The following is a 111,594-nucleotide window of genomic DNA, read 5'->3' as shown; positions in this document are numbered from 1 at the left end:
TTTTAATAAACGCTTTCATTGAAAAAAATAAATTTACTTCAAATAATCTAATTCTTTATAAAAATGAGTTGGTGGAATGTTTTGAAAAACTTTATTTTTTGTTAGTTGAAATAGGAATTAATACAAAAGTTAAAAATTTGATATCAGAATTCGAAAATAAAATCTTGCTGAGTTTAAAATAAAAATATATGTCAAATCAAACCGTACATTTCAAAGACATTCGAAATATAATAATTGAGAATATTAACAACGCAAACGCTGAAATTTTAATAGCTGTAGCATGGTTTACAGATACATTAATTATAAATTCACTTGAAGATGCTGTAAAAAGAGGTGTTAAAATTTCGATCATTTTTTTTGATGATAAAATCAATAATAAGGAGTTGTTTAAAAATTTATACTATAGTAAGTCCGATATTAAAGTTTCTAAAAAACTTATGCATCATAAGTTTTGTATTATTGATGGTCATACTGTTATTAATGGCTCGTATAATTGGACATTTAATGCATCTTCAAATGATGAGAATATTCAGGTATCAAGATTCAATTATGGTTTAGTTCAGAGTTTTAAAGGTGAATTTATAAAACTTTATCAAAATTGTAAATCAATTGATGATTTTTTTAAATATTCTGTTGAATCAATAAAAAATGAGGAAAAATATTTTATTAGTAATTTTTTAAATAAATTTTATAAAAAAAATAAACCATACTTTTTCAAGTTAGATAGTTCAAATCATTTAGTATCAAAAAACAAATTATTTCACGGATATTATTTAATTAAAAACGAAGATGATGAGAATGTTTTTTTTAAAATTTTATATTATCTAGAAAAAAAATATGAAATTAAAGATATTGAAAAAGTAATTAATCAGAATCTAATTTTACCTTTTAGATTCGATAATGTTTATACAGATGATGTGGAAAATGAATATTATTTTTATAAAAATTATGTAGTTGTTCAACAAAATTCGTTTTATGGAAATTCCAAAAATATAAATGAACGTTTCATTTTTAAAATAGATTCTAGCGGAGAAATTATTAGCAGTAAAATAAAAATATCCTATAAATCTTCAACTGACAATGGTTATTTTATTAGTAATGATAATTTAGTTTTTGACAAAAGTTTAAATGTAATTTTTAATAAAAATATTTCAGTTGAAAAAGTAATACCAAATTTTGGCATTATAGCAAGAAAAGAAACAAAATATGGAGTGTATAGTTTTAATAGTAAAATATTAAAACCACATGTTTATGATTACTTTGTATTCGAGGAAAATAATGATGGAATATTTTTAATTTTAGAGGAAAATCCATTGTTTTTTGTTAAAAATAATTATGATTTAAGTGAAATGGAGAGGTTTAAAAATGAAAGTAAGAAAAAATTTCATTTCCAATTTTACCCCAGAAAGCAAACAAAATTTTTATTCAGTTTAGATACTGAATTAACTCAATATATAAATAATTCTACAACTTATACATTCTTCTATACAAGTGATGATAATTTTAAATATGCTGATCTTTATTTAAAATTATATAATTATCCATATTTTGAAACATTAAATTTTTATAAAAATAATTTTATTGAATTTAGAGAAAGTTATATTAAATCAAAAAAAACAAATACTGATTTATCTCCTGATGAATTTATTTCCAAACAATATAATAATATTTTTGAAAAAGCAAGATTAGATTCTAAAAAAAGAGAAAATAACTGTTATATAGCAACACTTGTTTATAAAGATATACATCATCCAAGAGTAGAAATATTGAGATTGTATAGAGATGAAGTTTTACGCAAAACTATTTTAGGAAGATTATTTATAAAACACTATTATTTATATTCACCTAAGATTGTTAAAAAAATCGAAACAAAATATTTCATTCATAGAATTATTAAGTCTTTATTAAATTTATTCATTGATAAAATTATAAGAAAAAGCATTAACAGATAAAAATGAGCTAATTGTTTAAGATTTATTAAATTATAGAAATTAAATTTTTGAAAAAGCGAAAGGCTCGGGCATTTTTGGTTTCCATATTCCCGCTGTCCGTTAAACAAGGTATCACTCCCATCGGGGCTAGTGAGTAAGCAAATGGCTTTCTTGTTTTCTTTCTTTTTAATAGGAACGCTTCGCTGAAGTAGTTTCACCCACCCAACCCAACGCTCCCCACCGCACTAGTGATATTTTGTGTGTTTTTAGTACTTGTTTTCCCCACAGTAAGTCAATAAAAAAAGGCATTTCGTTTTCCCAACCCCTCGCGCACAAAATGCCTTTTTTTATCCACTTACACCCAATCCAAAAAACAAGCGCTAAAAACACACAAAAACCACTCCCAAGCTATATTTACATAATAAGTGTTATAATGCCTTCCATCTCCCAATGCTACGCCAACGGCAGTTATAACAGTTATTATGTAAAATATCCGCACCCAGCCGCACCCACCCGAAGAAAAATAGGAACGCTAACGCTGTCGTAATTTTCATTGTTTTTTGAAAATGCCTCCCATTTCCAGTTCACTGAACACTAAAAACTGAACACTGAACACTACTCAGGCATTATCAAAAATCAAATTTCCCCCACAAGAGTATGGTTTTCTAATCACTATTCACTATTCACTAATCACTAATAACTCAAAAAAACCATACCCTTGTTCCGCTACTGCCCAATCACTAGGAAGTATCACATTGTTTTTTGAAGATGCTTCCCATTTCCAGTTCACTGACCACTAAAAACTGACCACTGAACACTTTCAAAGCATCCTCAAAAATCAAACTACCACAAGAGTGTGTTTTTCTTTTTTATCATCTTCATAAAGCCATATTGTCAAACCGTGCCTAGTCGAGGTCGTCTAGCAAAAAAAAAGAAAACCACACCCTTGTTCACCACTCCCGATTGAACACCCCCTATAACCCCAGTTCACAAGAAAATTTGGGGTAAACATTTTTACAAAAAAAAGGATAAAAAAGAAGCCAAAGGTTTGTTCCGGGTATTCAAAAAAGCAAGTTCAAGCCTTCGGTTCCGGATAAAATCTCCACCCTCAATTTCCAGTTGACTGACCACTGTAAACTGACCACTGAACACTCCTCAGTTGGGTAGTATTTTATCCGAAAAACTTGCTTTTTTGAAACCCTCCACAAGGCAAAACGGCTTTCTTTTTTTTCCTTTTTTCTTTTGCAAAAATGTGTGTGGGGCATCTCGGTTTTCATTCATATTTCGGGCAATCACGAAGGAAAGACGAAGGAAGTTAACCTTTTAAACCCTTGTATTATGGACACAATTTTTATCAAAACCCACCGTGCCGGCATGCACTATGCCAAACCGCATTTTTTCGTTTTAAACAAAGGATTAAACAGCGGCAAACCGCATCACGAAGCCTACACAAATAGCTTTGTATTAATCTTCCAAACCGAAGAACAAAAAGAAGACGTGTACTGGATAGCCATGAGCCTCTGGAAATCCAAATTCTGGCACCAATATCTGAGAGGTTCTGTAATTCCTTTCTTATCGCTCTATGAATTCAAAAAAGAGTTCAACCCAAGAGCAACACGATTAATGCGAGAACACGAACTGCACAAAAAAAACATTCAAGCACTAAAGCTGCTGCAAGAACAAGAAAACCACTACAACAAAAACATCCACCTCATCAACGAACTCAAAAACGCCATTATGATGAGGTATAGAAATAAATAAGAGTAAGCCTGGACTAATTGGTCTAGGCTTTATTTATTTTATATGTTAAAAAATTGAAAGAATTTAATTATATTTGAAAAACAGATTTACTTTTGAATAACATTAACCTACCCAATTTTGGGTTAATAAGCACTACACTATAGCGAATTTAAAAAAGTTAGTAGCAAGGCTATGACGACCGCTTAACAAGACAATATTCTAAAATGAAATGGCAGACTTATACATATTTAACGACAAGATTGAAAGTATTTTTCAATTACTAGGAAAAAAAGAAAACAACATTTCTTACAGCGTAGGATATGCCTTTTCGAATTGCAAACAATTTTTGCAAAATTTTTTACAGCATATCGAAATCAAAACACCTTTTGACGCAGATAAAATAAAAATTAGACTTCAAGCTTACGAAAAAGACAAAGGGTTTACTGACTTTGAAATTATTCAAGACAATGAATTCCATATTGTAGTAGAAGCTAAACGTGGTTGGAATTTCCCCTCAAAAGTACAACTTGACAAGTATGCAACAAGACTATCATTTGCTGATTCTATGGTAAAAGACAAGAGAATTATTGTTTTCAATGAAAGCATTCCAGCTTTTACCAAAACTCATTTTGGAATTACAGATATAAGGACAATCCCTGTTGAAGTTATTTCATGGAGTGACATTCAAAAAATTGCTTCATCTTCAAAAGCAATTGGTCGAGACACTGAAAATAGACTTTTAAAAGAACTTAATATTTACCTTGACAAAATAAGTAGTATGCAAAAAATAGATAGTAATTGGGTTTATGTTGTTTCACTTGGAAGCAACATACCAGACAAATGGAGCATTTCGTGGCAAGACATTGTTAACAAGCAGTCAATGTACTTTCATCCTGTTGGTGGTAGCAAAGGTGGTTGGCCAGCCGAGCCGCCAAATTATATTGCTTTTAGATATGGTGGGAAACTTCAAAGTATTCATCACATTGACAGTTATGAAGTCTTTACAGACCCTTCTCTACATTTCAATACAATACCAAAAGAAACTTGGAACCCACATTATTTATATCATTTAGGAACCGCAATTAAGCCGACACGCGAAGTAAAAGCAGGGGAAAAAATAGTTAGAAGTATGAGAGTTTGGGCAATGCTAGACCTTTTACTAACAAGTGAAACCATTCAAGATGCAAGAGACAAATCGCAAGTAAGATTAAAGCACAGTCAATAACAGTCATTTGCCGCTGAACGTTAGTAGTAATTTTTCCACACGTAAATTTATAAAATGAGAATAGACAGAACTAAAGGTTGGACAGAGGCAATTATAAACGAAAATTGCTCAATAGACATGTTTCACAAAATCGCTGGAATTATAAATACAACATTATATATTTCCTTTAAAAATAAAATTAACGACACAGAATCGACTTATTGGGATTTTAATTATAAAGGAAAAGAACTGACTTTACATTACAATATTTATACTGGCATTTCTGTTTTCCCAAAATCATTGGTAAACGCTAACAATTCAGACAATCAAATTGTGTTGGATTTTGCTGAAAATCTTTCTGGAATTTTTAAAAAAAACCTCGTTTCAGAAAATTTTGTTTCAAAATATTTTGAACCAGAACCAAGTCAGTGGGGACTTAGAGGCGATCCTCTCTTATGGCGTGATATGAAATACAAAACCGAAAAAAAAAATATTCCAAGGACTGCAAATGAATTTGAAAAAATGCTAAACAAACTGTTTAAAGAATTGACTGGTGAAGAACCGCAAAAAGGTAAAAATATCTATGTTGAGAAGTATGAAACAACTGGTATGTCAGCAGGAATGATATGTTCGGACTTTTGGCTTGAAAAGGGATTTTCATTACTTATTCAACGTTATATAGAAAACGAACAACTTTAGTGATTAAAAAAGCTAATGGCAACAGGCGTTTTAACAAAATTTGAATTTTTATGCTTCTATTATAGTGAGATACTAAATCCAAGCTTTTTAAATCTATTAAAGTTTAATGTTATAAATCTTCATTTTCTTAAAACCTTCAAAACACAAAAAAAAGCCTGAACAAAATTCAGGCTTTCTCATACTCAGTAAAGGTTACCAATCAAAACTGAGCTTATTTCTTTTTTGAGGTCAATTGCTTTAAAAGCAACGTAACACCAAAACTCACTACTGCTCCAATAAAGGCTAAAACTATTGTTTTTACGACATCTGCTGAGGTTAAATTAGGTATAACACTCAATGCAAATCCTCCAAATGTTCCTGCCTTCAAAGTTAAGGAATTATCCATTCTCTCCAACATCATGTTCGGGCTTAACCTCATCTTTTTTGTTGCCTCGGGTGTCATCCTGAGCTTGTCGAAGGGTGTCATCAACCGTAATCTGGCTCACTGCCGATAAAATACCACCTGCAACGGCAGCATAACCCGCAACGGTTACAACAACAGCAGGTAAAGCTACTGGAGCAGCTACAATGCTTCCACTTACTGCTAGTAAGGCTAATCCAATGGTGCGCAACACCTTAAAAAATTTCGGAGTGGGTGCCTTAGCACGTTCTACTACATTCATAATCTTTCTTTTTATAATCCTGCAAAGGATCTATTGTACAATCAATTCCACACTTTCTTTGTTATCCAAAGCTTTATAAACCAAGTCCTTCAACTTGATAAAAGCTTTTCTAGATAGCAAACCTAATCCAGGTCCAGAAAGTTTCGTAACAGGAGCAATACAGCCACGCAATTCCTTTTGCGCATTATTGGCAGGATGTATCAAAATATACGTCCTGTTCGGTACATCCACCAATTCCAAATGCCATTTGTACTTCGCGCTATATCGCTTTCTAATAAAATATTTCCCTTCCGGAATACAGGAAATCCCACGTTCATTTCGTTTCCACGGCAATTCAATAGTATAACTAATCAATTTGCCCTCACATTCCAATTTTCCATTCGTTCCTTCAGGGAAATAAGTTCTTGTCAAAAACAGTATCATACTGACCACTTAAAACTGATCACCGACCACTATTAAACGCCTCCGTCAACCGCCACAATTGATAACGGGTTAAAAGCCCCATTTTTCAACGGATACATTTGCCCATTTACCTCTTGGTAAAACTCAATACCCAAAGCCAATACCAAAGGATGAGTAGAGTTCGCAGTCACCGCATTACTCAAGTTAATCACAGCCGTAGCTGTAGCATCCCAAGGTAAAATTGCAGTTTCAGAAGTAGCCACCACATAACTTTCACCTGTAAAGTCAATTTCAGCACCTCCAGAAATCACCTTAAAGTGAGTAGTTCCACTAGGAGCCGCAATCATATTCGCAGGAATAAAAGAAGGGATGCTAACATCTAAAGTACCTCCTACTCTATCAATCGCAGTAGTAAATGGAGCAAACAAAGAAGTTCCTAATTTCCCACGAATATTAAATTCAAAACCAAGAACCAATTCAATCTCCCCATCAATTACATTACGTAATCCTCTTTCACTCACAGCATCCATTTGGATTACCTTAACCATTTGTTGCGTCAAACGACTCACCATTCTACCATCCGCAGAGTTCAACAACAAGGGGCGTAAAGCGGTTCTCAAAAGTTTACCGGCCTTCCCTGCCCTACCAAATTCAGAACCGTTTTCACGCGTTCTTTGAAACGCAGGGTCACTAGCAATTCTACTAGCCTCAATTCCACCCTTCTCACGAGCTAAATGCCCATCCTGCGTTTTGTAAAAAGTAATATCCCCGATAGTACCTTTTAACTTAATTATGCCTTTCTGTCTAGCCATAACATCAAAATTTTAGTTCAACATTTAGAATGTTTTGAACATTCCTTCACACTTCATAATTCACTCTCTGATGCATCCTTTGATTAAATTATAGTACAAAGCTTAGATTTTCAATTTAATATTCAAATACCACAAGTCCTAAAGACACTAAAACGCTCATTTTTACCTATTTTTACCTATAAATATTAACTTATTATAAGTAAATTTGAAAGTTGTTTAAAATGCCTTTAAATCATGTATAAGTAAGCTATATTATAGGCGCATCAAGTGTATAGATAATGTATGAAAATAGAACAAAAACGAGTTTGCATATACCCTAAAGATGTTCAAAGAATAACCGGTAAAAGTTACAAGTCTTCCAGACTATTACTTTTAGATATTAGAAAGCAACTAAATAAGGGAGAACATCAGTTCATTTCAATTGAAGAGTTTTGTAATTACACTGGTTTAAGTATAGAACAAGTTAATCCATTAATTCAAGGGTAATATTTTAGTTTAAATTTTAAACTAATAGTATCACTATGTTATCAAACAACATGTTCATTAAGCAGTCTATAATTTAGCCTTATTTTGTTGTTTTAAATATTAAAAATTCTTAAATTTACACCATACAATTAAGTGCAAATAAATGGTTATTTATTAGTGACCTATTTAATGACCTATTAAGACATATTACAGCTAAAGCCTTGAAAATACTAGCGGTGTAAAAGTGATACAAATCCCTCTTTCTCCGCCAGTAGAAATACAAACGGTACTAAAACCCACTAAATTCAACAATTTAGTGGGTTTTTTCTTTTTGGGCTATATCAAATTATTCATTAAATCTCAAAGTTTAGGTGTCTTTCGAGGTGTCACTAAAAAATTAAATTTTAAGTGACACCTCGCAACGAAAGCACCGCTACTACAAGGTGTTCAACAACATATTCAAAAAATGTACATCTTGTGTGTAGTTATTAAATCAAATAAATTTAATACTAACTTTAAGGTCACCAACAATGAACACATCAGTATCCATTCTCTTCTACATCAAGAGAGCAAAAATCAACAATTTAGGAGTTTGTCCAATCTACACCAGAGTTACAGTTAATGCTAAAAGATTTGAGTTTAGTGCCAACAAATACATCAATCCTGATAAATGGTCCTCAGAAGGCAACAAAGTTAAAGGCACTACCGAAGAAGCTAGAACAATCAATAGTCATCTTGATTATCTAAAAAATCAAGTTTTAGAGGCAGAAAAGAAACTTTTCAAGAAAGATATTAGCGTTACTTCTGAGAATTTAAAGAATGAACTGTTTGGTTTATCAGAAACCAAACGAATGCTCGTTCCCATCTTCCAAGACCACAACAACAAAATAAAAGAATTGGTTGGAAAAGAATACGCTCCAGGAACATTAGAACGCTACAATACTTCACTCAAGCATACTATCGAATTTATGCAATGGAAATACAATGTTTCCGATATCGATATTACAAAAATTGATCATTCTTTTATAACGGATTACGAATTTTGGTTAAGAAGTGTTAGAAATTGTGCTAATAATACAGCTGTCAAATACCTCAAAAACTTCAATAAAATTATCAAACTTTGTTTGGCCAATGACTGGCTAGACAAAAATCCATTTGCTAACTACAAATCAAAAGTCAAAGAAGTTGAGCGGGTTTATTTGACAGAAAATGAAATTCAATCCATAATCGAGAAAGACTTCAAAACAGAAAGACTATCATTAGTTCGCGATATCTTCCTTTTTAGCTGCTTTACTGGTTTGGCATATATAGATGTCAAAAACTTAACAAAATTACATATAAGCTATGGCATCGATGGCGAGAAATGGATATTTACTCATAGACAAAAAACGGAATCAGCTTCAAAAATTCCAATTCTTCCAGTAACCCAAATGATTATCGATAAATACGAAAATCATCCGCAATGTTTAAATGAAGATAAACTACTTCCTATCCTATCCAACCAAAAGATGAATGCATATTTAAAAGAAATAGCTGGAGTTTGTGAAATTGAAAAAGAATTAACCTTTCACATTGCCCGTCACACATTTGCTACTACCGTTACTTTAACTAACGGCGTTCCTATTGAAAGTGTAAGTAAAATGCTTGGTCATAAAAATTTAAGAACTACCCAGCACTATGCTAAAGTTCTGGACAGAAAAGTGAGCGATGATATGAGGATTTTAAGAAAGAAATTTTCAATATTCAAAGATGAAAACATTGTTAAGGCAAATTCACAATAAATAAAACCATAGTTCAAATTACCTGATATTAGGTATATAACTTGGTTTTAAAAAAGGTATTTTTACAAAAGCAAAAAAGTTGTTTTTATATTGAAATATTTGACAATTAAAATATGAAAAAAAAAATACAATTTGGAGAAACGGCTCAAGGATATGTTATTCCCGTATTAAATAACCGTGAAATAAGAGCAACAGCAGGAATTATGTTTCTTTTGGCTTTCATTTCCTTAATTTTGATTTTAAGCAATGGGAATTTCGTGCCTGTAAAATATGTACTATCGGTTTTTGTAGTAGAGTTTTTCATTCGCTTATTTATTAATCCTAAATATGCACCGCTATTAATTATTGGTAGAATTATTGTGAGCAATCAAAATCCTGAATTTGTAGGTGCAGAACAGAAAAAATTTGCTTGGTATATTGGTTTTACTATTTCTGTAATTATGTTTTTTCTTTTAGTGATTGTAAACGCGTTTAGTCCGATCACGGGCTTTGCTTGTCTCATTTGTTTAATTTTAATGTTCTCAGAATCGGCTTTCGGGATTTGTTTTGGTTGTAAATTGTATGGTTTTATCAAAAAAGATAAAGCACAGTATTGTCCTGGAGAAATTTGCGATATTAAAAAGAAGTATGATATTCAGAGAATTTCAATAAAACAATGGGCAGTTATTTTTGCACTCATATTATTTATTGCACTATTATACGTCTTTTTTCAACAAATTTTTATTCTAAAACCTCATCGACTTTTTTAATATGGAACCATCAAAAAAAACAGCAAGAATTGCAGGAATTCTTTATTTAGTTGTCGTAATTACAGGAATAGTAAGTTTAGGATATATCCCAAAACAATTGATTGTTTGGGAAGATAAAGTTGCAACTTTCAATAATATTCTTAAAAATGAAAACCTTTTCCGATTTGGGATTTTTTCAAGCGTGATATGTTATTTGGCTTTTATTTTTTTGCCACTAGTTTTGAGAGAATTGTTTAAAACAGTCAATAAGTTTGTGGCTAATATAATGGTAGTATCTGTATTAGTAAGCATTCCTATTTCGTTTTTTAATCTTTATAACAAGTATCTTATTTTAGATATGACACATAAGGAAAGTTATCTCAAAATGTATGATGCATCTCAACTGCAATCTTTGGTAATGTTTCATCTTAATCAATACGAATACGGAATTTTCATCGCCACATTTTTTTGGGGACTTTGGCTGTTTCCTTTTGGATATTTGGTGTATAAATCTGGTTTTATTCCTAAAATATTCGGAATTCTTTTGATGTTAGGCTGTTTTGGATATGTCGTAAATTTTTTAGGGAACACATTATTCGCAGATTATCAAGAGTGGGGAATTTCAAAAGTGATTGGCAAAATTCCTTCTGTTGCCGAGATTGGCATTTGTTTTTGGCTGTTAGTATTTGGTGTTAAAAATTCAAAAAAAATAGAATATGAAAAGTGATAAATTGGAATTTGAAGATTTTAAAATTAATATCAAAATTTTACTTTCCGGATTGTGGACTTCGGTGATGTTTCTCTACATCTACGGAGATTATTTTGAATTGTATGTTCCTAAAAAAGTAGAAGGTCTGCTCAATGGAAGTAATCTTTTGGATACGCCTTACAAGTTGCTCTTTGCAACAATACTTCTTGCTGTTCCTTCTTTAATGATTTTTCTTTCTTTAATGTTAAAGCCAAAAATCAATAGAATTCTAAATATTTCAATTGCAGGATTTCTTACTGTTTTTACTTTTATGGTGGGAATTTCGTCAATTTCCGAATGGAGAATTTTTTATATAATGCTTGCTTTTTTAGAGAGTATAATTACGCTTATTATTGTTTGGAAGGCTTGGACTTGGAAGAGAATAAGTGTTGAATAATCTTCGTATATGCAAAAACGTATTTTGTAGATGAAAAGTAAATGCAATTTAATTAAAATATAATTTAAAATTTCAAATTAATAATAGTATGAAAAAGTTTCTGATTTTATTCATTTTAGGATTGTTTGAATTAAGTTTTGCTCAAACAAAAATATTCCCTGGCGACAAATCACTGAACATTAATTCGATTAAAGAAGGGAAATTTACAATGGGATATTATTTTGTGAAAGATGGAAATCCTTTGGAAGTTTGTAGTTATCAAACAGAAGTTTCTACAAATGGCAATCAACTTCTTTTTAGTTCTAAATTAATTTTTCTGAAATCTGATAAACAGTGGAAAGAACAAATTGTTTTAGATAAAAATACACTAAAACCAATAAGCAGAAAATCTGAAAGAGAAACACGCACATTTGATATTAAATATGCTAATATTAATAAAGGAGACTATTTTGATATCGCCACTTATCCTTTGCTTCTTTGTGCATTGCCTTTAAATGCGGGTTATAAAGCCACAATTCCTGTGATAGATTATGATTCACCCAATAAAGATAAAATACAGAATGTGAATATCACCGATGTAAAAAGCAATGTCTACAACTCTGAACTTACAGGAGAACACCAAGTCTGGAAAGTATCCGTAAACGAAGAAAGTACAGGAAATCTCTATGATTATTTTATTGATAAAACTTCCCGAAAAATTTATAAAATTTTAGTTTCTTCAAAAGGCAATACCTTAATGTTGGTGGATAAAGAAACCGATTTTAATCCTTTCAAAAATAAATTTGATAAAGAAGCCACTATTAAAATGGTTACCAAAGGTAATTCTGTAATTTCTGGAGAAGCATTTACAAAAGACGACCGTTCTGGTAGGGACAACAGCAAAATTAGAATCGATGTACTCAATGTCAATAAAAAACAATTCGCGCCGAAAGGAACTAAAGTAGTTTTGTTGCCTTATACAGAATATTTCAAAGAATGGATGGAACTCAATAAAAAACAAAAGAAAATAAAAGGAGCACAACCAATTCCTTTATCAATAGATGCTCAATCCTGTATTTTGACCACAGAAATTTATAACGATAAAGGAAATTTTGAATTTACTAACCTTACGGATGGTGATTATTTTGTATTTATTTCATTTGGTTATACAGACACTTTTTCAAGAAGAGAAATCACAGGAACCTCCGATGTTTATGTAAATGGACAGTATGCAGGAACTCAAATTAATACCGATATTTTTGATTATACACAAACAGGAAATGCTAATTTCCAAAAGATTGTAACCATAAAATCAAATGGCGAAAGTGTAAAAATTAAATTGAAGCGATGGTGATAATTGGCTTTATAAAATCATAAATATGTCAAAAAAATATAAAGAAATAGCCCTTTTATACCTTAAAAAGTATGAAGAAAAAGATTTAGGAAGCGTTTCAGAAATGTTTTCAGAAGATATTTTTTTAAGAGATTGGAAAATAAAAGTTGAAGGCAAAGAAAAAGCAATAGACGAAACGCGTAAAAATTTTCAAAATGCCAAAACCATCAAAATTGAACTTATTTCTTGCTTAGAAAATAACAACTCTATTGCTGCTGAATTGAAAATAACAGTTAATGAAAATGAAGAACTAACGGTAGTCGATATCATTAATATCAATGATGAAGGGAAAATTAATTCCATCAAAGCTTTCATAGGAAGATTATAGCTTTTTTGAAGTCATTATTTTGAAAAATTGCCAAAGTCATTTATTGTGTATTTAAAAATTAATATTTGGGAATGTATTTATTGTCAGGGTTTTTCATCGCATTTTTTATCACGCTTATTCTTGTAACGAAGAAAAATAAATCTGATGCAGACTTTATATTACTCTTTTGGCTGCTAGTTATTGCAATTCACTTACTTTCCATCTATTTTTTTACAACATATGGCGGTAAAAAATATCCTTTTTTTGCCTCCTTGTCGATGCCATTAACTTTGGTTCACGGTCCGTTTTTATTTCTCTATGCTTCCAAAAAAACGTCAGGTAAAAGCTTTACCTTTTACGATTTGTTGCACTTCATTCCTTTGTTTTTGTGGTTTGTTTTTACATTTGATTTTTATGCTTTGACCACCAAAAAACAAATTGAGGTCTTTACACATCAAGGAAAAGAATTTGAAACTCAAAATAGAATAAGAGTAATTATTACCTATCTTTCAGGAGTCATTTATTATATTCTTTCTCTATTAATTTTAATAAAGCATCATAAAAAAATTAAACAGCATTTCTCTGATATTGAAAAAATAAATTTCAATTGGCTTTTATATTTTATCATTTGGAATTTTCTTATATGGATATTTATTTTATGCAATCAAGAAAAAATCGCTTATGGTTTAATTTCGTTTTTTATTGTTTGGATTGGTTTTTTCGGTTTGAGACAAACCAATATTTTTTTTGAAAAAATAATTGGTTTAGACCATCAAATGATTGTTAATCCTCAGGAAGTAACACTACAAAATTTGGGTAATCAAATTAATTTAGAAAACAAAGATAAAAATAAGCTTTTGAGCGAAGAGGACTTAAAAATTATTGAAGAAAAATTATTAGAATATTTAACAGTTCACAAACCGTATTTGAATCCCGAACTTACTTTGCAACAGTTGGCAGAAAATATAGACGTTCATCCTAACGTACTTTCTTATGTTATCAATACAGCTTTAGGGAAAAATTTTTATGATTTGATTAATGAATATCGGATTGAAGAGTTTATTAATCTATACCAAAACTCTTACGATAAATATACCATTTTGGCACTTGCTCTCGATTCAGGTTTTAACTCTAAATCAGCATTCAACAGAAATTTCAAAAAAATTAAAGGGATTACACCATCTGAGTTTATTTCAACAGTTAATAATTAAGTAGAACTTTTAATATTCTACAATAATTGCTGTAAAGCACTGATTTTTTTTGCAAATAGTATTTAAGGTGTGTCATTCTACATTTTAGGACGATTTGTAATGCTATATTTTTGATTTTTGCCATTTAATAATCAAAAAACATCCTTATGAAAAAGATCTTATCCAAGCTATTATTAACATTTACAATGCTTGCATTATTTTCTTGTAGTCAAGAAAGATTAATTGATGAACCTGGAAATTTAGTACCTAAAACAGTCATTCAAAACAGTGAATTACCTCAAATAGAGGTAAATGGAGTAAAACTACATTCTGAAGCATTTGGAAACCCATCAAACACAATGGTAGTGGTAGAACACGGTGGTCCAGGTGGAGATTACCGATATCTACTTAATTGCAAAGAACTTATCAACCAAGGATATTATGTAGTCTTTTATGACCAAAGAGGTTCTGGATTGTCTGAAAGATTATCAGATAATATTTATTATGATAGAGGTATTGATGCTATTACAGATTTATATGACGAATTAAAAGGTGTCATTGAACATTATAGAACTAATCCTTTACAAAAAGTTATTCTTTTAGGTCATTCTTGGGGTGGTATTTTAGCATCTGGTTTTGCAGGTAGATACCCATATTTAATTGATGGCTTAATAGTATGTGAACCTGGTGGATTAAAATGGAATGATCTCAAAAAATATGTTGAAGATTCCCGATCATTTAAAATTTGGAGCGAATTATCGAACGACGCGACCTATCTTGACCAATTCATAACAGGTAAAAAGAACCAACATGAGATTTTAGATTATAAATTAAACATGCTTTCCTCAAAAAATGATATTACTGGCGAAGACAATACTATACCAGGAAGCTTTTGGCGCTCAGGTGCTGTAATTAATTCAACACTTTTTGAAATAGGCAATTCTTTCAAACCAGATTTTTCAACTAACCTTGAGGCTTTTATGCCAAATACTTTATTCTTATACAGCGAAAAAAATAAAGTTTACACAACAACTTGGGCTAATAGAATATCATCATCCTATAATTCTGTTTCAATTTTTAGAATAAACGGAACAGGACATAACGGAATAATAAGTGATCAACAAGTTTGGCAACAACAAACTATGCCTAAAGTTATTGAATACATACAATCTTTATAAAACAGAAATGAAAAGTCTAAAATTAAAAGTTACATTAGTATTAATATTCTACTATTGTATAGGTAATACACAAGTTATCAACTGGAAAAATATAAACCAAAACAATCTACTAAATGCAGGGCTTGGACTAGAATATGGTTCGATTTATAATATTGGTTACGCTCATCAAATAAATATTGGAAAGTTACCTTTGCTATTAAATGCAGAGATTTCTATTCCTTTTGGCAAAAAAAAGTTTGATGATTACAAAACAAAAATAGGAGGAATAATTAGAGTTATAAAAATTAATAACATAAATGTAGGAGTAAAAGTTCAAGGAATATTTAGAGTTTACAATAATGATTTTGTTAGGATATTAAATTTCGGAAGTGATTTTTCGACAACTATTGGGTATTATAAGCCAAAATGGTTTGTAGCCGCTGAAGCTGGTTTTGACAAAGCGATTGTTTCACATTTTAAGCATACTGATTTGTACCTATCCAATTTTCCAGATGTAGTTGATGGATGGTATGAACCATCTACTGGTGGAAACTTTTATTATGGTTTACAAACTGGATATTCTTTTAAGAAACAAGACATTACACTTAAAATTGGAAAATTAATAACTCAAGATTTTGATACAACTCCAATGATTCCGTTCTATTTACAATTAGGATGTAACTACAAATTTGGTAAAATAAAATAGTAAATCTTAAAAAAATTAGTTATCTATAATAACCCGTTATCATCAACAAAATTAATCAACTCAACTAAATTCTTTACTTGAAATTTTGACAATAAATTTCTTCTATGTGTTTGAATTGTAAGATAGCTTAAAAATAATTCTTCAGAAATTTCTTGTGTAGACTTTCCTTGTTTTAATAATTGTAAAATTTCTTTTTCCCTTAATGTTAATCTAGGTATTGTTATAAAATCATTAACTGTCAACTTATTCATTATCTTAGTTACTTCATCACAAAATGCTAGCTTGTTATCAATTGCTTCATTGAGACATCTTTTAATTTCGTTCAAGGAAGCACTTTTTAAAAGATACCCGTTAGCACCATTTTTAATCATTTGCGTTACAATGCTTCTTTCAGATTGACTGCTGATTCCAAGTATAATTATTTTAGGAAAATCTTTTTTTAATTTATAACATAGATCAATTCCATTATTATCAGATAAAAAAATGTCTAAAAAAATGATATCAATACTTGATAAATCAGCATATCCATAAACACAGTTTCCTTTGTTAAATGTTGCTTTAATATTAATATAATCTATAGTTGAAAGTAAGTTTTTTAATCCTTCAACAACTATAGGATGGTCATCAACTATTATTGCGTTATATTTTTTATTCATTGTCATTTTGAATGGTAAGTTCTATATTGAAAATTGTCCCTAAATTTGATGATTTTATTTCATATTTTCCATTCAGCATCTCTATTCTATTTTGAATATTCTTTAGTCCTAACCCAGTAAAGTTATCGATGTTATTTGCATTAAATCCAATTCCATTATCTTCCAAATTAATTAAGAAAAGATTATCATTTTGACTACATTCTAAATATATTTCATCACAATTTGAATGCTTTAAAGCATTTGATAAAAGTTCCTGAACTATTCTGTAAACAGTTATTTGATTTGATTCTTTTATATTTTTTTGAATTTCATATGCAGTAAAACAAATAGATACTTTATCAGTAGCCATTGAAATGCATAAATCCTTTAAAGCAAGTTCTAATCCTAATTTTAATAATGTTTCGGGTATTAAATTGTAAGCAGTTTTTCTTAATTCTGTTATTGAAACAGACAATACAGAATTTAATTTCTCAATTTCAGATTTTGTTATTTCTTTCTCTGAAAGCTGATTGAGTTGCATTTTTAATGATGAAAGTCTGCTGCCAATACCGTCGTGCAAATCTCTAGCAATTCTTTTACGTTCAGCTTCTTCACTATTATTAATTGCTTGCATTATTTGCAGTTCTTTTTCCTTTTTTAAAACAATAATTTCTTGATGATAATTAATTTCTTTTTGCTTTGTTAATTTTTTTTGATTTCTCAAGTATTTGAATAGAAAAAAAAGCGTAATTGCCAGCAATAAAGATAAATGTGCAAAAGTAAAATAATATAATCTGTTTTTTTCAGCTTTTAAAGCGACTTCATTCTTTTCTTTCTCAAGAATAAGTATCTTTTTTTCTTTTTGAGCCAAGTTGAATCTTGATTCTAATTCCAAAATTTTATTTTGAAAATTTGTTTTGATTAAGCTATCATTTATTTTAATATACTTTTGGTAATATTGACTAGCGCTTTGATAGTCTTTTAATTCGTTATTAAAAAAAGCAAGTTCTTTGTAATTGTCTTTAATTTCATCAAGAGTAAGATAGTCACTTTCAATTACCTCTTGCATTAGATTTTTAGCTTGTAAATACTTTTTTTGACTTTTTAAAATTTCCGTTTTTAGAATTTTAAGCCTCACTAGTATAAAATCATTCTTTGTTTCCAATGCGAGTTTCATTCCTTTTTCTACATCAGCTATGGCTTTATTGACACTACCGTATTTATACAAATATTCACTATAAAAAAGGTAATAATTACAGTGAAGATTTGTGTTTGGATACTTCTTAATTAAATCATTTGATTTTTTAAAATATAGTTTAGCTAATTCAAACTTTTTTAAGTACGTAAGTGTAGAAGCATAACTAATGTAGGTATTAAAAAGATTTTCTTCATACATCTTAGAATTCACTTTTTTTGATTCTAGTGCTAATACAGATAATTTACCATAATATGCAGCTTTTTCATAATCATAATTATCGTCAAAAGTTTTCGAAATAGAGATATAAATTGCACCTAGAAGTTCAGTATTATTTAAATCTTTAGCTAATGGTATAGCTTCTTCTATTTGTATTCTTTTTGACTCTAATGCATTATCATTCCAACCATAAACAACACTTAAATTAATTAATGTCTTTAAGAGTAAAAGCTTGGCTTCAGGGTTTTTATATTTAGAAAGTATTTTTTTTATTTGAAGTAAATCTCTTAAATACATATCAACATCTCTTGTCTTGTAAAATTGAATGGGTGCAGAATAATATTTAGAAATATCTTTGAGATAGCTATTGTTTATTAATGATTTACCTTTTAAATAGTTTTTTTCTGATGCACTTAAATCATTCCCTATATAAATCCTAGAAAGTTCTAAAAATGAAATACTTTTTAAACTGTCCGATTTTGTTTTTTGAATTACATGCTCCAAACTATCAATTATTTTTTGATCGTTATGCAATTCATCAGGTTTTTGAGAATAAACAAGTTGAAAAAAAAATATAGCAATAACTATCTTTTTCATTTTTAAAAGATTTAAAGTGCAAAAATAAGAAAATGAAACATCTAAAACTTTGCCATATATTAATTACCTGAAATCAGGTATAAAAATTTACCTTTTCAAGAGTATAGAATAGTAATATAAAGTGAAATAAATTTGTAAAAAATGCTACGTAAATGAAAAATATTATTTATTTGAAACTCTTTTTTATATTCAATGTTAACTCAATGACATCTCAAGTTATTGAAGTTGTATCAGAATTATCAAGTCCATATGGATTAACTGTTGATAATAATGGGAAATTATATATTGCAGAATCGGGAACAGTTAATGGCAATAGAATTTCTTATGTTTTATTAAATAACTCAATTCCATTAGTTAAAACTGATCTTTTCACAATCAATCTCATAACACCTACTAGATTAAAACTATATAATGACTATTTATACGTAATCGAATCTAATTCAAATTTTGGAGAAGTTTCAAGAGCTTATTTAGGAGGAACAACACAACCTCAAATGCAATCTTATTTTTCCTCAGGTTTAGTTACTCCAATTGGGATTGACATTAAAGATGGCAACTTATACATAGGGGATTATGGTAACTATGCAATAAAGAAAATTAATACTTCTACCTTCCCATTCCAAGTATCTTTATTGACCAATAATTTAGCAACTGATATAGTAATTGATGGTGACTTATTTTATTACTCAAATCCTGATTATGGAAATGTTTTATCACATTCGATTAATAATTCAAGTCCTACATCAATTGATATAGTTTCTGGAATTCCTCATCCATCTTCATTATTACTGAATAATGGAACCCTATACATCTCTGATAGTATTGAAGGAAAAATATATAGAATAAATCCATATGGAAGTTCTACAATTCCAGAATTAGTATTAACGGGATTAAATGGACCTCAAGAAATGGTAGTTTATAACAATGAAATGTATATCGCCGAATCAAATGCCAATAGAATAGTTAAAATTAATTTAAACTCATTAAGAAATCTAAATTTTGAAAATACTATTTCAATTATCATTTCTCCCAATCCAGTTCAAAACATCATAAACATACAAACACAAGAAACAATAAAAGAAGTTTCTATATACGATATGTTAGGTAAAAAAGTAACTGTAAATCAAATTTCAAATAACTCAATAGATGTTTCAAACCTTTCAAAAGGAGTATATCTTATTAAAATTATTGGAGAAAACAACAAATCCTTTAAATCAAAATTTATGAAAAAATAATTTATCAATTGCTATGAAAAATTTTATTACAATCTCAATTATGTTTATACTATATTCTTGTAGTACAGACGAAAACACTTTTTCAGATTCTATTTCAAATTTAGAAATCAATCATTTAAATGTTATAGATTCAAACATTCCAGAAGATTTTTATGATGACCTAACATTTACTAACGAAACTACAGGATATGCAGTTTCCAGAACAGGCAAAATTATAAAAACTACAGATGGAGGAATAAATTGGATTATTTTAAATTCAAATGTATCCTTCCCTTTGAGAAAAGTGCAATTCTTAAATCAAAATATTGGTTTTGTTATAGGTGGCGACGATACTGGAAGCTATCTTTTGAAAACAATTAATGCTGGTCAATCATGGACAATTACAAATTTGAACAGTGAATTAAATGGTTGTCCAAACTCATTATATTTCAAAAATGAAAATGAAGGATTTATAACGGGTAATCATTTATTCATCAAAACAACAGATGGTGGAAATACTTGGAACGATGTTTTTACTACTACTGATGAAAACTATCAGGACATTAAATTCAATAGTAACCAATCATTAGGATATGTTACTTTGAATAACGGAAACTATTATAAAACAACTAACGGTGGACATTTATGGCAAACAATTGATGTTGATGTTTCTATAAATAATTTTAAAGAAATATTTTTTGTCTGCAATAAAATATATTTCAAAAGCAACAATAGTTTAGTTGATATAAATTTAAATCAAAATATCACACTTCCTAATCCTGTTCACAAACTTTTATATATTGATGTTAATAAATGCATCGGTATTGGACAACATTATGAAAATGGCTTCTTACCCTATGGAGACATTGTTCTTACCAATAACAATTGGGAGTCTTTTCAACAACAAAGCTATCAACCAGGTAGCGAAGCTATGGATTTTACTGCTGTAGCAAAAATGAATTCTCATAAATCCATGATTATTGGAACAGGACAATTAGAAGTAAAAATTATAACAATTGCATATTAAAATGCATAAAAAATAAATCACAATAAATATTAATAATTAAAAATCAAATCATGAAAAATTTTAAAAACTTCAAATCTTTAATTCTAATTTCTATTTTCTCAATGCTATTGTTTTCTTGTAGTAGTGATAGTAGTTCCTCTGGAGGTAATTCCTATCCAAAACAAGTTTCAATTACATACAAAGTAACAAGTACATCTACCAATAATGCTTCAATTATTCAATACAGGAATGAAACTGGCGGTGTGACTGATGTAACAAATCCATCTTTACCATACACAAAAACAATAACAAGGACTGTTAATCAAAGTGATATAGCAACACTAGGTTGTGGCACAAATTTAACTCAAACGGTAAAGCTTGAAATATTGGTGGATAATACTGTAGTTAAATCAGAAGAAAATACAACTACATCATCAGCAATTGTATATGCTTTTCCATAGTTCAATTTACACTAAATAATTCAGAAAATCGGTTATAAATATATTTTATCCAAACACTAGAATGTATAAAACTTATTATGAAATCTAAATACTTAATTTTAATAGCATTATTTTGTATCAGTTGTAAAAATTCTAATATTGCTACTACTAAAAACCAATAATTTAGAGTTAGAACAAATGATAAGAATTGATCAAAAAATAAGAATTAAAAAAACTGATAAGTATTTGGAAGCTGTTGACCAAACACACTGGCTAAGAATATTTGAAATACTAGCTAATAATGAATTAAAAGCATCAAAAGACAATGTTGTGTAACATTTACAGAAAATCTCGTTATTTAAGAAAATTTAAACAAATAAAACTATGAAAAAACCAAATTACATTTTGCTATTTATCAGCTTTTTGACAATTAGTCTAATCCAAGCACAAGAAAAAAAAGAATCTAAATTTAATATTATCGCATATGGAGGAATTGGATATGCTATTGTAAAAAATGATAACGATCCGAATTACAATCTAAATAGTAATAGCGGAGATATTCTTTTAAATTATAGAATAAATCAAAAATTCGGCATTGCATCTGGAGTTGGATTAATTGAATTATCTGGCAATGGTTTTAATTCTTTAGGTAATTTTTACCATGAAAGAACAATGCTTAAAATTCCTTTATTAGCAACGATGGATTATAAAATTTTTGAAAAAATTAAAATGATTGGAAATTTTGGTTTTTATACTCAAAATATTTCTACTGATGAATATAGATTTTTGAATAATTCTCAAAAAAATATTTACGAAGGCTGGAATTTTGGAACTCAATTAGGACTTGGATTCGTTTTTAAAATGTTTGATAATTTTAGTGCCGGTATAAATTATTCTGGACAATCAGACTTCAGTAAGTTTAAAACGAATAACAATGTGGGAATTAATGACAAACAGAAATTGAAAAATTTGAATTCAATTGGAATTGTATTAATGATTGATTTATAAAAAAAACATCGCACAACAGCGGTTTCGCGCAATAGCTCGTAAGCCTTGCGCCAGAATCCTAACGGATTCCTGAAACCCTTCTTCACGGAAAATATTTTTCTTAAAATTACCGCTACTGCGCAAAGCCGCGGAACGATATATAAACGTTTCCGATAAATAATTTTACAACAGACAAGGAAAGAATAGAATACTTATTGAAAATCTATTAAAAAGAATGTAGTATAAGTTAAATTAAAAAAACTATGAAAATAAATTCAGAAAATCATTTAAAGAAAACTTTTAAACATACTTTTTTACTGAGATTGGCTACCTCAATTATACTCTTATCTCATAGTTTACATGGCATTTTTACAAATAATGATGTCAATGATTTTGGAGAATCATTTTTAGATCAAATCGGGTTTGCTCCATTTGGTGTATTTTTAGCTTGGTCAGTAGTGATTATTCAAATCATAAGTGCTATTTTCTTAATAATAGATAGGCATATAAAAATTGTTTCAATTGTTAATATAATTATTCTAATCATAGGGATTATAACAGTACATTATGAAGAAGGTTGGTTTGTTGTTGGAGCTGGTAGAAATGGCATGGAGTTTAGTTTTCTGCTTATTTGCGTACTTACTTCAATAATGATAATAAGTAGCAAAAAAATTACATAAATCAGAAAAAAAATTGTTTTATTTATTGTAGACTTATTTAAAGAATTCGATATTTAATAAAAAGGTTTTAAACCGGTAAGTAAATAATATCAAATAATTAATTTTAAAGTTAAATAGAAATAATCATGAAGCAAATGCTTTTAGTAACTATCTTATTAATTCTTACAATCGAAATTTCAGCACAAAATAAAATTGAAGAAACATACCTGTTTTCTAAAGATATTGAGACAAATATAGAAAAAGACACATTATCATGGAAATATCAATTAGGAGCTACCAATTACTCCATAAGTGAATATTACAAAAAAGCTCTTGAAACATGGGATAAAAATGGAGCAGGAATTAGAAAAATCAGCAAAGAAGATAGTTTATATTTTAATTCATTTAAAAAGCAAGATGCAAAAAAATATATCATAAATCGTTCAAAAGATGAAAAGATAATAATAATAAATGAAGCCCATCATAACATAAGACACAGAGTTTTTACTACTTCTCTTTTAAAAGGTTTATACAATAACGGATATCGTTTCTTTGGTTTAGAAGCACTTTCGGATACTTTAATAAATGTTAGAAAATTTCCAATTTTAGAAAGCGGTTATTATACCAAAGAACCACAGATGGCTAATTTGTTAAAAGAAGCAATAAAAATTGGATTTACATTATTTGAGTACGAACCAAATGATGGCTCTAATGGTAAAGAAAGAGAAATTGGTCAAGCAGAAAATATAGGTAAATTAATTAAAGAAAATCCTAACTCAAAATTTCTGATACATTGTGGTTACGACCATGTTATTGAAGGTATACCAGGAAACAAAAGTTGGGAAAAAGCTATGGCTGGAAGATTAAAAGAAAAAACAAATATTGACCCATTTACAATCGACCAAGTTGCATTTTCAGAAAAAGGAGATGTTAAGTTTTCAAGCCCATATATCTCTATATTAAATCCTAAAACACCAATTATTATGGTGAATGATAAAAGTGGCAAAATATTTAATGGAAGTCAAACTAATGATCAAGTTGATTGTAGAATAATTCATCCCATAACTAATTATATTAATAATAGACCTGAATGGTTACTATTAAATGGTAAAAGAAAAGAATATAGTATCCCTAAATCTAAAATTTCAGAATATCCAGCTTTAGTTTTTGCATACCGACAAAATGAGTTTGAACAAAATGGAGTTCCAGCAGATTTAATAGAAATATTAAATGAAAATGAGGAAAAAAACCTCATACTAGAAAAAGGAATCTATAAAGTAATTATTAAGAATAAAGATTACAAGATTATCAGTGAATTTGATATAAAAATTAAATAAATCTCAAAATGGTTCAATTAGAAATTAAAACAAACTATGGAGATTTTGTAACAGCTTCAATTTACGAAGCTGATAAAAACACTATACTTATTATTGCTTCTGCAACTGGAGTAAAACAAAGTTTCTATAAAAAATTTGCAGATTTTATATCGGCTAATGGTGTTACCGTAATCACATTTGATTATTCAGGAATAGGACTTTCTCTCAAAAAACCAATAAAACAAGTGACAAATAATGCTTCGGATTGGGGAAAAAATGATTTAGAAGCTATTATCAAATACACAAAAGAAAATTACCCAAATGCAAAAACAACAGTACTTGGACATAGCATTGGCGGGCAACTTATTGGCTTGGCAAAATCATCATCACAAGTTCAAAAAATAATTTTGATTGCTACACAAAGTGGTTATTGGAAGTTATGGAATGGAAATGGCAAATTAAAAATGTGGTTGAATTGGCATCTACTTTTTCCTATCCTCATAAACATTTTTGGTTATATGCCTTCAAAGAAAATAAATGGTATGGAAAACCTTCCAAAAAATGTTGCAAAGCAATGGAATAGTTGGGGTAAGAAGCCAAATTATCTTTTTGATGAAGTTTCCATGAATGACTTATTTTTCAAAAATATATCTACAAAAATACTAGCAATCAGCATAGAAAATGATTTTTACGCGCCCAAGAAAGCCGTTGATTGGTTTACATTAAAATATGAAAATGCTGAAATAAGCAAACTTCATTTAAAACCAAATGATTACAACACAAATGTTATAGGACACTTTGGTTTTTTTAGCAGTAAATTTCGGTCTAATTTATGGCAGTTATTGTTTAATGAAATTGAAAAATAAACTTTGAAAAAATATTGAAGTTACTTGACTATACTTGGCATAATGAAAGGATAGAGGTAATAAATTAAATTTTACTAAGACTTGAATAATAAAATAGTCATATTACTTTCTAATCTTAATGAACAGCTAAATTTTATAGACTTGGAAATCGATAATACAATAACCAAATGTGAAAAAGCAATCGAAATTATCATAACTTCAATTGCAAATTTAAAAAAGAGTATTATCAAAAGTAATTTCAAAACAAATACCGAAGAAATACATTTTTTTAAAGAAGTAAAACCTCAGTTCACTTCAAAATTAATCTACTACAACATGGTATATAAAATCGAAATGAAAAGACCGAATGGTGGAAATCGTATTTTAAAAAAGTATTATAATAACGAATTACAAAAGCTAAAAGCCTATTTTGATAACGAATTAGATTTTTATAAATATTACCGTTCTGGTAGTTCATATCTAGATTATAAATATTTCCTTAGAGGGAAATACGATATAAAACTAGCTTTAGACAGCTATTACTTTGAAACTGACACAACTTTCTCAACCTCGCATGATTTCAAAGTGGCTAGAATTCTAGCAAACGATTTAATACAATTATACCTCGAAGACCAGTTGATTATGATAGAGAATAAAGACCTTGGGGATAAATCACAACGCAAACCCAACGTGAAATTAATGTGGACAGGCTCAAAAGTAGCTTTAATTGAATTAATGTATGCTTTACATACTGAAGGTGTTTTCAATAATGGGGCTGCCGATTTAAAAGATATTGCCGATTATTTTGAACATACTTTCGATATCGATTTAGGACAATACCGTCGTGTATTCCTTGAAATTAGGGCAAGAAAGAGTGAAAAATCAAAATTCATTACAACTTTAAATGAAGCCTTATTAAAACGAATGGAAAAATCGGATGAAATCATTTAAGCAAAAATCGTTCACAACACAAACTCCGTTGTGAAATAAAACAATCCAAACTTCACAATTTTGTACCATAACAATCTAAAACATACGTTATGGCAATCGAAGTTATCACTCGCGAAGACTTAAACGAATTCAGAAGTCTTCTTTTGAATGATTTAAAAGAAATCATTCAATCAAAACCTCAACAAACAAAACAGTGGCTAAAATCCAATGAAGTCCGTAAACTATTAAACATTTCTCCAGGTACTTTGCAAAATCTCCGCATCAACGGAACACTAACCTATACCAAAATAGGTGGCATAATGTATTATGACAATTCAGATATTGATAAGCTATTAAATGGAAATAAAGTAAACGCTCTACCTACTCTTTTTAAGTAATATGCCTTTTTTGTCATACCGAGCGCAGTCGAGGTATCTCATAATCTTAGTCAAAGTCTTAATACTTAATACTCCAATCTTAATACTTCCAAATGAATTATATCAAGCACTTAACTGGTTTCTTCGAAAGAGTAGCCATAGACAAAACACTTAATCCAACACACGTTAGCTTATACATAGCCTTATTCCAATTTTGGAACTGCAACCGCTTCAAAAATCCCATAAGTATCAATCGCGATGAGGTAATGCGAATAAGCAAAATCAGTTCCAAAGCAACCTATCACAAATGTCTGAAGAACTTGCATAGTTTGGGTTATATCAATTACGAACCATCATACAATCCATTCAAAGGAAGTCATGTTATTTTATTCAACTTTTCAGAAGATTTAAAACCGCTACCAAAATCCGACAGAAAACCAAAAAATGAACCACTTAATGAACTTGTTTCTGAACAAGCTTTGAACAAGTCTTGTACTAGTAGTGAAACAGGTACTGAACAAGCAGTAGTACCTTCTATAAACTATATAAACAATACAAACATTTTAAACGATAAAAACGTTTCAAACTTGGAAACGCTAACAAAAAATTTTGAAGAAATAAATAATTCAGTTTTAAAAAATGAAACCGAAGATGAGAAAGAAAAAAAGTTGCGCGAAAAAAAGAAAGAGGAATTTGAGAATTCCGATTTGTCATCCCGAGCGCAGTCGAAGGAACTCAATCCAACAATCGAAGAAGTCAAAACCTATTTCCAAGAAAATAACTTTCCGGAACAAGAAGCTCAAAAATTCTTCAACTACTTCAAAAGTGTCGGTTGGTTAGTCGGTGGCAAAACACCAATGGTCGATTGGCAAGCAGCAGCACAAAATTGGATGATTAACGCACCAAAATTCATTTCAAATGCAGAACAACCAAACAGATCAAAACAACTCAACACTACAACCGACAAAGATTATTCAGAGCCATTATAGCTATGAAGAGGTAATTATTTGGTTAGAAAACAAAGGAATTGAACTATACGGCAATCATTTCAAAATCCTTGAAACCGATTATCCAATAGTTTACAAACTAATCGCATATTTTTTAAAAGACGAGCCTACGTGTTTTCAATATGGAATAAACCTCAACAAGGGAATTCTATTAACCGGACCAATTGGCTGCGGAAAAACTTCATTGATGAATTTAATGAAATACCTAACAGCCACAGAACACAAGTTTTTCGTAAAACCCTGCAGAGACATTAGCTTTGAATTCATCCAGGACGGCTACCAAATAATCCACAAATACAGTAATGGCAAAATCTATCAATCCGAACCAAAAACATATTGCTTTGACGATTTAGGAACAGAAAACAATCTAAAATATTTCGGCAACGAATGTAATGTCATGGCAGAAATTCTATTAAGTAGATATGATCTATTCATTTCAAAAAAACTCCTAACCCACATAACCACAAACCTATCAGCTACAGAAATAGAAAAATATTACGGCAACCGAGTTCGCTCAAGATTAAGAGAGATGGTAAATTTGATAAGTTTTGAAAGGAATGTTACAGATAAAAGGTCTTAATAACTTGGTTAACAATTCAAAAACAAACAAAACAAATCATTAGGAATTATTTTATATTTTGGTAAATAAAATTTATTGAAAATAAATTGAAATATTGTGTGAAAGCAATCTCCAATTCCAAAATAGATGACAGACAGAACAGCAACTGATACAATTAAAGGATATTTTTATCAATTTGACCTAGCAATACTCAAATTGTTACAATTAGAAGATGATACCTACGAAATTATAGTTGAGGGTATTGAGGATGTTAATATAAAAAATGCAACTGAAGAAACAGCTATACAATGCAAATACCATTCTAAAATTGAATATAATCATTCCGTCATTGCCAAACCAATACGTTTAATGCTAAATCATTTCAAAGAGGTTTTAAATGGTAAAGAGAAAAAAATAAAGTATTTATATTTTGGTCACTTTAAATCGGGGCACGAAAAATTTCCTTCTACAATTACATTAGATTTCTTAAAGTCAAATTTGCTCACTTACAAAAAAGAAAAAGTTGAGTATAAACATTACGAAGAATTAAAATTAAGTGATGAAAACTTAATATTATTTTTAGAAACTTTGGAAATTGATATTAATGCAAAATCTTATGAGGATCAACTTAAAGAGATATTCACTTCTTTGAAAAATCAGAATAATTTTAATTGTGATGATTTTGAAGCTGAAAACTTCTACTATAACAACGCTTTGAAAATCATAAGCAATCTTGCTAAGGAGGATGATATAGCCAATCGAAAGATTTCTAAAAAAGATTTTTTAACTCAAATCAATTCTAAACAAGTACTTTTTCATAAATGGTTTGTTCAATATAAAGGCAAAAAGAAATTACTATCTGATATTAGGTCTAAATATTTTAGTGATTACAATAGTTCTCCATTTGAAAGATTTTTTCTAATAGAAGTGAATTCAAGCAATTATTTACGGAGTGATTTAAAATCTACAATACATTTGATTAATAAAAAATATTCTCAACTTTCTAGAACAAATCCAGATTCTTTTTGTCCATATATACACATATTTGGATTGCCAAATTCTGAATTAGTTGAATTAAAAACGGAACTTATTAGTGAGAATTTTAAATTTAAAGATGGTTTTGATTTTAACGGTTCAAGCTTCAACCCAAAATCAATTATAGAAAAAGCCACTTTTCATAATGGAATTAAAATTAAAATTATAGATGATTTAAAACACATCGAATCAGTTTTTAATGAAATATCAAAAACCAAAGAAGTTTATCATTTCTATTACGACACTCCATATTTTTCAACCTCAAATGCAAGTATCAAGCATTTACAAATTCAAATAGAAGAAATTAACGATATCAAAAATATAATCTAATGACAGAAGATAAATTAAATGCGGAAGTAATTGCAGTATTTCCAAACAAAGTAAAAATCAAGGTTGACAAACTGGAAGATTTCAGGATAGCCAACGAATCTTTAAGAGTTGGATCCTATCTTAAAATTTATGGAAATGATAATGCTATATTAATGGCAATTATTGAAAATTTCTCGATTGATGTTTCAGAGAAAAATAATGAAGCTGTTAGAACACATATTATCGAAGCAAGTCCGTTAGGAATAATAAAAAATGGTAAATTTACAAGAGGTGGTGACGATTTAACCATTCCTCCCAAAAAAGTCGAACCAGCAACAGAAGAGGAAATCAAGAAAATTTATATCGAATCGGTAGAAGATAAAGAACAATTTACTTTTTGTTCATTATCTTCAAATGCAAACATTAGAATTCCAGTAAATGGCAATAAATTTTTTAATAAGCATATTGCAATAGTCGGTTCTACAGGTTCTGGTAAATCTCATACATTATCTACTATCATACAAACGGCTGTAAATTCTAAAAGCGGAGATTTTAGTTTAAATAATTCACACGTAATAATTTTTGATATCCATTCCGAATATAAATCAGCTTTTCCAGATGCTAATTTTATTGATATTGAGAATTTAAAATTGCCATATTGGTTACTAAATAGTGATGAACTAGAAGAAGTGCTTCTAGATACTGGAGAGAGAGATAATTATAATCAATCTTCAGTTTTTAGAAAATTGGTTACCGAAAACAAGAAAAAGCACAATCCTGATAAAACAAAGATATTTTACGATTCTCCTTTATTTTTTGACATAAATGAAGTTCAAAATGCTTTATATAACTTAAAGAATGAAACAAAAAATTCTAAAAGTTCAAATCGATATATGATAGTTGATGATTCTTATACTTGTAATGATAGTAGTACAACTGTTGATACTGGAATATTACTAAATGAAGAACAGAGAATAGATAAATATTTTAATGAAGAGTTTCAATTTCATCCAACTAAAAATCAGAATGTAACTAAAGGAGATTATGCGGAAGGTACTTTAGATAAGTTTTTTGTAAGATTTCAAGAAAAGATAAATCAAGACCGTTTAACTTTCTTATTTGGTGAAGAATCAAAAGAGATTTCTTTCGAAGATACATTGAAAAATATTTTAGGATATAATTCAAATTCCAATGTTACAGTAATTGATTTAAGCGGAGTTCCTTTTGAAGTATTAAGTATTACCGTTTCTTTAATTTCAAGAATTGTATTTGAATATGGTTATATATACAAAAGATTGAGAAACAACATTAATCCAAATGAAAAAATCAATAATGACATTCCAATACTTTTAGTTTATGAGGAAGCACATAAATATGTTCCCAATAGCGATTTAGTAAAATATAGATCTTCAAAAAAATCAATTGAAAGAATTGCGAAAGAGGGCAGAAAATATGGAGTTACTTTGTTATTAGCAAGTCAAAGACCATCTGAAATATCAGAAACTATATTTTCACAATGTAATAATTTCATTGCGATGAGATTGACCAATCCAGTTGACCAAGGTTATGTCAAAAAATTACTTCCTGATAGTTTAGGTTCATTAATTGAAAAAATGCCATCGTTAAAACAAGGTGAAGCTTTGTTAATTGGGGAATCTGTAATTCTGCCATCGATTGTTCAAATTGATAGATGTAAAAATGAGCCTTCTTCAAATGATATTCCTTATTGGGAATTATGGAAAGAGGAATGGAAAGATATGGATATTTACAAAATTAAAGAGGAATGGTATAAATAAGAAATTAAACTAAAAATCATATGAGAAAATAATCAAGTTTATTATATGATTTTTAGTTTATAGTAGTTAAATCCTAACATCCCACTCAATTCCTTCAATTCGTTTAGAAAGAAATACTAAAGTTTTAAAAACCTCATTTTCAGTGGGTGGTTTCGTTTTACCAATAAGGAGTTCATTGAATTTTGAGCCAGAGTAAACCTTTTTCAAAGTACTCCAAACCATTTCAGTTTCACTAAATAGTAGTGCATCCTTTGGGTGGTTGTAAAGCCAATTTTTATCGTTAGGTATTGCTTTGTCATCATCTTTGGCAACTTGTAATAACATGGTGTCAAATAAACCTGAATTAACAAAGTCCTTGATAATATCAAGCTTCAACAACAGTGTTAAATCATAAGTATGACGAACTTTGCTAGATAAATCTTCAAGTGGGTTTTCAGTATAAGAAAATCGAACCAAACTAATTATCTTCTCACAAAAAGTACGTTCAATAGCTAATGCCTTAACTTCAAAATCTTCTAATCCAAATTGAGCAATTAATTCAATCGTGGCAGTTGTTTTGATATAATCGGCAATTAAGGTCCTAATGGGTTTTACAACATTGGGTTCAGTATTACCCATATGAGAAACTTCCAATGCAATATTTTCTCTTACTTCGCCATAAGTTCCTTTTACACCAACTTTTGGAAAGGAATAAATTATTTTTCTAATGCTGCCTTTTTTATTTGTGTTTGGGTCATCTGGCACAACATCTAGGATAGAATTATCAATTACATTGGTAACACTCTTTAATCTTTCTCTTAAAGCATTTCCGCTATCTCCTTCATTTTTTACAACAACAATATCAATGTCTTCAGAAAATCGTTGAATAACACTATAGCATTTTGATAAAGAAGTACCACCTTTAAAAACAATCAAATCTTTTACATCCGAATGAAAAAGTTGATGCAAAGCATAAGTAACCCAATAATCTTTTTCAATAAAAATCTCAGGAATTTCAAAATAGTCAGCAGCAGCTACAATAGCACCTTCAAAATTGTCTTTCTCTAAATGTAATTTCATTATACTATATTCCAGGAGTTAACAGTCGAAAGCATTTTAGGAGTAATTCCATAGTCATAATTACTCGAAGGATTTATTGATTTTTTCAATAAAGAAAGGTTGGCTGTGTCAACATTCATTGCTTCCAAAAGAGCACCAAGCAAAGCTCTAACTTTTGGAGGATAAGCAACTCCATAAGTTACCAGTTTTTTTATTTCAGTCGTATCAAAATTATAAATAGTCTTTTTTAAATAAACAAGCCCATCACTTTTTTGCAAGTCCGGAATAGTATTCAAATCTTTAATAACATCCAATAACTCTAAATATTTAATAGTATCAGCAGTTACTTTCACATAACTCTTCGCTGGCTTAATTACAACATTACCTACTTTACCTTTAACTTGTTTGTCCAAGGATGCTACTCGTATAGAACTAGGAACTTGTGTAGTTAAACCCAATCTATTATACAATCTCGTTCCGGTAATATAGGCAACTTGTTTGTTTTTCTCAAACAAATAAAGCGAAAGCAAAACATCTTCTCTAGGTTTTTGTTCACCAAATACGGAAACTTTAGGTTTATAATAATAACCTTTTCTAGCTCTTTTAATAACTCCTTTATCAACTAATCTACTTAAGGCTTTAGAACCAGCAATAATTTCATCTGAAGTTAATCCAAGAGTATCATATCCGAATACATCTCCTGTATCTATTCGGTTTATTTTAGCTACTATTTTATCTGTTACTTTCATACTCAGCAACAAAGATAACTATTTTATTTTAAATGTCAAGTTTTTTCTATACTTTACCTGACATATTACCTACATTACAATCTATATAATAATCATTAATTGCACCTTTACAATTATCTATATATTTCTGCACAAAAACCGTCTTTAGTCCAAGTATTCCTAAAGCCAGTGCTGCCGTTTGCTTCATTTCGCTAATTCCATTTATAAACAAAAAAGACAGATTAATGTAACCTGTCTTTTTTGTAATTCAGTAAAACCATAAATTGCATTAGGATTTCTTTTTTGGCGGTTTTAATGAAGGTGTATTACCTGGCGTGTCTTTATTATCACGCTGACGTTGGTCTGGTTTTCCAGTTGATTTTGCTATTCTTTTCGGTCCAGTTTTAAGTGCCATAATTTTGTTTTTTAGATAGTTACTTACAAATTTAATTAAAATTTATTTTCTCTTCTTTTTTCTTTTAAAAAAGAAGCCTTTCTTTTTCTTTTCGTCTTTTTTTACTCCATCATTTATTTCATCTGAGGACCAAATTCTAGCAAATTCGATCTTACTTTTTCTAATAAAATAATGTGATTGACATGCAAAATTCCAATTGCCAATAGAGGGAGATAAACTAATAGTTTCTCCATCAAACATCATTTTCCAATCAGTTGGTGAAAATGGTGTAACAACCTCATTGTTACAGCCACACACACATTTATGTATGGCCGTACAATAAGTAAGCGAAATATATAATATTCCATCTTCCAATACTTCTGGGATAAACTCTACAAACTTATGCTGTAACTTCATCACTCGTCAATTGATTAACATTAATAGAATAAGTACTGTGATGCTCTTCTCGCAAATCTTGATAGAAACCACACATTTTTTTCCATTTAATTACTGCTAAAACAGCATTCAAACAATTTAACTCCGCAATTTGAATATTAGTGTTATAATCGTTATTACCTTCATCAACAAAAGGAATTCTATCAACTAAATGATTATTCTTTTCATGAGTTCCAGTTGTCACTCTAACTGTTCCAATTAGAGTATCATCAACCGCATTTACTCCAAGTCCAACATCAATAAATGGAATATTGCTTTTTAACAAAAATTGAATAATCAACTTTCTTGAAACATCATTATCAATACATATAAACACAAAAGACATCGTTGATAGTTCTTTCATATTATCTTTTGAAACATAATTATGATGTGCAGTAATCTTTTGATGAATTTTTGAATACTGATTAAAGTAATAGTCAACCTTTGACGGTACTGTATCTAAATCTTCCTTTCCTGCAGCTCCAGGAGAACGAAATGCATTATGTTGTGAAAACACATCACCATCATAAAGATGAATTTCACTCACAGGAGTTTTTGAAAGTAAATCCAGAATGTAAGCTCCGGTGCCACCTAATCCAATGATGGCGATTTTTTGTCCTTTAACTTTTTCATTAATAAGATTAATTTTCGCTCTTCCGGAATTAGTATCAATATATTGAAAAACATCTGTATCAATTGCGATTTCTCTAATCCTAAAAGTTTTTTCAGTAACTAACGGATCAATACTTTTTGCAGGCGAACTAATAATTGTTCCATAAGTAGATACTTTTTCATAATAATCTGCATAACCATTTTGTGGTTTGTTAGAAAAAGAAAAATTAATCACAATCCCATGACCAAGATTTTGTTGATTGGAATGTTGAATAGCTGTTATAATACTACCATCGGCATTGCATGGATATTCGCCTATGAAATTAATTACGTGCGTACTCGGTTTAATAGTTCTTTGACTATTAGCCAACGACAATTCACTAACCAAAATACCATATTTAACTTCTCTAAGATGGGTTACATAAGGTATATGGTGGATAAGTAAATATCCACCTTTAACCTCAAGTTCATAACCTTCATCTTGTAACCTTTTAAGGTCGGGACTATGATTTATTAGTTGCTGTAACATTGAAAACCATTTTATTAGTTACAAAAACTTTATCACCTTTAACCATACTACCTTCAGGATTTTGATGAGGTCCTTTAGCATAAGTTACAGTATAAACAGTGTTTGGATTTTCTTGATAATTTCCAAATGCCAATTCAACAACTTGTTTAAAACTTATTGTTTTTTGGTTCCATTGCTTTTCTCTGCCGTTAACAATGATAATAAATTCAGTAATTTCCTTTTTAGAATAGAATTTTTCTTTGCCAGGTCTAGCTAAATCTACGATTTCATCGTCTTCAATTAAATCGTCTTCCCATGGTTGTTTATTATCCAAATAGATTTGGAAATCAGCTGCTATGTTTCCCTGTCTTCTAATCTGAGAACCTTTAATATACTGCTTATCAGTTTCAAAGTTTTTCCCATCAATAGAATACTTTAATTTCTGCTTGATGTAAAATTGCTCAATTCCTGGTCTTGCCAAATCAACAGTTTCGTCGTTCAATATAGCGTCATCTTTCCAAGGTTCTACTATATCTAAAAATAATTCACAATCAAGAGGAAGTCCTCTCAATTCTTTTAGTTGTTTTCCGGTGATAAACTGCTCAAACCATTCAAACTTTTTGCCTTCAATAATTAATTCTAACGAAGGTCTTTTTCCGTGGTCATCATGACCGTCTTTTTGTGTATTCATGATACTTTGCTTTTTAATTTTTAAAATATTTTAACACTCCTAATCCTTTAAAAACTCTTGGAGATTTGAGTTTCAAGCGGTTTTGTTGCTAAAAAATTTGTTTTTCTCAAAAAACATAGTAGTTTTACACAACAAAATAGAGGGATACTGAGGTGATAAGCCTAAGTATTTTAAAGTCACGCAACTTAATTCCCTATAACCCAATCCGTACCGCCAAGTTCGATTGGGTTTTTTTTATTTATCAGCTATCTCATTTAAAAATTTATTAACCATATGATACTAAAACAATGCAAATCTACATAATCTAAATTTACTTAGCAAGTGTTTTGATAAAATTTTCTAATTAAATTTAATATCATATTTGATATAATTAATAAATTAGTATCTTTGTAAAAAATTTAATCATGGAAACTCTAGGCAAAACATTAAAAAGTACGCGTGAAAATGTTTCCCTTACTCTTCGGGATGTTGAAATCGCAACTGGTATATCTAATGCTTATTTAAGTCAATTAGAGAATGATAAAATTAAGAAACCTTCAGCTAGTATACTTTATAAACTAGCTAACGTCTACAAAATCGATTTAAATGTTTTACTTTATGCTTCTGGGATTATTGAAAAAAACGAGAATTCTGAAGTTATAAAACAACAATCATTATTAGAACGAGAAATCGCATTTTACAAGGACAAACTTTCAGAAGATGAGGAAAGGGAAATTGTAGATTTTATTAAATTCTTAAAATATAAGAAGGGTAATGACGCTACATTCTAAAAAAGACATTGAAAATATTTCTTTTGAAATTTTAAAAGCTTCTAAATCATTAGATGTCTTTCCAACTCCCATAGATAACATTGTTAATCATTCTGAATTGATCATTGCAGGTGGAATTGATTTAAAGTCTTTAGAAAAAAAATACAAAAGTTTTTTATTTACCGATGCATTAAAGTCAGGGTTATCGAAAATTCGTGGTTTTTTGGATAGATCTGAAAAACTAATTTATCTTGACATGGAACAAAGGAGTAGCAGATTAGGTTTTGTTAAACTTCATGAAACAGGTCATAATGTTTTGCCATGGCAAAGTAAAATTATTGAATTTCTTGATGATGATGAAACACTTGATGCCGATACTCAAGAAGAATTTGAAATTGAAGCAAACTATTTTGCATCAGTTACACTTTTTCAAAATGATAGATTTGAAAATGAAGTCAAAAAATATGAATTAGGAATGCCTTCTGTAATGCTCTTGTCAAATCATTTTGGAGCATCGGCTCATGCTACTTTTAGATGGTACGTGGAAAATTCGAAGTTTAGATGTTCATTACTTGTACTTCAAAATTTATCATCAAAAGGAAAGGTTCCAAAAGGTGAATTTAGAAACGCATTTCACTCATCATCTTTTTTAAGCACATTTGGCTCCATTGATTGGCCTGAAAATTTTGGTTATAAATGGGAGTTTATTAAAGACCATTGTTTTCTTAGAAAAAAATGGAAAACAAATGGAAAAATTACATTAAAAACTTTAAATGGCAATGTAGAATTTAATTATCATTATTTTGATAATACATTCAATGCATTCGTTTTAATATTCCCAAAAGGTGAAAGTAAACCAACAAGAAATAAAATCATTATATAAGTTTACTAATTTAGTTTCCAGTTGCCACTCCTTCCCAACGCTCCAAAAAAATTACTGTCATGGTTTTTGTCCCAACGCTCTTCAAGCACTTTGCCTGATGGCAAGAAAATTATACGTAAATTGAAAAATCCTGCACGCCATCAGCCAAAGAGCTTGCCCAACGCACAAAACAAAAACACGTACGCTTCGCAACTCATGCCAGTAATTTTTTTTCCAAAGCTTCTTTACATAATGTGGCATTATAGGGCATTAAAAGCGTAGTTATTGTTTTTTTTGTTTTTCAATGCCCTATAATAACATTATGTAAAAAAGCCGCTCACCCAACGCGCTTGCCAGTGGCTCCAGGACAACATTTTTTGCAGCTCCCATCGCATCACCCAGCTACAAAAAACACCGTCCTTCGCCACTGTCTTTAACAACGTTCACCATTTCATAGGAATATTTTCGGTTACCATCTCTTTTATGAACGTTCACGGTAACTGTTTTTATCAGCTTTGTGTTTTAATAGGAAGTATTTTCATTGCTTTTGTAAGTAATAAAATGGCTTTCAATTTCAGTTAATTTGCCGATGGTAAAAGCCATTTTATTACCCACAAAACCAAAACTCCCAGTAAGAGTATCATTTTTATTTGCCAGAAAACAAGCAGTAATTGCTCCAACGGAAAAGCTGATGCCATACCGTTTTTTAAGATAATCAGCTGCATACTGAACGCTTTGACTGTCAACTGAATTTCAGGCATCAGCTTTTCCACTAAAGCAATCAGAAACATCCCAAAAAGCAAATAAAAAATGATACCCTTACTTGCGCTACTGCCACATCGCACTCGGTAGTATAATGCATTGTTTTTTGAAGATGCTTCACATTTTCATAAGACATTTTTCTGCTAACTGAATACTGCGACTGCCAACTGACTTATAGGCATCCACAAAAATCAAATCCAAGAAATGGTCACTAAGAACAATTCCAATAAAAAAGGCCATTACGTTTGACCAATAAAAAACAATAAACACTTGCAAACGAAAGAGTATCAAATTCTTTGGCCGGATGAATAGCTTTTTTATTTTCTGATTTGGTTTATTCATCCATCCAAAGAATTTGATACCCTTTCCGAAGACGTCTATCTTTCAAATCAACTTTCAATACTTCAGATAAAATCCGATTAAACAAGGACATCTGATTGGAAATTTCAAAAAAAAATAAATAAAAAAAGGAAGCAAAGATAAGTTACAGGTATTCAAAAAAGCAAGTTCAAGCCCTTCGGGTTTCAGAAAAAATCTCCACCCAAACCGTTTCAAAACACATTTAATTTCCGATTAGACGCTGCCGAATTCAATCACGTATCGGGTAGTATTTTTTCTGAAAAACTTGCTTTTTTGAAACCTTCCACTTGGACGAATGGCTTTCTTTTTTTCTTTTTTTTCTTTTGAAAAATTTTAATGGGCGGAGCGTAGCGAGGCACACCTGCATTCATCAGAAACTAAACAGAAATTGAGAAGAAACCCTAATTTTTAAATCCGAAGCCATGATGAATTTTATCGTTAAAACCCACAAGAAAGACACAATTTACAACAAACCGCACTTTTTCGTTTTAAACAAAGGAATGAATAGCGGAAAACCACAAAATGAGCCATTCACAAACAGTTTCGTAATCATATTTGATAATGAAACTGATTGCGAAAATATTTTCTGGATTGCTTATAGCTTGTGGAAATCTAAATTTTGGCACCAGCATTTAGTTGGTTCTGTAATTTCGTTTTTACGTCTTAATGATTTTAAAAAAGAGTTTTTTCCAAAATCTAAGCTCTTAATGGATGAACACGAAGAACATTTGAAGCATGTTGAAGCTTTAAAACTTTTGGAACTAAAAGAAAAACAATTTCACGAAAACATCAATTTAATCAACGATATGCGTAGAGTTATCGTGCATCGTTACAGTAACAGATAATTTATTTTTAATCCTTAAAATCAATTCTATGAGTGTATTTTTATTATTTCAAACCGATAGTTGGAAGTCAAAAGCATCAAGAGTTTTCTTTGGAGCTTTTGACAGCAGAACAAAAGCACTAGATTATGCAAAATACAACGATTTGTATTGGTATAATTCCGAAGTCGTGGTCGTTGAGGTGATACTCAATCAATTTGGAGAAGTCTAAAAAGCAAAAAAGCCAGGTCTTGCGACTTGGCTTTCGGCATCAATAAATATTCATTAAATTTGTGAAAAAAGTAATGATAACAAGAGGTATTATAATTGGTAAAATAGTTGATGATTTTTCTAGCCTGAAGTATCAAATTGAAACTAGAAATAGACTAGGACAATTTGATTTGACAAAGTTTTGCGAAGACTTTATAAGGGAAGTATTGAATATTTGTTTTGATTTGAATTTAAAAAATTTAAATAAAACTAGGAGTAATTTTCCCGGCTTAGATTTAGGCGATAAAAAAAATAAAAAGGCTTATCAAATAACATCCCAAAAAACTTCTGCGAAAATAAATGAGACTATAGTAAAGATAATCAGCAATGATGAAGAAAATTATGATCATTTTTATGTTTTTATAGTTGGAGAAAAGCAAACATCTTACACAATTCATGTTGACAATGCACAAAAAATTAATTTTACTCATGAAGAAAATGTTTTTGATATTGATGATATACTTCAAAAAATAGTTGTTCTTGACATACAAAAATTAGAAAGCCTTTATACACTTTTCGTTAGAGAATTTAGACAAGTAAAAATAGAATTAGAACCTTTAGATGAAAATGGTAATTTTGAAAGTTCATACTTTAATTATTTAGAAAAAAAACCTTCTTCACCACCATTAAATGCTGTTAAATTCTTAGAATGTAGTATTGAAGATGCTGGTTATAAAGATGCTTTCCAAGATGTATTGAACATATATGAAAATCTATCTTATGTACCAAGAGTAACAAGAGAACTTATCGCAATCATTGTTGATAAAGGTGTAAAAAAAGATGCCAATTTTAATGATGATGGTAAAATAAAAATATTGCCTCAGTCACTTGAAAAGTTTTTAAATTTGAGTGAGAGAGAGGTATTAGTTGAAATAAATATATTAGAAAATGCGAAACTAGTTGAGCTAGATGAAGATGAAGTTGGTGAAAGACCTCAATATTTTATTAAAATTAAAGATGAAATGCTTAACCATTTGTTATATTGGTTCATAGATAAAGGAATTTCTATAAGAACTGTTTTCAATACAATGGATTTTACAATATTAGATGAATAAAAAAGCCAAGTCTCACGACTTGGCTTTCATTTTGTTTAACCCAAAGGTCACCACAACTAGGGCTAAACTTATTTTTTGTGCTTCTTATTTAGGCTTTTAAGTAGTAACGAAATCGTAAAACTGACAACGGCTCCAACGGTAGCTAAGATAACCGTTTTTGCAATATCATCAGAGGAAAGATTTGGTACAATACTTAAAAATGTGCCTCCAGCAGTTCCCATCAATGTGGGATTATTGGCTGTCATCAGTTGTAGTAAGCTGACTTGCAGCTGACAAAACTCCTCCAGCTACTGCAACATAACCACCAATGGTAGTTACAATCGCAGGTAAAGCAATTGGAGCAGCTAAAATAGTTCCACCAACGGCAGCTAATGCCAACCCAACAGTTCGAAGCACTTTGAAAAATTTTGGTGTGGGAGCTTTTGCTCTATTAATGATTTTTTTCATAATCTATTTTTAAGATTGGATAATTAATTCAACACTTTCTTTATTGTCCAAAGCTTTGTAAACAAAGTGTTTTAGCTTTGTAAAAGCTTTTCTTGACATTAAACCTAATCCAGGTCCAGAAAGTTTAGTAACAGGAGCAATACAGCCTTGTAATTCTTTTTGAGCATTATTAGCAGGATGAAATAGAATAAACTTTCTATTTGGCACATCCACCAATTCTAAATGCCATTTGTATTTTGCACTGTATCGCTTTCTAATAAAATATTTCCCTTCCGGAACACAAGAAACCTTCGTTTCGTTCATCTTCCATGGCAATTCAATTGTATTACAAATCAATTTGCCTTCGCATTCGAGTTTACCATTTGTTCCTTCAGGGAAATAAGTTCTAGTTAAAATCAAAATCATACTTCTAAATCCTGATTTCTAACTTGAGATTAAACACCGCTATCCACTTTCGCAATCGCTAATGGGTTGAATGCACCATTTTTCAACGAATACATTTGTCCATTAATCTCTTGATAGAACTCAACACCTAAAGCCAAAAACAACGGCTTAGTTGAGTTAGCAGTAACGGCATTCACTTGATTAATTGGAGCTGTAGCAGTTCCATCCCAAGGCAAAATAGCCGTTTCAGAACTAGATACTACGAAAGTTTCAGCTTCAAAATCAACTTCTGCACCTCCAGAAATGATTTTAAAATGAGTAGTTCCACTTGGTGCCACAATCATATTCGCTGGAATAAATGATGCTAAATCAACAGTAATTTCACCAGTAACACGGTCAATAGTTGCCATATAAGGAGCAAACAAGCTTGTACCAAGTTTTCCACGAATATTGAATTCAAAACCAAACAACAATTCAGCCTCTCCATCAATAACGTTTCTCAAACCTCTTTCACTCACTAAATCCGCTTGAATAACTTTAACCATTCGCTGCGTCAAACGACTTACCATTCTGCTATCTGCAGAGTTCAACAATAATGGTCTCAAAGCAGTTCTCAAAAGCTTTCCAGCTTTTCCTGCTCTACCAAACTCAGAACCATTTTCCCGCGTTCTTTGAAAAGCAGGATCATTTTGAATTCTGCTTTTCTCAATACCTCCTTTTTCACGAACCAAATGTCCATCTGCAGAAGTTTTATAAAAGGTCATACCACCGATAGTACCTTTTAATTTAATTATGCCTTTCTGTCTAGCCATAACTTCAAAATTTAATTAAACAATCATTTAAAATCTCCTTCATTCTATCAACAGGTTGCAACCACTTTTTGAATGATTTAAACAAAGTTTATTTAATATTTAGCTAAAGAAAAAAACATAAGTGTACCATATGTCCAAAACAGACACAAGTGTCTTAAATAAACATAAATAAAAGATAAAATGAAGTGAAAAATTATAATTAAATTGCAGAAAATTTTCTGCACGTCAGAAGTATAGCTTAGCTATATCAAAGGTATAGATAAAGTATGAAATTAAATAGCCAGAGGGTTTGCATCTATCCAAAGGACATACAGCGCATAACAGGCAAGAGTTATCGTCAAAGTACTAGATTAATGCAAAAGATAAAAAAAGACCTCAATAAACTCGAAAATGAGTTTCTAACAATTCGAGAGTTTTGTACATATACTGGAATAGAATATGAACTTGTAACTCATTTGATTTTTGGTTAAAATTGAAGAAATACAAAAACAAATTTTAATCGATAAAAGTACCTATAAATACTTAAGTAACTAGTTCAATTTTTAGCCTTGATACTTTAATATTCAAATAATTATGCTTATATTTGAGTACTTTGAATTTAGAATATTAGTAGCCTTATAAAAGAGGAGTCAGTCGAGGAGTCACTTAAACAACATACTTTGCGAAGTATTGATTTTACTAGTGTTTTTTGACTTTAATAAATCCCTCTTTCTCCGCTGAAAAAATCCTAAACGGTAGCAAAACCCTGTAAATCTTATGATTTACGGGGTTTTTTCTTTTGCAGACATACCAAATTATTCATTCAATCTTATTTAAATCGAGATAAAATCGAGACCCTAGAAAATTCAAAAATTAGGGTCTCGCTAAATTACCTCAACAACTGCAAACATTAGGTTCAAAGACATGTTCAATAACTCGTTCAGTCAGTAAACATCTTGTTTGATTTAAAGAAGAAATTTAAATTGAATAATAATTAATTGGTCACCACAATGAAAACAAAAATCACACTTCACTTTTATGCTAAAAGCACAAAAGCCAATTCAAACGGACTACTTCCAATTTATGTAAGACTAACAGTCGATGGTAAACGTTTAGAGTTTAGCACCAAAAAGTTTGTAGAAAAATCAAAATGGTCAAGCGAATTAGCTAAAATGAAAGGTACAACAGAAGAAGCTCGTTCAATCAATAGCTACCTTGATTTAATGAAATCTAAAGTATTAGATGCTCAAATGGAACTACTCCATCGTAATGAAACATTATCAATTGAAAACTTTAAAAATAAGTTGCTCGGAACCGAAGAACGTCAAAGAATGTTAGTTCCTATATTCCAAGACCATAACAACAAAATAAAAGAATTGGTAGGTAAAGAATATGCACCAGGAACATTAGAACGTTACACCACTTCTTTAAAACACACTATTGAGTTCATGCAATGGAAATATAATATTTCAGATATTGATATTACCAAGATTGATCACGCTTTTATAACCGATTATGAATTCTGGTTAAGAAGTGTTAGAAATTGTGCGAATAACACAGCTGTTAAATACATCAAGAACTTCAATAAAATTATCAAGATATGTTTGGCCAATGACTGGCTTGACAAGAACCCATTTGCAAACTATAAATCAAAAGTTAAAGAAGTTGAAAGAGTTTATTTATCTGAAGAGGAAGTTCAAGCTATAATTGAAAAAGAATTTAAAACAGAAAGACTTTCACTAGTTCGCGATATATTTCTTTTTAGCTGTTTTACTGGTCTGGCTTACATAGATGTCAAAAACTTAACAAAGTCGCATATAAGCTTCGGTATTGATGGTGAGAAATGGATATTTACACACAGACAGAAAACAGAAAGTGCTTCTAAAATTCCAATCTTACCAGTTACACAGATGATAATTGATAAATATGAAAACCATCCTCAAAGTAATAATCAAGAAAAATTACTTCCTATCCTATCCAATCAAAAAATGAATTCCTATTTAAAAGAAATTGCTGCTGTTTGTGAAATAGAAAAAGAATTAACCTTTCACATTGCCCGACATACATTTGCGACAACTGTAACGCTTACAAATGGAGTGCCAATTGAAAGTGTAAGTAAAATGCTTGGACATAAAAATTTAAGAACTACCCAACATTATGCAAAGGTTTTAGATAGAAAAGTAAGCGATGATATGAAAATTTTAAAAGATAAATTCACTGTTCTAAATAATAGCCAATTAAATAAAAATGTAATTTCTAGTTGAATATTAATCAAATATAAATAAATGATTTATGTTAAATAAATCTTAAATAAGGTTTAATAAATATATTTTCAATAAATTTGTTAACCAAATAGTTAAATCAGATAGTTAAATCAGATAGTTAAACATTATGAATAATAAAGAATCAGAAAATACTGAAACTGAAATATTAAATGCAGCAAAGGAAGTTTTCCTACAGAAAGGAATGGCTGGAGCAAGAATGCAAGAAATTGCGGATAAAGCCAATATAAATAAGGCATTATTACATTATTATTATAGAAGCAAACAACTTTTATTCGAGGCAGTTTTTAAAAGTGCTTTTAAATTGTTAGCTCCTCAATTAAATAAAGTGTTGAATGACGACACCGATTTATTTGAAAAAATAAGAAAATTTACAGAGAATTATGTCGCATTTGTAATCAAACATCCTTATTTGCCAAATTTTGTAATACAAGAGTTAAGTAAAAATCCTGATTTTATACAAAAGCTTCGTGCAGAAAAAAACTTCCCTACAATTGATAAATTTAAAATTCAGGTTAATGAAGCGATAGATAAAGGCATTATTAAACCAATTGAAGCAGAACAATTGTTTATTAATATTATATCCTTAAATATTTTTCCATTTATAGGTGAACCTCTATTAATGGCACTTGTGAATATGGACAAAGAAAGCTACAAGAAATTATTAAAAAAACGTAAAACGGAAGTATCGGAGTTTATTATTAATTCAATAAAAATTTAAATTATGAAAAATAATTTAGTAACAATATTGCTTCTAATTTTAACTATTAGTTCTTATGCACAACAAAAACTAACGATTGAAGAATGTTATGCTTTGGCAGAAAAAAATTATCCCATTGCTAAACAAACAAATTTTTTACAACAAAAAACAACGTTTGAAATAGATGCTCTAAATAAAGCAAAATTACCTAAAATAGACATAAACGCACAGGCAACTTATCAATCAGATGTAATTGGATTACCTACTTCTTTACCTGGTGTAGAACCAATAAATAAAGACCAATATAGAGCCACTTTAGATGTAAATCAATTACTTTATAATGGAGGAATGATTAATGCAAACACCAAATTAAAAGAAGCTCAAATGCTTACACAGCAACAACTAGTTGCTGTTAATTTGTATCAACTTAAATCTCGTATCAATTATTCATACATGATGATTTTGTTATGGCAAGACCAAAGAGAATTATTATTAGCCAAACAAAGCACTATCCATTCAAAAATAAAAGAAGTAAAATCAGGTGTAAAAAATGGTGCTATGTTGCCTTCATCTGAACAAGTTTTAGAAGCTGAATTGTTAAAATTAGAACAGGCATTAACTGAAAATACATTTCAACGAATAAAAGAACTTCAAAATTTAGCCGGTTTAACTTCAATAACTATTAAAGAAAACTCTGTTTTAGAAAGACCTAGTTCTGCTTTAGAAAAAAACGGAATTCGACCTGAAATGAAATTTTTTGAATTGCAACAAGCTCAAATAGATGCTTCAAAAAATGTAGTTTCAAAATCAATTTTACCAAAATTAAACGCTTTTGGACAAGCAGGTTATGGAAATCCAGGTTTGAACATGCTTAATAATTCATTTGACGATTTTTATGTTGTAGGTTTAAAATTGAATTGGAATGTATTTGATTGGAATAAATCAAAATCGGAGAAACAAGCTTTAGATATTGCAAAAGAAATTGTTACAACTGAAAAAGAAACTTTTGAAACCAATAATCAAATGCAATTAAACGAATTACAATCTGAAATTTCTAAACTAGAAACCATTATTAAAACAGATTCTCAAATTATTCTGTTACGGGAAAAAGTTGTTCAATCTTCCGATTCTCAAATGCGAAATGGTGTGATTACAACATCTGAATATGTTTCAGAATTAAATCAACTTTTTGATGCTAAAACCAATCAAAAAGTACATCAAACACAATTAGAATTGGCTAAAATAAATTATCAAACTATTAAAGGAACCCATTAAGATGAAAAAAAGTATTTTATATATTACATTATTAGCGATATTTTCTTGTAACAAAGACAAAAATGAAGCAGATGCTTTTGGAAACTTTGAAGCTACAGAAATAACTATTTCATCTGAAGCAAACGGAAAAATCGAATTTCTAAAACTTGAAGAAGGAGATCTTTTACAAGAAAACGCTTTAGTTGGACAAATAGATACCACTCAATTGTATTTGAATAAACAACAATTATTAGCTTCAAAAAATACGATTTATTCTAAATCAACTAATGTTTTATCACAACGAAATGTGTTAAACGAACAATTAAAAACGACTTTAATTGAGCAAAAAAGAATTCAAAATATGTTTGCTGAAAGTGCTGCAACAAAACGTCAAGTAGATGAAGTAAACGGAAAAGTAAGTGTTTTAAAGCAACAAATGCAAAGTGTTGAAACCCAAAATGCACCAATTATTAACGAAGTTAAATCGATTGAAATTCAGATTGAAAAGATAAACGACCAATTAAAAAAATCAAAAATCTTCAATCCAATTTCTGGTACTGTTTTGGCCAAATATGCCGAACCAAACGAAATCACAGCTTTTGGTAAACCATTATATAAAATGGCAAATTTAAATGAAATGACACTGCGAGTTTATTTTAGTGAAACCCAATTAGCATCCATAAAAGTCGGGCAAGATGTAAACGTAACTATTGATGATAAAGATGGAACAAAACCCTATAAAGGAAAAATTTCATGGATTTCATCATCAGCAGAATTCACACCAAAAATCATTCAAACAAAAGAGGAAAGAGTCAATTTGGTGTATGCTGTAAAAATTATCGTAAAAAATGATGGTGCATTGAAAATTGGAATGCCAGCAGAAGTTAAATTTTAATAAAATTTAAAATAAATACTAACTTAAAACTAAAAATCATGAATGGTAAAAACAACATCGCAATTGGTTTTCTTACAATGGGCTTTTTTATGGCTTATGGATTTCTTTTAATTTATTTAAGAGATTTTGCTCCGGGTAAGGAAGAATGGGCAAATACATATAGTATTGGTAAACATTTTGAAACTAGATTAGCTCATGTACATGGCAATTTATTCGCATTTTTAAATATTGTAATTGGATATTTATTGCTTCATTTTCAAAACGAATTAAAAAATGTGAAAGCAATTTCTTGGTTGGCTTTAATAGGTTTACTTATGCCAATTGGAATATTATCTGAAGTATATTTAGGTTTTCCACCAATTTTTGTGCTATTAGGAGCTATTGCAATGACAGCATCAGTTGTATGGCTTGGTGTTTCTTTTTTAAAAATGAAACCTTCAATAAAATAAAATTAACTTATTAAAATAAAAAATAATGGAAAAATTTAATGCAATTGGTTTAGACCAAAAAAAAGTAGAAAACTTGGCGAAAAAGCTAAATATATTACTATCTAACTATTCAATCTTCTATCAAAATACAAGAGGATTTCATTGGAACATTCAAGGAGAGAAATTTTTTGAATTACATTTAAAATTTGAAGAACTTTATAATGATTTATTACTAAAAATCGATGAAATAGCCGAACGTATATTAACATTGGGCTATACTCCAGAACACAGTTATAATGAATACACTAAAACTTCCACTATAATTGAAAGCAATAAAGTTTCAGATGGTCTTACAGCTGTAGCACAAATTCTTGAAAGCTTGAAAATAGTTATTGTAATGCAAAGAGCAATTCTTGAATTAGCAAGCGATGCAAACGATGAAGGTACAAATGCTTTAATGAGTGATTATATCCGTTTTCAAGAGAAACAAATTTGGATGTATTCATCGTTTTTAAACAAGTAAAAAAATGGAAAAGCACTATTATAATGTTGATGTAAATTGGAGCAGTGATCGTAAAGGAAATTTATGTTCTCCCGAAATAAATCAATTTAATGCAGTAAAAAAATGTATTGAAGTGGCTACTCCACCTGAATTTCAAAAAGGAATACCAGGTATTTGGACTCCAGAACACTTGTTTACTGCCGCAGTAAGCAGTTGTTTAATGACTACTTTTTTAGCAATTGCAGAAAACTCTAAACTTGAATTTAAAAATTTCAGTTGCAAGTCTAAAGGTGTTTTAGAACAAATAGAAGGTAAATTTCTAATAAGTGAAATAATCCTAGAACCAACAATTATTATTAATGATGAAAAAAATCGTGAAAGAGCTGAAAGAGTTATTCAAAAATCGGAAACTGCATGTTTAATTTCAAATTCAATAATTTCTAAAATTACTATGAATTCAATAATAAAAACAGAGTGATTATGAAAAAGTTAATTTCATATGGTATAGCATTTTTATTAGCTGCATTTGGACTTTTGACTTTGTTCTTGAGTGCTTCGGTTATTTTTGATTTATTTGGAATAAGAGCCAAAGAAGGTAATTACGTTTTATTCATTGTTTGGGCAAATTTCATTAGCAGTATAATTTATTTAATTGCTAGTTATGGTATATTAAAAAGTAAAAAGTGGGCAACTACTATTTTAGGAGTATCGGCACTAATTCTCATAAACGCATTCATAGTTTTTATTATTTATATATACGCTGATGGTATTCATGAAACTAAAACAATTGGTGCAATGATTTTTAGAATCATTATAACCCTATTTTTTATAGCATTAGCCTATTTTACAATTAACAAAAGTAAACAAATTAAAAAATTATGAACAAATTAAAAATTACATCAATCCTATTATCAACGTTCTTTCTTTTTTCTTGCAACGACAAAGCAAAAAATGAATCTGCTGAAACAAGTCAAGCTACTAAAACAGAAGTTCACGAACATTCAAATGACGAAACCATTCAACTAAATGATGGACAAAAATGGAAAGTAGATGTTGATATGATAGCTCATATTCGTACTATGGAAAATGACGTGACTTCATTTGACAAAGAAACACCTGAAAACTATCAATTATTAGCTGATAATTTGAAAAAAAATCTTGATTTATTAACATCAAATTGCACTATGAAAGGTCAAGCTCATGATGAATTACATAAATGGTTACTTCCTTATATCGAATTAGTTGATGATTTTTCAAAAGATAAATCAAATGAAAACCTGGCTAAAATTCAAGAATCATTTACAACCTTTAATCAATATTTCCAATGATATTAAAAAATCTTCACACCGAAAATACAGCAGTTCAAACACAGTTGTTGTTTGAATCAAATGATAAAAAAGTTGTTTCATTACAAATTGCTAAAGGCGAAACCTTAAAAGAACACGTTTCAAAAATACCTGCATTATTAGTTTGTATTTCTGGAAATGCCGTTTTTACTGATGAAAAAGGAACTGTAATTAATCTTAATTCCGGAGTTTATGTAATGATAGAAGTAAATATTAAACATGAAGTAAAAGCAATAGAAGAAAGTAATTTTCTGTTAATTAAATAGCTAATTACTAGTAACTAGTAACTAATCACTTTTAAAATAATGAGTATTTCTGTCCAAAACATATCAAAATCCTACAAATCAATCCAAGCCATTGATGACGTTTCCTTTGAAGTAAATGAAGGAGAATTATTTGGCCTTATTGGACCAGATGGAGCAGGAAAAACTACTATTTTCAGAATATTAACAACGCTTTTAATTGCCAATAAAGGTAACGCAAAAGTTTTAGAATATGATGTAGTTAAAGATTACAAAGCCATTCGAAATTCTGTGGGTTATATGCCAGGAAAGTTTTCACTGTACCAAGATTTAACAGTAGAAGAAAACCTAACCTTTTTTGCCACTATTTTCGGAACAACCATTGAAGAAAATTACGATTTAATCGAAGATATTTACGTTCAAATAGAACCGTTTAAAAAACGAAGAGCAGGAGCATTGTCTGGAGGAATGAAACAAAAACTAGCATTGTGTTGTGCTTTAATTCACGCACCAAAAGTTTTGTTTTTAGACGAACCCACAACTGGAGTTGATCCCGTTTCTCGTAAAGAATTTTGGCAAATGCTAAAACGATTACAGCAAAAAGGAATCACGATTTTAGTTTCAACACCTTACATGGACGAAGCTTCATTGTGTGATAGAATTGCTTTAATACAAAAAGGAAAAATCTTGAAAATCGATTCACCAAGCAACATCATTTCAAAATACGACAAAGTAATTTATGATATTCAATCTAAAAACACACACGGATTAATTCACGATTTAAAAAATTACCCAAGTCATTTTAGTGTTTATGCTTTTGGAGAATTTATTCATTATATAGATACAAATCAAAACTTTAATCCAAACGATTTACAGGATTATTTACAACAAAAAAATCACACTCAAATTATCATAAAACCTGCTCAAACGACAATTGAAGATGTGTTTATGGATTTATAATTATGAACGAAGAAAAAATCATACAAGTCGAAAACCTAACCAAAAAATTTGGAGATTTCACTGCTGTCAAAGGAATTACTTTTGATGTGTATAAAGGAGAAATTTTCGGTTTTCTTGGAGCAAACGGAGCAGGAAAAACTACCGCAATGAAAATGCTCATCGGAATTTCTAATCCAACTTCAGGAAAAGCAAATGTTGCTGGTTTTGATGTATTGTCACAATCAGAAATGGTTAAGAAAAGTATTGGTTATATGAGCCAGAAATTTTCAATGTACGATGACTTAACAATTAAAGAGAACATTACTTTTTTTGGAGGAATTTACGGTTTATCTAGAAAACAAATCAAACAAAAAATTACACAATTAGTTGAAGAGTTAGAACTTCAAGAGGTTATAAATAATTTAGTGGGTTCATTACCATTAGGTTGGAAACAGAAATTATCTTTTTCTGTTGCCTTGTTGCATGAACCTAAAATTGTTTTTCTAGACGAACCAACAGGTGGCGTTGATCCAATAACAAGAAGACAATTTTGGGAAATGATATATACACAAGCTTACAAAGGAACAACCATTTTTGTAACCACACATTACATGGATGAAGCCGAATATTGCGACCGTGTTTCCATTATGGTTGATGGTGCTATTGAAGCATTAGACTCTCCAAAAAAACTAAAAGAACAATTCCAAGTAGATTCAATGAATGATGTGTTTTTAAAATTAGCACGTAATATTGAGTAAGCTAATTACTATTAACTAGTTACTAATTACTATTATAAATGAAAAGATTCATCGGTTTTGTAAAAAAAGAATTCTATCACATTTTTCGTGATAAACGCTCCTTGTTTATTTTATTTGGAATGCCTATTGCTCAAATTTTATTGTTTGGTTTTGCAATTACAAATGAAATTAATAATGTAGAAATTGCAATTTTTGACCAATCAAATGATGTAGAAACACAAAAAATTATTAACAAAATAAAATCGTCTCCTTATTTTAATGTCGAAAATCAAATAAATAATGAAAGTGATATTGAAAAAGAATTTAAAAAAGGAAAAATTAAAGCGGTTTTAATTTTTGAACGTGATTTTAGTAAAAATTTGCAAACAAAAAATGTTGCAGTAGTACAAGCTATAACCGATGCTACAGAACCAAACGTAGCAAACACAATAGCAAATTATACATCTGCGATTATTCAAAATTATCAGTCACAAAAAAAACAACCTAAAACAAATTTAGTAAAAGTTGAAGTACAATCGAGAATGTTTTATAATCCAGAACTTAAAAGTGTTTTCAATTTTGTTCCCGGTGTTATGACTGTTATTTTAATGTTAGTGTCTGCAATGATGACTTCTATTTCTATTACACGAGAAAAAGAAATCGGTACAATGGAAATCCTTTTGGTTTCTCCAATAAAACCTTTTCAGGTAATTATTGGCAAAGTATTTCCTTATATTTTTCTATCAATCATTAATGCTATAATCATACTATTATTGGGCTTTTTTGTTTTCAAAATGCCAATAAATGGTAGCTTACTACTTTTATCTTTTGAAAGCATTTTATTCATTATATCTGCTCTTTCTTTAGGGATTTTAATTTCCACTATTTCAGATTCGCAACAAACGGCAATGATGCTATCCTTGATGGGGCTAATGCTACCTGTTATAATACTTTCTGGTTTTATTTTCCCAATAAATAGTATGCCTTTGCCAATGCAAATCATCAGTAATATTATTCCTGCTAAATGGTTCATTATTATTGTAAAAGCCATAATGCTTAAAGGTGTTGGTATTCAATATATTTGGAAAGAAACACTCATATTAATTGGAATGACAACACTATTTATAACAATAAGTATTAAAAAATATAAAATCAGATTAGAATAAAATTATTTTTTTAAATACACTTAATATTTTCTAAATGAAAACAATATTATTCATCATACAAAAAGAGTTCAAGCAGATTTTTAGAGATAAAAGTATGCTTCAGCTAATATTTATTTTACCTATTTTACAATTATTAATTTTGTCGAATGCTGCCACATTTGATGTTAAAAATATTGCTATCACTTTTGTTGATAATAATCAAAGTCGAGAATCTAGAGAGTTAATAAGTGCATTTGACGCTTCTACCTATTTTAATGTTACAGAATCTTATTTTTCAGAGAATAAAGCTATTGAAGAAATGCAAAAAGGTAAAACAGATATTATTGTAAACATTCCTGTAAACTTTAATCGAAATCTACAAAAAGATAAAAAAGGAAGTATTTCTGTTAACATTAATGCTATTGATGCTGCAACTGCTGGTGTAGAAAATGTGTATGTAACACAGATCGTTAGTGCTTATAATAAGAATATTCAAATACAATCTAAATATATTTCAGAAAACAAAGAAGTAGAACAAAATATAATGGTTATACCTTCTTTTTGGTATAACAATACCTTAAACTACAAAACCTTTATGGTTCCAGGCATATTAGTTTTGTTGGTAACCATGCTAACATTGTTTCTTTCGTCTATGAATATTGTTAGAGAAAAAGAGTTGGGTACATTAGAGCAAATAAACGTTACACCAATAAAAAAATATCAATTTATTATCGGAAAATTATTTCCGTTTTGGGTACTTGGATTAGTCATTTTGACTGTAGGTTTAATTATATCTAAAGTTGTTTTTAATGTTCCAATGCTAGGTAATATTTTATTAGTTTATGGCTTCACATCTATTTATTTACTTTTAATATTAGGGTTTGGTCTTTTCATATCTAATCACACAGAAACCCAACAACAAGCTATGTTTATTGCTTGGTTTTTTATGGTAATCTTTATTTTAATGAGTGGTTTGTTTACGCCTATTGAAAGTATGCCAAAATGGGCACAAAACATTACTTTGTTAAACCCAATTCGTTATTTTGTTGAGTTTATTAGAATGGTACTTTTAAAAGGTTCTGGTTTTGTTGAGGTACTAAATAATTTATTAATAGTATTTGGATTTGCAGTAGTTGTAAATGGTTTGGCTGTTTGGAGTTATAAAAAAACAAATTAAAAATTTTAAGTGACTCTATTTGATAGTTTTAAAGAATAGAACCAAACCAAGATGATTTATTTGTATAAGGAAATATAACATAGATAATTTTTAAAATAATTTGCTAAATGCAGTAAAAAATAAAACATTATGAAAATTAAATTCATTGGAGGTGCAGGAACTGTAACAGGTTCAAAAACACTAATCGAAAGTAATGGAGTAACAATTCTTATAGATTGCGGTCTTTTTCAAGGCATAAAACCCTTACGTGAACTCAACTGGGAACCATTACCAGTTTTACCATCAACAATTGATTTTGTTCTACTAACACACGGTCATTTAGACCATTGCGGTTGGTTGCCTAGATTAGTTGATCAAGGTTTTAAAGGTAAGATTTACTGCACGAGTCCAACCAAAGACATCGCAAAACTTATTTTATTGGATAGTGCAAAAATTCAGGAAGAAGAAGCTAACAAAGCTAATGAAGGGCATTATTCAAAACACCAAATTGCAAAACCACTTTATACAGTAGAACAAGCAAAACAAGTTTTTCCTCTTTTTAGAGTAGTAAAAGTGAATGAAGTTGTCAATCTTGATGCTGAAATTGAGGCAGTTTTTACAAATGCAGGACATATCATTGGAGCTTGTACAATAGATTTAATGATTGAAAATAAAAAATTAGTTTTTTCTGGAGATATTGGTCGTGATGACGATGTACTTATGTATGCACCAACAAAACCGAAAAATGCCGATTATATTTTTCTTGAAAGCACTTATGGTAATAGAATTCATCCAGACACTGATACAAAATTTGAGCTAGAAACTTACATTAACAATACAGTCAACAAAGGCGGCACAATCATTATTCCAAGTTTTGCTGTCGAACGAGCTCAAACGGTAATGTATTTGCTTTGGCAACTTAAAAGTGAAGGTAAAATTCCAAATATTCCCTACATCATTGATACACCAATGGGAATAAGAATATTAGACGTTTTTGAAAATAACACAAAATGGCACAAACTCTCTCCAAACGAATGTGTTGAAATGTGTAAAATGTTTACCATGATTATCGATTATAAAGACACAATTGAAGCTATTTATGATAAACAACCTAAAGTAGTCATTGCTGCTAGCGGAATGGTTACAGGTGGTCGAGTATTAAGCTATTTAGAAAAATATATAGGTTTGCCTGAAACAACTGTTATTATCGTTGGATATCAAGCTGAAGGAACTCGTGGACGAAAATTATTAGAAGGTGCAAAAGACATCAAAATTCATGGAAAATATTATGAAGTAAAAGCAAATATTCTTGAAATTGAAGGATTATCAGCTCACGGCGACCAGCAAGATTTAATCAACTGGCTTTCAATATTAGAAAATAAACCTAAAAAAGTATTCTTGGTTCACGGTGAAAATATTCCAGCAGATGAACTACGTATTAAAATAAACGAGAAATATGGTTTTGATTGCGTTGTAGCTTTAATGGGACAAGAGATTGATTTATAATCTCTGATAACTAAAATAATGTAACATGAAAAAGCATAAAAATAAATTAATTACAAATGAATCTTTATTTATTCGAGGGCCGCTATCTCGATTTAAAGAACTCATGTTTACTTTTAAGGTTCAATTTAATTTTATAAAATCTTTTAGAAAGTTACATTTTATTGGCCCTTGTGTAACCGTTTTTGGATCTGCTAGATTTACACCCGATTCAGAACATTACCAAAATGCAGAAAAAATTGGTGCTGAAATTTCTAAACTAGGATTTACTGTTTTGACTGGTGGTGGTCCAGGAATAATGGAAGCGGCAAATAAAGGAGCTTTTGAAAATGGCGGATATTCTGTAGGTTGCAATATTGTATTGCCACGAGAACAAAAACCTAACCCATACTTACATAAATGGATAGATATTCCATATTTTTTTGTTCGTAAAGTTGTTTTAATAAAATATTCATACGCTTTTATTGTAATGCCGGGTGGTGTTGGAACTTTAGATGAATTATTTGAAGCACTTACATTAATTCAAACCAAAGTAATTAAAAACTTTCCAATAATTATTTTTGATTCAGAATATCATAAAGAACTTTGTCATCATATTAAAATTATGGTTGAAAATGAAAGCATTAGTCCAGAAGATATGAAGCTACTTTACGTTACGGATTCAATACCTGATTTAGTAACACATCTAGAAACTCATGCAATTGAAAAATTTGGATTAATCAAACAACAAATTAAACCAAAATGGTGGTTTTTTGAAAATACATCTAAAAAATGAAAAAACTAATAACAACATTATTTTTAGTTCTTTTATCCAATTATTCTCAAGGTCAAGAGTCCTATTCTTTAACGGTTAAAGTTTCAGATTTAAGAAACTCTAATGGAGATGTTCTTTTTTTATTATACAATAAAGAGGGTTCAATACCTGATGAGAAAATTAAAAACTATTATAAAAAAGAAGTTGGTACAATTTCTATGAATTCATCAACTATAACATTTAATAATATTCCTAAAGGGAAATATGCAGTATTTATACTTCATGACGAAAATAAAAATGGCAAAATTGACAAAAAATTCATTCTACCTATAGAAGGAATAGGTTTTTCGAATTATCAAAATATCAACTTAACAAATAGACCTAATTTTTCCAAAGCTAGTTTTAAAATAGATGAAAACTTAACAAAAAGTATTAAAATTATTTATAAGTAACGAAGTCAAACTATTTCAAAATGATATAACCTTTATCAGTCTAATTATGAATATTATAAATAAAATTATGAGAAATAGTATAGTATTAGTATTTGTTATTTTAGTCTCAAATATTACATATGCACAAACTAAAGCAGATTCAATAACTTCACTTGATTTAGATAAAATAGCACAAGTAAATCAAGGAGAAAGTTATGTTACTTTTCCTTTTGATGTTGGAAATTTAGAACCTTTAATGTTTGAGGCAAATGTTAGCCCTAATTTTAAGATTAGAGAACGTAAAGATTCTAGATTAATGGCAGTGCTTACTTCTCAAATTATTATACGAATGTATGACGAATACTCTTATCCAGTAAGAACACCTAGTTACATACCTCAAATTGCGTTCTATTTTTTAACAGGACATAAAGATGCAGCCAATAAATTAACTTTATTTGGTAAAATTGCTCATCATTCTAATGGTCAAGATGGTAATTTTTATACAGATGATGGAAAAGTCAATTTACAATCAGGAAATTTTGCAACAAACTATTTAGAATTAGGGTTTTTACAATCATCATATAGTCAAAACTTGAAAGCTTTCAAATTTATAAAAAGTTCTGTTGAAATTCACCCAAAGAGTTGGATGTTAGAGGAACTTCATGGTCAATATAGCGGATTGCGATGGCACAATACTTTTTTAGCTTATAAACTTCCTATGAAAACAAACCTTGTAAAAAGTAGTGAACAAAGAGCAAACTTTTCTGTAAAAGCAGAAACAACTTTGATGCTAGATAATATTAACAATTGGGATACTTTTAATTCAAAAAGAATTAATGCCAGTTTAATTGTTTATTATCATCCCAAATTTTTAGAAGACATTGGATTTTTTGTTCAATTCTATCAAGGTATGGATTATTATAATATTTATTTCCAACATCAAATCAGCTCAATTAGATTTGGTATTATGACCGAAACTTTACGTTTTTAAAACAATATTTATGAAAGAAAAACCAATATTTATAAAGAAGAGTAATAAAGAAGTTGAACCTTTTTTAACTCATAAACTAGAACAATCACTTCAACATAGTGGTGCAACTAAAGAAGAAATTGAAAACATTATATCTAAAATAGAACCAGATATTTATGACGGAATTTCTACAAATGAAATATATAAAAAAGTGTATGCTTATTTAAAAAAATCAAACCGAACATCAGCTTCACGATATAGTCTAAAACGGGCTATTTTTGAATTAGGCCCAACGGGTTATCCGTTTGAAAGATTAGTTGGAGCTTTATTACGTGAAAAAGGATATGAAACAAAAGTCAGTGTTATTTTAAATGGCGAATGCGTAACACATGAAATAGATGTATTGGCAGAAAAAGAAGGAAACGTTTATGCAATTGAATGTAAATTTCATTCTGATGCTAAAGTGGTTAGTAATGTCAAAATTCCATTATACATAAATTCAAGGTTTTTAGACATACAAAAACAATGGAATACTAATTCTAACAATTCAACGCACCTCAAACAAGGTTGGTTGGTTACAAATACAAGGTTTACACTAGATGCAATAAACTATGCAAAATGTGTTGGATTAACTTTATTAAGCTGGGATTACCCAAAAGCCAATGGTATAAAAGCCAATATTGATACTTATGGATTATATCCAGTAACAGTATTAACAACATTAACCATAAAAGAAAAACACCAACTAATTGATAAAGATATTGTATTGGTTAAAGAATTATTTAAAGCTTCTTATATGTTGAAAAAAATTGGAATATCTGAAATTAGAATTAAACGGGTTTTAGACGAAATTACGCACTTATGTAAAATTTAATATCTATGGAAAACACTAATAAAGAAAGTAAAAGTAGTTTGCGTCAAGAAAAATTGGCGAAATTTGACACTCGTGGAGTGCAAACACTTTTTAAAACGCTATCAAGAAATCACTACATGTTATTAAAGATGATTGATAATAAAGCAAGAATTATTTTAACAGTAAATTCTATCATTACTTCTTTACTATTTGGTATTCATTTTATTACAACAGAATCTAAAACAATAAACATAAATATTGGTACTAAAATATTGGTAATAAGCAGTATGTTGTCTATGATTTTTGCATTAATAAGCATGTTGCCACATAGGTATTTAGGTAAAGTTTTTCAAAACAGCGGTTATAAAGGAACGTTATATGCCGCTAATTTTTCAAAACAGTCGCTATCTGAATTTAAGAAAGAAATTGAACGCATCATGGATAGCGGAAATTCCGTTTACGATGAAATGATTTATGATATTTACTTTTTAGGATTGGTAATTACTAAAAAACAACAATTATTATATGTTTCAGTTATAGTTCTATTGATAGGTGTATTAGCAACACTTACTTATGCTATTTTTAGTATTTAAATTAGATAAAAAAAAAGCAATTAATTGATATATATGAAAGCTTACTTTACATTTTTATCAATAATTATCCTTTCATCACTTTTATTATATAGTTGTGCATCACTGAATCCTAAACTAAAAGACCAAATTGTATTAGAAGTAAACAAACAGCAACCTACTTTTAAAATCTATTTAATTGGTGATGTTGGAGAACCTGATAATGGAAATGCTCCGGATGCACTTAATGCCTTGGAAAAAGAAATTAAAAAGGCGAACACTTCAGATTTATTGCTATTCTTGGGAGATAATGTTTACCCAAAAGGTATTCCCAAAATAGATTGCCCAGAAAAAAAGGATGCTGTATTTGCATTATCATTACAAATCAACGTAGCAAAAAAATTTCCTGGTCGTGTAATCTTTATTCCAGGAAATCACGATTGGTATAGTGGTTTTTCAGGATTATACCAACAAGAATTATTAGTTGAAGAAGCATTAGGCACTAACACTTTTTTACCTGAAAATGGTTGTGCAATTAAAAAAGTAAACATTAATGATGAAACCATTTTATTAGTTGTTGATTCACAATGGTATATTACTAATTGGGACAAACACCCAACCATAAACGATAATTGCGAAATAAAAACACGTACAGATTTTTTTGACGAATTTAGAAGCGAAATAAAAAAAGCAAGAGGAAAAACAGTAGTAGTTGCCATTCATCATCCTATGTTTACCAATGGATCTCATGGTGGACAATATAGTTTAAAAAACCATCTTAATCCATTCCCAATTTTAGGGTCTCTTAAAAACCTTTTTAGAAATACCACTGGTGTTTCTAATGCAGACTTATCAAACAAGTTTTACAACGAATTAAAACAAAATTTAGTAACGGCATCACAACAAAACGATAATGTAATTTTTGTTTCTGGACATGATCATAATTTACAATATCTTGTTGAAGACAATATTCCGCAAATCATTAGTGGTTCAGGTTCTAAAAATACGGCTACACGGTTAGTAAAAGGAGGTAAATTTGCATACCCTAAAAGTGGATTTGCTGTTTTGAATTTTTTTAAAGATGGTTCTTCAGAAGTTAATTTTATTGCAGCAGAAAACAATCAAATAGTTTTTAATGAACAAGTTTTTCCTTCTGATTTTGAAAAATCTACAATAAAATATCCTAAAATAATTCAAGATTCAGTCAAAGAGTCTATTTATACAAATAAAGAAACCTCTAAAAATGCCTTTTTTAAATTTTTATGGGGAGAAAGATATAGAAAATACTATAGTATTCCTGTAAATGCTAAAGTAGCTTATTTAGACACTCTTATGGGTGGTTTAACTCCTATACGTAAAGGTGGTGGCACACAATCCAAAACGCTGCATTTACAAACAAAAGAAGGAAAAAGATTTGTAATGAGAGCTTTAAAAAAGAATGCCACTCAATATATTCAAGCTTCAGCTTTTAAAGACCAATATGTTGAAGGTTATTTTGAGAACACAGCTTCAGAATCACTGGTGAAAGATGTGTTTACTGGCTCATATCCTTACGCACCTTTTGTTGTGGCATCGTTGTCTAGTAGTTTGAATATTCCATATTTGAATTCGCACCTATATTATATTCCCAAACAAGATAATTTGGAAAAATACAATCAAGAATATGGTAATGAACTATACGTGTTTGAAGAATATGCATCTGAAGGAAATACTCAATTGACTAATGGAAATTTTACGGGAAACATTATAAACACCAAAGATGTTATTGAAAAAATTCATGAAGACGATACAAAAGTTATAGACGAACAAGCATACATTAAAGCTCGATTGTTTGATATGTTAATTGGTGATTGGGATAGACATTACGACCAATGGCTTTGGATAGAATATCAAGAAAATAACAAAACAGTATATAGACCATTGCCAAGAGATAGAGATCAAGCTTTTTCTAAAATGTCTGATGGTTTTATGTTAGGTACTTCAATTCACCTAATTCCTGCTTCCAAATTATTACGAAAATATGCAGCTGATTTAAAAGATGTAAAAGGATTTAATATAGAACCTTATCCTTTAGATATCGCATTTATATCACAATCCAATAAGGATATTTGGGATAAACAAGTTGCAGAAATACAAAATGATTTAACCAATGAAGTAATAGACAAAGCTTTTAATACTGTTCCAAAAGAAGTACAAGATGAATCTATTGAAACCATTAAACATCTATTAAAAGGCAGAAAAACCAATTTACAAACCATAGCCGATTCATATTATAAGCTAATAAATAAATATGCCGTTATTGTCGCAACCAATAAAAAAGATTCTATAAAAATAAATGGATTAGAAAATGGAAATGTAGAAGTTTCAATGTATCAATGGAAAGAAAATTCAAATATAGATTATTTTAATAATAGAACTTACAACCCAAAACTTACAAAGGAAATATGGATTTATGGGTTAGATGATGATGACATTTTTAATATAACAGATGAAATAAAAAAAATAAAAATTAGAATTATTGGTGGTCAAAATGAAGATGAATACATTGTTGAAAACGGTAAAAATATAGTAATATATGATTACAAATCCAAGCCAAATACACTAAAAGAAATACATAATGCTACGATTAAACTACAAGATAAATATAGCACCAATGTTTACGATTATAAGAAACTTAAAAATAATTTCAATCAAATAATTCCGACCATTGGTACAAATCCAGATGATGGCATTAAAATTGGAATCAATAACACCTATACAACTTATGGTTTCGAAAGAAATCCATTTACTAGCCAGCATAAAATCAACACGGCTTTTTATTTTGCTACTAATGGCTATGAAATTAAATATCAAGGTGAATTTGCTAATATTATTGGCAATTTAAACTTAAAAATTAATTCAATTTTTCAAAGTCCTAACTACACCTTAAACTTTTTTGGTTTTGGTAATGAAACTGAAAATTTAGAAAATGCTTTTGGACTTGACTACAATCGAGTAAGAGTTCGCGAATTTCAACTTAATCCTTCATTGGTTTATAGAGCTTATGGTGGTAGTCAATTTAGTTTTGGTTTAGGATATGAGTCAATTGAAGTAGAAAATACTCAAAACAGATATGTAGAAAACAGTTCTCAATTGCCAAGCTATATTTTTAAGACTAATCAATTTGGAAGCATAAATACCAAATTTGAATTTGAAAATTATGATAATAAGGCATACCCTACTATAGGTTTTAAATCAAGTGTTGATATTGGTTATAAAATGAATTTGGACCAAAGCAACAGAGGTTATACTTATCTAATTCCCGAATTAAGTATTACTCATAAATTAGTATCATCAGGAAAACTTGTATTGGCTAGTAGAATAAAAAGTCAAGTTAATTTAGGTAATAATTTCGAATTTTATCAAGCAGCTTCTATTGGTGGCACTAATGGGTTAAGAGGGTTTAGAAATCAACGATTTACGGGTAACAGTTATGTTTTCCAAAATACTGACTTAAGATATAGTTTTGATAAAATAAAAACCAAATTAATACCAATCCGTTTTGGTTTATTTGGTGGGTTTGATTATGGAAGAGTTTGGTTTGATAATGAAGATTCAAACAAATGGAATAACTCTTATGGTGGTGGTTTTTTCATGTCTGGAGTTGATGTTATAACAACAAACCTTGGAGTATATAATTCAATTGATGGAATACGTATAGCTTTTAGTCTAGGTTTTGGTTTTTAGATAATTAATAATAAATCAATTATGAAAAATTTTTTTTTAATCAAGTGGATTATTAGAAGAATTGATGCTTTCTGGAGTAATATTTTCTATTAGATTCTACTGTAAATTTAAACATAAAACTACTTATCCTAAATTGAATATAAAAACAACCAAATTATTATCCGATCTCAACGAGCAACTAAATTTTATCGAATTAGAAATTGATAATCAGATAACTCGTTGCGAAAGTTCCATTGAAATTATTTTAAAAGTATTGATTAATTTGAAAAACTTAATTTCAAAATTCAAATTCAAATCTGAAACTGAAGAAATCCAATTTTTTAAAGAAATAAAGCCTCAATTCTCTTCTAAACTTATATACAACAATATGATTTATAAGATTGAAATGAAAAGACCAAATGGTGGAAATAGAATATTAAAAAAATATTATAACAATGAGCTTTTAAAGTTAAAAGCTTTCTTTGACAACGAACTTGAATTTTATCAATATTACCGTTCAGGAAGTACTTATTTAGATTATAAATACTTTTTAAGAGGTAAATTCGATATTAAAATGGCATTAGATAGTTATTACTTTGAAACCGATAAAACTTTTTCAACCTCTCATGACTTCAAAGTAGCTAGAATATTAGCTAACGATTTAATCCAATTGTATTTAGAAAATCAAATTATTATGATTAACAATAAAGACTCTTGTGAAAAATCACAACGCAAACCGAACATAAAAATGACTTGGACAAGCTCAAAAGTTTCATTAATTGAATTAATGTATGCTTTACATACGCAAGGTGTTTTCAATAATGGTGCCGCTGATTTAAAAGATATTGCTGAATATTTTGAACATGTTTTTGAAATTGATTTAGGGCAATACCGTCGTGCATTCCTTGAAATTAGAGCAAGAAAGAATGAAAACACAAAATTCATTACAACATTAAATGAAGCATTATTGAAAAGAATGGAAAGTTCAGATGAGGTTATTTAAATAAAAATCGTTCACAACATGAACCCCGTTGTGAAATAAAACAAACCAAACTTCACAAATTTGTTCCATAACAATCTAAAATATACGTTATGGCTGTCGAAGTTATTACCCGCGAAGACTTAAACGAATTCCGAAGTCTTCTTTTGAAAGATTTAAAAGAAATCATTCAATCCAAACCGCAACAAACAAAACAGTGGCTCAAATCCAATGAAGTCCGTAAACTGTTAAACATCTCTCCCGGAACACTCCAAAACCTCCGCATCAACGGAACACTTTCCTATACCAAAATTGGAGGTATTATGTATTACAATAATGCTGATATAGAAAAATTACTACACGGTAATATGGTAAATTCTTTGCCTACTCTCTTCAAGTAATGTGATTACGAGGAACGAAGCACCCAAGCGGAGCGAATTGTCCGAAGGAAATCTTTCCTAATCACTTTTCACTTTTCACTAATTACTAGTAAAATGAACTACATCAAACACCTTACAGGATTCTTCATTCGCATAGCAGCTGAAGAAACCATATATCCCACACATATAAGTCTCTATCTCGCTTTATTTCAAAGTTGGAACATCAATCGTTTTAAAAATCCAATTGCCATTTCTCGTGATGAAATGATGAAAGCAAGCCGAATAGCTTCAAAAGCAACCTATCATAAATGCATTAAAGAACTGCAAAGTTTAGGCTTTATAGACTACATACCATCCTATAATCCCTATTCAGGTTCAGAAGTGATTTTACACGATTTGTCAGATAGAAAAAGTGTTTTTAAAACACAAACCAGTTCAATTATTGACCAAACCCAACCAATAAATAACCAAGTTAATAGTAAGGGTACTGAACAAGTCAATGAACCCAATATATATAATAAGAAGAAAACATTTAAAAACAATAAAAACATATCTATAGATACCAATTCCAAAATTTTAAATGATGAAAAGTTTTTAGAGACCGAAGAAAAAGAGAAAAAAAGTTCCGCGAAAAAAAGAGAAATAGAAAATCCATCAATCGAAAAAGTCAAAGACTATTTCAAACAAGAAGAATTCTCAGAATTTGAAGCTGAACGATTTTACAATTATTACACCAGTAACGGTTGGCTTATTGGCGGAAAAACTAAAATGATAGATTGGCATGCAGCAGCTCGTAATTGGATATTAAACACAGCCAAATTCACAATCAATCTTCCACAAAATCCACAAGTAAAAGAACAACCACGAGCGAAACAATTACAAGTTACTGAAGATAAAAATTATGCTGAACCACTTTAATAATCGACCTAAGAGTTCGCAATCGAGTGTCAATTATTTGAAGAATTGGTAAAAATGAAAAGCTGTTTGAGGCTTTAGCCGAGTTCTTTTCATTTCCAATTCAAAAATTAAATTGACCGATGAGAACTCAAGTCTTGACCTTTTGTTTCTTTTGGGTCAAGCCAAAAGAAAAAGTAAAACAAATACATTCAGCAAAATATTTATTTATGAGATTAATAAGAATACTATGAGCTCTCAATACAACTACCCAGAAATCCTAACATGGTTAGAACAAAAAGCAAAACAAGATTATGGTTTAAATTTCCATTTCGTTGAAGAAGATTTGTCAAACATAACAAAACTAGTTGCTTATTTCTTGAAGGATGAAATAACTGCAAATCAATTCGGATTGGACTTGTCAAAAGGAATTCTACTTTCTGGACCAGTTGGTTCCGGTAAGACAACCTTGATGACCATAATGAAATACATTACCCAAAAAGAAAATAAATTCTACATGCGAACCTGCCGAGATATAAGTTTTGAATTCATTAAAGAAGGTTACGAAATAATTCACAAGTACAGTCGCGGTAGCTATTCCCAAACCGATTGCAAAAATTATTGTTTTGACGATTTAGGTGTAGAAAGTAATTTAAAATACTATGGTAACGAATGTAATGTTATGGCAGAAATTATTCTATCGCGATATGACCTGTTCGTTTCAAAAAAAGTCATAACACATATCACTACCAATCTATCCGCTTCAGAAATTGAAACCATTTACGGCAACCGAGTACGTTCAAGATTAAGAGCCATGCTCAACCTCATCGCTTTTGATAAATCCACACTAGACAAACGCTAACCAAACATTTCACCTATGAGAAAAATAAATATATTCTGGAATTGGTTCCAGGACAATAACCAAACTATTAAGAACCTAAAAAACGAAACTGTTAACAATCAAAAACAAATCTGTTATTGGTTAGCAAAACAACTGAGCTATTACTCCAAAGATTTAGATTTTATGATAGTTTTTCCAAAAAAAGAAAACCAAAAAGCAGAATTAATCATTACAGCAAATGGTAACCCGGATTACTTCAATCAAGTAGAAGAATTAATTAATAATGCACCAGAATTAAAACATTGGAAATTTACGGCATTCATACAACCAACTGCCAATATTGACGAAATCATAAAAGGTTTAGACGAACCTTACGTTTTTCAAGAAATAACAATCAAAACCAGCGAAATCAAATTCCTTCCATTAAACTACGATTCCAAAATCAAAAAGCTAGACATAATCATTTACTTAAAAAACTACACCATCAACTGCAATACAAAAACTTGGCAGCAAATAATCTACATCATCCTTCAAGATGTATTGGGAGAAAAAGCATTGTATCAAAACATAAACTTTGTCCAATTAGCACAACTATCAAATGCTACTGAAAAATTAATCGAATTGTATGAATTACAGTTTTATATTGATACGATTAACAAAAGTGATGTTTCATAGTCAAATAATCAGGTTTATCCTGATATACCAGCTATAAAAACAAATCATATCGCATATCGCAATATGGAATATAAAAACGTAAAATGTTGTTTTTCAAAAAATAAATAAGTAATATTGCATATCGCAATATGAAATATATGCAACAATCTAAAAACAATTTGAAGCCACAAGACATTGTAATTTTACTAAAAATCATTGCATTAGGAAATAAACAATGGTTTCATCATACTATTGCTCAAGAACTTGGAATTAGTCAATCGGAAGTAAGTCAATCTCTAAATCGTTCCAAATATGCAGGATTGATTGATGAAACAAGAAAAAAAGTAAACAAATTGGCGTTTACAGAGTTTTTACTTCATGGTGTTTCTTACGCTTTCCCACAACAACCAGGTGCTATTGTAAGAGGGGTTTTAACAGCACATGCTGCAGAACCTTTAAATCAAATAATTAGATCAAATGATAAATACGTTTGGCCTTATGCCAAGGGTTTGGAAAGAGGGCAAGCGATTGAACCATTATATAACACAGTGGTAGAAGCAACATTAAGCGATAAAAAATTATATGAATTACTAACAATGGTAGATGCTATAAGGGTAGGAAGAATTCGAGAAAAAGAAATAGCAAAAAAAGAACTTGAAAAACGAATTCTGAATGCATAACAAAATTATAAATCTTGATTTAGTAGCTCAGGTAGCTCATGGGTTACAAGAGTTAAAAGATAAAATGGTGTTCATTGGTGGTGCGGTCATCAGTTTATATACAGATGATCCAGCTGCTGAAGAAATCCGCCCAACTTCTGATATTGATATGACAATCAATTTGGCAAATTATGCAGAATGGGCACAAATGCAAGAAAGATTAGCTGAATTAGGATTTTATCCAGATCCCGAAGGACATGCAATATCTTCATACAAATACAAAGATATTGCAATTGATATTATGCCTGCAGAAGATAGCGGTATAGGTGTTTCAAACAAATGGTATAAACCGGGTTTTGATTACCTCCAACAAACACAATTAGAAGATGGAACAAGTATTAATATTTTACCATCACCCTATTTTCTAGCAACTAAGTTTGAAGCTTTTAAAGACAGAGGACAAAATGATTTTTATGGAAGTCATGATTATGAAGATATAATTTATCTATTAGATAACAGAACTACAATAGTAGAAGAAATCTTAGCTGCGGAGGAAAATGTTTGTCAATATATTAAAGATGAATTAACCACAATTAAAAATCATCCACAAGCTGATGAAATTCTGGCAATGCACATCCATCCATTAATTCGTGAAGAAAGATTCAAAATGTTGATGGAGAAGGTTGAAATAATAACAAAACAAATAAACAAAGAGGAAGAACCATTAATTTATAAAGAAAACAATAATGGTTTTAGCAATATTGAGATTAAAAGTCTAAAAGAAGCAATTAAGTATTATAGAGCAAGAGAAGGAAAATTTTCAGGAGAAGACCCATTATTAAAAATAATTAAAAAATTCAATACAGAGATTTTAAGACTGGATGACTTCTCAAAAGATGAAATTAAATTATTATTAGAAGTAATAAATGAGAATATTGATTTTATGAATAACTATAATGGTTATAATCATTTGTCACTAGAACATTCAATAAATCTTAAAAATCAGATATTAGAACCTTTAACTAGGTTAAGAAAAAGATTAATATCTTATGATTTTATGAGTTAACAACATTATGAATCTACCACAATAAAATTATTCATTAGAAAGAAAGCTATATAAACAAGTAAATATTTAAATTTAATTAAAAACTTAATTATTTTTGATAATAATTTGCGATAAATCAAATTAAAATGATTGTACAAAACACCATAGAAGAAACTTTAGCTGCAATTGATAAAGAGATACTTAACGGAGAAAATCACGATAAAAGAGAGTTCGTAAGAAAAATTCTTAACTATCCTGCAATGATGGTACCTTCTGTACAAGAGTCTATAATTAAAGCAATGATTAAATTTTTACCTGAAAATCGTTCTTTAATTGATCCTTTCATGGGAGCAGCAAATAGTCTTGTTGCCGGGATGAAATATGGATTCAATGTATATGGACAAGATATAAACCCTCTATCGTTATTGATAAGCCAAGTTAAAACAACTGATTACAACATCCAAGAGTTAAATGATGCACTTACTAGAATAAAACTATTTGTCAAAAATGATAATGGTATTGCCGTTGATATTAATTTCAATAACATAACAAAGTGGTTCAAGCTTGAAGTTCAACAAGAATTATCAAAATTAAGAAGAGCAATTTTATCTGAACAAGATTTATACATTAGAAAGTTTTATTGGGTAGCTTTAGCTGAAGTAATTAGAAATTGTAGTAACGATAGAACTTCTACATTCAAAATGCATATCAGAACAACTGAAGATATTCAAAACAGAAAAGTTTTTCCAATAACAACTTTTCTAAATTTATCTAAAAAAAGTATTGCTGATATTGAAGATTTTAGAAATTCACTTGAAAAGGAAAATCTTTTAGAGAATGGTAAATACATCAAGACTTCAGAAGTAAAATGGGGAAACTCTATGCAAAAAGTTTTATCTGATGAAAAGTTTCAATTGCTTCTTACTTCGCCACCATATGGTGATAATCACACTACAGTAACCTATGGGCAGTTTTCATATTTACCTTTACAATGGATTCCTGTAAATGAAATTGATGAAACAATAACTTTAGATTATTTAAAGGTAATTAATGAAATTGATTCTAATAGTTTAGGTGGTAAAAATTTAGTTTCATCTAAAGAGTTAGAAGATAGATTATTTCCTAAATCTAAAACATTAAAAGAGTATTTTAATGTTTTAAACACGGATGAAAGAAATAAGGCTAAAAAAGTGCTAAACTTCATTAACGATTTAGATATTACAATTGATAATGTACTTGAAAAAATGGATATCAATTCCTACCATGTTTGGACAATTGGTAACAGAAATGTAAATAATAAAGAAGTTAAAAACGATAAAATTTTAACGGAATTATTAAAAAGTAAAGGTTTATTTCTTGTTACTGATTTAACTAGAGATATTCTTAGTAAAAGAATGCCTGGTAGAAATAATTTCTCAGACACAATGAATAAAGAAAAAATTTTAATATTCAATAAACCATTTTAATGGGAAATAGTAAAGAAAAGAATAAAGAAGAAATTAAATATCATTTTGATATAACTCCTCATATCGTCAAACAACTTGGTGAGCAATTAGTTTCTGACGAGATAACTGCATTATTAGAAATTATAAAAAATTCTTATGATGCTGATGCTAGCTATGTCGCTATTGAAATAAATACAACAGGTGAGTACACAAAGGAAAACTTAATTTATCCAAATCATAAAGGTTTTATTGTTGTTGAAGATGATGGTTATGGTATGGATGAAGAAACTATTTTAAAATCATGGTTGACTATTTCATATTCAAAGAAGCGAGGCATTGATAATGTTAAAAAAAAATCACCTCAAGGTAGAACTCCTCTTGGAGAAAAAGGATTAGGTAGATTAAGCACTCAAAGGCTTGCTAATATTTGTGAAATTTTTACAAATACGAATAAAAACAATACAGGTACACATATTGCTTTCGATTGGAGAAATTTCGATAAAGTAGACAGATTAAGTGAGGTTGTTATTGAAAAAAAGGATTATTTCACAAATAAACAAGGAACAAAATTAATATTAACCGATATTAATCAACCTCAAGTTTGGCAAGGTCAAAATTTAGAAATTTTTAAAGGGAAATTAGCTCAAATAATTTCACCATTTGAACAAAATAGACCTTTTGAAATATACATTTCAGTAAATGGTCAAAATATTGATTTAATTGGCTTTCAAAATGATTTGCAAGATTTAGCATTATCAAAATTTGAATTTTATTTTGATGGAACCGATTTAACTATTAAGGGTTGTACTAAACTTGAAAAATTTATTGGTAATAAAAGAGAAGACTTTTTAAACTATCTCAAAAATGATAAAGGAAATAAATTTTTTAATTTTTTAAAGGGTAATAAAAAATATAGCTACATTAATAAATCTGATAACAAAAACTTTTATTTAGAATTTAATAAAAAATATTCGTCTTACAATGATATTCCAAATCTAGAAATAATTAATGGGGAAAAAGCGAATCCTGGAAAATTTAATGGATTGATTCATGAATTTACTTATGATAATTGGCTATCAAATGATGAAAAAATAATTGACACTTTTGGAAAACTTTCAAATTATAGAGAGATTGCTCAAGCACAAGCAGGTATAAAAATATTTAGAAATGGTTTCGCTGTAATTCCATTTGGTATTGATAAAGATGATTGGTTAAGGCTTGGAGATTCACAGACTACAGGAGGATCATATTATCCATTACGCCCTGTTAATGTAATTGGATATTTTGCTATAGATGAAGGCGAAAATATAAATTTAAAAGACCAAACAGATAGAAAAGGATTTATTTCAAATGAATATTCGAGGAATTTTTTCTTATTAGCCTTTTTTATTCGTGATGAAATCAACAGATATCAAGAATCAATAAGAAGAGCATACAATGATTATTTATTACAATACAAAACTCAAAATAATGGTATAAAAACTGTAAGCCAAGCTTTTAATCAATTAAATGAGACCAAGAAAAAATCTGATGATTTAAAAAAAGAATTTGATAGCAGTAAAGAAACAGTTGAAAAAGTTATACCAAGACTACAACAAACTTCCAAAGCAATCGAAGGCAATCCACTTTTTAGTACTGAACTAGAAAAGAAAACAGCAAAAGAAGTTAACGATTTACTGGAAGAATTATTAAGAATCCAATCCACTTTAAATAAGCTTGAAGAAGTAATTAAAAGAACAGAGAAATTAGATGAAGTAATTAACATACTTGAACCCAAAATACAAATCTTGGAAGAACAATTAGAAAATTTTTCTGAGCTTGCTAGTCTTGGTTTGACAACAGAATCAGTTAGTCATGAATTTGCATCAATAGCTGATAGGTTAGCAGAAAAATCTGCGTTCTATTCTAACAAACTTCAAAGTAAAAAACTTTCCGATTCCGATATTTATGTTTTAATGGAGTACATTAATTCAACAGTAAACGGTTTGAAAATTCAACTCAAGCATCTTGATCCTGCTTTAAAATATAATAAAGAAAAAAAGAGTAGTCTTTCTTTAAAAAACCTATTTCAAGAGGAAAAAGAATACTATTCAAATAGATTCAACAAAAATGGTATTGAATTTCTTATAAACTCTATTGATGATTTTCATATAAAAATAAATAAAGGAAAATTTATTCAAATAGTAGATAATCTTTTGAATAACTCTGAATTTTGGTTGTTAGAAAAAAAACTAAGCGATTCTAATTTTAAACCAGAAATTGAAATTAAAATTGAAAAACCTTGGATTTATATTTCAGATAATGGTTATGGGATAACTCCAGCTATTGAAAATCAAATTTTTGAGCCATTTGTTACTACAAAACCTAAAGGAAAAGGGCGTGGCCTAGGATTATTTATTGTACAACAACTTCTTGATTCTTCGGGCTGTACAATTACTCTTGAACCTGAAAAAAACGATTTAAATAGAAAATACATATTTGCTATTAACCTATCAAATATTATTGAATAAATATGGATAATAAAATCACTATCACAACATCAGGTAATATTTACGATGTTATTCCAAAAGAAGTTACAATAATAAATAACGATAAAATAGTAGCACAAGCAACATCTGCTATAAATAATTTTTTAAAATCACTTGACATAAAAAAAATTATTTATGTAGATGACAAATGTTCAATAAATGAATTGTTTGATGACTTTATTGGTAAAACTATTAACCTTAAAAATACCAAGCCAGATATTGATTTTCTAAATCATCTTTGGAATTTACCTGAAGTAGTCTTTAAAGCAAAAATATTAGAATTATGGGAATCAAAAGATGAAGAAGAAAGAAGACAACTTTATGTTAGTCTATTGGGTTTTGATGAAGACAGAGAGGACTTGGAAAATTCACTAGCACCATTAAGTCTGAAGAAACATTTAAAGGCTAAAATTGAATTGTTTTCTCCAAACGAATGGGTTGAACAAAAAAATGAAATTTTCAATAGTATTGGCGAAGGCTCTAAATTATTAATATTATTTGACATTGATTTTGGTAAGTCACCCTTACAAGACGGGAGAAATGGCTTAGATTTAGCTAGAGAAATTATGGTTGATGATGAGATAAATAATTTTATCTACTGTGGCATTTTTTCACATCTTTTTAATGTGAATCAGGAATATGAGAAAAGAAATGAGTATTGTGGATCACATGGATTCAAAAAAACACAGTTTTATACAATATCTAAGAAAAGATTTTTAAATGACACACATTTACCTGCATTAGCTGAAGGCATTAGAAATGCTTTATTAATTGATAAAATAGAAGATTTAAAGAAAAAAACATTTGAAATATTAAAAAAATCATTTAATGACTCTCTATTAGAAATTAATTCGCTTTCTCCTGAGTCTTTTAATCATGCGATTCAAAAATCTTCTAAGCAAGAAGGCGTTTGGGAAGTCGATACATTATATAGACTTGCTAATATTATTACAAAGAATAGAGCTTTAAATGCTTTTTCTTCAAAAAAAACTAGAGAAAACGTATATAGTACAATAAGTAAAATTAGAGAAATTGAAAATATTACCACAGGTGGTGATACTCCAATTGACAAAGCACCAATTAAAGACCTAAGAGATAAAGAATTATTCAGCCACGGAAGTATTATTAATACAATTCATTATCCAATTTCCAATGGTGATATTTTTAAAATTAAAAACAAAGAATATATACTTTTAACACAACCATGTAATCTAGCATTAAGAAAAGATGGTTTAAGAGCTAGAAACTACAATACGGGGTTTTTAGTTGAATTAATAAATGTTAGTAAAGATTTTTATTTAAATATGAGTTTTGCTCAAAGAGCAGTTTGTGAGAGAATTGAAGATAAAAATGGAGTTATTGAAAATATTAAATTAGCACAATTTTCGACATTTAAAATAATTGACCTTCATATCCTTGATTTATGTGTTTTTAATGGTGATGGTGTTTGCCGAATAAAAATTTCTGAAAAAGAACCAAGTTCAATAATTATATCTGAATCTTGGATTAAGAGATATAAAAAAATTCATAAATTATTCGAAAAATTTTCTAGTAACATTGACGTTTATAAAAAACTTAAAACCGCAAATAAAACGGAACTTACCGATTTAATATTCAAATCAGGTACATTTAAAGATTTTGAATTAGACAATAAAAATTGCTACAACAGTAGAACAAAAGTTTTAGAATTCAATATTAGCAGATTAACCAATTATAAATCTCCATATTCAGACGATTTATTACAAAAATTCATGCAATATTTATCAAGAAATGCTTTTGAACATGATTTTACTTCATAATTTTTGCTAGTCCTATGTATCACGATGAAGTTAATAAGCTCGCTCAGCTTATAAAAAGTAGCTTACAGATAAAAAATGAAAAACATATAAAAGATAAAGAAGTAGCTGATGCAGATAACATTTGGAATGCCTCATTATTCCTTTCTAAAGTTTTGCATAAGGCTTCCTATAATTTTTCATTTACTAAGTCTGATTTTCAGAAATTTAAAGTTGACTTTGAACAAACTTATGGCGTAGAGATTAATGATAAATCTTTATTTGATCGATATTGGTTACGAGAAATCTTAGGGCAAGTTAAACTATCAAGTGCAATTGATTCTTTCTGTTACAGATTTGATGAGATTACAGATTTCAGAGAAGAACTTAAATTTATTTGTAAACTTCAAGAAGATAATAAACCTGAACGTTTTGAATCTAATAAGAAGTTTTCAAAAGAGTACTTATCAGATAAAATTGTAGAATACGAAAAAGCAAATACCTTGTCATTAAATATTGACGGAGTGCTATTTAAAAGATGGTCTAGTGAAAAAGATAATGAAATAGGGTTTTCTGATATGCAATCATATTTCAAGCCGTATTTGGAATATTGGGATGATTTTATATTTCTGAACGCTTTAAGAAAGTATCTCTCAAATAGGAAGGAAATAAAAATAAAGATATCCGATTTTACAGATATCCATTTTACACATAAAAATGCATTTTCAAAAACTCCTACTATAGAGAAATTAATAAGTCAAAAATTATTAATTAAGATTGCTGATGATTATAAAATTGAATTTTACAATTCGAAACCTAGATATTGGTCAGGTTTAGAGAATAAGATATCTGCTTATCTCTGGCAATTGTTACTTGACGATTCTACATTTCAAAATGATAATGAAAGACTTATTAATTGGACTTATAAAGTTCACTATTGGGAAAGCTGGCCAAATCCATATCAATTCTTAGTCTCTTCATCTTCTAAACGATTATTAGATGCTTCGTTCACTTGTATTATAGATGAGAAGGATTTAGAAGGATGTGATGATGAGTTCAAAAAAGTAAAACTAGAAGGAGAACATCGAAATGAGATTTTTATTCTTTCCGAAAGAGGTCTGAAAAGGGACAATGAATTTTCTTTAAACAATGATGATTTGTTTCAGATTCTTAATAGTTTAGAATCATGGGAAGATAGAGCAAGCAGAACTTATTTATATGATCAAACAACAAGAAATGAAATTGGTTTTTTGATTTATTTGGTAGTTGTACAAGATGAGGAATATCATAGAATTGAAAATGAATCAGATGAGGATGATTATAAAATAGAACATTGCATAAGAATAAAAGATTTACTAAGAGCGGGTATTAATAAACCCTATTTAGTTTGGAAAGTTTCCCGTGTAATAAGATACCATAGACCAGAAGTCATTCCACATTTGCTTTTTGAGAAAGACATTTGTTCTATGTGTTTTATAATATTAGATCAGCTAGAATATAATGCTGAACACAGAGGCTATTTTGAAAGCAAAATATGGAAAGAATCTATTTTATTTACCTTGAAACAGTTAATTAAGGAGAATGCGTCTAAACAAGAAATAGCCACATTAATCTTTAATGTATTTCAAGTTATAAATAAAGAAAAATATAAAATCTACAATTATCAGCAACACCCTAAAAGTTCTGAGAATTTAAATAGCAGGGAATACGAATATTTAACTTTGCTAGAGAATTATAAAATCAATTCAGTAAAGTTTTCTTCACAAAATACAGATTACCTGCTGCCATATATTTATAAGGAACTGTCCGACCTGTTCATAAATCTCAAAATAAAGCCCAAGTATAATAATGGCACCATTCGCTTCCCTATGTTACAATGGGATGGAATAATCTGGTTATTGAAAATTTCAACATATTGGAAGTTTAAAAATGATTTGACAAAATCGGATATAAAAATAGAAAAACTAGTAAACGAGTTTTACAAGTCTTACTTAGAAAGTATAGAAAAGAAAGAAATAACAAAATATAATTTCTTTGATGATAAAGTTGAGGTTGGAACTCCTTTGTGGAGTGAAAAAATAGAGACCGTTGGTCTTTTGGATTGGCTATTTCCTGTTTATTTTATAAACAAAGAAGGAAGTTTAAACTCATTTCTTTCCCCACGCATTGAAATTGATAAAAGTAAAGGTAGGTATGATGAAGTAAATAGGTTTAGTGTTCAAAAATTACGAACGCATATTGGTGTTTTATTACAGTTATTGAGAAAAGTTATTGAAACACCAACTCCTTATAGTTTTGAAGAAAAGAAAATTCTGGAAATAAAGAGAAGAATTGAAGATCAAATTTTTGATTATCTTTCTAAATACTCCGACCATAATCCTGAAGCTGACTCTATTGATTTATTTGGCTATAGTGAAGAACGTCAATTCCAGAATTCAGATAAAGAAGCTCTAATACCTCAATTATTCAGAGCAATCAATTGGTTTTCAGATAAAGAGAAGGTTGTCAATCTAATAATGGAAAAAGGAGACTTAACCAAAATTCTTGAATTGTTGGAAAACAGTACATCAGAAGGAACTAGAAAACTATTATTAGAAAAAGTAAAGAACATCAACATCAGAGAGTTCTTAGAAAGTTTTAACTGGATTCCTGAGATTGAGAATGTCTTAATTAAGATTTCTCGTTATCCTGAATTAATAGAACAGGCTGAAGAGGCTGTGACCTATTGGGAGGAGAAAGTTTTGCAACGCAAAAGTGAACTAAATTACAAAGAACTATTATTTACTACGAAATTATTACTAGCTTATTTTAAAAATGATATATCATCTATCAATACAATAGACGTTCCTGATAAAGAAAACAATTATGATTCCAGAAAATTACCTTATTCTGTATATAAGAGTTTCTATTCGGCATTAATACATATTCAATCAGAGCCCGAGAAAGCCTACAATAAATTTAATGACTTAGTTAAATATCATCCCGATTACTACACATTTGCTTTAAATAGAATGGTAGCTAAAGTAAACTGGGCTGAAAAGGAGGGTAAGATTGATTTATATAGTGAAGCCTATGAAGAATGGAGAGAATATCGTAAAGTATCTGATGATTCAAGCTTTGAATTAAAAGACAAAACAGAGTCTTTAACTGTTTTAGATTTATTAAATAAATTAGAAAAGTTTGATGATTTCGAAAAGGTTTTTCGAAATTTAGAATTACCAGTAAGAATGGACCCAAATATTCTAAAACTTAGAGTTGAGAATCTTGTTGAACAAAAGAAACTTGATGAGGCATCAATATTAAAAGATACAGCTTATAAATACCATCAATCTTCTTCCGAAACACCATCTGAATTTCTTACAGAAATTGATAATTTAATAAGCGGTATTGATAACATTGATGAGTTAAAGTCTTTTTATCACAAAATTTTTTCAAGTACCCCGAATAAGTTAGTGCGAATTATTCCTGAAGATATTAATGATAAAGAAAAATTAGATGAATTCATTGTAAATGAAGTTGTGACTGCTTCAAATAAAATGCTTGAAAAAATAAAATCTATTTCGGAGATAAAAAATGAAGATAAATACAACGATATAATGGAAGTACTTATTGATGCTAGAATTAATCCTTGGGGTTGGCATGTTGGAGCACAATCAAGAGGTGGATATTCTGCCCCAAAAGATGGTAGGAATAGCTTTCAACCTGGTGAAAGAGATTTACCAATAATGAATTGTAATAATCAAGCAATTCAAATTTGCGAAGCTTTTATATATAGAGGAAGTACCACCGCAAAAGAACATATAAATAAACTATTTGATTATCATCATAAAAAAGAAGAAATGACCATCATTGTTTATGATACTGGTGAAGTCAAAGGGAAGACATTTGATCAAAACTGGGGTGATTATAAAAAAAATATAGTACCTAAGACAAAGTATCCCTCTGGTTTTGAATTTGAATCAATTATTGAAGTAACCAATGATTATAAAATGAAATTATCCGCAGTTAAAATTGCAAAATCCAATCATAAATCAGGCACTATTTTACATCATATTTTTATAAATATTAATTACAAAACAACTTAATTGAACTGTGAAAATAATAGCTGACACAAATATTTGGTATGGTCTTGGTCAAGACAAAGAATTGTTTGAAAAGTTTAGTAAAGAACCTATCAGTCCGACATTTGTAAATATTCATGAATTATCAAAATCAGAAAATCTAATAGACAAAGAAGAATTGTCAAGAAGAGCAATTCAAATGTTATTTAAATTTAAAGAAAACGCAATTTACGAACCACCATTTATATATTTAGCTAAACTAAAACAAGAATTTAAATATGATATAATTTCAGAAATTGGTCAATGGCTAGAATTTACATCAAAGTTCGCCAAAGGTCATTCAATAGATCCTGAAAAGAAAGAAGTTTTTAAAGAAGAAATTTTAGCAGGTAGAAAGAATTTAGATGAAGTTGCAAAATTGTTTAATGATGAAGCTGAAAATATTAGAAATAGAATTTTAGATAAAAAAGCACATAAAAAAATAGACACTTATCAAATAACTGCAGAGTTTATTAATTTTTGTGTTGAGCAATCAACAAAAGGTAAGGTAAATATTGATGGATTTGAACTAGATACTATTGAATTATTGATAAAAACTTTAGATCATTTTTTCAAGACTCTTGAAACAAGTCAAATGAAGGTTCAAGCAAATGACTGGTACGATTTTGCAATACTTGCTTATGTACAACCTGGTGATAAATATTGGACAAGAGAAAAAAGATGGATAAATCTAATCAATGATGCTGGTTGTGGTCATTACTTAATTACCGAATAAAATCTTAAATAATCATTACCTCATTCAGTCTGCACAAAAATTGCTTCTAGTCCAAGTATTCCTAGCATCAATTATTTGTTTGCTTCATTTCGTTAATTTCATATAAAAAGAAATCGGTACGCTAACGCTGAGGCATTTTCATCCCACCCTGTCCATCACTCTCCACCGCACTAGTGGTATTTTCAACGCGCACAGCATTTGCTTTTCCCTCTGTAAGCCAATAAAAAAAGGGTTCCAGTTTTCCCAAACCCATCGCACACTGTAACCCTTTTTTTATCCGCTTACTGCCAACGCCTAAAAACAAAAGCTGTCTTCCAACGGCTAAACCACTCCCAAGCTATGTTACATAATAAACCTTATAATTCCTTCCTTAAAAATCCCATCGCTCCGGCAGCGGCAGTTATAAGGGTTATTATGTAAAATATCCGCGCTCCAACGCGCCCACCCAGAAACGGTAAGTATTTGTATTGTTTTTTAGAGTGGCTTTGCATTTCCACAACACAAAATCTTTTCACTAATAACGTGTTGCTTTTCACTCAACAATTAGCCACCCTAAAAATCAAAAAAGAAAGGATGTACAATTAAAAATTGCAAACCCTTTCCGACGAATCACTTTCAAATCACGTTTAGTTTTCCATAACAACAATACAAATGCTATTGATTTTAAATTGAAAATCAGTATTTCAAAATAAAAAAAGTAAAAAAAAGAAGGCAAAGGTTTGTTCCAGGTATTCAAAAAAGCAAGTTCAAGCCTTCGGTTTCAGATAAAATCTCCATCCAGTTTTTCAAATCATATTTTATACATAAAACAAAATACTGCTTTAAAACACGAATCTCTTAGAGTAGTATTTCATCTGAAAAACTTGCTTTTTTGAAACCTTCCACATGAAATGACGGCTTTCTTTTTTTTCCTTTTTTCTTTTGAAAAGAAATTTTGTGTGAGGGCTGTCCGAACCAAATCATCTTTGGGAAATAACCAAAGACTGGAGAAGAAAGAAGAATTAACCTTTAATTCTTTACTTATGACCAATTTCATTGTTAAAAGCCACGTAGTCGGAAAATCGTATGCAAAACCGCATTTCTTTGTGTTAAACAAAGGATTAAACAGCGGAAAACCACAAAACGAACCTTTTACAAATTCCTTTGTCTTGATCTTCCAAAAAGAAGAAGACAAAGAAGACGTGTTTTGGATTGCTTCCAGTTTATGGAAATCAAAATTTTGGATGCCTTATTTGCGAGGTTCTGTAATTCCATTTTTGGCACTTTACGAGTTTCAAAAGGAATTTTTCCCAAAAGTCAATCGTTTTCTACAAGAACACGAGCAACATCAAAAAAATGTAAAAGCGTTACAGCTCTTGCAACAACAAGAAGCACATCACGCAAAAAACATTCACTTAATCAACGAGCTTCGCAATGCCATATTGATGAGGTATCGCAACAAATAAAAAAAGCCTGGTCTTACGACTAGGCTTTCGTTTTGTTTAACCCAAAGGTCACCACAACAAGGGTTAAACTTATTTTTTGTGCTTCTTATTCAGACTTTTAAGTACTAACGAAATAGTAAAACTGACTACAGCTCCAATAGTGGCTAAGATAACCGTTTTTGCAATATCTTCAGATTGAATATTGGGTGCAATACTTAAAAATGTACCTCCTGCAGTACCTATTAGCGTGTGATTATTCGCTGTCATTTGGAATTGTCAACTGACTTGCAGCTGTCAAAACACTTCCAGCAACCGCAACATAACCGCCAATGGTTGTAACAACAACAGGCAAAGCTACTGGAGCTGCTAAAATAGTTCCACCAACTGCCGCTAATGCCAAACCAATAGTACGAAACACTTTAAAAAACTTAGGTGTGGGAGCCGAAACTCTATTAACTATATTTTTCATAATTAAAATTTAAGATTGAACAATTAACGTAACACTTTCATGATTATCCAGAGCTTTGTAAACAATGCTTTTAAGCTTCTCAAAAGCTTTTCTGGATAACAACCCTAATCCTGGTCCAGAAAGTTTAGTAACCGGAGCAATACAGCCTTGTAATTCCTTCTGTGAATTATTAGCAGGATGAAAAAGAATAAACTTTCTATTTGGTACATCCACTAATTCCAAATGCCATTTGTATTTTGAGCTATATCGCTTTCTAATAAAATATTTCCCTTCCGGAATACAGGAAACTCTTGTTTCGTTCATCTTCCAAGGCAATTCTATGGTATTGCATATCAATTTGCCTTCACATTCGAGTTTTCCATTAGTTCCTTCAGGGAAATAAGTTCTAGTTAACCAAATAACCATTATACGCCACCATCAACTTTAACAATCGATAACGGGTTGAAAGCACCATTTTTCAAAGGGTACATTTGCCCATTAATCTCTTGATAAAACTCAATACCTAAAGCTAAAACTAAAGGGTGAGTAGAGTTAGCCGTAACGGCATTACTCAAATTGATTACAGCTGTTGCAGTTCCGTCCCAAGGCAAAATTGCCGTTTCGGTAGTTTCTACCACATAGGTTTCGTTCGTAAAATCGATTTCAGCGCCTCCAGAAATCACTTTAAAGTGAGTTGTTCCACTTGGAGCAGCAATCATATTAGCAGGTACAAAAGATGGAATAGAAACACTTAATGTTCCTGCAGCTCTGTCAATTGCTGAGGTAAACGGAGCAAATAAAGAAGTACCTAATTTTCCACGAATATTAAATTCGAATCCAAGTACTAATTCAACTTCACCATCAATTACATTTCGTAATCCTCTTTCACTCACAGCATCCGCCTGAATAACTTTTACCATCGTTTGAGTCAAACGACTCACCATTCTACCATCAGCAGAATTCAAAAGCAATGGTCGTAAAGCCGTTCTTAAAACCTTTCCGGCTTTTCCAGCTCTACCAAACTCGGAACCATTTTCACGCGTTCTCTGGAACGCAGGATCACTCGCAATTCTGCTCGCGTCAATTCCACCTTTCTCACGAGCCAAATGACCGTCTTGCGTTTTGTAAAAGGTAATATCCCCGATAGTACCTTTCAATTTAATTATGCCTTTCTGTCTAGCCATAACTTCAAAAATTTCATTAATAAATCAGTTAAAAATTCCTTCAATCTCCATCACGTTGCAACACTTTTAGATTGATTTAGAAACAAAATTTAAACAATAAATGAAAGCTTCAAAGTAGTGTGTCATCACATGACACTTTTGTCCAAATCCGACACATATGACATCAAAACAAGTTCATTTATCATTTCTGAATCAGTTCAAATAATAATTACTTTTACTAAAATTAATTCTTATAATCAGTATGAAATAAGTAATTCAAAGCCTAGTCAAAGGCATAGATAAAGTATGAAAATCGAAAAAAAGAGAATATGTATCTATCCAAAGGATATACAACGCATTACAGGGAAGAGTTATAGACAAAGTGCAAGATTGTTGCAAAAGATAAGAACTGACCTTAGAAAGCTTGAAAATGAGTTTGTATCGGTTGAAGAGTTCTGTAATTACACAAGCTTAAAAATTGAACAAGTTGAACCTTTAATAATTGGATAAGATTGACAAATAAAGTATTAATTATTAAACTTCATTTTAATCCCTTTTTATACTCTTAACCAGTTCAATAAATGAACAATAATTATACTTTTTTACTTTGATTAATCCTCTAATTTTCATAGATTTGTCTTAATAAGATTTCGAAAAATTTGCACATCATTTATCGATGCAAAAACGAGACCCTAGGATTTTTAAAATTGTTAAAACCAATAATATCAAGCGTTTATAAGGGGATGATAAATCCCTCTTTCTCCGCGGAAAAAAATCCTAAATGGTGTCAAAACCCTGAAAATCTTATGATTTTCGGGGTTTTTTGCTTTTGCTGATATACCAAATTATTCCTAAAATCTTATCGCTAAAGGGACTAAATCGACTTTATCTATTCTTAAAATTTTGTTAAAAAAATAATTCTGAAACGATTGTTTCAAAAAAAGATTACCTTTGCTTCGAAAATAAATTTTATATGGCACGTTGTGTAGAATTTAACGAAACTGAAAAAATAGAAAAAGCAATGAATGTCTTTTGGGAAAAAGGATATAATGCCACTTCTATGCAAGATTTAGTTGATGCTATGCAAATAAACAGAAGTAGTTTGTATAATACTTTTGGAGATAAGCATAATCTTTTTCTAAAATGTTTAAGTAACTACTTTGACAACGCCATGTTAGAATTAAAAGAGAAAGTAGCTAAAGAAAAATCAGCAAAACAAGCTCTTACTAATATTATTCGAGATAAAGTTTCTTGGATTGTAGATTGCGAAAAAGGCTGCTTAGGAATGAAAACTATTTTCGAAATTGCTCCTGAAGATTTGGAAGTACGAAACCAAATGAAAAAAAATAATGAAATCTATCTTATTTTCTTAGCAGATGTAGTACAGAAAGCTATTGACAACAAAGAATTAGATGGGAGTTCAGATGCTCAATTAATTGCCGAGTACATTGTGACTTCGTTTACTGGATGGAAACAATCTTATATTCTTGAAAGAAATCCAATTCGAATAAAAAAAATGTCTGAATTTTTGATTAAGACTATTTTACCATAGTTTTTTTTATCCTTTTCTGGAACGTTTATTTCAGAAAAAAATAATTATTAAGTATTACAAAAATAAATTACAGCATTGATTTTGAAACGATTGTTCCAAAATCAAATATAATCTTAACTCAATTTTTAGTATAAAACAGTATGAATTCTGAAACGATTATTTCAAAAAAAACAAAAAGCGAACCCAATAAATCAATAAAAAAGAAGACTATGAAAAAGATTACATTATTTAGTGTACTATCTGTATTATTAATAGGTTGCTCAGGAAAAAATAATCAAATGCCTCCTGCAGAAATACCTACTTTACCTATCTTGAATATTACGCATTCTAGTGCACAAACAAACACAGAATTTCCTGTGGCTATTCAAGGAAAAACAGATATAGAAATAAGACCGCAAGTAAGTGGCATTATAGAAAACATATTTGTTGATGAAGGTGATTATGTGTCCAAAGGACAATCTTTATTCAAAATTAATGATAATACATATCGCCAACAATACAATAATGCAAAAGCAAATTTAAGTGCTGCTGAAGCAGCATTAACTAATGCTCAGATTGAAGTCGACAAGTTAGTTCCATTGGTACAAAATAAAATGTACTCTGAATATCAGTTGAGAACAGCAAAATCCAATTTAAGTATTGCAAAATCCAATGTTGAGCAAGCAAAAGCAGTTTTGAATAATGCACAAATCAATTTAGATTATACTTTAATTCAAGCTCCCACAAATGGGTATATAGGAAGATTGCCCAGAAAACAAGGAAGCCTTATTAGCCCTCAAGATCCGGAAGCTTTAACTAAATTATCTGACATAAAAGAAGTATATGCCTATTTTTCTCTAAGTGAAAATGACTTTTTAAATTTTAAAAAGCAGTATGAAGGAGCTACAATTTCTCAAAAAATTGAAAAAATGCCACCGGTATCTTTAATTCTATCAGACAATACCGAATATGAGCAAAAAGGAAAAGTTGACATGGTAGACGGACAGTTCGACAAAACAACAGGTGCCATTACATTAAGAGCCAAATTTCCTAATCAAGATGGTTTTTTGCGCTCAGGAAACACAGGTAAAGTCAAAATAAGCATTAACCATGATAATTCAATCCTTATTCCGCAAGAAGCTACTGTAGAAATTCAAGATAAAATTTATGTTTTTTTATTAGATAAAAACAATAGTGTGTCCAGACAGCTTATAGAAGTATCGGGAAAAAGCGGTACAAATTATTTAGTTAAAAACGGTATCCATTCAGGAGACAGAATCATATTGAAAGGATTTGAAAACTTACCAGACGGTGTTAAAATAATTCCTGAAAATTCTAAAAAAGAAGTTGCTAAACTCTAATTCTTAAAACAAACTCATTCAATATGTTACAAAAATTTATTGATAGGCCAGTACTATCAACAGTTATCGCTATACTTATAGTTATCCTAGGAACTATAGGCCTAAACACCCTTCCATTACAGCAATTTCCAGACATTGCACCGCCTGCTGTACAGGTAGTAGCGCTGTATCCTGGAGCAAATGCTGAAACAGTTCTTCGTTCCGTAGCTCCTTCATTAGAAGAAGCCATTAACGGAGTGGAAAACATGAGTTATATGAGTTCTACTGCTAGTAATGATGGTTCCTTAGTTATTACAGTTAATTTTAAATTAGGTACAAATCCTGACCAAGCTGCTGTTAATGTTCAAAATAGAGTTTCACAGGCAACCAGTCAGCTTCCACAAGAAGTGGTTCAAGCAGGTATCACAACCACTAAACAAAACAACAGTTTATTAATGGTTGTTGATTTACTATCTGAAAATGAAAAAGAATATAACGAAGTCTTTTTAGCTAATTATGCCCAAATCAATTTAATTCCTGAAATAAAAAGGATTCCGGGAGTAGGTCAAGCATTACTCTTCGGAGGAAGTAAAGATTACTCTTTAAGAGTGTGGTTAAATCCGGCCAAAATGGCTTCTTATAATTTAACCCCAAAAGAAATTATGGCTGCAATTCAGGATAAAAATCTAGAAGCTGCCCCAGGTCGATTTGGTGAAAGTAGTCATGAAGCTTTTGAATATGTAGTAAAATACAAAGGTAAACTGAACAAACCCTTAGATTACGAAAACATTGTCATTCATTCCAATTCAGATGGTTCTGTTTTAAGACTAAAAGATGTTGCTCGCATTGAGTTGGGATCCTATACTTATTCCAGTAGCACAAGAATAGATGGAAAAGCAGGTATAAATATTGCCATTAATCAGTTGCCCGGTTCAAATTCTAGCGACGTCCAAATTGCCATTAAAGAAATGATGGAAAAGGCATCTAAAGACTTTCCTAAAGGAGTAAAACATTTAATCCTGTATAATACTAAAGATTCATTGGACCAATCTATTGCTCAAGTAAAATCAACATTAATAGAAGCATTTATACTTGTATTTATTGTTGTGTTTATTTTCTTGCAAGACTTTAGAGCTACTTTAATTCCGGCAATTGCTGTTCCGGTGTCTATTTTAGGAACCTTCTTTTTTATGCAAATCTTTGGGTTTTCCATTAATTTATTAACCTTGTTTGCATTAGTACTAGCCATTGGGATTGTTGTAGATGATGCTATTGTAGTTGTGGAAGCAGTTCATGAAAAAATGCATAGTAAGAAACTATCTGCTAAATCCGCAACAACATCTGCAATGAGTGAAATTACCGGAGCGATCATTTCCATTACTCTGATTATGTCTGCGGTATTTTTACCTGTTGGTTTTATGGATGGATCTACAGGAGTTTTCTACAGACAATTTGCTTTTACATTAGCAATTGCCATTGTAATTTCAGCTATTAATGCCTTAACATTGAGTCCTGCTCTGGCAGCATTATTCTTAAAAGACTCACATGAAGATTCACATAGTAATGAAGATAAGCCAAAGAATTTCAAAGATAAATTCTTTATAGGTTTCAACTCCGGGTTTAATAAGTTGACCAATAAATACGTAAACAGTTTACTTTTTTTAATTAAAAATAAGTGGATAAGTTTAGGTGGTTTAGCCTTAGTTATCATCGGAACATTTTTACTGGTTAAAACAACACCAACTGGATTTATTCCTTCAGAAGATCAAGGTTTCATTGCCGTTTCTATGTCAATGCCGGCAGGTACGTCATTAGAAAGAACAAAAAATACAATGGGCGAAGCAGAAAAAGCTTTGGCAACGCTTCCTTCTCAAAAAACATTAAATGTTTTATCCGGGTTTAATATGTTAACCCAATCTAACAGTCCATCATCAGGTGTTATATTCATCTTGCTTAAAAAGGCAAAAGAAAGAGGAGAAATGGATAACATCAATGATATTATGAATGATGTTCGCGGAAGATTAAGTGCCGTTAAAGGAGCAAATTTCTTTGTATTTACTTTTCCAACAGTACCTGGTTTCAATAATGTTGATGGATTAGATATTGTATTAAAAGATAAAACGGGCGGCAGTATCAGTAAACTAAGTAATACAAGCATCTCCTTTATTGGTGAATTAATGAAACGTCCAGAAATTGCAGTTGCATTTACAAGTTTTAAGGCTGATTATCCACAATTAGAAATGGAGGTAGATGATGTTAAAGCCGAACAGTTAGGCGTAAATGTTAGAGATCTACTGCAAACAATGCAAGGCTATTTTGGTAGTGCTCAGGCTTCAGACTTTAATCGATTTGGAAAATATTACAGAGTAGTTGTTCAAGCGGAAGCCAGTTCAAGAAATAATCCTGAATCAATAAACGGTGTTTTTGTAAAAAATAGAAATGGCGAAATGGTGCCTATCACATCATTGGTAAAATTAAAACCTATATTAGGTTCAGAAACAGCTTCCAGATATAATCTGTTTAATTCCATTAGTATCAATGCAATAGCAAAACCTGGCTTTAGTTCGGGAGCTGCAATCAAAGCGATACAAGATGTTGCCGAAACTAAACTACCCAAAGGATATTCTATAGAATTTTCAGGTTTAACAAAAGAAGAAATTTCATCATCCGGACAATCTGCCATCATCTTTGGTCTAAGTCTACTGTTTGTATTTTTCCTTTTATCTGCTCAATACGAAAGTTATATTCTTCCTTGGTCTGTACTACTTTCTATCCCAACAGGAATTTTAGGTGTTTTCTTAACCATAGGAATGACAGGCATAGAAAATAACATTTATGTTCAAGTTGCCTTAATCATGTTAATTGGTTTATTAGCGAAAAATGCAATTCTAATTGTGGAATATGCCATCCAAAGAAGAAGAGCAGGAAAATCTCTTTTAGCAGCGTCAATAGAAGCCGCAAAATTAAGATTACGTCCAATCATTATGACCTCTTTAGCTTTCGTAGTTGGTTTAATACCGATGATGAGAGCCACAGGACCATCTGCATTAGGAAATCATTCCATAAGTATTGGCGCTGCAGGAGGAATGATCTCCGGAGTTGTATTAGGTATTTTTATTATTCCGGTATTATTTATTGTATTCCAGCATTTGCATGAACAAATTTCCGGCAAACCGTTAGCAGTCATTCATAATGAAGAAAAACATTCAAACTAATTTATTAAAAATGAAAATAAAAAATCAATATATGTATTTAGTAATCACACTCTTTATAAGTGTGATTACTTTGGCTCAAAACAAATTAGATTTAGAAATACCTCAAGTATATAGAAATTCTACTTCCATTGACACTACTTCTATTGCTACAATAAAGTGGAAAACATTTTTTAAAGAAACAGAACTAATTGAATTAATTGATGAAGCTTTAAAAAAGAACAATGATTTGCTAATTGCCGAAAAAAACATTGCTATTGCTAACTTACAATATAAGCAATCCAAATGGGGAAATGTTCCTCAGGTAAATGCTTTCGTTAACGCTTCGTCAAATAGGTTATCTGAAAATAGTTTAAATGGTATAAGTACAAATTTGTTCTTAGGTCAAAATCATGTTGAAGATTTTTCATCAGGTTTAAATCTTTCATGGGAACTTGGAATTTGGGGCAAAGTAAAAAATCAGAAAAAAAGAGCTTTAGCAGAATATTTACAAACATCTGAAGCTAAAAAAGCATTACAAACAACAGTAGTTGCTAACGTCGCTAAAAATTACTACAATCTATTGATGCTTGATGCTCAACTAGAAATAGCAAAAAAAACTTTGGTATTAAACGATAGCATTTCTTATTTTGTTAATCTACAATATGAATCGGGTTTAACAAGTTTACTCGCTAAAGAACAAACCGATGCGCAACGCTTAGTTGCGGCTAAATTAATACCGCAAATTGAGCAAAATATTCAAATTCAAGAAAATTCTTTAAGCGTATTAACCGGTTCTTTTCCGTCCGAAAAAATTAGAAATGAAAAATTGAATGCTATTTTGGTTCATGCAAATTCATCCATTGGAATTCCTTCGCAATTATTAGAAAGAAGACCCGATGTAAAAAATGCTGAATTGGCTTTACAAGCTGCTAATGCAAAAATTGGAATTGCTAAATCAAACTTCTATCCTACTCTTAATATTACAGCAAGCAGTGGTGTCAATTCGTTTGAAGCTGACAATTGGTTTACTATGCCTGCCTCTCTTTTTGCAAATTTAGCTGGTAGTTTAACTGCTCCTATATTAAATGGGAGAAAAATAAGAACACAGTATGAGATTACTAAACAAGAAAGAGAACAAGCAGTTGACCAATTCAGACAAACCGTTTTAGTAGCTGTTAGTGAAGTAAGTAATGCTCTAGTAGGTATAAATAAACTTGAGGAGCAATTCAATATAGCAGATGAAAGAAAAGTAAAATTACAAAGTGCAGTTAATAATTCTAATCTGCTATTCAAAAACGGCATGGCAACTTATCTGGAATTAATAATTGCGCAGAGTAACTTATTACAGGCTGAATTAGAGTTAACTAACATCAAAAAAGATCTATTATCTGCAAATGTAGAACTGTATAGAGCATTAGGCGGCGGTTGGAATTAAAGATCAGCAACTACTTTTAAAACTATAATTTAATTTATTAACCTATAAATCAATAAAATCTATGAAAATGAAAATCTATGAAATAGGCACTATTATCTCTTGTATACTTATGGTCGCTTCTGTAATTTATCTTAAAATGAGCTGATATATAAACATAAGTAAAAATTATAAAAGGTAAATTAAAGGCTAAAGGAAAAATAATCCTTTAGCCTTTTTTAGCTTGTATATCTTTTCATCCCACTACTCTACTCTTTTAATAATTCAATGATCTTTATCTATTTAAAATGATATAATGTAAATAGCTGCTCCTCTTTAAAAGTATCAAATTTAGGTACTAAAAACACCTCTCAATTAATACCTGTTAATTAAAAAGCGTTACAAAAAACACCACTTCAAACAAATTTGTAAAAATAACCCGAAAACAAAAACAGGTGTTTTTACTTACGTTTATTTTATTCTAGTCTCTTACTTTTACCATAAGCATTTATTATTAACGCTTTAGTCACTGTTATTACCTAAAAATTTTACTTAAGGTTAAATCCTAAAAACTCAATATCATGACAATGACTAAATTTGACACACCAGCGTATCAGGGAGAAAAAGATTTCCAAAATCAGCCCGAAAAACTTAAAGAAGAGTTCCTATCTTCTTGGAGTAATTATGTTAACTATTGTTCTCTTAATTCCCAGATGGGAAATCCCTGGACTAACCTTTATGACCATCCTCGAAGCTGGTATTATAATCCATTAATAACACCTGTTGTTCCTGCTTCCAGTAATACCGTTCCAATTCAATGGACTGCCTTTCCTAATAGGATAAATCATTACTTTCAAGGACTTTTCAGTAATACTTTTGGAAATGATGCAACGGATAAACTTCATGAACTAGCAGATATTGGTCCGGATGCTTTCAGTAAAAAATACAACATCAATCTTGATATTCCCGCTAAGCCATGTGATCCAAATAGTACTGAAACCAAATCTTTTGGCCCTAAAGGTCCAAGAGGATGGCAAGATGAATACTGTGAATGGTCTGTAGCACGTGATGAAAAAGATAATATCATAGCTGTTGACTTTACACATGAAAATCCAGAATATTGGTTCCATTTATGGCGAGTATCTCCTGACTTGGTATTATCTTTATATCAAGAAATTTTGAATCAGCCCAATGTTAAATTAGAAGATCTTTATTTATACGACGCTAATAATAACCCTGTAATTGTTCGTGAAACCGGAAAACCGGCTTATAATCCTATCAATAAATGGAATAGTGGTTCAGCAACTACAGGCTTAAGCGGTGGAGCTATTCATCTTACCAGTCCTCCTAACTCTTTAGGAGCCGAAATTTATTTAGGAGCTGCCGCTACTATTTTAAGACAAGTGAACGGAGTAATCCTTAAGGATGCCAATCAACTTATTTGCGCTTCCCAATATGGGCAAATCTATCGTAATAGTGATCCACGCATCGGACAATCAGTAAACTTATTGGTACAGGAACATAATTTATTGATTACGCTTACTAACCCTATTGCTTTGTATGGGCAAAAACCTAATTTAAGCATGTTTGAAATGCCTGCCGGAGCTAACAAAACTATTGAAGATTGTTATACTATCGTCAGAGGTCTGGAGACCAATTCCGGTAAAGCTTATTATCCGAATAACATGATCCTACATTCCCGATTTTTTGTACCGGAAGGCGCTAACTTTACTTTAAGTGATATTAAAATAAATGGAGTTCCTATGAAATGGGGGTCTCAGATTGCTGATACATTTCAAGTTCAATTAGCCGGAACCGGAATACCGGCAAGTAGCAGCCAAAAACCTGAAATATTTCCTCCGGTTACTGCTGCTTCTCTTATTTTACCTAATGTTCAATATGTTTTAGATTACGATGTTTTATCGGCTAGTTTGTATAACAAACTAAACACTCTTTCCAATTTGACTTCTTGCATCACTCAGGTAGAAATAGGCGCTACAACTGATAATATTGCTATTCTTACCTATAATGCTACAAAGGATACTCAATTTGACTTTGGTTCCGGTATTTCAACTACAATCAATTCATATCAAGATTTAGGAGACAACGGACAATTATTTGTAGTGAGCTTAGAAGTGGATAGTTCTGTTTCAACCGGACAAAAACCATTGGCTCTGTACAACACCTCAAGTGACCCGAAATATCCTATTGCCGGAGTTTTAGAGGTAGTACCTTCCGGAACTTTACCTTCTATCAATACAAAAAAGAATGCAGTTGCTCTTTCAGAAGCGCAAGTTGAACATTTAAAAGCTATTCTATAATATGAAGAAAATACTTTTATTGATGGTAAGCACATTTTTATTACTTACCTCATGCAAAAAAGAAAAACAGATCGAAGAAATAGCTAAAAATACTGCAACTCAGAAAACGGAACAAGAAACTATAGATTGCGGCGCTTTTTGTAACCCTCCGGAAGTCACATATATGCTACCAGATGATGCTTGCAATCTAAGTTCACAAAAAACTATGAACTGTTTTGCCTGGAGTAGTTTTTTAGCTCTTAACTGGAAAGCAGGTGGACAAGGAGTTCCGGATAGCACAGCAACCGCTTCAAGTTATGGAACTCCCGGAGATTTTAGTCCAACTGTATGGGAAAGTTGTCCTAGTGTTGATGATATTTTTTCGGCACAAGGAAAAAGTTTAAAAGCTTTGAATCCTTTGACTTCTGTTAAACGCATCAACAAACTAAGTAAAATTGGTTTACTACTAAACAAAGTAAATAAAAAATCGCTAAGAGCTTCTAAAGACAGTAAACTGGAAGAGATTTTTCAGGCAAAAGGAACTTGGCTTACTGATCAAGGAGGAAATCTGGTATGGTATGAAGTACGTGTTGATATGACTGAAGCCGATTTTATCAATGCAAACCAATTGTACACAACAGCTAATTTAAAAAATTATGCTGCTAAAAACAACGGCGTTTGGTTACCTACAGGTTCTATAGAGTTTAAAGCAGCATGGAAAGTAGTTCCCGAAAAAGAAGTAGATTCTGTACAGAAATATTATAAAATGTCTCAGGCTCTAGTTCCTACTGTTACAGGTTTTGACGCTGACAACCAACCTATTTACGGGAAGTATACACAACAATATCTGGCTTTGGTAGGCTTACATATTATTCGCAAAACATCTTTAGCATCTCAATTCGCTTGGATGACATTTGAACATATTCATAATGCTCCAACAGCTGATCAGGTAGATGATTCTATTAACTATAGCTTTTTTAACAAAAACAGTACAGCTATACCTAATCAATCTCCTGTCCCTAATAAAGATAATATATCAACTCCGGTACAAGTAGTTCGAATTGCAAATAATGCTTTAACTGACGATATAAAAATGTTAAATGCTCAAGTACAAGATTTGATTCGCCAAAGCAATCCTAAATCTGTATGGCAGTATTATCAGTTAGTTAATGTACAATGGCCTCAAAACCCGGTACAAGATATAAATAACAATAAAAAAGTGCCATTACAAACCGGAGGCATAACTCCTTCCAATATTGCTAATACAACTATGGAAACTTATGCTCAAAGTACACAATGTATGTCGTGTCATCAATATGGCAGTATTAATGATACATCACATCCTACCGACTATAGTTTTGTGTTTTTACAAGTAAAACAGTAAAATTAAAACGTCCCATAATAGAAGTTTATATTAGTTAGCTCCTATTAAAAAGGTTGTCTCTTTTTTTTGAGACAGCCTTTTTTTATTCATTTTTCGGAGAATATAACTCCAGATAAAATTGATTCTTTATCGGGTAAGTATTAATTTTGAAAAGATAAAGAAAATATATCATGTCAAAAGCAATTCAAGACTTATATCCCGATAATTTGGCACACTGTTATGGTTGTGGCAAGAATAATCCTGAAGGTTATCAACTTAAAACCTATTTAATAGGAAATGAAACTATTGCTCATTTTACACCTGAAGAAAAATATACTTCCATTCCGGGAAATGTTTATGGAGGATTAATTGCTTCTCTATTAGATTGTCATGGTACAGGTTCGGCAGCTGCTTTTGCTTGTTTAGCAGAAGGTATTTCTTTAGAAGAAGCACCTATACCAATTCGTTGTGTAACGGCATCACTAAAAGTCGATTTCAAAGCGTTGACTCCTATGGGAACGGAACTGGAATTAAAAGGAAAACTCAGAAGTATAGAAGGAAGAAAAATTTGGGTGGATATGACCCTTACTGCAAACGGATCAGTTTGTGCTACAGGAGAAATTTTAGCTATTCGGTTAAAAGAAGAATAGAAGAAAGTAAATATCCGGAATAAAAAACAAAAATATTTGTTCATTTAATAACTCCGAAGCCACTTTCTTCTATGCTATAATTTAAAACTATACATTAAATTTCCAGTCAAATTCGTCTTTGTTATTGATAATAGCGCCAATTTCTACTTTGACCACTTCATTATAATCAACATAAAGCATTAACCAATTGTCTTCATTGAAATAGATTTGGACTCCATCTTCTTCGTGTTGGTCAAACTTAACTATTTTTTGAATAGCTAAATTACCTTGTACGATATCCCAATCAGTATTTATTATTTTGGAATTGAACAATTGTAAATCAGGATTTGTAGAAGTAATATATCCTAAACGAAAATCTTCATCAGCATAAAAAGTCAATTTCATTTTTTCATCATTGTAAACGTAAATGATATTGTCTTCGTCGTCTTTGATAGTTCTATTAGGTTTACCGTATAATGTTTCAACATATTTTTGAGTCATTCCGAAAACCAATCGGTCTAAACCGTGTTGCAATTTAATTTCCATATTTTAGTTTTTGCAAAAGTAAGGATAATATTTTGTGAAAAGTAAAAAGTGACTTTTAGACGGGATAGTAGCTTTGTTTGAGCTCGCCCGACTTTTGAGGCGGGAAGCGAGTGCGAATAGCCCGACTGGGAGTCAATAAATAGCAAATGATGTTCTTCTAAAAAAGAAAAACCACAATTTGCATTGTGGTTTCTATATTGAAATACTACTAAATTAGTCTATTTTGAAACGTTTACGATCGTTTTCATTTAAGTAAATCTTTCTTAAACGAAGAGATTTTGGCGTTACTTCTACGTATTCGTCTTTTTGGATATATTCTAAAGCTTCCTCTAATGAGAATTTGATTGCCGGAATAATTCTAGCTTTATCATCAGCTCCAGATGAACGAACGTTACTTAATTTTTTAGTTTTAGTTACGTTAACAACCATATCATCGCCACGTGAGTTTTCTCCAATTACCTGACCTTCATAAATATCTTCGTTCGGATCTACGAAGAATTTACCTCTTTCTTGTAATTTATCAATTGAATAAGGAATTGCTTTTCCGTTTTCCATTGAAATTAATGAACCGCTTAAACGTCCCGGAATTTCACCTTTGAATGGTTGGTATTCTAAGAAACGGTGTGTCATAATTGCTTCACCTGCTGTAGCTGTTAACAACTGGTTACGTAACCCGATGATACCACGAGAAGGAATGTTGAACTTGATAATCATACGTTCTCCTTTTGGTTCCATACTCAACATTTCACCTTTACGAATGGTTACAAACTCTACTGCTCTACCTGATACGTTTTCTGGTAAATCGATAGTTAACTCTTCAATTGGCTCACATTTAACACCATCGATTTCTTTGATGATAACTTGTGGCTGACCAATTTGAAGTTCGTATCCTTCGCGACGCATAGTCTCAATCAATACAGATAAGTGTAGTACACCGCGACCGAAAACCATAAATTTATCAGCAGAATCTGTTTCGTTTACACGTAACGCTAAGTTTTTCTCTAATTCTTTATTTAAACGATCTTTAATGTGACGAGAAGTTACAAATTTACCTTCTTTACCAAAGAAAGGCGAATCGTTAATGGTGAACAACATACTCATAGTTGGCTCATCAATTGCAATCGTTTGCAATGCTTCCGGATTTTCAAAATCAGCAACAGTATCTCCGATATCAAATCCGTCTAAACCTACTAAAGCACAAATATCTCCTGCTTGTACAGAAGCTACTTTTACTCGTCCCAAACCGTCAAAAGTATGGATTTCTTTAATTTTTGACTTGATTATTTTTCCATCGCGCTTTACCAAAGAAACATTTTGTCCTTCTTTTAATTCTCCACGTTGTAAACGACCAATAGCGATACGTCCTGTAAATGAAGAGAAATCTAATGAAGTAATCAATAACTGTGGTGTTCCTTCAGAAACTTTAGGAGCAGGAATATGCTCTAAAACCATATCTAATAATGGTTCAATGTTTTCTGTTTGATTTTTCCAATCATCGCTCATCCAGTTATTTTTAGCCGAACCGTAAACGGTTGGGAAATCTAACTGCCATTCTTCTGCACCTAACTCAAACATTAAGTCGAACACTTTTTCATGTACTTCTTCCGGAGTACAGTTTTCTTTGTCAACTTTATTAATTACTACACAAGGTTTTAAACCAAGGCTAATTGCTTTCTGTAATACGAAACGAGTTTGTGGCATTGGCCCCTCAAAAGCATCTACTAGTAATAAAACACCATCAGCCATGTTTAATACACGCTCTACTTCCCCACCAAAATCGGCGTGGCCCGGAGTGTCAATAATGTTGATTTTAGTTCCTTTGTAGTTTACAGAAACGTTTTTAGATACAATGGTAATACCTCTTTCTCTTTCAAGGTCGTTGTTATCTAGGATTAATTCACCTGTACTTTCGTTATCTCTAAACAATTGACAGTGATACATGATTTTGTCAACCAAGGTAGTTTTACCGTGGTCAACGTGTGCGATAATTGCAATATTTCTAATCGGAGTCATTCGATAATTTTTTCAAGGTGCAAAAGTAAGCTTAATTTTTGGATAAAGCACTATATTTTAGCAGACTAAATTGATAATAACTTAAAATTAATATATAAAAAAAACTCTCCTAGTGGAGAGTTTTTTTTATATGACATGCTTTTAATTATAAAGCAGCAACGTGTTTCGTTAATTTAGATTTTAAATTAGCTGCTTTATTATCGTGAATGATGTTTCTTTTAGCTAATTTGTCAATCATAGAAATTACACTTGGTAATTTAGCAGCAGCTTCAGCTTTATCAGTTGCTAAACGAATTGCTTTGATAGCATTACGAGTAGTCTTGTGCTGATATCTGTTTAATACTCTTTTCTTTTCGTTACTTCTAATTCTTTTTAGAGCTGACTTATGATTTGCCATTTTTAATTCTTTTTAATTGTAATAATTATTAATAAACTATTAGTTTAAAAAAAGAAAAACCTCCCACAATTGTTTAACAATCACTTCAGTTTTAACTAATAAAACAAACCTTAGAGACACTTAACATTTGTTTTATAAAACTATTCACAACTAATTCTAGTAGCCCGTAGGGGAATCGAACCCCTCTTACCAGGATGAAAACCTGGCGTCCTAACCGATAGACGAACGGGCCAGAGATATAATATTTTGTAGTCCGTACGGGAATCGAACCCGTGTTACCAGGATGAAAACCTGGCGTCCTAACCCCTAGACGAACGGACCATTATTCTCATTTGCGGTTGCAAAGATACACCTATTTTTTATTCCTGCAATAGGTGTATCAAAAAAAATTAAAAAAAATTAATATGCCTTCGCAAAATACACTCTTCCTTTAGACGGAGCTCCTGTAAACACACAAGTTCCCGCTTCTTCAATGCGATCTAAAGGAATACAACGAATAGTTGCTTTTGTTAATTCTTTTATCTTTTCTTCCGTTTCTGTGGTTCCATCCCAATGAGCCGACACAAAGCCTCCCTTGCCTTCTAAAACCTCTTTAAACTCATCAAAAGAGTTTACTTCAGTAACATGTGTATTTCTATAATCTAAAGCCTTCTGGAATAAATTGGTTTGAATCTCTTCCAATAAGTTCTGAATATACACAGCAATTCCTTCTTTAGAGACCGTTTCTTTCGACAAGGTATCTCTTCTTGCAACTTCATACGTTCCGTTCTCTAAATCTTTTGGCCCAATAGCTAAACGTACCGGTACACCTTTCAATTCATATTCGGCAAACTTAAATCCCGGACGTTGCGTATCTCTATCGTCATATTTCACAGAAATTCCCATTTTACGCAATTCTTTAGTCAACTCCCCTACTTGCGCAGAAATAGCTTCTAATTGCTCATCAGTTCTATGAATAGGAACAATCACCACTTGAATAGGTGCTAAGTTTGGAGGCAACACTAATCCGTTATCATCAGAATGCGTCATCACCAAAGCCCCCATTAAACGAGTAGAAACGCCCCATGAAGTTGCCCAAACATAATCTTGCTTTCCTTCTTTATTGACGAATTTCACATCAAAAGCCTTAGCAAAATTTTGCCCTAAGAAATGTGAAGTTCCAGCCTGAAGCGCTTTACCATCTTGCATTAATGCTTCAATACAGTACGTTTCTTCAGCACCAGCAAAACGTTCGTTTGCTGTTTTAAAACCTTTAACCACCGGAATAGCCATAAAGTTTTCTGCAAAATCAGCATAAACATTCATCATTTGTTCTGCCTCTGCAATAGCCTCAGTTTTTGTAGCGTGAGCTGTATGACCTTCTTGCCATAAAAATTCTGCTGTACGTAAAAACAAACGCGTACGCATTTCCCAACGCACCACATTAGCCCATTGGTTGACCAAAATAGGTAAATCTCTATACGATTCAATCCATTTTCTATACGTATCCCAAATAATGGTTTCAGAAGTAGGACGAACAATTAATTCTTCTTCTAATTTAGCATCCGGATCAACTTCAATTGATTTCCCATCTTCTCCGGTTTTTAAACGATAATGAGTTACAACCGCACATTCTTTAGCAAAACCGTCCACATGACTCGCCTCTTTACTAAAGTACGACTTGGGTATAAACAACGGAAAATAAGCATTTTGATGCCCTGTTTCTTTAAACATTCTATCCAATTCGGCTTGCATTTTTTCCCAAATGGCATAACCATAAGGCTTAATTACCATACACCCTCTTACTCCTGAATTTTCGGCTAAATCTGCTTTAACCACCAATTCATTGTACCACTTAGAGTAATCTTCTGCTCTTGTTGTTAAGTTCTTGCTCATTATTAATATTTTGGCATAAAAATTGTTTAACTAAATCTTAAGTGAAATATTCGACAAAACTAATTAAATTTGTAATGTCCGACAATAAAAAAAAGCGTTATGAAAACTAAACTACATTTTTCAAAAAGAATTCCAATGTTTTTCGCATTAGGAATATTGATTGCTTTTGTTGTTTCCTGTGGATCCTATCAAAATTCTTCCTACTACGATAATGACGGAATTTATGGAACCGATAATGGTAATTATCAACAACAAGATGTAAGTCAAAAAAATTATACTCAAAACAGCAACGGAAACATCTATGCCGATAAGTTTAGAGGGATGCAAGACGAATATCAGGATCAATATGACCACTTTACTAATGTTGACCAATATTCTTCTCAAGAAAACGACACCGTAGTAACTGTTTATAAAAACAACTATAACAATTCTGATCAATATGCCGGTTGGGGCAGTAACAATCATGATGTAACCATTAATTATTATAATAATGGATGGAACAATTGGTATTCTCCATATTCTTACTGGGGTTCTCCTTGGTATAATTACTATGGTTCCGGTTGGTATTGGGGATGGAACTCTTGGTACGGACCTAACTGGGGTGTAAGCTGGGGATGGAACCCTTGGTATTATGGAGGCTATTATCCTTACTATGGATATGGCGGTGGATATTATGGTTATGGTGGCTACGGATATCCGTACGGAGGTTATTATCATAGAAACGTTGCCTATAGTAGTGGTCCCAGAGGAGGAAGTAATTATTACTACAGCAACGGAGGAAGATACAGTACAGGACGAAATGTAAATTTGAACAGCAGATCTTCAAACAACAGAAATACTTATTCTTCTAGGAATTCAGGATCCCGAAACACTTACAATAACGGAACGAGAAGTAATACAAACAACAATTATAACTCTACCAGAAATTATTCTAATTCTTCAAGAAATTATTCCACTCCTAGTAGAAGTTCAAGCTCTTCTTCAAGAAACTACTCTTCTCCCAGTAGAAGTTCAAGCGGAAGTTTTGGAGGTGGCAGCTACGGAGGCGGACGCTCCGGAGGTGGTGGATTTAGCGGAGGCGGACGCTCTGGAGGCGGTGGACGTCGTTAATTAATTTTGAAAGTATAAGCTATGAAAAATATATTTTTATCATCCATTTTTTTATTGGGTATAGTTGGTTATGCCCAAGAAATACGACAAGAAGACGGTTTGCGTTATGCTACTCAAAATTTAACAGGAACGGCTCGTTTTAGAGCCATGAGTGGAGCTTTCGGAGCCATTGGCGGAGACTTATCGTCTATAAATGTAAACCCTGCGGGGAGCGCTATTTTTAATAATAATTATGCTAGTTTTTCAGCGAGTAATTATAATTCAAGCAATAAATCGAATTACTTCGGAAGTCAAACTAAAGAAAGTAATTCCAATTTAGACATCAATCAAGCGGGTGTAGTTTTGGTTTTCAAAAACAATGACCATGCCAGTGACTGGAAAAAGTTTTCTATTGCCCTAAATTATGAAAACCAACATGATTTTGACAATGACATTTTTATTGCAGGAACAAATCCGAATAATTCAATAGGACAATATTTTTTAAATTATGCACAAGGCGTTCCTTCAAATATTTTAAGCAATTACAATTATTCTAATCTAGGTTTTGGAGATCAACAGGCATTTTTAGGATATCAAACGTATCTATTTGACGAAAATCCTAGCGGTTCTGGTAATTATACAAGTAATGTTCCTAATGGTGGGAATTATTACCAACAAAATTCCATTACTACAACCGGATTTAATGGAAAACTGAGCGGAAATTTCGCCACATCTTATAAAGATCGTTTATTTATTGGTCTTAATTTAAATGCTCATTTCACGGACTATGTAAGAACAACACATTTACAAGAAAGTAACAACAATAGTACTAATTTAGGTGTTCAAAGCATCTATTTTGACAACGAAGTTTACACTTATGGAACCGGATTTTCTTTTAATTTAGGTGCTATTTTAAAAGTTACTGAAGAACTGAGAATTGGAGCTGCTTATGAATCTCCGACATGGTACAGACTAAACGATGAGCTAACTCAGTCCATAGACGCGATTTCCACAGATGGTTCTCAAGTATACCATGACTTTTATTACCCTAACGTTACCAATATTTACCCGACTTACAAGCTTCAAACACCAAGCAAATGGACTGGAAGTGCAGCCTATGTTTTTGGTAAAAAAGGTTTAATCAGTGCTGATGTATCTTACAAAGACTACAGCAATATTACTTTTAAACCTAAAGCTGAAGCTACTTATCAAGATTTGAACATAGCTAATTCCAACTTACTCACAAATACTCTTGAAGTGCGTTTAGGAGGTGAATACAAAATCAAACAATGGAGTTTAAGAGCAGGTTATCGTTTTGAAGAAAGTCCATACAAAGTAGATTATGCTATGGGTGACTTAACAGGATACAGTGGTGGTATTGGTTATAGTTTTGGTGAAAGCCGATTAGATTTAGCTTATGCTAATTCGCATAGAAATTACAATCAATATTTAATTTCTTCAGGAATGAACGATACCGCTAGAATCAGAACTACTCAAAACAATGTAACTTTGACGTACTCTATCAATTTCTAAGCTTAAAAACACATAAAAATAGTAAAACCCGATAATCAATTATCGGGTTTTTTAGTTATAAAAAAGTTATACCTTACTATTACTCAAACTTTTTATGTAATTTTGCACGCCAATCAAAATTCTAGTCAAATTGATTGGATTTAATTTTTAATTATATGAGAACCAAATCGTTAAAGAAGAATAAAATCAATGTAGTTACTTTAGGTTGTTCTAAAAATGTTTACGACAGTGAAGTTTTAATGGGACAATTAAAAGCCAATGGTAAAGAAGTAACGCACGAAGCGGTAAATGATGAAGGCAATATTATTGTAATCAACACTTGTGGTTTTATTGACAATGCCAAGGAAGAATCGGTAAATATGATTTTAGAATATGCCGAGAAAAAAGAACAAGGTTTGGTTGACAAAGTGTTTGTTACCGGATGTTTATCCGAACGTTACAAACCCGATTTAGAAAAAGAAATCCCGAATGTAGACCAGTTTTTCGGAACTACAGAATTGCCTTTATTACTAAAAGCATTGGGTGCCGATTATAAACACGAATTAATCGGAGAACGTTTAACCACTACTCCAAAAAATTATGCCTATTTAAAGATTGCCGAAGGATGCGACAGACCGTGTAGTTTTTGTGCCATTCCTTTAATGCGTGGAAAACACGTTTCTACTCCTATTGAAAACTTAGTTATTGAAGCGGAAAAATTAGCTAAAAACGGCGTAAAAGAATTAATTTTAATTGCCCAAGATTTAACTTATTACGGTTTAGATTTATACAAAAAAAGAAACTTAGCTGAACTTTTAGAAGCTTTAGTTAAAGTTGAAGGCATTGAGTGGATTCGTTTGCATTATGCTTTCCCTACAGGTTTTCCAATGGACGTTTTAGAATTAATGAAACGCGAACCAAAAATCTGTAATTACTTAGATATTCCGTTACAACATATTTCAGATAACATTTTGAAATCAATGCGTCGCGGAACTACGTATGAAAAAACGACTAACCTTTTAAAAGAGTTCAGGAAAGCGGTTCCCGGCATGGCTATTCGTACCACTTTAATTGTAGGTTACCCCGGAGAAACGGAAGAAGATTTCGAAATTCTGAAAAATTGGGTTCAAGAAATGCGTTTTGAGCGTTTGGGTTGTTTTACCTATTCTCACGAAGAAAACACACACGCTTATTCGCTAGTTGACGATGTTCCGGAAGAAGTTAAACGTGAACGTGCCAATGAAATTATGGATATTCAAGCACAAATTTCTTGGGAATTGAACCAAGAGAAAATTGGACAAACATTCCGTTGTGTAATCGATAGAAAAGAAGGTCAATATTTCATCGGAAGAACCGAATTTGACAGTCCGGATGTAGATAATGAAGTCTTAGTAGATGCTTCTAAATTCTATTTAAAAACAGGCGATTTCATTGATCTGAAAGTAACTGATGCCACAGAATTTGATTTATATGCTGAACCAATAACTGCTTCATAAAGCATCATTCATTATAAAAAACTTAAATCCTTGAAAAATTTCAAGGATTTTTTTATTTACATGATATTTATCATGTTTTTTTTGTTTCCGTAGTCCTACATTTGACTCAAACAAATCAATAGTTCAAAAAACGATTATCAAAATTTACGTTCTAAAAATGTAATATCGACCCAGCAGAAGAATGCTCTGACAATTATTGAAAACGATTGTGAATTAGTCCTAATTAACTAAAAACTGATTCTGAAAACATTTCAGGCAACGTGTAAATAATTTAAGAATAGAGCGTCTTCGCTTAAACAAAATAATCAGTTTAATCGAGAAATTAGTTCTTTTTCATAAATGATTAACTTTTAAGTTAATCCATAGTTTTCAATCCGAAAATCCTCATTCTTCAATGGGGATTTTTTTTATTCTCCTAATTATCAAGAAACAGTAAAAAAAGTTAATTAATTATTTGCTTCGGTTCAATTAACGAATAGTATTATTTTTATATTTGAATGATTTTAAATTTTTTATATACTTTCAAAATGAAAAAGACATTCACTTTATTTGTTTTTCTACTTATCAGTAAAACATTTTATGCCCAATTTTCAATTTCTGAAATTGACCAAATTGACAAAGTAAAAAACAATACGACTTATGTTGCTATGAATAATTTAGATTCAGAAGTTTCTAAAAAATATATACAGGTTTTTAAAGATAATTGGACATTTTCTAAAATTGAATTTATAACCTATAGTCAAATCAATTCTTATTTATCTCCTAATAATTATTTTTTCTCAATTGGAGGATATGAAACAGAAGTACAAAGTTACAATGGACAAATGAAAAGTGGTTTAAATTGGTCTAACACCCATATTTACTTAGAACTTTGGACATGTACTGAAAAGTTCTTCAAGAAAAAGAAGAAAAAATTATCATTGGATGACAAATTAGTTATTTCCAGAATAGAACTTTTTACTGATTTTAATACTCTAATGTTACCTGAAAACATATATGAAGAAGAATTTGACGGTAAAAATCATATTAGAAACTGGGGTGAAGGAATCTTAAAAAATTATCTTCAAAACTTAATGACAGCTTTAAACAAAAAAGAACAAAGAGATTTATACAAATATTTCCCTGACACCTCTGAATTAAAAAACTTAAAAAATCAGACCATTTATGTACCTGATTATGTCCTTATAAAATTCAACAAGTTTACAGGTGACGAAAGTAAAAAGCATGATGCTAAAGATATTTTTAAAGATTATTCTTTTAATTATGAATTAATTTCGACTAATGAACTAAACAATAAGATACTCTCTTCAACAGAACCTTTCTATTATTTAGTTTACATTAAAAGCAGCACAGACAAATATATTTCAGTAATTAATTCAAAAACGGGGGAATATGTCTATACAAAATACACTCCCATATCCTACAACATAGGTTCTAAAGATCTTAAAGAACTCGCTAAAGCAATAGAAAAATAATTTATATTCTAAAATCTCCATTCTTTTCTTCAATGGGGATTTTTTATTTTTACCAAAAATAAATGATATGTTTTTACGAATTGAAACTATTCAGCCCAAAAAACTAATTGGTTTTTCTACACCAACCACTTTAGCTGACGACAAAACCGTTTCTATTTGGAAACAATTAATGCCTCGCCTGAAAGAAATAAAAAATGCGGTTTCAGCCGATTTGATTTCGTTGCAGGTTTACGATTTTGAAAGTTTACAGGATTTTACTCCTTTTACTGAATTTACCAAACATGCTTTAGTAGAAGTAAAAAATTTCGATTATGTTCCGGAAGGTTTTGAAACCTTTGAATTACCTGCCGGAGAATATGCCGTTTTTCTACACAAAGGAATTCCGGCAGATTTTGCAATTACTTCGCAATATATTTTTGGAGAATGGATGCCGGCAAGCAATTACAATGTCGATAACAGACCTCATTTTGAAATTCTCGGTGATCTATATATCAACAATCATCCTGATAGTCAAGAAGAAGTTTGGATTCCAATAAAAAAATAGATGATTTAATTTAAAACTCTATTAATTTGAACAAAGCGTTTAGCGTAATAAGGCTCACGAATAGAGGAAATAATAACTCCCGAAGACGTTGAAGAATGAATAAATTTAATTTCGTCCCCATCTACTTCAGTAATCATACCTACGTGACTGATTGTTTTTTTTCTATTTGTAGCAAAAAATATTAAATCTCCTTTTTGTGCTTGTCTTTTTTTAACTTTTGATCCCATTGCTGCCTGACTTCCGGAAGTTCTGGGCAAATTAAAGTCAATTTCTTCAAAAGTAGTACACATTAAACCCGAACAATCAAAACCAGCTGCAGTTGTTCCACCGCTTCTGTAGCGAGTCCCTAAATATCCTGAAGCTATTTCAATCAACAAATCGGCTTTTGACAATGCCGAAGTACTAATTTCTGCTACCTCTGAAATTTCATCTTCACTCACCGCAACAACCTCAACGACCTCATTATCTATAGGAATCCCTTTCTTAATTACCAATTGATAATTGGTAGGCAATATTTTTTTCATTGAAGGATTTAAATCCTTTATATTCTGAACTGTTGTCTGATATTTTTTCGCAATTTTATAAAGCGTTTCTCCTTTTTTTACAACGTGAATTAAATCTTCAGCCTGTGTATCATCTTCTACTTCATTCGCTGTTTCTTCAACCACAACTTTAGGTGATTCCTCAACCCTTTGTTTATTTAAAAAGATTTCTTGACCGATTTTCAGATCTTTGGCGTCCAAATCGGGATTGTTTTGTTGTAAATCGGATAGTTTTAGTTGATATTTTTGGGCTATGCTATAAAAAGATTCACCTTTTGCAACTGTATGCGTTTGTGGAATGACTACGGCTTCCGTTTTAGGCTCTTGTTTTTTCTTGGAAGGAATCACTAATACCTTTCCGATAGCCAACGGTTTATCTTTTATCGACGGATTGGCTTCAAAAATCTCTTTTTCTTTGACTTTATATTTCTTAGCAATAGCATAAACAGTCTCACCGGAACGAACTTTATGTTGCTGTTCCTGAGCATTTATAAACTGAATACCTAAAAGTAAAAAAAGTATGTTTATTGCTTTTTTCATTCCAAAATTTATGATTGCAAGATAAAAACTTTTAGAATAAAGAAGTCTTTTTTAATAAAAGTTTTGCATTTGGTTAAGTGCATTCGACCTGAAAGCGATTCAAAAAATGGATACTTTCAGGCCAAACTTACTATTAACAAACCCAATTATTATAACAAAGTAGAAGGACAAACGTATTCCGAACATGGAATTGTTATTGCTCCTATTTCTTTAAAACCTCCTATAACGTCAACAAAGTTGATAAATCCCTTTTGACGTAAAATAGATGCCGCAATCATACTACGATATCCTCCGGCGCAAAAAATGATAAAGAATTTATCTTCCGGAAACTGATCTAATGACTGATACAACTGATTGAGTGGAATATTAACCGAATCTACAACATGTTCGGCTTCAAACTCACTTTTCTTTCTAATATCAATTAAAACCGGATGAACCGAATCCATCATTTCCTGCATTTCTACCGCTGTAATTCGAGACTGTTCAAAAAATGGTTTTCCTTCTTTTCGCCAATGGTCCATTCCTCCTTTTAAGTAACCAATGGTATGATCGTAACCTACTCTCGACAAGCGAATCATACATTCTTCTTCCCTACCCGGATCGGTTACCAATACTATTTTTTGGTTGATATCGGAAATCATTTCGCCCACCCACATTGCAAAACTTCCATCAACACCAATATTTAAACTATTTTTGATAAAGCCATTCGAAAAATCAGAAGCACTTCGGGTATCTAAAATTAGGACATCTTCTTGTTGAATTACCTTTTCAAATTCACTCACAGAAAATGGCGTTTGGGCACGTTTTAAAACCTCGTCTAAAGATTCATATCCTTTAAGATTCATCACTACATTTTTAGGAAAATATCCCGGAGGCGTTACCAACCCATTCAACAATTCACTAACAAATTCATCTTCTGTCATATCCGAGCGAAGGGCGTAATTGGTTTTCTTTTGATTTCCCAAAGTATCCGTGGTTTCCTTGCTCATTTTTTTACCACAAGCACTTCCGGCACCATGATTGGGATATACGATTAAATCGTCTGCTAAAGGCATAATTTTTTCGCGTAGCGAATGGAATAACATTCGTGCCAACTTATCTTGAGTGAGATCAGCAATGACGTGTTGCGCTAAATCCGGACGACCTACATCACCAATAAACAACGTATCACCGGAAATAATTCCGTGCTCTTTACCCGTTTCATCTAGTAACAAATATGTCGTACTTTCCAACGTATGTCCCGGAGTATGAAGCGCTTTGATTTGGCACTTGCCCAATTGAAAAACTTCTCCATCTGTAGCAATATGTGCTTCAAAGTTAGGCTTCGCTGTTGGTCCGTAAACAATAGTTGCACCGGTTTTTTGAGCCAAATCTAAATGCCCCGAAACAAAATCGGCATGAAAATGTGTTTCAAAAACATATTTAATTTTCGCGTTATCGTTTGCAGCTTTATCTATATAAGGTTGCACTTCGCGTAAAGGGTCAAAAATCGCTGCCTCTCCATTACTTTCCACATAATAAGCAGCATGTGCTATACAGCCGGTGTAAATTTGTTCTACCTTCATACTTATACTTTATTTTTGCCAATGCAAGATAGTTCGGTTTTGTAGGACAAAAAATGATAATTGTCATTTAAGAATAATCTCATTTTTAATTATAATATGTTACAAACTAGAATAAACAATTTTATAGTAAAAAAAAAACGGCTTTCAGTTATATTTGAAAGCCGTTGCTTTTTACTATTTTAATACATTTACTTCACTATAATCACTTCTCTAATCACTTCTCCTGTTTTTGCAAATACATTAAGAATATAATTTCCTGATTTTAAATTAAGATCCGAAATTTTATTTTCGCCTCTTTCAATTGTACCTGAATACACAATGTTTCCATAAAAATCATAAATTTTTATAGGCTCTTTTTCTTCATTATTAACTTTTAATGTTATCACATCATCTCCACAAGGATCACCAGGAGCAGGACGCATCACAACTGTTAATTCATTATCTGTAACCGGATTAGGAAATGCTTTAAGACTAGTATCGCAATCTTGGGCAGATTTTATGGTAATATAACTACTTGTTACAAGTGTAGAACCGCAAGAATTTCGAGCTACTAACTTTATTAAATACTGTCCTTTACATGTTCTAAAATCAACTGTTGCCATAGGACTTGTTGTCGTATATGTAGTAGTTCCAGACTCATAAAATCGGGCTAAACTTGTTCCTGAAGGACAAATAATAAGTCCGTCACTATTTATTGTACAGGTACAATCACTGCTTAAATTTACAACCTCAATAGTCCATTGATAATCTACAATACCTTGTCCCGGACTATTTACATAATAACTTTCTATTGTCATTGGCGAGGTGGTAGTATGTCCATTAAGTGTATTATTGGTTATTTTTGGAGTGCCTACCCAAATTCTTTTAGAAATGGTAGCGGATCCACATTTTGTATTACTGTAGGTAGCATTTAAAGTAACATAGCCGCTTTGTCCATTAACTTTAGTAAGTGTGATTTCATTTCCGTTAATAATATAGGTTACTATACTATTCCCTTCGGTTATTGACCAAGTACAAGATGTTGCCTCATTAGTTACTGAATATATACTTGATGTACATAGTGTTGAAATTCCATTAATTGCGGCATTAGAACAAAAGTTAGAACAATCCTCCGTCAAATTATTTTCTTCATTTAATTCTTTTGCTAACCAATTACCATTTCTAGTTTGAAAAGAAATGTGCGCATTGTTTATAGGATTATTTCTATTGAAAATCTACAATAAAATTGTCAAAAGAAGTAGAAAGTCCTGAATAGTTAACAACCCCTCCATGATATGTTTTTAAATAATCAGAAGAGTTAACATTACTATTATTTCGCTTAATATCTAAAGCACTTACAACTGGTATAAAACCATATTTTATATTAACAAACGAATTGCTTGGAATACTAAACGGAATATTGTCTGTTATATTTGTTATATTATAATATCCTCCGGAATACGTATCAAAAGGTAAGTAATCTGAAGGAGCATTTTTGGTTCTTTCTGTAATAGTATGAGAAATTTTAATCATCCAAAGAAGTTTCTTTTCATATCTTATTTTTCCATCATACACCTTTCTATCTGTCGCATTAATTGCAGGATTTGTATGAATATCAAAATCGAAAAAATACTTACTGGATCCTGGCAAAATACCTAAAATAACTAAAGTAAAATCGTTGACTAATGTTCCTATTGCCGGCGTTATAATCATGTGAAGTAAATCACCAAAAACATCGGGATTATGTAAATCATGTAAACTAATGATTTTATCTCCGGCATTAAACCCATGATCCACTGCACATTCATTACCATTACTTATCGCTATATTTCTACTAAGCTGTGGAAGCCGATTGCTTCTAATTCCTGTTGCCAAGCAGCATGAATAGCCATTGTAGGGTTACTTAATTTATCAACGTAATGGTAGTTCATTTGTAAAGCTGCCGGAGTATCTTGCAGGGTTAAAACATCGTTCAATGAAGGAAATGCTACATTGATATTACCTAGCGACAATAATTCTACAAAATTTAATACTGTAGGAATTAAATACTCAAAGGTTCCATATAAAATAGGTGCTTCGGTATAATTATCATACATATGGCGAGTAAAATATTGTGTACTCAAAGGAGTGTTAGCTCCTTGCATAGGCGAATCATGAGCGATGAACAAACGAACATCGTGAGATATATTATCTTGTTCCATTTTTGCCAACGTATAACGCCCTATAACACCGCCCATGCTTTGCCCTAATAATACATTTTGAAAAGTACTACCTGCCTGCTGTTTTTTAGCATTTACCCATGCCAATACCTGTTGCAACACTTTACTGTTTTCTCTGATATCTGCTGTACCATTTTGCCAGTCAATATAAATGATGTCGTATTGTTGGGAAGTATCAAATAATAGAAGATTTCGTAAATTACTGGTATTTTGTAAATCATTCATGAAACTATTATCACCAAATAATGTTCTATCTCCTCCTTCTATTTCCGGGGTCAATACCGTTCCCGAGTCAAAACCTTCGGCTACAATAAATGGCTTTACTATTTGTCCATTGTGTGATGGTGCATAATCTATACGTAGTTTGGCTCCCTTTTTAGCAAAAATAGAAGCAGCATCCGGATGTGCTATAAAAACATTATTGTCGTAAGCTGCAGTTATTGTTGAGGTAAGACTTAAAGCTGCCTGTACTTGACTTTCCTGCTCCTCAATTTCCATCTTCGTTTGGCTGTATAAGACAGAGCCATCACTAAGTGTAACTCTAAAAACCCAATCATATGTTCCGTTTTGGGTATAATTAGCATATACCTTTTGGTCAAACGCTACGTTTTTTATTCCTGTACCATCATTAAAATTTACTTGAATAGATTCTATGAGATCATTGTTACTAAGCATTAAATCTTGAGGAAGTACTACTCCAAAAAACTTTTTATTATAATGATTTACAGCTGGTGTAAATGCTATAGTTTTCAGACTTTCATAAGGATTTTGCCAAACCCCGCCTACATACTTATCATAATATTTATTATCTGAAACAGTTATTTTTCCGTTTGTCAGTGCATTGCTATTGATCCGGGAATATTGGTATAATAACCCGGCAATCACCATAGTATTTTGTTCTGCTTCATTATACGTATTGCGATGCGAGACCCAGTTTTTAGCAATTGTTTCCATTCTGGGAAAATAAGTAGTATCAGTCGTTACTTTTCCCATAAACAATGTTTTGTAAATACTCCCTAATACATTAGCACTGATATAAGTAGTATCTGTAAGCGTTCCGTTATATGCCGGAACATTAGTAAACTCCATGGCAAAATCATTGAGAACTCCATGGGGTATTTTTCCTTTGTCTAACCCTTCAAATATAGGTGTTATTTGACTTTTCCAAGTGCTGTTGACTTCAGTTTGACCATGCAGTAATAAGCTTGTGAGCATCGTATAAAAGAGTAATGAAATTTTTTTCATAATTTTAAAGTGAATTTAGTGAAACATAAATTTTGTGTTTTGCTTTAAACGAACCGTTTTGTTGGCACAAAACGGTTCTGTTTTTTTATTCTGTAAATAAAGTATCAAAACGTCCTTCTCGGATTTCTATTCTTTCTCCTGTATATGGATTTGTAATGTTAAACCAAAAAGTTCCCGATACTATATGATTGGTAAAATCTAATTTAGTTATGGTCAGTTCGCCTGTAAAATCATTAGAAGTCTCTGATATCTGATAATTAGATGAAGAAATAGAAAATCCTACTACTGCTCCTGCATTTCCTTCTACAATTTCATTTAAAATTAAAATTTCTCCTTCTGAGATAGTTTTTTTTATAGTTCCCAAATTTACACTCCATGGACTAGAAGTGTATTTATAATCTTCATCATCCCCACTAATAGAAAAATAATACTCCCCATCTACATATTGGTAAAAACAGTTAAACCAACCTCCACTGGTGTCTATAAAAGCTTCTCCGTTTACATAACAGGCAAACGTTCCTGCACCGGTTTGTGTTGCTGGTGGTAAAGAAGCATTACTGTCATCATCTTTATTGCAGCAGCCTAAAGTAAAAGCTGCTAATACTAATAATACTATTTTTTTCATTGATTCTATAATTTGTTTTATCATTATTCTGTAAATAAAGTATCAAAACGTCCTTCTCGGATTTCTATTCTTTCTCCTGTAACAGGATGTTGTACATCAAACCAAAAAGTTCCTGATACTATATGATTGGTAAAATCTAATTTGGTTATGCTCAGTTCGCCTGTATATTGAGAATCTGTATTTGAACCAGAACCAGAGGGGAAAGGTTCTTTAAAATACCCTCCTCCAAAAATATTATACTCCTGATATTCTGTCAAATAATACGTTGTGTTTTCAAATATTTCTTTTTTTAATGTTCCTATATTTAAACTAAAAGGCTCCCTATTATTATCATTTGCTTGTATTCCA

109 protein-coding genes, 2 tRNA genes and 1 pseudogene are annotated in these 111,594 nt (G+C 30.6%); 80 read left to right on the top strand and 32 right to left on the bottom strand.

The window, feature by feature from the left end:
- From ACUSJC_RS10750 to ACUSJC_RS10730, 5 genes are all read left to right on the top strand, one after another.
- On the top strand, positions 1 to 182 hold a 182-nt coding region (locus ACUSJC_RS10750), incomplete at its 5' end, for a hypothetical protein (RefSeq protein WP_449269564.1).
- Positions 183 to 188: 6 nt separating this feature from the next.
- Positions 189 to 1,952: a phospholipase D-like domain-containing protein gene (locus ACUSJC_RS10745; protein WP_449269563.1), complete on the top strand. Its 1,764-nt coding sequence runs from the start codon at positions 189 to 191 to the stop codon at positions 1,950 to 1,952.
- Positions 1,953 to 3,269: 1,317 nt separating this feature from the next.
- Complete coding sequence (locus ACUSJC_RS10740; protein WP_449269562.1) at positions 3,270 to 3,692, top strand: DUF6943 family protein; 423 nt, start codon at positions 3,270 to 3,272, stop codon at positions 3,690 to 3,692.
- Positions 3,693 to 3,900: 208 nt separating this feature from the next.
- Entirely contained in the window at positions 3,901 to 4,896 is a 996-nt protein-coding gene (locus tag ACUSJC_RS10735; RefSeq protein ID WP_449269561.1) for a hypothetical protein, read from the top strand.
- 54 nt (positions 4,897 to 4,950) lie between these two features.
- Positions 4,951 to 5,574 (top strand): hypothetical protein, encoded by a 624-nt coding sequence (locus ACUSJC_RS10730; RefSeq protein ID WP_449269560.1) that lies wholly within the window; start codon positions 4,951 to 4,953, stop codon positions 5,572 to 5,574.
- Positions 5,575 to 5,785: 211 nt separating this feature from the next.
- Here the strand turns inward: ACUSJC_RS10730 and ACUSJC_RS10725 are convergent, their stop codons facing one another.
- The 4 genes from ACUSJC_RS10725 to ACUSJC_RS10710 all read right to left on the bottom strand — a co-directional run bounded on the left by ACUSJC_RS10725 (position 5,786) and on the right by ACUSJC_RS10710 (position 7,450).
- A complete protein-coding gene (locus ACUSJC_RS10725; protein WP_449269559.1) occupies positions 5,786 to 5,959 on the bottom strand; it encodes a hypothetical protein in 174 nt (57 codons plus the stop codon).
- Positions 5,952 to 6,188: a hypothetical protein gene (locus ACUSJC_RS10720; protein ID WP_449269558.1), complete on the bottom strand. Its 237-nt coding sequence runs from the start codon at positions 6,186 to 6,188 to the stop codon at positions 5,952 to 5,954. Before ACUSJC_RS10720 ends, ACUSJC_RS10725 begins: the two co-directional genes overlap by 8 nt.
- 78 nt (positions 6,189 to 6,266) lie before the next feature.
- Entirely contained in the window at positions 6,267 to 6,659 is a 393-nt protein-coding gene (locus ACUSJC_RS10715; RefSeq protein ID WP_449269557.1) for a DUF5675 family protein, read from the bottom strand.
- A 32-nt stretch (positions 6,660 to 6,691) separates the two neighbouring features.
- Positions 6,692 to 7,450, bottom strand: coding sequence for a hypothetical protein (locus ACUSJC_RS10710; RefSeq protein ID WP_449269556.1), 759 nt, complete (start codon positions 7,448 to 7,450; stop codon positions 6,692 to 6,694).
- 995 nt (positions 7,451 to 8,445) lie between these two features.
- Here ACUSJC_RS10710 and ACUSJC_RS10705 point away from each other — a divergent pair.
- From ACUSJC_RS10705 to ACUSJC_RS10665, 9 genes are all read left to right on the top strand, one after another.
- A complete protein-coding gene (locus ACUSJC_RS10705; RefSeq protein WP_449269555.1) occupies positions 8,446 to 9,696 on the top strand; it encodes a site-specific integrase in 1,251 nt (416 codons plus the stop codon).
- 113 nt (positions 9,697 to 9,809) lie between these two features.
- Positions 9,810 to 10,445 carry a DUF4395 domain-containing protein gene (locus tag ACUSJC_RS10700; RefSeq protein ID WP_449269554.1) on the top strand — a complete coding sequence of 212 codons (636 nt, stop codon included), beginning with the start codon at positions 9,810 to 9,812 and terminating at the stop codon, positions 10,443 to 10,445.
- Position 10,446: 1 nt separating this feature from the next.
- Entirely contained in the window at positions 10,447 to 11,151 is a 705-nt protein-coding gene (locus ACUSJC_RS10695) for a DUF4386 domain-containing protein (protein ID WP_449269553.1), read from the top strand.
- Positions 11,141 to 11,569: a DUF6326 family protein gene (locus ACUSJC_RS10690; protein ID WP_449269552.1), complete on the top strand. Its 429-nt coding sequence runs from the start codon at positions 11,141 to 11,143 to the stop codon at positions 11,567 to 11,569. The genes ACUSJC_RS10695 and ACUSJC_RS10690 overlap by 11 nt, the downstream gene beginning before the upstream one ends.
- Positions 11,570 to 11,657: 88 nt before the next feature.
- Positions 11,658 to 12,902, top strand: coding sequence for a DUF3108 domain-containing protein (locus tag ACUSJC_RS10685; RefSeq protein WP_449269551.1), 1,245 nt, complete (start codon positions 11,658 to 11,660; stop codon positions 12,900 to 12,902).
- Between the two features lie 25 nt (positions 12,903 to 12,927).
- A complete protein-coding gene (locus tag ACUSJC_RS10680; RefSeq protein WP_449269550.1) occupies positions 12,928 to 13,269 on the top strand; it encodes a nuclear transport factor 2 family protein in 342 nt (113 codons plus the stop codon).
- 71 nt (positions 13,270 to 13,340) lie between these two features.
- Positions 13,341 to 14,459 (top strand): helix-turn-helix domain-containing protein, encoded by a 1,119-nt coding sequence (locus ACUSJC_RS10675; protein WP_449269549.1) that lies wholly within the window; start codon positions 13,341 to 13,343, stop codon positions 14,457 to 14,459.
- Positions 14,460 to 14,605: 146 nt separating this feature from the next.
- Positions 14,606 to 15,616, top strand: a complete 1,011-nt coding sequence (locus tag ACUSJC_RS10670; protein WP_449269548.1) for an alpha/beta hydrolase — start codon at positions 14,606 to 14,608, stop codon at positions 15,614 to 15,616.
- 7 nt (positions 15,617 to 15,623) lie between these two features.
- Positions 15,624 to 16,301 carry a hypothetical protein gene (locus ACUSJC_RS10665; protein WP_449269547.1) on the top strand — a complete coding sequence of 226 codons (678 nt, stop codon included), beginning with the start codon at positions 15,624 to 15,626 and terminating at the stop codon, positions 16,299 to 16,301.
- Between the two features lie 23 nt (positions 16,302 to 16,324).
- Here ACUSJC_RS10665 and ACUSJC_RS10660 read toward each other — a convergent pair whose 3' ends face one another.
- Both ACUSJC_RS10660 and ACUSJC_RS10655 read right to left on the bottom strand, forming a co-directional pair.
- A complete protein-coding gene (locus ACUSJC_RS10660) occupies positions 16,325 to 16,957 on the bottom strand; it encodes a response regulator (RefSeq protein WP_449269546.1) in 633 nt (210 codons plus the stop codon).
- Complete coding sequence (locus tag ACUSJC_RS10655) at positions 16,950 to 18,947, bottom strand: tetratricopeptide repeat-containing sensor histidine kinase (protein ID WP_449269545.1); 1,998 nt, start codon at positions 18,945 to 18,947, stop codon at positions 16,950 to 16,952. The genes ACUSJC_RS10660 and ACUSJC_RS10655 overlap by 8 nt, the downstream gene beginning before the upstream one ends.
- A gap of 152 nt (positions 18,948 to 19,099) precedes the next feature.
- Between ACUSJC_RS10655 and ACUSJC_RS10650 the strand changes: the two genes are divergently transcribed.
- The 14 genes from ACUSJC_RS10650 to herA all read left to right on the top strand — a co-directional run bounded on the left by ACUSJC_RS10650 (position 19,100) and on the right by herA (position 31,427).
- A complete protein-coding gene (locus tag ACUSJC_RS10650; RefSeq protein WP_449269544.1) occupies positions 19,100 to 20,182 on the top strand; it encodes a T9SS type A sorting domain-containing protein in 1,083 nt (360 codons plus the stop codon).
- Positions 20,183 to 20,222: 40 nt separating this feature from the next.
- Positions 20,223 to 21,188: a WD40/YVTN/BNR-like repeat-containing protein gene (locus ACUSJC_RS10645; protein ID WP_449269543.1), complete on the top strand. Its 966-nt coding sequence runs from the start codon at positions 20,223 to 20,225 to the stop codon at positions 21,186 to 21,188.
- A 50-nt stretch (positions 21,189 to 21,238) separates the two neighbouring features.
- Entirely contained in the window at positions 21,239 to 21,628 is a 390-nt protein-coding gene (locus tag ACUSJC_RS10640) for a hypothetical protein (protein WP_449269542.1), read from the top strand.
- A gap of 138 nt (positions 21,629 to 21,766) precedes the next feature.
- On the top strand, positions 21,767 to 21,943 hold the full coding sequence (locus ACUSJC_RS10635; protein ID WP_449269541.1) for a hypothetical protein: 177 nt from the start codon (positions 21,767 to 21,769) through the stop codon (positions 21,941 to 21,943).
- 48 nt (positions 21,944 to 21,991) lie between these two features.
- A complete protein-coding gene (locus ACUSJC_RS10630) occupies positions 21,992 to 22,615 on the top strand; it encodes a hypothetical protein (protein WP_449269540.1) in 624 nt (207 codons plus the stop codon).
- A 242-nt stretch (positions 22,616 to 22,857) separates the two neighbouring features.
- On the top strand, positions 22,858 to 23,274 hold the full coding sequence (locus tag ACUSJC_RS10625) for a DoxX family membrane protein (protein WP_449269539.1): 417 nt from the start codon (positions 22,858 to 22,860) through the stop codon (positions 23,272 to 23,274).
- Between the two features lie 125 nt (positions 23,275 to 23,399).
- Positions 23,400 to 24,590, top strand: a complete 1,191-nt coding sequence (locus ACUSJC_RS10620; RefSeq protein WP_449269538.1) for a hypothetical protein — start codon at positions 23,400 to 23,402, stop codon at positions 24,588 to 24,590.
- 8 nt (positions 24,591 to 24,598) lie between these two features.
- Positions 24,599 to 25,435, top strand: a complete 837-nt coding sequence (locus ACUSJC_RS10615; protein WP_449269537.1) for an alpha/beta hydrolase family protein — start codon at positions 24,599 to 24,601, stop codon at positions 25,433 to 25,435.
- Positions 25,436 to 25,576: 141 nt separating this feature from the next.
- The gene (locus ACUSJC_RS10610; protein ID WP_449269536.1) at positions 25,577 to 26,365 is read left to right on the top strand and encodes an RteC domain-containing protein; all 789 of its coding nucleotides are present in this window, start codon (positions 25,577 to 25,579) and stop codon (positions 26,363 to 26,365) included.
- Positions 26,366 to 26,454: 89 nt separating this feature from the next.
- Positions 26,455 to 26,742 (top strand): helix-turn-helix domain-containing protein, encoded by a 288-nt coding sequence (locus tag ACUSJC_RS10605; RefSeq protein WP_064715049.1) that lies wholly within the window; start codon positions 26,455 to 26,457, stop codon positions 26,740 to 26,742.
- A 92-nt stretch (positions 26,743 to 26,834) separates the two neighbouring features.
- Positions 26,835 to 27,710, top strand: a complete 876-nt coding sequence (locus ACUSJC_RS10600; RefSeq protein ID WP_449269535.1) for a transcriptional regulator — start codon at positions 26,835 to 26,837, stop codon at positions 27,708 to 27,710.
- Entirely contained in the window at positions 27,640 to 28,308 is a 669-nt protein-coding gene (locus ACUSJC_RS10595; RefSeq protein ID WP_449269534.1) for an ATPase, read from the top strand. The genes ACUSJC_RS10600 and ACUSJC_RS10595 overlap by 71 nt, the downstream gene beginning before the upstream one ends.
- Positions 28,309 to 28,434: 126 nt before the next feature.
- Positions 28,435 to 29,652, top strand: coding sequence for a DUF4297 family anti-phage-associated protein (locus ACUSJC_RS10590; protein WP_449269533.1), 1,218 nt, complete (start codon positions 28,435 to 28,437; stop codon positions 29,650 to 29,652).
- A complete protein-coding gene (gene herA / locus ACUSJC_RS10585; RefSeq protein WP_449269532.1) occupies positions 29,652 to 31,427 on the top strand; it encodes an anti-phage-associated helicase HerA in 1,776 nt (591 codons plus the stop codon). The genes ACUSJC_RS10590 and herA overlap by 1 nt, the downstream gene beginning before the upstream one ends.
- A 66-nt stretch (positions 31,428 to 31,493) precedes the next feature.
- Here the strand turns inward: herA and ACUSJC_RS10580 are convergent, their stop codons facing one another.
- From ACUSJC_RS10580 to ACUSJC_RS10555, 6 genes are all read right to left on the bottom strand, one after another.
- Entirely contained in the window at positions 31,494 to 32,486 is a 993-nt protein-coding gene (locus ACUSJC_RS10580; RefSeq protein WP_449269531.1) for a nucleotidyl transferase AbiEii/AbiGii toxin family protein, read from the bottom strand.
- Complete coding sequence (locus ACUSJC_RS10575; protein WP_449269530.1) at positions 32,486 to 33,214, bottom strand: DUF6088 family protein; 729 nt, start codon at positions 33,212 to 33,214, stop codon at positions 32,486 to 32,488. Before ACUSJC_RS10575 ends, ACUSJC_RS10580 begins: the two co-directional genes overlap by 1 nt.
- Positions 33,215 to 33,482: 268 nt before the next feature.
- The gene (locus tag ACUSJC_RS10570; protein ID WP_262891193.1) at positions 33,483 to 33,608 is read right to left on the bottom strand and encodes a hypothetical protein; all 126 of its coding nucleotides are present in this window, start codon (positions 33,606 to 33,608) and stop codon (positions 33,483 to 33,485) included.
- A 42-nt stretch (positions 33,609 to 33,650) separates the two neighbouring features.
- Positions 33,651 to 34,004 carry a DUF6527 family protein gene (locus ACUSJC_RS10565; RefSeq protein ID WP_449269529.1) on the bottom strand — a complete coding sequence of 118 codons (354 nt, stop codon included), beginning with the start codon at positions 34,002 to 34,004 and terminating at the stop codon, positions 33,651 to 33,653.
- A complete protein-coding gene (locus ACUSJC_RS10560; protein WP_449269528.1) occupies positions 33,988 to 35,163 on the bottom strand; it encodes a ThiF family adenylyltransferase in 1,176 nt (391 codons plus the stop codon). The genes ACUSJC_RS10565 and ACUSJC_RS10560 overlap by 17 nt, the downstream gene beginning before the upstream one ends.
- On the bottom strand, positions 35,138 to 35,833 hold the full coding sequence (locus tag ACUSJC_RS10555; protein WP_449269527.1) for a multiubiquitin domain-containing protein: 696 nt from the start codon (positions 35,831 to 35,833) through the stop codon (positions 35,138 to 35,140). The genes ACUSJC_RS10560 and ACUSJC_RS10555 overlap by 26 nt, the downstream gene beginning before the upstream one ends.
- A 404-nt stretch (positions 35,834 to 36,237) precedes the next feature.
- Between ACUSJC_RS10555 and ACUSJC_RS10550 the strand changes: the two genes are divergently transcribed.
- From ACUSJC_RS10550 to ACUSJC_RS10530, 5 genes are all read left to right on the top strand, one after another.
- Positions 36,238 to 36,603, top strand: a complete 366-nt coding sequence (locus ACUSJC_RS10550; RefSeq protein WP_449269526.1) for a helix-turn-helix domain-containing protein — start codon at positions 36,238 to 36,240, stop codon at positions 36,601 to 36,603.
- On the top strand, positions 36,587 to 37,465 hold the full coding sequence (locus tag ACUSJC_RS10545) for an ImmA/IrrE family metallo-endopeptidase (RefSeq protein WP_449269525.1): 879 nt from the start codon (positions 36,587 to 36,589) through the stop codon (positions 37,463 to 37,465). The genes ACUSJC_RS10550 and ACUSJC_RS10545 overlap by 17 nt, the downstream gene beginning before the upstream one ends.
- A gap of 1,523 nt (positions 37,466 to 38,988) precedes the next feature.
- Entirely contained in the window at positions 38,989 to 39,411 is a 423-nt protein-coding gene (locus ACUSJC_RS10540) for a DUF6943 family protein (RefSeq protein ID WP_449269524.1), read from the top strand.
- A 28-nt stretch (positions 39,412 to 39,439) separates the two neighbouring features.
- Complete coding sequence (locus ACUSJC_RS10535) at positions 39,440 to 39,619, top strand: hypothetical protein (RefSeq protein ID WP_077225240.1); 180 nt, start codon at positions 39,440 to 39,442, stop codon at positions 39,617 to 39,619.
- A 73-nt stretch (positions 39,620 to 39,692) separates the two neighbouring features.
- Positions 39,693 to 40,712, top strand: a complete 1,020-nt coding sequence (locus ACUSJC_RS10530) for an SMEK domain-containing protein (RefSeq protein ID WP_449269523.1) — start codon at positions 39,693 to 39,695, stop codon at positions 40,710 to 40,712.
- Between the two features lie 231 nt (positions 40,713 to 40,943).
- Here ACUSJC_RS10530 and ACUSJC_RS10525 read toward each other — a convergent pair whose 3' ends face one another.
- From ACUSJC_RS10525 to ACUSJC_RS10515, 3 genes are read right to left on the bottom strand one after another with little or no spacing between them, the layout of a single operon-like run.
- The gene (locus ACUSJC_RS10525) at positions 40,944 to 41,159 is read right to left on the bottom strand and encodes a hypothetical protein (protein ID WP_026726201.1); all 216 of its coding nucleotides are present in this window, start codon (positions 41,157 to 41,159) and stop codon (positions 40,944 to 40,946) included.
- A 9-nt stretch (positions 41,160 to 41,168) separates the two neighbouring features.
- On the bottom strand, positions 41,169 to 41,564 hold the full coding sequence (locus ACUSJC_RS10520) for a DUF5675 family protein (protein ID WP_449269522.1): 396 nt from the start codon (positions 41,562 to 41,564) through the stop codon (positions 41,169 to 41,171).
- A 29-nt stretch (positions 41,565 to 41,593) separates the two neighbouring features.
- Positions 41,594 to 42,355 (bottom strand): hypothetical protein, encoded by a 762-nt coding sequence (locus ACUSJC_RS10515; protein WP_449269521.1) that lies wholly within the window; start codon positions 42,353 to 42,355, stop codon positions 41,594 to 41,596.
- A 989-nt stretch (positions 42,356 to 43,344) separates the two neighbouring features.
- On the opposite strand from ACUSJC_RS10515, the gene ACUSJC_RS10510 reads away from it, so the two are divergent.
- The 34 genes from ACUSJC_RS10510 to ACUSJC_RS10345 all read left to right on the top strand — a co-directional run bounded on the left by ACUSJC_RS10510 (position 43,345) and on the right by ACUSJC_RS10345 (position 80,226).
- The gene (locus tag ACUSJC_RS10510; RefSeq protein ID WP_449269520.1) at positions 43,345 to 44,598 is read left to right on the top strand and encodes a site-specific integrase; all 1,254 of its coding nucleotides are present in this window, start codon (positions 43,345 to 43,347) and stop codon (positions 44,596 to 44,598) included.
- A gap of 127 nt (positions 44,599 to 44,725) precedes the next feature.
- Complete coding sequence (locus ACUSJC_RS10505) at positions 44,726 to 45,337, top strand: TetR/AcrR family transcriptional regulator (RefSeq protein ID WP_449269519.1); 612 nt, start codon at positions 44,726 to 44,728, stop codon at positions 45,335 to 45,337.
- A 3-nt stretch (positions 45,338 to 45,340) separates the two neighbouring features.
- Positions 45,341 to 46,591 (top strand): TolC family protein, encoded by a 1,251-nt coding sequence (locus tag ACUSJC_RS10500; protein ID WP_449269518.1) that lies wholly within the window; start codon positions 45,341 to 45,343, stop codon positions 46,589 to 46,591.
- A 1-nt stretch (position 46,592) separates the two neighbouring features.
- Positions 46,593 to 47,465, top strand: a complete 873-nt coding sequence (locus ACUSJC_RS10495) for an HlyD family secretion protein (protein WP_449269517.1) — start codon at positions 46,593 to 46,595, stop codon at positions 47,463 to 47,465.
- A gap of 38 nt (positions 47,466 to 47,503) precedes the next feature.
- Positions 47,504 to 47,914, top strand: a complete 411-nt coding sequence (locus tag ACUSJC_RS10490; protein WP_449269516.1) for a hypothetical protein — start codon at positions 47,504 to 47,506, stop codon at positions 47,912 to 47,914.
- A gap of 25 nt (positions 47,915 to 47,939) precedes the next feature.
- Complete coding sequence (locus ACUSJC_RS10485) at positions 47,940 to 48,416, top strand: Dps family protein (RefSeq protein ID WP_449269515.1); 477 nt, start codon at positions 47,940 to 47,942, stop codon at positions 48,414 to 48,416.
- A 4-nt stretch (positions 48,417 to 48,420) separates the two neighbouring features.
- Entirely contained in the window at positions 48,421 to 48,873 is a 453-nt protein-coding gene (locus ACUSJC_RS10480) for an OsmC family protein (protein ID WP_264558378.1), read from the top strand.
- Positions 48,874 to 48,875: 2 nt separating this feature from the next.
- Positions 48,876 to 49,277, top strand: coding sequence for a hypothetical protein (locus ACUSJC_RS10475; RefSeq protein WP_264558377.1), 402 nt, complete (start codon positions 48,876 to 48,878; stop codon positions 49,275 to 49,277).
- Positions 49,274 to 49,723 (top strand): hypothetical protein, encoded by a 450-nt coding sequence (locus ACUSJC_RS10470; protein ID WP_264558376.1) that lies wholly within the window; start codon positions 49,274 to 49,276, stop codon positions 49,721 to 49,723. The genes ACUSJC_RS10475 and ACUSJC_RS10470 overlap by 4 nt, the downstream gene beginning before the upstream one ends.
- On the top strand, positions 49,720 to 50,007 hold the full coding sequence (locus ACUSJC_RS10465; protein ID WP_250593408.1) for a hypothetical protein: 288 nt from the start codon (positions 49,720 to 49,722) through the stop codon (positions 50,005 to 50,007). Before ACUSJC_RS10470 ends, ACUSJC_RS10465 begins: the two co-directional genes overlap by 4 nt.
- Before the next feature lie 39 nt (positions 50,008 to 50,046).
- Positions 50,047 to 50,943 (top strand): ABC transporter ATP-binding protein, encoded by an 897-nt coding sequence (locus ACUSJC_RS10460; protein WP_264558375.1) that lies wholly within the window; start codon positions 50,047 to 50,049, stop codon positions 50,941 to 50,943.
- A 2-nt stretch (positions 50,944 to 50,945) separates the two neighbouring features.
- The gene (locus tag ACUSJC_RS10455) at positions 50,946 to 51,680 is read left to right on the top strand and encodes an ABC transporter ATP-binding protein (RefSeq protein WP_250593406.1); all 735 of its coding nucleotides are present in this window, start codon (positions 50,946 to 50,948) and stop codon (positions 51,678 to 51,680) included.
- Positions 51,681 to 51,718: 38 nt separating this feature from the next.
- Positions 51,719 to 52,825 carry an ABC transporter permease gene (locus ACUSJC_RS10450; protein WP_449269514.1) on the top strand — a complete coding sequence of 369 codons (1,107 nt, stop codon included), beginning with the start codon at positions 51,719 to 51,721 and terminating at the stop codon, positions 52,823 to 52,825.
- Between the two features lie 34 nt (positions 52,826 to 52,859).
- Positions 52,860 to 53,981, top strand: coding sequence for an ABC transporter permease (locus ACUSJC_RS10445; protein ID WP_250593404.1), 1,122 nt, complete (start codon positions 52,860 to 52,862; stop codon positions 53,979 to 53,981).
- Positions 53,982 to 54,110: 129 nt separating this feature from the next.
- Positions 54,111 to 55,466, top strand: coding sequence for an MBL fold metallo-hydrolase RNA specificity domain-containing protein (locus tag ACUSJC_RS10440; protein WP_264558372.1), 1,356 nt, complete (start codon positions 54,111 to 54,113; stop codon positions 55,464 to 55,466).
- A gap of 25 nt (positions 55,467 to 55,491) precedes the next feature.
- Positions 55,492 to 56,238 carry an LOG family protein gene (locus tag ACUSJC_RS10435; protein WP_264558371.1) on the top strand — a complete coding sequence of 249 codons (747 nt, stop codon included), beginning with the start codon at positions 55,492 to 55,494 and terminating at the stop codon, positions 56,236 to 56,238.
- Positions 56,235 to 56,669 carry a DUF2141 domain-containing protein gene (locus ACUSJC_RS10430; RefSeq protein WP_264558370.1) on the top strand — a complete coding sequence of 145 codons (435 nt, stop codon included), beginning with the start codon at positions 56,235 to 56,237 and terminating at the stop codon, positions 56,667 to 56,669. The genes ACUSJC_RS10435 and ACUSJC_RS10430 overlap by 4 nt, the downstream gene beginning before the upstream one ends.
- Positions 56,670 to 56,736: 67 nt before the next feature.
- On the top strand, positions 56,737 to 57,639 hold the full coding sequence (locus ACUSJC_RS10425; protein WP_264558369.1) for a hypothetical protein: 903 nt from the start codon (positions 56,737 to 56,739) through the stop codon (positions 57,637 to 57,639).
- Positions 57,640 to 57,649: 10 nt separating this feature from the next.
- Complete coding sequence (locus tag ACUSJC_RS10420; RefSeq protein WP_449269513.1) at positions 57,650 to 58,492, top strand: restriction endonuclease; 843 nt, start codon at positions 57,650 to 57,652, stop codon at positions 58,490 to 58,492.
- A 5-nt stretch (positions 58,493 to 58,497) separates the two neighbouring features.
- A complete protein-coding gene (locus ACUSJC_RS10415; RefSeq protein WP_264558367.1) occupies positions 58,498 to 59,064 on the top strand; it encodes a Pycsar system effector family protein in 567 nt (188 codons plus the stop codon).
- 33 nt (positions 59,065 to 59,097) lie between these two features.
- The gene (locus ACUSJC_RS10410) at positions 59,098 to 62,766 is read left to right on the top strand and encodes a metallophosphoesterase (protein WP_449269512.1); all 3,669 of its coding nucleotides are present in this window, start codon (positions 59,098 to 59,100) and stop codon (positions 62,764 to 62,766) included.
- 133 nt (positions 62,767 to 62,899) lie between these two features.
- Positions 62,900 to 63,748 (top strand): RteC domain-containing protein, encoded by an 849-nt coding sequence (locus tag ACUSJC_RS10405; protein WP_449269511.1) that lies wholly within the window; start codon positions 62,900 to 62,902, stop codon positions 63,746 to 63,748.
- Positions 63,749 to 63,837: 89 nt separating this feature from the next.
- Positions 63,838 to 64,125 (top strand): helix-turn-helix domain-containing protein, encoded by a 288-nt coding sequence (locus ACUSJC_RS10400; protein WP_449269510.1) that lies wholly within the window; start codon positions 63,838 to 63,840, stop codon positions 64,123 to 64,125.
- A 93-nt stretch (positions 64,126 to 64,218) separates the two neighbouring features.
- Positions 64,219 to 65,022, top strand: a complete 804-nt coding sequence (locus ACUSJC_RS10395) for a transcriptional regulator (protein WP_449269509.1) — start codon at positions 64,219 to 64,221, stop codon at positions 65,020 to 65,022.
- A gap of 226 nt (positions 65,023 to 65,248) precedes the next feature.
- Positions 65,249 to 65,860 carry an AAA family ATPase gene (locus tag ACUSJC_RS10390; protein ID WP_449269508.1) on the top strand — a complete coding sequence of 204 codons (612 nt, stop codon included), beginning with the start codon at positions 65,249 to 65,251 and terminating at the stop codon, positions 65,858 to 65,860.
- Between the two features lie 15 nt (positions 65,861 to 65,875).
- Positions 65,876 to 66,514 (top strand): hypothetical protein, encoded by a 639-nt coding sequence (locus ACUSJC_RS10385; RefSeq protein WP_449269507.1) that lies wholly within the window; start codon positions 65,876 to 65,878, stop codon positions 66,512 to 66,514.
- Positions 66,515 to 66,651: 137 nt separating this feature from the next.
- On the top strand, positions 66,652 to 67,173 hold the full coding sequence (locus tag ACUSJC_RS10380; protein ID WP_449269506.1) for a hypothetical protein: 522 nt from the start codon (positions 66,652 to 66,654) through the stop codon (positions 67,171 to 67,173).
- Positions 67,166 to 68,218: a nucleotidyl transferase AbiEii/AbiGii toxin family protein gene (locus ACUSJC_RS10375; RefSeq protein WP_449269505.1), complete on the top strand. Its 1,053-nt coding sequence runs from the start codon at positions 67,166 to 67,168 to the stop codon at positions 68,216 to 68,218. Before ACUSJC_RS10380 ends, ACUSJC_RS10375 begins: the two co-directional genes overlap by 8 nt.
- Positions 68,219 to 68,343: 125 nt before the next feature.
- Positions 68,344 to 69,663, top strand: a complete 1,320-nt coding sequence (locus tag ACUSJC_RS10370) for a hypothetical protein (protein WP_449269504.1) — start codon at positions 68,344 to 68,346, stop codon at positions 69,661 to 69,663.
- Positions 69,663 to 72,152, top strand: coding sequence for an ATP-binding protein (locus ACUSJC_RS10365; protein ID WP_449269503.1), 2,490 nt, complete (start codon positions 69,663 to 69,665; stop codon positions 72,150 to 72,152). The genes ACUSJC_RS10370 and ACUSJC_RS10365 overlap by 1 nt, the downstream gene beginning before the upstream one ends.
- A 2-nt stretch (positions 72,153 to 72,154) precedes the next feature.
- Positions 72,155 to 73,969: a hypothetical protein gene (locus ACUSJC_RS10360; RefSeq protein WP_449269502.1), complete on the top strand. Its 1,815-nt coding sequence runs from the start codon at positions 72,155 to 72,157 to the stop codon at positions 73,967 to 73,969.
- 14 nt (positions 73,970 to 73,983) lie between these two features.
- A complete protein-coding gene (locus ACUSJC_RS10355) occupies positions 73,984 to 78,030 on the top strand; it encodes a hypothetical protein (RefSeq protein WP_449269501.1) in 4,047 nt (1,348 codons plus the stop codon).
- A 7-nt stretch (positions 78,031 to 78,037) separates the two neighbouring features.
- Positions 78,038 to 78,781, top strand: a complete 744-nt coding sequence (locus tag ACUSJC_RS10350; RefSeq protein WP_449269500.1) for a hypothetical protein — start codon at positions 78,038 to 78,040, stop codon at positions 78,779 to 78,781.
- A gap of 965 nt (positions 78,782 to 79,746) precedes the next feature.
- The gene (locus ACUSJC_RS10345; protein WP_449269499.1) at positions 79,747 to 80,226 is read left to right on the top strand and encodes a DUF6943 family protein; all 480 of its coding nucleotides are present in this window, start codon (positions 79,747 to 79,749) and stop codon (positions 80,224 to 80,226) included.
- A 69-nt stretch (positions 80,227 to 80,295) separates the two neighbouring features.
- On the opposite strand, the gene ACUSJC_RS10340 is transcribed toward ACUSJC_RS10345, so the two are convergent.
- Genes ACUSJC_RS10340 through ACUSJC_RS10325 form a run of 4 tightly spaced genes read right to left on the bottom strand, consistent with a single transcriptional unit; the run spans position 80,296 to position 81,837 of the window.
- The gene (locus ACUSJC_RS10340) at positions 80,296 to 80,472 is read right to left on the bottom strand and encodes a hypothetical protein (protein ID WP_170108208.1); all 177 of its coding nucleotides are present in this window, start codon (positions 80,470 to 80,472) and stop codon (positions 80,296 to 80,298) included.
- Entirely contained in the window at positions 80,459 to 80,674 is a 216-nt protein-coding gene (locus tag ACUSJC_RS10335; protein WP_449269498.1) for a hypothetical protein, read from the bottom strand. Before ACUSJC_RS10335 ends, ACUSJC_RS10340 begins: the two co-directional genes overlap by 14 nt.
- 9 nt (positions 80,675 to 80,683) lie before the next feature.
- Entirely contained in the window at positions 80,684 to 81,079 is a 396-nt protein-coding gene (locus tag ACUSJC_RS10330; RefSeq protein WP_449269497.1) for a DUF5675 family protein, read from the bottom strand.
- On the bottom strand, positions 81,079 to 81,837 hold the full coding sequence (locus tag ACUSJC_RS10325; RefSeq protein WP_449269496.1) for a hypothetical protein: 759 nt from the start codon (positions 81,835 to 81,837) through the stop codon (positions 81,079 to 81,081). The genes ACUSJC_RS10330 and ACUSJC_RS10325 overlap by 1 nt, the downstream gene beginning before the upstream one ends.
- Before the next feature lie 285 nt (positions 81,838 to 82,122).
- Between ACUSJC_RS10325 and ACUSJC_RS10320 the strand changes: the two genes are divergently transcribed.
- The 8 genes from ACUSJC_RS10320 (at position 82,123) to ACUSJC_RS10285 (ending at position 93,605) form a co-directional block, all read left to right on the top strand.
- Positions 82,123 to 82,326, top strand: a complete 204-nt coding sequence (locus ACUSJC_RS10320) for a hypothetical protein (protein WP_449269495.1) — start codon at positions 82,123 to 82,125, stop codon at positions 82,324 to 82,326.
- Positions 82,327 to 82,789: 463 nt separating this feature from the next.
- Positions 82,790 to 83,368: a TetR/AcrR family transcriptional regulator gene (locus ACUSJC_RS10315; protein ID WP_449269494.1), complete on the top strand. Its 579-nt coding sequence runs from the start codon at positions 82,790 to 82,792 to the stop codon at positions 83,366 to 83,368.
- 209 nt (positions 83,369 to 83,577) lie between these two features.
- Complete coding sequence (locus ACUSJC_RS10310; protein WP_449269493.1) at positions 83,578 to 84,708, top strand: efflux RND transporter periplasmic adaptor subunit; 1,131 nt, start codon at positions 83,578 to 83,580, stop codon at positions 84,706 to 84,708.
- A gap of 23 nt (positions 84,709 to 84,731) precedes the next feature.
- On the top strand, positions 84,732 to 87,902 hold the full coding sequence (locus tag ACUSJC_RS10305; protein ID WP_449269492.1) for an efflux RND transporter permease subunit: 3,171 nt from the start codon (positions 84,732 to 84,734) through the stop codon (positions 87,900 to 87,902).
- 31 nt (positions 87,903 to 87,933) lie between these two features.
- Positions 87,934 to 89,316 carry a TolC family protein gene (locus ACUSJC_RS10300; RefSeq protein WP_449269491.1) on the top strand — a complete coding sequence of 461 codons (1,383 nt, stop codon included), beginning with the start codon at positions 87,934 to 87,936 and terminating at the stop codon, positions 89,314 to 89,316.
- A 557-nt stretch (positions 89,317 to 89,873) separates the two neighbouring features.
- Positions 89,874 to 91,613, top strand: a complete 1,740-nt coding sequence (locus tag ACUSJC_RS10295; RefSeq protein WP_449269490.1) for a hypothetical protein — start codon at positions 89,874 to 89,876, stop codon at positions 91,611 to 91,613.
- 1 nt (position 91,614) lies between these two features.
- Positions 91,615 to 92,976, top strand: coding sequence for a hypothetical protein (locus ACUSJC_RS10290; RefSeq protein WP_449269489.1), 1,362 nt, complete (start codon positions 91,615 to 91,617; stop codon positions 92,974 to 92,976).
- A 170-nt stretch (positions 92,977 to 93,146) separates the two neighbouring features.
- Entirely contained in the window at positions 93,147 to 93,605 is a 459-nt protein-coding gene (locus ACUSJC_RS10285; RefSeq protein ID WP_449269488.1) for a PaaI family thioesterase, read from the top strand.
- Between the two features lie 87 nt (positions 93,606 to 93,692).
- Here the strand turns inward: ACUSJC_RS10285 and ACUSJC_RS10280 are convergent, their stop codons facing one another.
- The 6 genes from ACUSJC_RS10280 to proS all read right to left on the bottom strand — a co-directional run bounded on the left by ACUSJC_RS10280 (position 93,693) and on the right by proS (position 98,415).
- Positions 93,693 to 94,130 (bottom strand): hypothetical protein, encoded by a 438-nt coding sequence (locus tag ACUSJC_RS10280; RefSeq protein ID WP_449269487.1) that lies wholly within the window; start codon positions 94,128 to 94,130, stop codon positions 93,693 to 93,695.
- Between the two features lie 213 nt (positions 94,131 to 94,343).
- The gene (gene typA, locus ACUSJC_RS10275) at positions 94,344 to 96,143 is read right to left on the bottom strand and encodes a translational GTPase TypA (protein WP_449269486.1); all 1,800 of its coding nucleotides are present in this window, start codon (positions 96,141 to 96,143) and stop codon (positions 94,344 to 94,346) included.
- A 145-nt stretch (positions 96,144 to 96,288) separates the two neighbouring features.
- The gene (gene rpsT, locus ACUSJC_RS10270; RefSeq protein WP_449269485.1) at positions 96,289 to 96,540 is read right to left on the bottom strand and encodes a 30S ribosomal protein S20; all 252 of its coding nucleotides are present in this window, start codon (positions 96,538 to 96,540) and stop codon (positions 96,289 to 96,291) included.
- 160 nt (positions 96,541 to 96,700) lie between these two features.
- Positions 96,701 to 96,772 (bottom strand) — tRNA-Glu (locus ACUSJC_RS10265).
- A 17-nt stretch (positions 96,773 to 96,789) separates the two neighbouring features.
- A tRNA-Glu gene (locus ACUSJC_RS10260) sits at positions 96,790 to 96,861 on the bottom strand.
- 78 nt (positions 96,862 to 96,939) lie between these two features.
- Positions 96,940 to 98,415, bottom strand: a complete 1,476-nt coding sequence (proS, locus tag ACUSJC_RS10255; protein ID WP_449269484.1) for a proline--tRNA ligase — start codon at positions 98,413 to 98,415, stop codon at positions 96,940 to 96,942.
- 99 nt (positions 98,416 to 98,514) lie between these two features.
- On the opposite strand from proS, the gene ACUSJC_RS10250 reads away from it, so the two are divergent.
- The 5 genes from ACUSJC_RS10250 (at position 98,515) to ACUSJC_RS10230 (ending at position 104,531) form a co-directional block, all read left to right on the top strand.
- Complete coding sequence (locus tag ACUSJC_RS10250; protein WP_449269483.1) at positions 98,515 to 99,525, top strand: hypothetical protein; 1,011 nt, start codon at positions 98,515 to 98,517, stop codon at positions 99,523 to 99,525.
- A 21-nt stretch (positions 99,526 to 99,546) separates the two neighbouring features.
- Positions 99,547 to 101,037 carry an OmpP1/FadL family transporter gene (locus ACUSJC_RS10245; protein ID WP_449269482.1) on the top strand — a complete coding sequence of 497 codons (1,491 nt, stop codon included), beginning with the start codon at positions 99,547 to 99,549 and terminating at the stop codon, positions 101,035 to 101,037.
- A gap of 155 nt (positions 101,038 to 101,192) precedes the next feature.
- A complete protein-coding gene (gene rimO / locus ACUSJC_RS10240) occupies positions 101,193 to 102,512 on the top strand; it encodes a 30S ribosomal protein S12 methylthiotransferase RimO (protein WP_449269481.1) in 1,320 nt (439 codons plus the stop codon).
- Between the two features lie 527 nt (positions 102,513 to 103,039).
- On the top strand, positions 103,040 to 103,987 hold the full coding sequence (locus tag ACUSJC_RS10235) for a hypothetical protein (RefSeq protein WP_449269480.1): 948 nt from the start codon (positions 103,040 to 103,042) through the stop codon (positions 103,985 to 103,987).
- A 67-nt stretch (positions 103,988 to 104,054) separates the two neighbouring features.
- Complete coding sequence (locus ACUSJC_RS10230) at positions 104,055 to 104,531, top strand: GyrI-like domain-containing protein (RefSeq protein ID WP_449269479.1); 477 nt, start codon at positions 104,055 to 104,057, stop codon at positions 104,529 to 104,531.
- Positions 104,532 to 104,536: 5 nt separating this feature from the next.
- Here ACUSJC_RS10230 and ACUSJC_RS10225 read toward each other — a convergent pair whose 3' ends face one another.
- The 7 genes and pseudogenes from ACUSJC_RS10225 to ACUSJC_RS10195 all read right to left on the bottom strand — a co-directional run.
- Positions 104,537 to 105,613, bottom strand: coding sequence for a LysM peptidoglycan-binding domain-containing protein (locus ACUSJC_RS10225; protein WP_449269478.1), 1,077 nt, complete (start codon positions 105,611 to 105,613; stop codon positions 104,537 to 104,539).
- Between the two features lie 149 nt (positions 105,614 to 105,762).
- Entirely contained in the window at positions 105,763 to 107,178 is a 1,416-nt protein-coding gene (locus ACUSJC_RS10220; RefSeq protein WP_449269477.1) for an MBL fold metallo-hydrolase, read from the bottom strand.
- A 188-nt stretch (positions 107,179 to 107,366) separates the two neighbouring features.
- Positions 107,367 to 108,296 carry a T9SS type A sorting domain-containing protein gene (locus ACUSJC_RS10215; protein ID WP_449269476.1) on the bottom strand — a complete coding sequence of 310 codons (930 nt, stop codon included), beginning with the start codon at positions 108,294 to 108,296 and terminating at the stop codon, positions 107,367 to 107,369.
- Between the two features lie 85 nt (positions 108,297 to 108,381).
- Positions 108,382 to 109,032, bottom strand: a complete 651-nt coding sequence (locus tag ACUSJC_RS10210; RefSeq protein WP_449269475.1) for a hypothetical protein — start codon at positions 109,030 to 109,032, stop codon at positions 108,382 to 108,384.
- The gene (locus ACUSJC_RS10205) at positions 108,981 to 110,621 is read right to left on the bottom strand and encodes a hypothetical protein (protein WP_449269474.1); all 1,641 of its coding nucleotides are present in this window, start codon (positions 110,619 to 110,621) and stop codon (positions 108,981 to 108,983) included. The genes ACUSJC_RS10210 and ACUSJC_RS10205 overlap by 52 nt, the downstream gene beginning before the upstream one ends.
- Positions 110,622 to 110,706: 85 nt before the next feature.
- Positions 110,707 to 111,246 carry a hypothetical protein gene (locus ACUSJC_RS10200; RefSeq protein WP_449269473.1) on the bottom strand — a complete coding sequence of 180 codons (540 nt, stop codon included), beginning with the start codon at positions 111,244 to 111,246 and terminating at the stop codon, positions 110,707 to 110,709.
- A 23-nt stretch (positions 111,247 to 111,269) separates the two neighbouring features.
- Positions 111,270 to 111,594: pseudogene (locus ACUSJC_RS10195) on the bottom strand (hypothetical protein); the annotation flags it as partial.

It is taken from the genome of Flavobacterium sp. U410, from assembly GCF_053570605.1.
This window is presented reverse-complemented; position numbering and strand designations above follow the sequence as displayed.

Bases quoted from the DNA above. Each gene is read 5' to 3' on its own strand.
- ACUSJC_RS10745 (WP_449269563.1), top strand. From the start codon at position 189: ATGTCAAATCAAACCGTACATTTCAAAGACATTCGAAATATAATAATT.
- ACUSJC_RS10740 (WP_449269562.1), top strand. From the start codon at position 3,270: ATGGACACAATTTTTATCAAAACCCACCGTGCCGGCATGCACTATGCC.
- ACUSJC_RS10735 (WP_449269561.1), top strand. From the start codon at position 3,901: ATGGCAGACTTATACATATTTAACGACAAGATTGAAAGTATTTTTCAA.
- ACUSJC_RS10730 (WP_449269560.1), top strand. From the start codon at position 4,951: ATGAGAATAGACAGAACTAAAGGTTGGACAGAGGCAATTATAAACGAA.
- ACUSJC_RS10725 (WP_449269559.1), bottom strand. From the start codon at position 5,959: ATGGATAATTCCTTAACTTTGAAGGCAGGAACATTTGGAGGATTTGCA.
- ACUSJC_RS10715 (WP_449269557.1), bottom strand. From the start codon at position 6,659: ATGATACTGTTTTTGACAAGAACTTATTTCCCTGAAGGAACGAATGGA.
- ACUSJC_RS10710 (WP_449269556.1), bottom strand. From the start codon at position 7,450: ATGGCTAGACAGAAAGGCATAATTAAGTTAAAAGGTACTATCGGGGAT.
- ACUSJC_RS10705 (WP_449269555.1), top strand. From the start codon at position 8,446: ATGAACACATCAGTATCCATTCTCTTCTACATCAAGAGAGCAAAAATC.
- ACUSJC_RS10700 (WP_449269554.1), top strand. From the start codon at position 9,810: ATGAAAAAAAAAATACAATTTGGAGAAACGGCTCAAGGATATGTTATT.
- ACUSJC_RS10695 (WP_449269553.1), top strand. From the start codon at position 10,447: ATGGAACCATCAAAAAAAACAGCAAGAATTGCAGGAATTCTTTATTTA.
- ACUSJC_RS10690 (WP_449269552.1), top strand. From the start codon at position 11,141: ATGAAAAGTGATAAATTGGAATTTGAAGATTTTAAAATTAATATCAAA.
- ACUSJC_RS10685 (WP_449269551.1), top strand. From the start codon at position 11,658: ATGAAAAAGTTTCTGATTTTATTCATTTTAGGATTGTTTGAATTAAGT.
- ACUSJC_RS10680 (WP_449269550.1), top strand. From the start codon at position 12,928: ATGTCAAAAAAATATAAAGAAATAGCCCTTTTATACCTTAAAAAGTAT.
- ACUSJC_RS10675 (WP_449269549.1), top strand. From the start codon at position 13,341: ATGTATTTATTGTCAGGGTTTTTCATCGCATTTTTTATCACGCTTATT.
- ACUSJC_RS10670 (WP_449269548.1), top strand. From the start codon at position 14,606: ATGAAAAAGATCTTATCCAAGCTATTATTAACATTTACAATGCTTGCA.
- ACUSJC_RS10665 (WP_449269547.1), top strand. From the start codon at position 15,624: ATGAAAAGTCTAAAATTAAAAGTTACATTAGTATTAATATTCTACTAT.
- ACUSJC_RS10660 (WP_449269546.1), bottom strand. From the start codon at position 16,957: ATGAATAAAAAATATAACGCAATAATAGTTGATGACCATCCTATAGTT.
- ACUSJC_RS10655 (WP_449269545.1), bottom strand. From the start codon at position 18,947: ATGAAAAAGATAGTTATTGCTATATTTTTTTTTCAACTTGTTTATTCT.
- ACUSJC_RS10650 (WP_449269544.1), top strand. From the start codon at position 19,100: ATGAAAAATATTATTTATTTGAAACTCTTTTTTATATTCAATGTTAAC.
- ACUSJC_RS10645 (WP_449269543.1), top strand. From the start codon at position 20,223: ATGTTTATACTATATTCTTGTAGTACAGACGAAAACACTTTTTCAGAT.
- ACUSJC_RS10640 (WP_449269542.1), top strand. From the start codon at position 21,239: ATGAAAAATTTTAAAAACTTCAAATCTTTAATTCTAATTTCTATTTTC.
- ACUSJC_RS10630 (WP_449269540.1), top strand. From the start codon at position 21,992: ATGAAAAAACCAAATTACATTTTGCTATTTATCAGCTTTTTGACAATT.
- ACUSJC_RS10625 (WP_449269539.1), top strand. From the start codon at position 22,858: ATGAAAATAAATTCAGAAAATCATTTAAAGAAAACTTTTAAACATACT.
- ACUSJC_RS10620 (WP_449269538.1), top strand. From the start codon at position 23,400: ATGAAGCAAATGCTTTTAGTAACTATCTTATTAATTCTTACAATCGAA.
- ACUSJC_RS10615 (WP_449269537.1), top strand. From the start codon at position 24,599: ATGGTTCAATTAGAAATTAAAACAAACTATGGAGATTTTGTAACAGCT.
- ACUSJC_RS10605 (WP_064715049.1), top strand. From the start codon at position 26,455: ATGGCAATCGAAGTTATCACTCGCGAAGACTTAAACGAATTCAGAAGT.
- ACUSJC_RS10600 (WP_449269535.1), top strand. From the start codon at position 26,835: ATGAATTATATCAAGCACTTAACTGGTTTCTTCGAAAGAGTAGCCATA.
- ACUSJC_RS10595 (WP_449269534.1), top strand. From the start codon at position 27,640: ATGCAGAACAACCAAACAGATCAAAACAACTCAACACTACAACCGACA.
- ACUSJC_RS10590 (WP_449269533.1), top strand. From the start codon at position 28,435: ATGACAGACAGAACAGCAACTGATACAATTAAAGGATATTTTTATCAA.
- herA (WP_449269532.1), top strand. From the start codon at position 29,652: ATGACAGAAGATAAATTAAATGCGGAAGTAATTGCAGTATTTCCAAAC.
- ACUSJC_RS10580 (WP_449269531.1), bottom strand. From the start codon at position 32,486: ATGAAATTACATTTAGAGAAAGACAATTTTGAAGGTGCTATTGTAGCT.
- ACUSJC_RS10575 (WP_449269530.1), bottom strand. From the start codon at position 33,214: ATGAAAGTAACAGATAAAATAGTAGCTAAAATAAACCGAATAGATACA.
- ACUSJC_RS10570 (WP_262891193.1), bottom strand. From the start codon at position 33,608: ATGGCACTTAAAACTGGACCGAAAAGAATAGCAAAATCAACTGGAAAA.
- ACUSJC_RS10565 (WP_449269529.1), bottom strand. From the start codon at position 34,004: ATGAAGTTACAGCATAAGTTTGTAGAGTTTATCCCAGAAGTATTGGAA.
- ACUSJC_RS10560 (WP_449269528.1), bottom strand. From the start codon at position 35,163: ATGTTACAGCAACTAATAAATCATAGTCCCGACCTTAAAAGGTTACAA.
- ACUSJC_RS10555 (WP_449269527.1), bottom strand. From the start codon at position 35,833: ATGAATACACAAAAAGACGGTCATGATGACCACGGAAAAAGACCTTCG.
- ACUSJC_RS10550 (WP_449269526.1), top strand. From the start codon at position 36,238: ATGGAAACTCTAGGCAAAACATTAAAAAGTACGCGTGAAAATGTTTCC.
- ACUSJC_RS10545 (WP_449269525.1), top strand. From the start codon at position 36,587: ATGACGCTACATTCTAAAAAAGACATTGAAAATATTTCTTTTGAAATT.
- ACUSJC_RS10540 (WP_449269524.1), top strand. From the start codon at position 38,989: ATGATGAATTTTATCGTTAAAACCCACAAGAAAGACACAATTTACAAC.
- ACUSJC_RS10535 (WP_077225240.1), top strand. From the start codon at position 39,440: ATGAGTGTATTTTTATTATTTCAAACCGATAGTTGGAAGTCAAAAGCA.
- ACUSJC_RS10530 (WP_449269523.1), top strand. From the start codon at position 39,693: ATGATAACAAGAGGTATTATAATTGGTAAAATAGTTGATGATTTTTCT.
- ACUSJC_RS10525 (WP_026726201.1), bottom strand. From the start codon at position 41,159: ATGAAAAAAATCATTAATAGAGCAAAAGCTCCCACACCAAAATTTTTC.
- ACUSJC_RS10520 (WP_449269522.1), bottom strand. From the start codon at position 41,564: ATGATTTTGATTTTAACTAGAACTTATTTCCCTGAAGGAACAAATGGT.
- ACUSJC_RS10515 (WP_449269521.1), bottom strand. From the start codon at position 42,355: ATGGCTAGACAGAAAGGCATAATTAAATTAAAAGGTACTATCGGTGGT.
- ACUSJC_RS10510 (WP_449269520.1), top strand. From the start codon at position 43,345: ATGAAAACAAAAATCACACTTCACTTTTATGCTAAAAGCACAAAAGCC.
- ACUSJC_RS10505 (WP_449269519.1), top strand. From the start codon at position 44,726: ATGAATAATAAAGAATCAGAAAATACTGAAACTGAAATATTAAATGCA.
- ACUSJC_RS10500 (WP_449269518.1), top strand. From the start codon at position 45,341: ATGAAAAATAATTTAGTAACAATATTGCTTCTAATTTTAACTATTAGT.
- ACUSJC_RS10495 (WP_449269517.1), top strand. From the start codon at position 46,593: ATGAAAAAAAGTATTTTATATATTACATTATTAGCGATATTTTCTTGT.
- ACUSJC_RS10490 (WP_449269516.1), top strand. From the start codon at position 47,504: ATGAATGGTAAAAACAACATCGCAATTGGTTTTCTTACAATGGGCTTT.
- ACUSJC_RS10485 (WP_449269515.1), top strand. From the start codon at position 47,940: ATGGAAAAATTTAATGCAATTGGTTTAGACCAAAAAAAAGTAGAAAAC.
- ACUSJC_RS10480 (WP_264558378.1), top strand. From the start codon at position 48,421: ATGGAAAAGCACTATTATAATGTTGATGTAAATTGGAGCAGTGATCGT.
- ACUSJC_RS10475 (WP_264558377.1), top strand. From the start codon at position 48,876: ATGAAAAAGTTAATTTCATATGGTATAGCATTTTTATTAGCTGCATTT.
- ACUSJC_RS10470 (WP_264558376.1), top strand. From the start codon at position 49,274: ATGAACAAATTAAAAATTACATCAATCCTATTATCAACGTTCTTTCTT.
- ACUSJC_RS10465 (WP_250593408.1), top strand. From the start codon at position 49,720: ATGATATTAAAAAATCTTCACACCGAAAATACAGCAGTTCAAACACAG.
- ACUSJC_RS10460 (WP_264558375.1), top strand. From the start codon at position 50,047: ATGAGTATTTCTGTCCAAAACATATCAAAATCCTACAAATCAATCCAA.
- ACUSJC_RS10455 (WP_250593406.1), top strand. From the start codon at position 50,946: ATGAACGAAGAAAAAATCATACAAGTCGAAAACCTAACCAAAAAATTT.
- ACUSJC_RS10450 (WP_449269514.1), top strand. From the start codon at position 51,719: ATGAAAAGATTCATCGGTTTTGTAAAAAAAGAATTCTATCACATTTTT.
- ACUSJC_RS10445 (WP_250593404.1), top strand. From the start codon at position 52,860: ATGAAAACAATATTATTCATCATACAAAAAGAGTTCAAGCAGATTTTT.
- ACUSJC_RS10440 (WP_264558372.1), top strand. From the start codon at position 54,111: ATGAAAATTAAATTCATTGGAGGTGCAGGAACTGTAACAGGTTCAAAA.
- ACUSJC_RS10435 (WP_264558371.1), top strand. From the start codon at position 55,492: ATGAAAAAGCATAAAAATAAATTAATTACAAATGAATCTTTATTTATT.
- ACUSJC_RS10430 (WP_264558370.1), top strand. From the start codon at position 56,235: ATGAAAAAACTAATAACAACATTATTTTTAGTTCTTTTATCCAATTAT.
- ACUSJC_RS10425 (WP_264558369.1), top strand. From the start codon at position 56,737: ATGAGAAATAGTATAGTATTAGTATTTGTTATTTTAGTCTCAAATATT.
- ACUSJC_RS10420 (WP_449269513.1), top strand. From the start codon at position 57,650: ATGAAAGAAAAACCAATATTTATAAAGAAGAGTAATAAAGAAGTTGAA.
- ACUSJC_RS10415 (WP_264558367.1), top strand. From the start codon at position 58,498: ATGGAAAACACTAATAAAGAAAGTAAAAGTAGTTTGCGTCAAGAAAAA.
- ACUSJC_RS10410 (WP_449269512.1), top strand. From the start codon at position 59,098: ATGAAAGCTTACTTTACATTTTTATCAATAATTATCCTTTCATCACTT.
- ACUSJC_RS10400 (WP_449269510.1), top strand. From the start codon at position 63,838: ATGGCTGTCGAAGTTATTACCCGCGAAGACTTAAACGAATTCCGAAGT.
- ACUSJC_RS10395 (WP_449269509.1), top strand. From the start codon at position 64,219: ATGAACTACATCAAACACCTTACAGGATTCTTCATTCGCATAGCAGCT.
- ACUSJC_RS10390 (WP_449269508.1), top strand. From the start codon at position 65,249: ATGAGCTCTCAATACAACTACCCAGAAATCCTAACATGGTTAGAACAA.
- ACUSJC_RS10385 (WP_449269507.1), top strand. From the start codon at position 65,876: ATGAGAAAAATAAATATATTCTGGAATTGGTTCCAGGACAATAACCAA.
- ACUSJC_RS10380 (WP_449269506.1), top strand. From the start codon at position 66,652: ATGCAACAATCTAAAAACAATTTGAAGCCACAAGACATTGTAATTTTA.
- ACUSJC_RS10375 (WP_449269505.1), top strand. From the start codon at position 67,166: ATGCATAACAAAATTATAAATCTTGATTTAGTAGCTCAGGTAGCTCAT.
- ACUSJC_RS10370 (WP_449269504.1), top strand. From the start codon at position 68,344: ATGATTGTACAAAACACCATAGAAGAAACTTTAGCTGCAATTGATAAA.
- ACUSJC_RS10365 (WP_449269503.1), top strand. From the start codon at position 69,663: ATGGGAAATAGTAAAGAAAAGAATAAAGAAGAAATTAAATATCATTTT.
- ACUSJC_RS10360 (WP_449269502.1), top strand. From the start codon at position 72,155: ATGGATAATAAAATCACTATCACAACATCAGGTAATATTTACGATGTT.
- ACUSJC_RS10355 (WP_449269501.1), top strand. From the start codon at position 73,984: ATGTATCACGATGAAGTTAATAAGCTCGCTCAGCTTATAAAAAGTAGC.
- ACUSJC_RS10340 (WP_170108208.1), bottom strand. From the start codon at position 80,472: ATGACAGCGAATAATCACACGCTAATAGGTACTGCAGGAGGTACATTT.
- ACUSJC_RS10335 (WP_449269498.1), bottom strand. From the start codon at position 80,674: ATGAAAAATATAGTTAATAGAGTTTCGGCTCCCACACCTAAGTTTTTT.
- ACUSJC_RS10330 (WP_449269497.1), bottom strand. From the start codon at position 81,079: ATGGTTATTTGGTTAACTAGAACTTATTTCCCTGAAGGAACTAATGGA.
- ACUSJC_RS10325 (WP_449269496.1), bottom strand. From the start codon at position 81,837: ATGGCTAGACAGAAAGGCATAATTAAATTGAAAGGTACTATCGGGGAT.
- ACUSJC_RS10320 (WP_449269495.1), top strand. From the start codon at position 82,123: ATGAAAATCGAAAAAAAGAGAATATGTATCTATCCAAAGGATATACAA.
- ACUSJC_RS10315 (WP_449269494.1), top strand. From the start codon at position 82,790: ATGGCACGTTGTGTAGAATTTAACGAAACTGAAAAAATAGAAAAAGCA.
- ACUSJC_RS10310 (WP_449269493.1), top strand. From the start codon at position 83,578: ATGAAAAAGATTACATTATTTAGTGTACTATCTGTATTATTAATAGGT.
- ACUSJC_RS10305 (WP_449269492.1), top strand. From the start codon at position 84,732: ATGTTACAAAAATTTATTGATAGGCCAGTACTATCAACAGTTATCGCT.
- ACUSJC_RS10300 (WP_449269491.1), top strand. From the start codon at position 87,934: ATGTATTTAGTAATCACACTCTTTATAAGTGTGATTACTTTGGCTCAA.
- ACUSJC_RS10295 (WP_449269490.1), top strand. From the start codon at position 89,874: ATGACAATGACTAAATTTGACACACCAGCGTATCAGGGAGAAAAAGAT.
- ACUSJC_RS10290 (WP_449269489.1), top strand. From the start codon at position 91,615: ATGAAGAAAATACTTTTATTGATGGTAAGCACATTTTTATTACTTACC.
- ACUSJC_RS10285 (WP_449269488.1), top strand. From the start codon at position 93,147: ATGTCAAAAGCAATTCAAGACTTATATCCCGATAATTTGGCACACTGT.
- ACUSJC_RS10280 (WP_449269487.1), bottom strand. From the start codon at position 94,130: ATGGAAATTAAATTGCAACACGGTTTAGACCGATTGGTTTTCGGAATG.
- typA (WP_449269486.1), bottom strand. From the start codon at position 96,143: ATGACTCCGATTAGAAATATTGCAATTATCGCACACGTTGACCACGGT.
- rpsT (WP_449269485.1), bottom strand. From the start codon at position 96,540: ATGGCAAATCATAAGTCAGCTCTAAAAAGAATTAGAAGTAACGAAAAG.
- proS (WP_449269484.1), bottom strand. From the start codon at position 98,415: ATGAGCAAGAACTTAACAACAAGAGCAGAAGATTACTCTAAGTGGTAC.
- ACUSJC_RS10250 (WP_449269483.1), top strand. From the start codon at position 98,515: ATGAAAACTAAACTACATTTTTCAAAAAGAATTCCAATGTTTTTCGCA.
- ACUSJC_RS10245 (WP_449269482.1), top strand. From the start codon at position 99,547: ATGAAAAATATATTTTTATCATCCATTTTTTTATTGGGTATAGTTGGT.
- rimO (WP_449269481.1), top strand. From the start codon at position 101,193: ATGAGAACCAAATCGTTAAAGAAGAATAAAATCAATGTAGTTACTTTA.
- ACUSJC_RS10235 (WP_449269480.1), top strand. From the start codon at position 103,040: ATGAAAAAGACATTCACTTTATTTGTTTTTCTACTTATCAGTAAAACA.
- ACUSJC_RS10230 (WP_449269479.1), top strand. From the start codon at position 104,055: ATGTTTTTACGAATTGAAACTATTCAGCCCAAAAAACTAATTGGTTTT.
- ACUSJC_RS10225 (WP_449269478.1), bottom strand. From the start codon at position 105,613: ATGAAAAAAGCAATAAACATACTTTTTTTACTTTTAGGTATTCAGTTT.
- ACUSJC_RS10220 (WP_449269477.1), bottom strand. From the start codon at position 107,178: ATGAAGGTAGAACAAATTTACACCGGCTGTATAGCACATGCTGCTTAT.
- ACUSJC_RS10205 (WP_449269474.1), bottom strand. From the start codon at position 110,621: ATGAAAAAAATTTCATTACTCTTTTATACGATGCTCACAAGCTTATTA.
- ACUSJC_RS10200 (WP_449269473.1), bottom strand. From the start codon at position 111,246: ATGAAAAAAATAGTATTATTAGTATTAGCAGCTTTTACTTTAGGCTGC.